The sequence below is a fragment of the Rhizobium terricola genome (assembly GCF_012927355.1).
In the GTDB taxonomy this organism is placed as follows: Bacteria; Pseudomonadota; Alphaproteobacteria; order Rhizobiales; family Rhizobiaceae; genus Allorhizobium; species Allorhizobium terricola.
This window is the reverse complement of record NZ_JABBGK010000001.1, coordinates 862,649-976,480: the sequence shown is the minus strand read 5'-3', so window position 1 is coordinate 976,480 and position 113,832 is coordinate 862,649. Positions and strand designations below refer to the sequence as shown.

Annotated in this window: 102 protein-coding genes, 1 pseudogene and 1 riboswitch; of the genes and pseudogenes, 53 read left to right on the top strand and 50 right to left on the bottom strand. The window is 63.4% G+C overall.

The window, feature by feature from the left end; all coding sequences use genetic code 11:
- The first annotated feature begins 222 nt into the window (after positions 1-222).
- The 6 genes from purC (at position 223) to HHL25_RS04535 (ending at position 3,319) form a co-directional block, all read left to right on the top strand.
- Positions 223-987 carry a phosphoribosylaminoimidazolesuccinocarboxamide synthase gene (gene purC / locus HHL25_RS04560; RefSeq protein WP_169587700.1) on the top strand — a complete coding sequence of 255 codons (765 nt, stop codon included), beginning with the start codon at positions 223-225 and terminating at the stop codon, positions 985-987.
- Positions 988-1,020: 33 nt separating this feature from the next.
- Entirely contained in the window at positions 1,021-1,263 is a 243-nt protein-coding gene (gene purS / locus HHL25_RS04555) for a phosphoribosylformylglycinamidine synthase subunit PurS (RefSeq protein ID WP_169587698.1), read from the top strand.
- 18 nt (positions 1,264-1,281) lie between these two features.
- Entirely contained in the window at positions 1,282-1,527 is a 246-nt protein-coding gene (locus HHL25_RS04550; protein WP_246701681.1) for a hypothetical protein, read from the top strand.
- A 9-nt stretch (positions 1,528-1,536) separates the two neighbouring features.
- Positions 1,537-2,208, top strand: coding sequence for a phosphoribosylformylglycinamidine synthase subunit PurQ (purQ, locus tag HHL25_RS04545; protein WP_169587696.1), 672 nt, complete (start codon positions 1,537-1,539; stop codon positions 2,206-2,208).
- Positions 2,209-2,258: 50 nt separating this feature from the next.
- Positions 2,259-2,642: a hypothetical protein gene (locus HHL25_RS04540; protein ID WP_169589557.1), complete on the top strand. Its 384-nt coding sequence runs from the start codon at positions 2,259-2,261 to the stop codon at positions 2,640-2,642.
- Between the two features lie 104 nt (positions 2,643-2,746).
- A complete protein-coding gene (locus tag HHL25_RS04535) occupies positions 2,747-3,319 on the top strand; it encodes an acyloxyacyl hydrolase (protein ID WP_169587694.1) in 573 nt (190 codons plus the stop codon).
- A 4-nt stretch (positions 3,320-3,323) separates the two neighbouring features.
- Here the strand turns inward: HHL25_RS04535 and HHL25_RS04530 are convergent, their stop codons facing one another.
- Complete coding sequence (locus tag HHL25_RS04530) at positions 3,324-3,602, bottom strand: DUF1127 domain-containing protein (protein WP_169587692.1); 279 nt, start codon at positions 3,600-3,602, stop codon at positions 3,324-3,326.
- Positions 3,603-3,685: 83 nt separating this feature from the next.
- Between HHL25_RS04530 and HHL25_RS04525 the strand changes: the two genes are divergently transcribed.
- From HHL25_RS04525 to HHL25_RS04495, 7 genes are all read left to right on the top strand, one after another.
- On the top strand, positions 3,686-5,104 hold the full coding sequence (locus tag HHL25_RS04525) for an aminotransferase-like domain-containing protein (RefSeq protein WP_169587690.1): 1,419 nt from the start codon (positions 3,686-3,688) through the stop codon (positions 5,102-5,104).
- A gap of 134 nt (positions 5,105-5,238) precedes the next feature.
- Positions 5,239-7,461, top strand: a complete 2,223-nt coding sequence (gene purL / locus HHL25_RS04520; RefSeq protein ID WP_169587688.1) for a phosphoribosylformylglycinamidine synthase subunit PurL — start codon at positions 5,239-5,241, stop codon at positions 7,459-7,461.
- A 32-nt stretch (positions 7,462-7,493) separates the two neighbouring features.
- On the top strand, positions 7,494-7,727 hold the full coding sequence (locus HHL25_RS04515) for a BolA/IbaG family iron-sulfur metabolism protein (protein WP_169587686.1): 234 nt from the start codon (positions 7,494-7,496) through the stop codon (positions 7,725-7,727).
- Positions 7,728-7,745: 18 nt separating this feature from the next.
- A complete protein-coding gene (locus HHL25_RS04510) occupies positions 7,746-7,973 on the top strand; it encodes a hypothetical protein (RefSeq protein ID WP_169587684.1) in 228 nt (75 codons plus the stop codon).
- 113 nt (positions 7,974-8,086) lie between these two features.
- Complete coding sequence (gene grxD, locus HHL25_RS04505) at positions 8,087-8,419, top strand: Grx4 family monothiol glutaredoxin (RefSeq protein WP_169587682.1); 333 nt, start codon at positions 8,087-8,089, stop codon at positions 8,417-8,419.
- Positions 8,420-8,558: 139 nt separating this feature from the next.
- Entirely contained in the window at positions 8,559-9,764 is a 1,206-nt protein-coding gene (locus HHL25_RS04500) for a multidrug effflux MFS transporter (RefSeq protein WP_169589555.1), read from the top strand.
- Positions 9,765-10,134: 370 nt separating this feature from the next.
- Positions 10,135-12,240, top strand: coding sequence for a methyl-accepting chemotaxis protein (locus HHL25_RS04495; protein WP_169587680.1), 2,106 nt, complete (start codon positions 10,135-10,137; stop codon positions 12,238-12,240).
- Positions 12,241-12,312: 72 nt separating this feature from the next.
- On the opposite strand, the gene HHL25_RS04490 is transcribed toward HHL25_RS04495, so the two are convergent.
- From HHL25_RS04490 to rpsD, 4 genes are all read right to left on the bottom strand, one after another.
- Entirely contained in the window at positions 12,313-13,134 is an 822-nt protein-coding gene (locus HHL25_RS04490) for an inositol monophosphatase family protein (protein WP_169587678.1), read from the bottom strand.
- Positions 13,135-13,136: 2 nt separating this feature from the next.
- A complete protein-coding gene (gene ttcA, locus HHL25_RS04485) occupies positions 13,137-14,024 on the bottom strand; it encodes a tRNA 2-thiocytidine(32) synthetase TtcA (RefSeq protein ID WP_169587676.1) in 888 nt (295 codons plus the stop codon).
- Between the two features lie 63 nt (positions 14,025-14,087).
- Positions 14,088-15,014: a glutaminase gene (locus HHL25_RS04480; protein ID WP_169587674.1), complete on the bottom strand. Its 927-nt coding sequence runs from the start codon at positions 15,012-15,014 to the stop codon at positions 14,088-14,090.
- A 112-nt stretch (positions 15,015-15,126) separates the two neighbouring features.
- A complete protein-coding gene (gene rpsD / locus HHL25_RS04475; RefSeq protein ID WP_115669309.1) occupies positions 15,127-15,744 on the bottom strand; it encodes a 30S ribosomal protein S4 in 618 nt (205 codons plus the stop codon).
- Between the two features lie 337 nt (positions 15,745-16,081).
- On the opposite strand from rpsD, the gene HHL25_RS04470 reads away from it, so the two are divergent.
- From HHL25_RS04470 to HHL25_RS04460, 3 genes are all read left to right on the top strand, one after another.
- Positions 16,082-17,080 carry a TerC family protein gene (locus HHL25_RS04470; RefSeq protein ID WP_169587672.1) on the top strand — a complete coding sequence of 333 codons (999 nt, stop codon included), beginning with the start codon at positions 16,082-16,084 and terminating at the stop codon, positions 17,078-17,080.
- Positions 17,081-17,266: 186 nt separating this feature from the next.
- A complete protein-coding gene (gene pepT / locus HHL25_RS04465; protein ID WP_169587670.1) occupies positions 17,267-18,505 on the top strand; it encodes a peptidase T in 1,239 nt (412 codons plus the stop codon).
- A gap of 39 nt (positions 18,506-18,544) precedes the next feature.
- Entirely contained in the window at positions 18,545-19,144 is a 600-nt protein-coding gene (locus tag HHL25_RS04460; RefSeq protein ID WP_169587668.1) for a class I SAM-dependent methyltransferase, read from the top strand.
- A gap of 12 nt (positions 19,145-19,156) precedes the next feature.
- On the opposite strand, the gene HHL25_RS04455 is transcribed toward HHL25_RS04460, so the two are convergent.
- From HHL25_RS04455 to HHL25_RS04425, 7 genes are all read right to left on the bottom strand, one after another.
- The gene (locus tag HHL25_RS04455) at positions 19,157-20,674 is read right to left on the bottom strand and encodes an ATP-binding protein (RefSeq protein WP_169587666.1); all 1,518 of its coding nucleotides are present in this window, start codon (positions 20,672-20,674) and stop codon (positions 19,157-19,159) included.
- A gap of 122 nt (positions 20,675-20,796) precedes the next feature.
- A complete protein-coding gene (locus tag HHL25_RS04450; RefSeq protein WP_169587664.1) occupies positions 20,797-22,086 on the bottom strand; it encodes a hemolysin family protein in 1,290 nt (429 codons plus the stop codon).
- 95 nt (positions 22,087-22,181) lie between these two features.
- Entirely contained in the window at positions 22,182-23,012 is an 831-nt protein-coding gene (murI, locus tag HHL25_RS04445; RefSeq protein ID WP_169587662.1) for a glutamate racemase, read from the bottom strand.
- Entirely contained in the window at positions 22,993-23,829 is an 837-nt protein-coding gene (locus HHL25_RS04440) for an RNA methyltransferase (protein WP_169587660.1), read from the bottom strand. Before HHL25_RS04440 ends, murI begins: the two co-directional genes overlap by 20 nt.
- Before the next feature lie 69 nt (positions 23,830-23,898).
- Complete coding sequence (locus tag HHL25_RS04435; protein WP_169587658.1) at positions 23,899-24,456, bottom strand: hypothetical protein; 558 nt, start codon at positions 24,454-24,456, stop codon at positions 23,899-23,901.
- A 29-nt stretch (positions 24,457-24,485) separates the two neighbouring features.
- A complete protein-coding gene (locus HHL25_RS04430) occupies positions 24,486-25,028 on the bottom strand; it encodes a hypothetical protein (RefSeq protein ID WP_169587656.1) in 543 nt (180 codons plus the stop codon).
- A gap of 38 nt (positions 25,029-25,066) precedes the next feature.
- Positions 25,067-25,588 carry a hypothetical protein gene (locus tag HHL25_RS04425; protein WP_169587654.1) on the bottom strand — a complete coding sequence of 174 codons (522 nt, stop codon included), beginning with the start codon at positions 25,586-25,588 and terminating at the stop codon, positions 25,067-25,069.
- A gap of 229 nt (positions 25,589-25,817) precedes the next feature.
- Between HHL25_RS04425 and HHL25_RS04420 the strand changes: the two genes are divergently transcribed.
- The gene (locus HHL25_RS04420) at positions 25,818-27,032 is read left to right on the top strand and encodes an NADP-dependent isocitrate dehydrogenase (RefSeq protein ID WP_169587652.1); all 1,215 of its coding nucleotides are present in this window, start codon (positions 25,818-25,820) and stop codon (positions 27,030-27,032) included.
- A 127-nt stretch (positions 27,033-27,159) separates the two neighbouring features.
- Positions 27,160-27,780 carry a glutathione S-transferase family protein gene (locus tag HHL25_RS04415; protein WP_169587650.1) on the top strand — a complete coding sequence of 207 codons (621 nt, stop codon included), beginning with the start codon at positions 27,160-27,162 and terminating at the stop codon, positions 27,778-27,780.
- A 44-nt stretch (positions 27,781-27,824) separates the two neighbouring features.
- Here HHL25_RS04415 and HHL25_RS04410 read toward each other — a convergent pair whose 3' ends face one another.
- Complete coding sequence (locus HHL25_RS04410) at positions 27,825-28,676, bottom strand: AraC family transcriptional regulator (RefSeq protein WP_169587648.1); 852 nt, start codon at positions 28,674-28,676, stop codon at positions 27,825-27,827.
- A 185-nt stretch (positions 28,677-28,861) separates the two neighbouring features.
- On the opposite strand from HHL25_RS04410, the gene HHL25_RS04405 reads away from it, so the two are divergent.
- The gene (locus HHL25_RS04405; RefSeq protein ID WP_169587647.1) at positions 28,862-30,490 is read left to right on the top strand and encodes a SulP family inorganic anion transporter; all 1,629 of its coding nucleotides are present in this window, start codon (positions 28,862-28,864) and stop codon (positions 30,488-30,490) included.
- 3 nt (positions 30,491-30,493) lie between these two features.
- On the opposite strand, the gene HHL25_RS04400 is transcribed toward HHL25_RS04405, so the two are convergent.
- The 3 genes from HHL25_RS04400 to recA form a co-directional block, all read right to left on the bottom strand.
- Positions 30,494-31,714: a diguanylate cyclase domain-containing protein gene (locus tag HHL25_RS04400; RefSeq protein ID WP_169587645.1), complete on the bottom strand. Its 1,221-nt coding sequence runs from the start codon at positions 31,712-31,714 to the stop codon at positions 30,494-30,496.
- 156 nt (positions 31,715-31,870) lie between these two features.
- The gene (gene alaS / locus HHL25_RS04395) at positions 31,871-34,531 is read right to left on the bottom strand and encodes an alanine--tRNA ligase (protein WP_169587643.1); all 2,661 of its coding nucleotides are present in this window, start codon (positions 34,529-34,531) and stop codon (positions 31,871-31,873) included.
- A 159-nt stretch (positions 34,532-34,690) separates the two neighbouring features.
- On the bottom strand, positions 34,691-35,779 hold the full coding sequence (recA, locus tag HHL25_RS04390; RefSeq protein ID WP_169587641.1) for a recombinase RecA: 1,089 nt from the start codon (positions 35,777-35,779) through the stop codon (positions 34,691-34,693).
- Positions 35,780-36,021: 242 nt separating this feature from the next.
- Between recA and HHL25_RS04385 the strand changes: the two genes are divergently transcribed.
- Both HHL25_RS04385 and HHL25_RS04380 read left to right on the top strand, forming a co-directional pair.
- Positions 36,022-36,966, top strand: a complete 945-nt coding sequence (locus HHL25_RS04385; RefSeq protein WP_169587639.1) for a carbohydrate kinase family protein — start codon at positions 36,022-36,024, stop codon at positions 36,964-36,966.
- A 28-nt stretch (positions 36,967-36,994) separates the two neighbouring features.
- A complete protein-coding gene (locus HHL25_RS04380) occupies positions 36,995-37,921 on the top strand; it encodes a pseudouridine-5'-phosphate glycosidase (RefSeq protein WP_169587637.1) in 927 nt (308 codons plus the stop codon).
- A 39-nt stretch (positions 37,922-37,960) separates the two neighbouring features.
- Here the strand turns inward: HHL25_RS04380 and HHL25_RS04375 are convergent, their stop codons facing one another.
- Both HHL25_RS04375 and cckA read right to left on the bottom strand, forming a co-directional pair.
- A complete protein-coding gene (locus HHL25_RS04375) occupies positions 37,961-38,698 on the bottom strand; it encodes a helix-turn-helix transcriptional regulator (protein WP_169587635.1) in 738 nt (245 codons plus the stop codon).
- 66 nt (positions 38,699-38,764) lie between these two features.
- Positions 38,765-41,401: a cell cycle histidine kinase CckA gene (cckA, locus tag HHL25_RS04370; protein WP_169587634.1), complete on the bottom strand. Its 2,637-nt coding sequence runs from the start codon at positions 41,399-41,401 to the stop codon at positions 38,765-38,767.
- A 281-nt stretch (positions 41,402-41,682) separates the two neighbouring features.
- Between cckA and HHL25_RS04365 the strand changes: the two genes are divergently transcribed.
- Positions 41,683-43,053 carry a flagellar biosynthetic protein FliO gene (locus HHL25_RS04365; RefSeq protein WP_169587632.1) on the top strand — a complete coding sequence of 457 codons (1,371 nt, stop codon included), beginning with the start codon at positions 41,683-41,685 and terminating at the stop codon, positions 43,051-43,053.
- Between the two features lie 166 nt (positions 43,054-43,219).
- Here HHL25_RS04365 and dksA read toward each other — a convergent pair whose 3' ends face one another.
- Positions 43,220-43,639 (bottom strand): RNA polymerase-binding protein DksA, encoded by a 420-nt coding sequence (gene dksA / locus HHL25_RS04360; RefSeq protein ID WP_169587630.1) that lies wholly within the window; start codon positions 43,637-43,639, stop codon positions 43,220-43,222.
- 319 nt (positions 43,640-43,958) lie between these two features.
- On the opposite strand from dksA, the gene HHL25_RS04355 reads away from it, so the two are divergent.
- From HHL25_RS04355 to HHL25_RS04340, 4 genes are all read left to right on the top strand, one after another.
- Complete coding sequence (locus HHL25_RS04355) at positions 43,959-44,417, top strand: SixA phosphatase family protein (protein ID WP_315853024.1); 459 nt, start codon at positions 43,959-43,961, stop codon at positions 44,415-44,417.
- Positions 44,418-44,516: 99 nt separating this feature from the next.
- A complete protein-coding gene (locus HHL25_RS04350) occupies positions 44,517-45,992 on the top strand; it encodes a YcjX family GTP-binding protein (protein ID WP_169587626.1) in 1,476 nt (491 codons plus the stop codon).
- Positions 45,989-47,071 carry a YcjF family protein gene (locus HHL25_RS04345; protein ID WP_169587624.1) on the top strand — a complete coding sequence of 361 codons (1,083 nt, stop codon included), beginning with the start codon at positions 45,989-45,991 and terminating at the stop codon, positions 47,069-47,071. The genes HHL25_RS04350 and HHL25_RS04345 overlap by 4 nt, the downstream gene beginning before the upstream one ends.
- 131 nt (positions 47,072-47,202) lie before the next feature.
- The gene (locus tag HHL25_RS04340; protein ID WP_169587622.1) at positions 47,203-47,757 is read left to right on the top strand and encodes a hypothetical protein; all 555 of its coding nucleotides are present in this window, start codon (positions 47,203-47,205) and stop codon (positions 47,755-47,757) included.
- A 54-nt stretch (positions 47,758-47,811) separates the two neighbouring features.
- Here HHL25_RS04340 and folK read toward each other — a convergent pair whose 3' ends face one another.
- The 3 genes from folK to folP are packed head-to-tail and all read right to left on the bottom strand — an operon-like array spanning position 47,812 to position 49,554.
- Positions 47,812-48,336 (bottom strand): 2-amino-4-hydroxy-6-hydroxymethyldihydropteridine diphosphokinase, encoded by a 525-nt coding sequence (folK, locus tag HHL25_RS04335; protein WP_169587620.1) that lies wholly within the window; start codon positions 48,334-48,336, stop codon positions 47,812-47,814.
- Complete coding sequence (gene folB / locus HHL25_RS04330; protein WP_169587618.1) at positions 48,320-48,688, bottom strand: dihydroneopterin aldolase; 369 nt, start codon at positions 48,686-48,688, stop codon at positions 48,320-48,322. Before folB ends, folK begins: the two co-directional genes overlap by 17 nt.
- On the bottom strand, positions 48,685-49,554 hold the full coding sequence (gene folP, locus HHL25_RS04325) for a dihydropteroate synthase (RefSeq protein WP_315853023.1): 870 nt from the start codon (positions 49,552-49,554) through the stop codon (positions 48,685-48,687). The genes folB and folP overlap by 4 nt, the downstream gene beginning before the upstream one ends.
- 100 nt (positions 49,555-49,654) lie before the next feature.
- Between folP and HHL25_RS04320 the strand changes: the two genes are divergently transcribed.
- The gene (locus HHL25_RS04320; RefSeq protein ID WP_169587614.1) at positions 49,655-50,281 is read left to right on the top strand and encodes a DUF922 domain-containing Zn-dependent protease; all 627 of its coding nucleotides are present in this window, start codon (positions 49,655-49,657) and stop codon (positions 50,279-50,281) included.
- Positions 50,282-50,562: 281 nt separating this feature from the next.
- Here HHL25_RS04320 and HHL25_RS04315 read toward each other — a convergent pair whose 3' ends face one another.
- Both HHL25_RS04315 and HHL25_RS04310 read right to left on the bottom strand, forming a co-directional pair.
- A complete protein-coding gene (locus HHL25_RS04315) occupies positions 50,563-50,883 on the bottom strand; it encodes a 2Fe-2S iron-sulfur cluster-binding protein (RefSeq protein ID WP_169587612.1) in 321 nt (106 codons plus the stop codon).
- A 130-nt stretch (positions 50,884-51,013) separates the two neighbouring features.
- Positions 51,014-51,385 (bottom strand): Hpt domain-containing protein, encoded by a 372-nt coding sequence (locus tag HHL25_RS04310; protein WP_169587610.1) that lies wholly within the window; start codon positions 51,383-51,385, stop codon positions 51,014-51,016.
- Positions 51,386-51,863: 478 nt separating this feature from the next.
- On the opposite strand from HHL25_RS04310, the gene HHL25_RS04305 reads away from it, so the two are divergent.
- Positions 51,864-57,398 carry an apolipoprotein A-IV repeat region-like domain-containing protein gene (locus tag HHL25_RS04305; RefSeq protein WP_169587608.1) on the top strand — a complete coding sequence of 1,845 codons (5,535 nt, stop codon included), beginning with the start codon at positions 51,864-51,866 and terminating at the stop codon, positions 57,396-57,398.
- A 147-nt stretch (positions 57,399-57,545) separates the two neighbouring features.
- Here HHL25_RS04305 and HHL25_RS04300 read toward each other — a convergent pair whose 3' ends face one another.
- From HHL25_RS04300 to HHL25_RS04275, 6 genes are all read right to left on the bottom strand, one after another.
- Entirely contained in the window at positions 57,546-58,163 is a 618-nt protein-coding gene (locus tag HHL25_RS04300; protein ID WP_169589553.1) for an ABC-type transport auxiliary lipoprotein family protein, read from the bottom strand.
- 29 nt (positions 58,164-58,192) lie between these two features.
- Positions 58,193-59,563 (bottom strand): MlaD family protein, encoded by a 1,371-nt coding sequence (locus tag HHL25_RS04295; protein WP_169587606.1) that lies wholly within the window; start codon positions 59,561-59,563, stop codon positions 58,193-58,195.
- The gene (locus HHL25_RS04290; RefSeq protein WP_169587604.1) at positions 59,563-60,390 is read right to left on the bottom strand and encodes an ABC transporter ATP-binding protein; all 828 of its coding nucleotides are present in this window, start codon (positions 60,388-60,390) and stop codon (positions 59,563-59,565) included. The genes HHL25_RS04295 and HHL25_RS04290 overlap by 1 nt, the downstream gene beginning before the upstream one ends.
- A gap of 10 nt (positions 60,391-60,400) precedes the next feature.
- Positions 60,401-61,549, bottom strand: coding sequence for an ABC transporter permease (locus HHL25_RS04285; RefSeq protein WP_169587602.1), 1,149 nt, complete (start codon positions 61,547-61,549; stop codon positions 60,401-60,403).
- A gap of 189 nt (positions 61,550-61,738) precedes the next feature.
- Positions 61,739-62,587 carry a UDP-2,3-diacylglucosamine diphosphatase gene (locus tag HHL25_RS04280; protein ID WP_169587600.1) on the bottom strand — a complete coding sequence of 283 codons (849 nt, stop codon included), beginning with the start codon at positions 62,585-62,587 and terminating at the stop codon, positions 61,739-61,741.
- Between the two features lie 165 nt (positions 62,588-62,752).
- Positions 62,753-63,352 carry a TetR/AcrR family transcriptional regulator gene (locus tag HHL25_RS04275; protein ID WP_169587598.1) on the bottom strand — a complete coding sequence of 200 codons (600 nt, stop codon included), beginning with the start codon at positions 63,350-63,352 and terminating at the stop codon, positions 62,753-62,755.
- Positions 63,353-63,594: 242 nt separating this feature from the next.
- Here HHL25_RS04275 and HHL25_RS04270 point away from each other — a divergent pair, with 242 nt between their 5' ends.
- The 5 genes from HHL25_RS04270 (at position 63,595) to HHL25_RS04250 (ending at position 69,262) form a co-directional block, all read left to right on the top strand.
- Positions 63,595-63,801, top strand: a complete 207-nt coding sequence (locus tag HHL25_RS04270) for a hypothetical protein (protein ID WP_169587596.1) — start codon at positions 63,595-63,597, stop codon at positions 63,799-63,801.
- A 251-nt stretch (positions 63,802-64,052) separates the two neighbouring features.
- Positions 64,053-66,365 (top strand): NADP-dependent malic enzyme, encoded by a 2,313-nt coding sequence (locus HHL25_RS04265; protein WP_169587594.1) that lies wholly within the window; start codon positions 64,053-64,055, stop codon positions 66,363-66,365.
- A gap of 153 nt (positions 66,366-66,518) precedes the next feature.
- Entirely contained in the window at positions 66,519-67,262 is a 744-nt protein-coding gene (locus HHL25_RS04260) for a helix-turn-helix transcriptional regulator (protein ID WP_169587592.1), read from the top strand.
- Between the two features lie 127 nt (positions 67,263-67,389).
- Entirely contained in the window at positions 67,390-68,031 is a 642-nt protein-coding gene (locus tag HHL25_RS04255; RefSeq protein WP_169587591.1) for an acyl-homoserine-lactone synthase, read from the top strand.
- A 160-nt stretch (positions 68,032-68,191) separates the two neighbouring features.
- The gene (locus HHL25_RS04250; RefSeq protein ID WP_169587589.1) at positions 68,192-69,262 is read left to right on the top strand and encodes a DUF2865 domain-containing protein; all 1,071 of its coding nucleotides are present in this window, start codon (positions 68,192-68,194) and stop codon (positions 69,260-69,262) included.
- Between the two features lie 83 nt (positions 69,263-69,345).
- Here the strand turns inward: HHL25_RS04250 and HHL25_RS04245 are convergent, their stop codons facing one another.
- The 4 genes from HHL25_RS04245 to HHL25_RS04230 form a co-directional block, all read right to left on the bottom strand.
- A complete protein-coding gene (locus HHL25_RS04245) occupies positions 69,346-71,217 on the bottom strand; it encodes a methyl-accepting chemotaxis protein (protein ID WP_169587587.1) in 1,872 nt (623 codons plus the stop codon).
- A gap of 163 nt (positions 71,218-71,380) precedes the next feature.
- Positions 71,381-72,091, bottom strand: coding sequence for a 5,6-dimethylbenzimidazole synthase (gene bluB / locus HHL25_RS04240; protein WP_169587585.1), 711 nt, complete (start codon positions 72,089-72,091; stop codon positions 71,381-71,383).
- 45 nt (positions 72,092-72,136) lie between these two features.
- Positions 72,137-72,343: riboswitch (cobalamin riboswitch) on the bottom strand.
- Positions 72,344-72,387: 44 nt separating this feature from the next.
- A complete protein-coding gene (locus tag HHL25_RS04235) occupies positions 72,388-73,218 on the bottom strand; it encodes a TolB family protein (RefSeq protein WP_169587583.1) in 831 nt (276 codons plus the stop codon).
- Between the two features lie 31 nt (positions 73,219-73,249).
- Complete coding sequence (locus tag HHL25_RS04230) at positions 73,250-74,929, bottom strand: NAD+ synthase (protein WP_169587581.1); 1,680 nt, start codon at positions 74,927-74,929, stop codon at positions 73,250-73,252.
- Between the two features lie 217 nt (positions 74,930-75,146).
- Between HHL25_RS04230 and HHL25_RS04225 the strand changes: the two genes are divergently transcribed.
- On the top strand, positions 75,147-77,045 hold the full coding sequence (locus HHL25_RS04225) for an LTA synthase family protein (protein ID WP_169587579.1): 1,899 nt from the start codon (positions 75,147-75,149) through the stop codon (positions 77,043-77,045).
- 230 nt (positions 77,046-77,275) lie between these two features.
- The gene (locus HHL25_RS04220) at positions 77,276-78,202 is read left to right on the top strand and encodes a hypothetical protein (protein ID WP_169587577.1); all 927 of its coding nucleotides are present in this window, start codon (positions 77,276-77,278) and stop codon (positions 78,200-78,202) included.
- On the opposite strand, the gene HHL25_RS04215 is transcribed toward HHL25_RS04220, so the two are convergent.
- Together HHL25_RS04215 and HHL25_RS04210 are read right to left on the bottom strand one after the other, a co-directional pair.
- Positions 78,172-78,582 carry a GFA family protein gene (locus HHL25_RS04215; protein WP_169587575.1) on the bottom strand — a complete coding sequence of 137 codons (411 nt, stop codon included), beginning with the start codon at positions 78,580-78,582 and terminating at the stop codon, positions 78,172-78,174. The two genes, HHL25_RS04220 and HHL25_RS04215, sit on opposite strands and share 31 nt — an antisense overlap.
- Positions 78,583-78,672: 90 nt before the next feature.
- Positions 78,673-80,049 (bottom strand): class II 3-deoxy-7-phosphoheptulonate synthase, encoded by a 1,377-nt coding sequence (locus HHL25_RS04210; protein WP_169587573.1) that lies wholly within the window; start codon positions 80,047-80,049, stop codon positions 78,673-78,675.
- A 301-nt stretch (positions 80,050-80,350) separates the two neighbouring features.
- On the opposite strand from HHL25_RS04210, the gene HHL25_RS04205 reads away from it, so the two are divergent.
- Positions 80,351-81,217, top strand: coding sequence for an alpha/beta hydrolase family protein (locus tag HHL25_RS04205; RefSeq protein WP_169587571.1), 867 nt, complete (start codon positions 80,351-80,353; stop codon positions 81,215-81,217).
- A 523-nt stretch (positions 81,218-81,740) separates the two neighbouring features.
- On the opposite strand, the gene gor is transcribed toward HHL25_RS04205, so the two are convergent.
- The 3 genes from gor to rpiA form a co-directional block, all read right to left on the bottom strand.
- Positions 81,741-83,129 (bottom strand): glutathione-disulfide reductase, encoded by a 1,389-nt coding sequence (gene gor, locus HHL25_RS04200; RefSeq protein ID WP_169587569.1) that lies wholly within the window; start codon positions 83,127-83,129, stop codon positions 81,741-81,743.
- A 116-nt stretch (positions 83,130-83,245) separates the two neighbouring features.
- Entirely contained in the window at positions 83,246-83,815 is a 570-nt protein-coding gene (locus HHL25_RS04195) for a DUF2059 domain-containing protein (protein ID WP_169587567.1), read from the bottom strand.
- 18 nt (positions 83,816-83,833) lie between these two features.
- The gene (gene rpiA, locus HHL25_RS04190) at positions 83,834-84,532 is read right to left on the bottom strand and encodes a ribose-5-phosphate isomerase RpiA (RefSeq protein WP_169587565.1); all 699 of its coding nucleotides are present in this window, start codon (positions 84,530-84,532) and stop codon (positions 83,834-83,836) included.
- Positions 84,533-84,690: 158 nt separating this feature from the next.
- Here rpiA and gph point away from each other — a divergent pair, with 158 nt between their 5' ends.
- Positions 84,691-85,365 (top strand): phosphoglycolate phosphatase, encoded by a 675-nt coding sequence (gene gph / locus HHL25_RS04185; protein ID WP_169587563.1) that lies wholly within the window; start codon positions 84,691-84,693, stop codon positions 85,363-85,365.
- Positions 85,366-85,418: 53 nt separating this feature from the next.
- Here gph and HHL25_RS04180 read toward each other — a convergent pair whose 3' ends face one another.
- The 4 genes from HHL25_RS04180 to HHL25_RS04165 form a co-directional block, all read right to left on the bottom strand.
- Positions 85,419-87,266, bottom strand: coding sequence for a L,D-transpeptidase family protein (locus HHL25_RS04180; RefSeq protein ID WP_169587561.1), 1,848 nt, complete (start codon positions 87,264-87,266; stop codon positions 85,419-85,421).
- Between the two features lie 317 nt (positions 87,267-87,583).
- A complete protein-coding gene (locus tag HHL25_RS04175) occupies positions 87,584-88,258 on the bottom strand; it encodes an aquaporin (protein WP_205927705.1) in 675 nt (224 codons plus the stop codon).
- Positions 88,259-88,280: 22 nt separating this feature from the next.
- Positions 88,281-88,778 (bottom strand): arsenate reductase ArsC, encoded by a 498-nt coding sequence (locus HHL25_RS04170; protein WP_169587559.1) that lies wholly within the window; start codon positions 88,776-88,778, stop codon positions 88,281-88,283.
- 10 nt (positions 88,779-88,788) lie between these two features.
- A complete protein-coding gene (locus HHL25_RS04165) occupies positions 88,789-89,121 on the bottom strand; it encodes an ArsR/SmtB family transcription factor (RefSeq protein WP_169587557.1) in 333 nt (110 codons plus the stop codon).
- Positions 89,122-89,275: 154 nt separating this feature from the next.
- On the opposite strand from HHL25_RS04165, the gene fumC reads away from it, so the two are divergent.
- The 4 genes from fumC to HHL25_RS04145 all read left to right on the top strand — a co-directional run bounded on the left by fumC (position 89,276) and on the right by HHL25_RS04145 (position 94,052).
- Positions 89,276-90,667: a class II fumarate hydratase gene (gene fumC / locus HHL25_RS04160; RefSeq protein ID WP_169587555.1), complete on the top strand. Its 1,392-nt coding sequence runs from the start codon at positions 89,276-89,278 to the stop codon at positions 90,665-90,667.
- A gap of 104 nt (positions 90,668-90,771) precedes the next feature.
- Entirely contained in the window at positions 90,772-91,032 is a 261-nt protein-coding gene (locus tag HHL25_RS04155; protein WP_169587553.1) for a ribbon-helix-helix domain-containing protein, read from the top strand.
- 121 nt (positions 91,033-91,153) lie between these two features.
- A complete protein-coding gene (locus HHL25_RS04150; protein ID WP_169587551.1) occupies positions 91,154-92,761 on the top strand; it encodes a fumarate hydratase in 1,608 nt (535 codons plus the stop codon).
- A 223-nt stretch (positions 92,762-92,984) separates the two neighbouring features.
- Entirely contained in the window at positions 92,985-94,052 is a 1,068-nt protein-coding gene (locus HHL25_RS04145; protein WP_169587549.1) for a GGDEF domain-containing protein, read from the top strand.
- Between the two features lie 193 nt (positions 94,053-94,245).
- Here HHL25_RS04145 and HHL25_RS04140 read toward each other — a convergent pair whose 3' ends face one another.
- From HHL25_RS04140 to HHL25_RS04130, 3 genes are all read right to left on the bottom strand, one after another.
- Complete coding sequence (locus HHL25_RS04140) at positions 94,246-94,986, bottom strand: M15 family metallopeptidase (protein ID WP_315853022.1); 741 nt, start codon at positions 94,984-94,986, stop codon at positions 94,246-94,248.
- Positions 94,987-95,126: 140 nt separating this feature from the next.
- Positions 95,127-95,735 (bottom strand): pyridoxamine 5'-phosphate oxidase family protein, encoded by a 609-nt coding sequence (locus HHL25_RS04135; protein WP_169587546.1) that lies wholly within the window; start codon positions 95,733-95,735, stop codon positions 95,127-95,129.
- A 50-nt stretch (positions 95,736-95,785) separates the two neighbouring features.
- Positions 95,786-96,724, bottom strand: a complete 939-nt coding sequence (locus tag HHL25_RS04130) for an alpha/beta hydrolase (protein ID WP_169587544.1) — start codon at positions 96,722-96,724, stop codon at positions 95,786-95,788.
- 47 nt (positions 96,725-96,771) lie between these two features.
- Between HHL25_RS04130 and HHL25_RS04125 the strand changes: the two genes are divergently transcribed.
- The gene (locus HHL25_RS04125; RefSeq protein ID WP_169587542.1) at positions 96,772-97,239 is read left to right on the top strand and encodes a MarR family winged helix-turn-helix transcriptional regulator; all 468 of its coding nucleotides are present in this window, start codon (positions 96,772-96,774) and stop codon (positions 97,237-97,239) included.
- Between the two features lie 14 nt (positions 97,240-97,253).
- Here the strand turns inward: HHL25_RS04125 and HHL25_RS04120 are convergent, their stop codons facing one another.
- Positions 97,254-97,619 carry a gamma-butyrobetaine hydroxylase-like domain-containing protein gene (locus HHL25_RS04120; protein WP_169587540.1) on the bottom strand — a complete coding sequence of 122 codons (366 nt, stop codon included), beginning with the start codon at positions 97,617-97,619 and terminating at the stop codon, positions 97,254-97,256.
- Positions 97,620-97,821: 202 nt separating this feature from the next.
- Here HHL25_RS04120 and moaA point away from each other — a divergent pair, with 202 nt between their 5' ends.
- Complete coding sequence (gene moaA / locus HHL25_RS04115) at positions 97,822-98,811, top strand: GTP 3',8-cyclase MoaA (RefSeq protein WP_169587538.1); 990 nt, start codon at positions 97,822-97,824, stop codon at positions 98,809-98,811.
- Between the two features lie 18 nt (positions 98,812-98,829).
- Here the strand turns inward: moaA and HHL25_RS04110 are convergent, their stop codons facing one another.
- A complete protein-coding gene (locus HHL25_RS04110; RefSeq protein WP_169587536.1) occupies positions 98,830-101,367 on the bottom strand; it encodes a methyl-accepting chemotaxis protein in 2,538 nt (845 codons plus the stop codon).
- Between the two features lie 241 nt (positions 101,368-101,608).
- On the opposite strand from HHL25_RS04110, the gene HHL25_RS04105 reads away from it, so the two are divergent.
- Genes HHL25_RS04105 through mobB form a run of 4 tightly spaced genes read left to right on the top strand, consistent with a single transcriptional unit; the run spans position 101,609 to position 104,940 of the window.
- The gene (locus HHL25_RS04105) at positions 101,609-102,514 is read left to right on the top strand and encodes a DMT family transporter (RefSeq protein ID WP_169587534.1); all 906 of its coding nucleotides are present in this window, start codon (positions 101,609-101,611) and stop codon (positions 102,512-102,514) included.
- A 40-nt stretch (positions 102,515-102,554) separates the two neighbouring features.
- Positions 102,555-103,757 (top strand): multidrug effflux MFS transporter, encoded by a 1,203-nt coding sequence (locus HHL25_RS04100; protein ID WP_169587532.1) that lies wholly within the window; start codon positions 102,555-102,557, stop codon positions 103,755-103,757.
- A gap of 17 nt (positions 103,758-103,774) precedes the next feature.
- Positions 103,775-104,401, top strand: a complete 627-nt coding sequence (gene mobA / locus HHL25_RS04095; protein ID WP_169587530.1) for a molybdenum cofactor guanylyltransferase MobA — start codon at positions 103,775-103,777, stop codon at positions 104,399-104,401.
- 11 nt (positions 104,402-104,412) lie between these two features.
- Positions 104,413-104,940: a molybdopterin-guanine dinucleotide biosynthesis protein B gene (gene mobB / locus HHL25_RS04090; protein ID WP_169587528.1), complete on the top strand. Its 528-nt coding sequence runs from the start codon at positions 104,413-104,415 to the stop codon at positions 104,938-104,940.
- Between the two features lie 76 nt (positions 104,941-105,016).
- Here the strand turns inward: mobB and HHL25_RS04085 are convergent, their stop codons facing one another.
- A complete protein-coding gene (locus tag HHL25_RS04085) occupies positions 105,017-107,464 on the bottom strand; it encodes an OmpA family protein (RefSeq protein ID WP_169587526.1) in 2,448 nt (815 codons plus the stop codon).
- Positions 107,465-107,830: 366 nt separating this feature from the next.
- Here HHL25_RS04085 and HHL25_RS04080 point away from each other — a divergent pair, with 366 nt between their 5' ends.
- The 4 genes from HHL25_RS04080 (at position 107,831) to HHL25_RS04065 (ending at position 110,841) form a co-directional block, all read left to right on the top strand.
- A complete protein-coding gene (locus tag HHL25_RS04080) occupies positions 107,831-108,604 on the top strand; it encodes an ABC transporter substrate-binding protein (protein WP_169587524.1) in 774 nt (257 codons plus the stop codon).
- A 112-nt stretch (positions 108,605-108,716) separates the two neighbouring features.
- Positions 108,717-109,520, top strand: coding sequence for an ABC transporter permease (locus HHL25_RS04075; RefSeq protein WP_169587522.1), 804 nt, complete (start codon positions 108,717-108,719; stop codon positions 109,518-109,520).
- A complete protein-coding gene (locus tag HHL25_RS04070) occupies positions 109,517-110,347 on the top strand; it encodes an ABC transporter permease (protein WP_169587520.1) in 831 nt (276 codons plus the stop codon). Before HHL25_RS04075 ends, HHL25_RS04070 begins: the two co-directional genes overlap by 4 nt.
- Before the next feature lie 227 nt (positions 110,348-110,574).
- On the top strand, positions 110,575-110,841 hold the full coding sequence (locus HHL25_RS04065) for an usg protein (protein ID WP_169587518.1): 267 nt from the start codon (positions 110,575-110,577) through the stop codon (positions 110,839-110,841).
- A gap of 6 nt (positions 110,842-110,847) precedes the next feature.
- On the opposite strand, the gene HHL25_RS04060 is transcribed toward HHL25_RS04065, so the two are convergent.
- A complete protein-coding gene (locus HHL25_RS04060; protein WP_169587516.1) occupies positions 110,848-111,570 on the bottom strand; it encodes a DUF2270 domain-containing protein in 723 nt (240 codons plus the stop codon).
- Positions 111,571-111,730: 160 nt separating this feature from the next.
- On the opposite strand from HHL25_RS04060, the gene HHL25_RS04055 reads away from it, so the two are divergent.
- Together HHL25_RS04055 and HHL25_RS04050 are read left to right on the top strand one after the other, a co-directional pair.
- Positions 111,731-112,546: a class I SAM-dependent DNA methyltransferase gene (locus HHL25_RS04055; RefSeq protein ID WP_169587514.1), complete on the top strand. Its 816-nt coding sequence runs from the start codon at positions 111,731-111,733 to the stop codon at positions 112,544-112,546.
- Positions 112,547-112,675: 129 nt separating this feature from the next.
- Positions 112,676-113,832, top strand: a pseudogene (locus HHL25_RS04050) (hypothetical protein); the annotation flags it as partial.

Sequence of the window (113,832 nt, the reverse complement as noted above, 5' to 3'; positions counted from 1 at the left end):
AAATATGCCGCCACGGTGCGGGTTTCGTTCACCCATTAATCAAAAGGCGGTACAAAGTGCAATGCAAACTTGGTCGATTCTCCAAGCGCGCCTACGGTTTGGACGATTTCGATCCGGGGGACAACTGTTGCATTGTGAAAACCGAGCTTTTCCGCTAAGGGACCGCTTCAATAGTCCACTTGCGTCCCCTCGTGTGACGCCAACAAGCAGAGAAAACCCGCCATGAACCGTCGCCGCCGTGTATACGAAGGCAAGGCCAAGATCCTCTACGAGGGTCCGGAACCAGGCACGCTGATCCAGTTCTTCAAGGACGATGCGACCGCATTCAACAAGAAGAAGCATGAAGTCATCGACGGAAAGGGCGTGCTCAACAACCGCATTTCCGAATACATCTTCACGCACCTAAACAAGATCGGCATCCCCACCCATTTCATCCGCCGGATCAATATGCGCGAGCAGCTGATCAAGGAAGTGGAGATGATTCCGCTCGAGATCGTCGTGCGCAACGTCGCCGCCGGCTCGCTCGCGACCCGCCTCGGCATCGAGGAAGGCATCGTCCTGCCGCGCTCGATCATCGAATTCTATTACAAGTCCGACGCGCTCGCCGACCCGATGGTCTCGGAAGAGCACATCACGGCCTTCGGCTGGGCAAACCCCGCCGAGCTCGACGACATCATGGCGCTGGCGATCCGCGTCAACGACTTCCTGTCCGGCCTCTTCCTCGGTATCGGCATCCAGCTGGTCGACTTCAAGATCGAGTGCGGTCGTCTCTATGAAGGCGACATGATGCGCATCATCCTGGCCGACGAGATCTCGCCGGACAGCTGCCGCCTTTGGGACATCGAGACCCGCGAGAAGCTTGACAAGGACCGGTTCCGCCAGGATCTCGGCGGCCTGCTCGAGGCCTATCAGGAAGTTGCCAAGCGTCTGGGCATCATCAACGAAAACGAGCCGCTGCGCGGCACCGGCCCGGTGCTGGTGAAGTAAGCGACCGACAAAACAGATCTACGGAGATTGAGAGTGATCAAGGCACGCGTGACCGTAACCCTCAAGAACGGCGTCCTCGACCCGCAGGGCAAGGCGATCGAAGGCGCGCTCGGCGCGCTCGGCTTCGACGGCGTCGGCCATGTCCGCCAGGGCAAGGTCTTCGACCTTGAGCTCGAAGGCACCGACAAGGCCAAGGCCGAAGCCGACCTCAAGGGCATGTGCGAAAAGCTCCTCGCCAACACTGTCATCGAGAACTATACTATCGCCATCGCCTGAAGGCAGAGGAGCGATGGTATGGCCGACCAATCCCAGGAACTCCTGTTCGAGATCTTGCGAAAGCTCCAATCGGACATGTCGATCTTGAAGGACGGCCAACGCGAAACGCGGCAGGAAATCAACAGCCTGCGAAACTACATGCATCTGATTCAAGGCGATATGAACAACCTGCGAGGAACGATGTCGCAGATGTTGGATCGCCTCGATCGGATAGAAAATCGTCTCGAACTTCGAGAATTGGCCGAAGCACAAAGCAAGGTTTGAGCCCCACCCATGAAATCCGCCGTTCTGCAACTCCCTGGCCTCAACCGCGACCGCGACATGATCGCCGCGCTCACCAAGATCTCAGGCACTGCCCCGGTCACGATCTGGCAGACAGAGACGACGCTTCCGGATGTCGACCTGATCGTCATTCCCGGCGGCTTCTCCTATGGCGACTATCTCCGTTGTGGCGCGATCGCTGCCCGCATGCCGGTCATGCAGGCCGTCAAGGCGGCCGCAGAGCGCGGAACGAAGGTTCTCGGCGTCTGCAACGGCTTCCAGATCCTGCTGGAGGCCGGACTGCTTCCTGGCGCGCTGATGCGCAATTCCTCGCTGAAGTTCGTCTGCAAGGAAATCAAGCTTGAAGTCGCCAATGCCGACACCGACTTCACCCGCGCCTATGCCAAGGGCCAGATCATCCGCTGCCCTGTCGCCCATCACGACGGGAACTATTTTGCTGACGCGGAAACCCTGAAGGCGATCGAGGGCAATGGCCAGGTCGTCTTCCGCTATGCAGAAGGCACAAATCCGAACGGCTCGATCAATGACATCGCCGGCGTGATGAACGAGAAGGGCAACGTTCTCGGCATGATGCCACACCCCGAAAACCTGATCGAGGCTGCTCACGGCGGCAATGACGGACGTGGCATCTTCGCCTCGGCCCTCGACGTAATCGCTGCTTAACGGTTCGGATGATAGAGGACGGGCGCCCGATGAACGAAAAGCGATTCTGCATGCGCCCCTCCCTCCTTCTTGCCACCGCCGCCCTCACTGCACTTGCCGCCTGCCAGCCCAAGCCCAAGCCGCAGCCGGCCCACGGCCAGTCGGCCCTTGACGTGATGGAGCGCGTTGCGGTCGGCGCCAACAACTGTTGGATGAAGTCAGGAGACCCGGCCTTCAAGGCCTATGCCATGGCGCCGGAACTGAACTCCTTCTCCGGCAAGCCGCGCATTCTTCTGGTGCGCAAGGGAAGCCACGACATCCGGCCGCTGCTGGTCGTCCAGGCAGAAGGCCGCCCGGCCCGCCTCGACGCCTTCGGTCCGATGATGAGCGAACCGGTTGCCGGCCGCATCGCAGCCGATGTCAGCCGCTGGGCAAAGGGCGCGAAGGACTGCTGATCGCAGCTTGAATTTTGCGACCTTTTCTGGGCAAGATCCGGTCGCCATCGTCAAAATCATGTGATAGCGTTGCGACCGGCTGAAACGAGTCCGGGTGAGTTTCCATGGATGATCGCATTGCATCCGTCCTGCGCAGCGTGGTTTGCGTACTGGGCGTCTCGACATCGATGACATTTGCACAAGGCGCGCTTGCTGCCGACTGGTCCATCAAGGAAGTCAGGGCTGGCGTGACGGGATCCATTCAGGCCCGCAGCACCTTCGAACCCGGTTTCTTTCCGACGGTGGTGCTCTTTTTCGATCCCCTCGAATCGGCAAACGCCTCGACCTGGCAGGACACGCTGATGCGGCCGCGCCTGCATGTCGGCGCCTCGGTAAGCACCGCTGGCGCGGCAAGCCAGGTCTATGCCGGCTTGAACTGGACCGTTCCCGTGACGGACCGCTTCTACCTGGACGTCGGCTTCGGCGGCACAGTGCACAACGGCGACCTCGAAGACGACGGCACCAGCGGCCCGAAGCTCGGCTGCTCGCTGCTGTTCCATGAATATGCCGCGGCCGGCTTCCGCCTCACCGACAAGCTCGACGTGGTCGCGACGATCGATCATTCGTCCAGCGCCAATCTCTGCGCCCCGAATGACGGCATCAGCCACGCGGGCCTTGCCCTCGCCTACAAGTTCTAGGCACTCAGCGCAGCAGCAGCCAGGATTTCCGGGCCTCCTGTTCAGCGGCGACCCGGGTAATGCCGATGTCGCGCAACTGCTCGTCGGTTAGTTCGCTGAGCGCGAGCCGTCCCGCCCGCTTCATCCGCCAGTTCGAAAACCCTTGGGTGAAGCGTGCCCATATACCCTTGGGACGCACCGCGGGCGACAGCATGTCGCCAGTGCTCCGGAACAGGGTCTCGCGCTGATATCCGTCCGGGTAGATTGTATCAATTGCACTAAGATACGCCACTGAATCGATCATATTGCACCCCTATCGTCGGTCGAATTCGGTGCAATGTCCGTAGCATTGACCAATCAATCCGGACAATGTAGTGAATTGTCATGATGACAAATTGGCTTCCCGACCTTTCCATGGGCAAAGGCCCGATCTATGTCCGCCTGGCCGACCAGATCGAGGCATCGATTGCCACCGGCACCCTCGCTGCCGGCGCCAAGCTGCCGCCGCAGCGCAACCTCGCCTTTGACCTCGGGATCACCATCGGCACCGTCAGCCGCGCCTACGCGCTGGTGCACGAGCGCGGGCTCGTGACCGGCGAGGTCGGCCGCGGTACATTTGTTCGCGATGGTCGGACCGCCGCTCCGAACGGAGAGCACGACCCGGTCGCAGCCGCCCTCGTCGGCACGCGTTCGGTTTCGCCGCAACCCGGCAAGATCCGCTTCGACAGCACGGCCGCGCCCGATGTCGGCCAGGGTGAGTGCCTGCAGAGTCACATGGGCGCCATCCTGCGCGAATACCCGGTGGAGATCGCCAGCTACACCCGCAGCTTTCCCGACCATTGGTTCGAGGCCGGGGCGCGCTGGCTCGCCAAGGGTGACTGGGCACCCCATCCGCAGGACATCGTACCGACCCTCGGCGCCCATGCCGGCATCATGGCCGTCATCAGTGCGGTCACCTCTCCCGGAGATCGCGTGGTCTTCGAGCACCTCACCTATTCCCAGGTCAGCCGGGGCGCGGGCCTCGCCGGTCGCCGCACGACGCTTGTCGACAGCGACGAGCAGGGCATGCGGCCGGAGGACTTCGAGCGGGTCTGTGCCCAGCAGCATCCGAAGGTCGCCTTCGTCATGTCTTCCGCGCAGAATCCGACGCTTGCGACCATGCCCCTGGATCGCCGCCATGCACTGGTCGACATTGCCCGGCGCCACAATGTCTGGCTGATCGAGGACGATCTCTACGGCGCTATGTCGACGGAGCCGGCGCCGAGGCTTGCGGCGCTGGCGCCGGACCGCGTCTTCATGGTCGGAGGCCTCTCCAAGTCGGTCGCCGCCGGCATACGCGGCGGCTGGGTCGCCTGCCCGCCGCATTTCGCCCAGCGGGTCCGCATTGCCCACAAGATGATGACCGGGGGCATTCCCTTCATCCTGGCCGAAGTCTGCGCGCGCCTCGTTCTGTCCGGCGACGCCGCGCGCATCCGGGAAGCCTGCGCGGAAGAGATTGCGGCACGCGAAGAGCTGGCGCGGCGGCATCTTGCAGGCTTCGATTTCCGCTCGAACCCGGCCATTCCCTTCCTCTGGCTGGCCCTTCCCGATCCGTGGCTGTCGGTCACCTTCAAGAACGCGGCACTGGTCGAAGGCGTGCTGATCGACGACGAGGACGAGTTCAAGGCCGGCCGGTCGGAAAAGGTGCATCATCGGGCCCGTATCGGCTTCTCCGCACCTGAACGACGTGAGGAAGTTGCGAACGGCATGATGATCCTGCGCCGGCTTCTGGAAAACGGCGGCGCCGGTTACGACAGCGTCGCCTGAGGGTCCATGAGGCGCTGCCGCAACCCGATTTTACCCCGTCTGTGACAAGCCGAATTTTCCTGTCGCGCCATGGCCTCACATGCGCTAAAGAAGCGCCGAAACCCCGATTTCCGGCAGGCTATCCAGGACCAGCGATGACGATCCCCAACACGATCCAGATCACCCCCGAACTCGTTGCCTCGCATGGGCTGAAGCCGGACGAATACGATCGGATCCTGCAACTGATCGGTCGCGAGCCGACCTTCACCGAACTCGGCATCTTCTCGGCGATGTGGAACGAGCACTGCTCCTACAAGTCCTCGAAAAAGTGGCTGAAGACGCTGCCGACCAAGGGACCGCGCGTCATCCAGGGGCCCGGCGAGAACGCCGGCGTGGTCGACATCGATGACGGCGACTGCGTCGTCTTCAAGATGGAAAGCCACAATCACCCGTCCTACATCGAACCCTATCAGGGTGCTGCGACCGGCGTCGGCGGCATCCTTCGCGACGTATTCACCATGGGTGCCCGTCCGGTTGCGGCAATGAATGCGCTGCGCTTCGGCGCTCCGGATCACCCGAAGACCCGTCACCTCGTCTCTGGCGTCGTCGCCGGTGTCGGCGGCTACGGAAACTCCTTCGGTGTTCCGACGGTTGGCGGCGAGGTCGAATTCGATGCCCGCTACAACGGCAACATCCTCGTCAATGCCTTTGCCGCCGGTCTCGCCAAGTCCAACGCCATCTTCCTTTCGGAAGCCAAGGGCGTCGGCCTTCCGGTCGTCTATCTCGGCGCCAAGACCGGCCGTGACGGCGTCGGCGGTGCCACCATGGCATCGGCGGAGTTCGACGAATCGATCGAGGAAAAGCGTCCGACCGTCCAGGTCGGCGACCCCTTCACCGAAAAGTGCCTGCTGGAGGCCTGCCTCGAGCTGATGCAGACCGGCGCGGTCATCGCCATCCAGGACATGGGTGCCGCCGGCCTCACCTGCTCGGCTGTCGAAATGGGCGCCAAGGGCGACCTCGGCATCGAGCTGGACCTCGACAAGGTGCCGGTCCGCGAAGAGCGCATGACGGCCTATGAGATGATGCTGTCGGAGAGCCAGGAGCGCATGCTCATGGTGCTCGAGCCCTCGAAGGAAGACGTCGCCAAGGCGATCTTCGTCAAGTGGGGCCTCGACTTCGCCATCGTCGGCTACACCACCGACGACCTGCGCTTCCGCATCATTCATCAGGGCGAGGAAGTCGCCAACCTGCCGATCAAGGAACTGGGCGACCAGGCGCCGGAATACGACCGTCCTTGGGTCGAGCCGAAGACCCCTGCTCCGCTTGCTGCGGACGCCGTCCCGGAAGCCGACGTCGCCGATGCGCTGGTCAAGCTGGTCGGCTCGCCGAACAACTCCTCGCGTCGCTGGGTTTACGAGCAGTATGACACGCTGATCCAGGGCAACTCGCTGCAGCTTCCGGGCGGCGACGCCGGCGTGGTCCGCGTCGACACCCACCCGAAGAAGGCACTCGCCTTCTCCTCCGACGTGACGCCGCGTTATGTCGAAGCCGATCCGTTCGAAGGCGGCAAGCAGGCCGTGGCCGAATGCTGGCGCAACATTACGGCGACCGGCGCCCTGCCGCTCGCCGCCACCGACAACCTCAATTTCGGCAACCCGGAACGCCCGGAAATCATGGGTCAGTTCGTCTTTGCCATCAAGGGCATCGGCGAGGCCTGCAAGGCCCTCGACTTCCCGATCGTTTCGGGCAACGTGTCGCTCTACAACGAGACCAACGGCCAGGCCATCCTGCCGACGCCGACCATCGCAGGCGTCGGCCTGTTGAAGGACTGGTCGAAGATGGCGCGCATCCGCTTCGCCGCCCAGGGCGAGGCGATCCTGCTTTGCGGCGCTCCGGGCAATTGGGGTTCGCATCTCGGTCAGTCGGTCTATCTCCGCGACATTCTCGGCCGCGTCGAAGGTCCCGCTCCGCACGTTGATCTCGCCCATGAGAAGAAGGTCGGCGACTTCGTTCGCGCCCTGATCACCGATGGCGTGGCAACCGCCGTTCACGACTGCTCTTCCGGCGGCCTCGGGCTTGCCATTGCCGAGATGGCGATCGCCTCCGGCATCGGCGCCAAGCTCACGCAACTCAACGATGAGAACCCGATCGCCACCTTCTTCGGCGAGGATCAGGGCCGGTACGTGGTCACGATCCGCGAAGAAGACCTGGACATGGTGCTTGATCGTGCCAAGGAGGCCGGCATCTTCGCACCCTTCATCGGCCGCACCGGCGGTAACGCCGTCGTGCTCGGCGAGGCCCGCCCGGTCGCAATTGAGGAATTGCGTTCGGCGTATGAATCGTGGTTCCCTCGCTACATGGAAGGAAGCATCGCCTGAGGCGGTGCTTTGCACAGGCAGGAGAACCCGACATGGCGATGAAACCCGGCGATATCGAAGACATGATCAAGGCGGGCATCCCCGGCGCGAAGGTGGTCATTCGTGACCTGGCCGGCGACGGTGACCACTACGCCGCAGAAGTCGTGGCCGAAGCATTCCGCGGCAAGTCTCGCGTGCAGCAGCACCAGATGGTCTACGACGCACTGAAGGGTAATATGGGCGGTGTTCTGCACGCACTTGCCCTGCAGACATCGATCCCCGATTGAGACCGTAAGGACGCGAGCATGGCCGACCTCATCAAGGAAGTCGTCGAAAACGTCGTCGAAGGGGTTCTCAAGGAGATCCTCAAGAAGACGACCGGGCGCAGCACGACCCGCCGCGGGAAGCGCCAGACGCGCTCGGAGACGACCGGACGCTTCGTCAAGAAGACGAGCCGGCCCCGCAAGCCGGCCAAGAAGCAGACCAGCCGCCGGCGTACGGCGGCCAAGCGCAGCCGCCAGCGGAGCCGGTAAGCACGATCCGGTCGTCTCGCGTTTTTGCGCTATGGCAAAGACAGCGCATGCTTGCTATCTAGAATGCAGGAACGAGACAGCGGCCCTTTAATCCGCATGTGAAAGGATATCCCATGAGCGCCCAAGATTTCATCGCCAATGAAGTGAAGACCAACGACGTGGTTCTCTTCATGAAGGGCACCCCCCAGTTTCCGCAGTGCGGCTTCTCCGGCCAGGTGGTGCAGATCCTCGATTACGTAGGCGTCGACTTCAAGGGCATCAACGTGCTCGCCGACGACGAGATCCGTCAGGGCATCAAGGAATTCTCGAACTGGCCGACCATTCCCCAGCTCTACGTCAAGGGCGAATTCGTCGGCGGCTGCGACATTGTCCGCGAGATGTTCCAGGCCGGCGAGCTGCAGAAGCATTTCCAGGATCAGGGTATCGCCGTTCGCGGCGCCGCCTGACCGTCATCATCCGCGGCACCCGCGGGTCTCATCCGATGATTTTTTTGAAAGGCGTTGCGTCGAGCAACGCCTTCTCTCTGTTTTCAGGTATCGAACAATGTCTACAACGTTACAGTCACCACCCGCCGGTTTGCGGGGAATGGGACGGGTCGAGTTCATCGCGATGATGGCTTTCCTGATGTCCCTCAACGCGCTCGCAATCGACATCATGCTGCCGGGCCTCCAGGAAATTGGTAGCGCTCTGAACGTGACCAATGAAAACCACCGGCAATACGTGGTTTCGGCCTATCTCATCGGTTTCGGTCTGGCGCAGCTTCTCTACGGACCGATCGCCGACCGCTTCGGCCGCCGCAAACCGATGCTGTTCGGCCTCGCAGTCTATATCGTGTCCGCACTTGCGATGGTCATGGTGCCGTCATTTGGCACCCTTCTGGTCCTCCGCTTCATCCAGGGCCTCGGTTCGGCGGCGACGCGTGTCATCACCGTCTCCATCGTCCGCGACGTCTACGGCGGCCGTCAGATGGCCGAAGTCATGTCGCTCATCATGATGGTCTTCATGGTTATACCGGTCATCGCACCGGGCACCGGTCAGGTCATCATGCTGATGGGTCACTGGAACTGGATCTTCGTCTTCATGGCGGTTGCCGCAGCATTGGTGAGCCTCTGGATGTTCGCTCGCTTGCCCGAAACCTTGGCGCCGAAGGACGTGCGACCGTTCACCGTCTCCTCGATCATCGGCGGCTTCCGCATCGTCCTGACCGATCGCATCGCGCTCTGCTACACGATCGCCAGCACCTTCATCTTCGGAGCGCTGTTCGGTTTCATCAACTCGGCACAGCAGATCTATGTCGGCATCTACGGCCTGGGCGTCTGGTTCCCCGTCGCGTTCGCGGCTGTGGCCCTGTTCATGTCGCTGTCTTCCTTCGTGAACGCGCGACTGGTCGGCCGTTTCGGGATGCGGCGCCTCTCCCATGCATCGCTGGTCGGCTTCATCGCCATCACCTTCGTCTGGCTATTGGCCCAGGTGCTCGGGCCCCAGCCGATGCCGTTCGCGCTGTTCATCACCTTCTTCGCACTGGCGATGTTCCAGTTCGGCTGGATCGGCTCGAACTTCAACTCGCTGGCAATGGAACCGCTGGGCCATGTCGCGGGTACCGCATCCTCCGTACTCGGCTTCATGGGCACGACCGGCGGATCTCTGATCGGAGCCGCGATCGGCCAGGCCTACGACGGCACGGCCCTGCCGATGGTCGCCGGCTATTTCACGGTATCGCTTATCGGCCTGGTTTTTGTCCTGATCGGCGAACGCGGCGTCCTCTTCCGCCAGCAGAACCCGCGCGCCTGACAAAGAGATCTTCGCGCCGCCCGGACATTCGCCGGGCGGTGGCCGGCATGGCTTTTCAACAGCCAATCCCGCGCGCGCGAACCTCCCCACATTCCTACGCTCGCGCGTTGATGCGCAAATGCTTATCGACATTTACCGATATGCAAGACGATTCGTGCCATAGCTAGGCATAAGCTGTGCGGTCGCCATTGTACCCTCCAGACAAACAGCATCCGGGCATGACGCCCCGCCATCCCAAATCACCAAAGCGCGTCGCGGCCGGATTAGCGATCCTGCCGAACGTTGAACATTGCTCACTGCATGGCGCGCCAGGCCCAGAATTGCTTCCTTCGCCCCGCAGCGCAGGTCATACCCTTTGTCGGAGCCATTTATGCTGAAACTCAAGATTAGCACCAAGTTCAACTCCCTGCTGTTCGGCGGCGCACTTATCTCGGCGATCGCCGTCGCAGGCACGGTGGCGACGCTTAGCACCCGGTTCGTCTCCCAGGCGATGCAGGACAAGCTGGCAAGCGTGGAAATGCAGTTCAAGTCCGAACTCACGGCGTCGCAGCGCGCCGCAACCATGCTGGCGCTTCTCACCGCGGAGCAGACCAGCGTCAAGCAGGCAATGGCAGCCGGCGACCGCGATGCGCTCGCCAAGGAATTCGGCGGTGCCTTCAAGGCGCTCAAGGGCGCCTATGACGTGCGCCAGTTCCAATTCCACCTGCCGCCGGCAATCGCCTTCCTGCGCGTCCACAAGCCGGAACAGTTCGGCGACGACCTGTCGAGCTTCCGCAAGACCGTCGTCCAGGTCAATTCCGAAAAGAAAGTGCTGAGCGGCCTTGAAGGCGGCGAGGCGGGCATCGGCATTCGCGGCCTGGCGCCGATCGCACTCGACGGCAATCATGTCGGATCCGTCGAGTTCGGCCTGAGCCTGCACAGTGGTTTCGTCGAGAAATTCACCCAGAGCAGCGGCCACCCGGCCGCCATCTTCGCCATCGGCAAGAACGGCCTGGAGCAGATCGGCTCCACCCTGCCGAATGGCATGGATGCGGCCAAGGTGTTCAATCTGAACGACCTGCTCGGCAAGCGCACGACCTTCGAGACAATGCCGGAAACCGATGGCGCCCTCGCCGGCGTCGCCTTCCCGGTCCTCGACTTCTCCAACAACACGATCGGGCTGGCCGTGGTCGCGGTCGATCGGGCCCGCTACAATGAGATCGCCTCCACAGGCTTCTGGGCAGCGGCAGCCGTCTTCGCCCTGATGCTGCTGATTGCCGGCGCCATCGCGCTCATCAGCAAGCCGATGGTCTATCGCCCGCTGGCGCGCATGACCGACTATATGGGCCTTCTGGCCCGCGGCGACTTGAAGACCGAGGTGCCCTATGCCGGTCGCGCCGACGAACTCGGCTCCATGGCCGACGCCGTCGACATCTTCCGCAAGTCGGCCCTGCGCAATATCGAGCTCGAACACGAGGCTGCCGACAACCGTTCGGCCAGCGAACAGGAACGCGCCCGCACGGAGGCGGAGAAAGCCGAGCAGGCCCGCCAGTTGCAGATCACCGTCGAAGCGCTTGCGCGCGGGCTGGACAGCCTCGCCAAGGGCGACCTCTCCTTCCGCATCGAGGTGCCCTTCTCCGGCTCGCTCGAAACGCTGCGGCAGGATTTCAACCGGTCGATGGAAACGCTCGCAGCCGCCCTCGGCACGATTGCCGGCAGCTCCGAGAACATTCGCCAGGGCACGTCTGAAATCCGCGGCTCGACCGACGATCTGTCGCGTCGCACCGAACAACAGGCGGCATCCCTCGAGGAAACCGCCGCCGCGCTCGATCAGATCACAGCAACAGTCAAGGCAGCCCACCGGCGCGCCGAAGAAATCAGCCGCATGGTCGGCGAAGCCACCACAGTAGCAGGCCGTTCGGAAGTGATCGTCGGGGACACCGTCACGGCCATGGGCGAGATCGAATCCTCGTCCAACCAGGTCGGTCAGATCATCGGCGTGATCAACGACATCGCCTTCCAGACCAATCTGCTTGCGCTCAACGCCGGCGTCGAGGCCGCCCGCGCGGGCGAAGCGGGCAAGGGCTTTGCGGTCGTTGCCCAGGAAGTGCGCGAGCTCGCCCAGCGCTCGGCCGCCGCCGCCAAGGAAATCAAGACGCTGCTGGAGCGCTCCGAAGCCCACGTCCAGTCCGGCGTGACCCTCGTCACCCGCACAGGAGAAGCCTTGAAGCAAATCGGCCAGCATGTCTTGACCATCAACGACAATGTGCGAGCCATGGTCACGTCATCGCAGGAACAGTCCGTGGGCCTGCAGGAGATCAATTCCGCGGTCAACCGGATGGACCAGGTGACGCAGCAGAATGCCGCCATGGTCGAGGAAACGACGGCGGCCGTTCATTCCGTCTTCAGCGAGACCGAGACCCTGAACGAAGCAGTGTCACGCTTCAGGATCGACAAACCGCTTAGCTCCGGCCGAACCGCCTCCAGAGCGGCCTGACGGCCCATCTCGCACAAAAAGAAGCCCGCGCGGCTCAGGCTGCGCGGGTCTTTTGATGTCCGGTTTTCGCTCCTAGATCGTGAAGATCTTCTCGCGGAGTTCCGTCCAGCTCTCCTTGTCCGGCGCAAGCAACAGGCCGCCGTCGAAATTGTGCGGCAGGTAGGGCGACCCGTCGAGACGAGCCACATAGGCGCCCGCCTCCTGGGAGATCAGGGTGCCGGCCAGGTGATCCCAGGGCATCAGCTTCTTGTACATGAGAAAATGCAGGTGCCCGGCCGCAAAGGTGCGGTATTCATGGGCCGAGCAACGATAGCTGGTGAACATGCGCACATCGGCCAGGTTGCCAAGGATCTTGCGCTTGCTTTCGCTGTCCATGTAGGTCATCGCGGCAATGCCGACCATCTGGTTGAGAGGAACCGCCGGCGCGATCGCCATCTGCACCTGCGAACCGTTGGCACCGCAGAGCCAGGCGCCGGAGCCCTTCTCCGCGATCAGCCAGTCATTGCCCATCGGATCATAGATGATCCCGGCCACGGTCTCGCCCTTCGCCACCACGCTCAGCATGACGCCGAACAGCGGCAGGCCCGCCGCGTAATTGAAGGTGCCGTCGATCGGGTCGACGATCACGGCAAGCTCCGCATCGGCCAGTGTGTCGAGCAGCGCCGGATCGGCGGCGACCGCTTCTTCGCCGATGAAGACGGCATCGGGCATGATCTCGGCAATCCGTGCCCGGATCAGTCGCTCGGCAGCCTCGTCGGCCTCCGTCACGAGGTCGATCGCATCCGTCTTCATGCGCACGTCGCCGTCACCGAGATTGCGGAAACGCGGCAGGATCTCCGTTGCGGCTGCTTCCTGCAGCGTATTGGCAAGCGCCGCGATGTCGAGTTCTGCCATTGTCAGGCGTCCTTTGTCGGAAGAAGGGAGGAAAAGTCGAAAAGTCGGGGATCGAGCAAATGCGACGGATCGACATGGCCAAGGGCCCGCAGCATCGCATCCTTGCGGCCGGGCATCCGGGCCTCGATGCCCGACAGCATCTCCTTCATTGCGTTGCGCTGCAGGCCATCCTGCGAACCACAGAGATCGCAAGGGATGATCGGGAACGCCATCGCGGCGGCGAAACGGGCAAGGTCCTCTTCGGCCGCATAGGCGAGCGGCCGGAGCACCATAAGGTCGCCCTCGTCGTTGAGCAGTTTTGCCGGCATGGCAGACAGGCGCCCGCCATGGAAGAAGTTCATGAAGAAGGTCTCCAGAATGTCTTCGCGATGATGGCCGAGCACCAGCGCGTCGCATCCCTCCTCGCGCGCCACCCGGTAGAGGTTGCCGCGGCGCAGTCGCGAGCACAGCGAGCAATAGGTACCACCCGTCGGCACCTTCTCCTTCACCACCGAATAGGTGTCGCGATACTCGATTCGGTGCTTCACCCCGATTGAGGCCAGATAGTCGGGCAGAACGTTCTTCGGGAAATTCGGCTGTCCCTGGTCCAGATTGCAGGCGACGAGCTCTACCGGAAGCACGCCCCGCCATTGCAGGTCGAGCAGAAGGGCAAGCAGGCCGTAGGAATCCTTGCCGCCGGAAAGGCCGACCAGCCAGCGTTTCTGGCCCTTCAGCATGTCGAAGTCGGTGATCGCCTGCCGGACCTGGCGGATCAGGCGCTTGCGCAGCTTGTTGAAGCCGACGGACCGTGGCGCGGCGGCAAAGACCGGATGCACGCCGGCCGCATCGGCGGAAGCGTCGTCCTCGTCTGTGGCGAGATCGGCAGCGAATTCGGCGGGCGAAAGGGTCATGGCATCAAGGCTCCACGGGCGCGCGCACGCGCGCCCTGCCAATGCCCGGTTCATCCGCCAAGATCAAGCCCCGAATACCGACCAGCCGGTGCGGCTCGCCAGCATTTCGAGCGCAACGGACCCAAGCGCCGAATTGCCAACCTTGTTGAGGCCCGGCGACCACACCGCGATCGACGCCTTGCCCGGTGCGATCGCCAGGATACCGCCGCCGACACCGCTCTTGCCGGGCAGGCCGACATGGAAGGCGAAGTCGCCCGAACCGTCATAGTGACCACAGGTCAGCATCAGCGCATTGATGCGCCGCGCCCGCTTGGGCGACACCACCGAATAGCCGCTGATCGGGTCGGCACCCTTTGCAGCCAGGAACAGGCCGGCCCGCGACAGCTGGGCACAGGTCATCGACAGCGCGCACTGGTGGAAGTAGACGCCGAGCACGTGGTCGACGTCGTGATGCAGGTTGCCGAACGACCGCATGAAATTGGCGAGCGCGTAGTTGCGGTAGCCGGTGTTCGTCTCCGACTTCGCGACGGCACCGTCGATGCTGATCGTCTCGTCGTCCGCAAGATAGCGCACAAAACGCAGAAACTCGCCGATCGCCTCCTTCGGCTTGTATCCGGCCAGCACCAGGTCGCAGATGACGATCGCGCCGGCATTGATGAAGGGATTGCGCGGAATGCCGTGCTCGTGTTCGAGCTGAACGATCGAATTGAAGGCCGTGCCCGAGGGTTCGCGGCCGACACGCTTCCAGATCGCCTCGCCGGCCTTGCCCAGCGCCAGCGTCAGCATGAACACCTTGGAGACGCTCTGAATGGAGAACGGCGTTGCCGCATCGCCCGCCGTAAAGACGTCGCCGTCCACCGTGGTGATGGCGATGCCGAACTGTTTCGGATCCACCTTGGCGAGTTCGGGAATGTAGTCGGCGACCTTGCCCTCGCCGAGACGGGGTTCGAGCTCGCGCACGATGTCGTCAACGATCGCCTGAAGGTCCATATCCATCCTCTTGCAGCCCGATGCCGCCCGACATAATCGCCGCGAAATATTGCGGCGCAAATAGAAAAAGCCGCCCCGAGGGGCGGCTTTCCACAATCCGGTCTCGCACTGATTAGCGCGAGTAGAATTCGACGACCAGCTGCGGTTCCATGACGACGGCGTAGGGAACGTCCGACAGGCCCGGAACGCGAACGAAGGTGGCAACCATCTTGTTGTGGTCGACTTCGATGTAGTCCGGAACGTCACGCTCGGCGAGCTGAACCGACTCGAGGACGGTGACCAGCTGCTTCGACTTCTGGCGAACTTCGATAACGTCGCCGGCCTTGCAGCGGTACGAACCGATGTTGACCTTGACGCCGTTGACGGTGACGTGGCCGTGGTTGACGAACTGACGGGCAGCAAAGACCGTCGGAACGAACTTGGCGCGGTAGACGATCGCGTCGAGGCGCGATTCGAGCAGACCGATCAGGTTCTCCGAGGTGTCGCCCTTGCGGCGGTTGGCTTCGTCGTAGGTAGCGCGGAACTGCTTCTCGCGCAGGTCGCCGTAGTAGCCCTTCAGCTTCTGCTTGGCGCGCAGCTGCACGCCGAAGTCCGAAAGCTTGCCCTTGCGGCGCTGGCCGTGCTGGCCCGGGCCGTATTCGCGACGGTTTACCGGGGACTTCGGACGGCCCCAGATATTTTCGCCCATGCGGCGATCGATTTTGTACTTGGATGCAGCGCGCTTGCTCATCGCATTTCCTTTACAACAGGTTACACCAGTTTGTTGCCAAACTGGATCAAGGAAACACGCCCTCCTCTGAACTCCATTTTGGAAGCTCTGACAGGCCTCTCACATAAAGCGTATGGAAAGAGCCACGGGACATGTCAAAAGAAACACCGGGCGTTACGGCCCGGCGTTGGTGGGGTCATTAGCGGCAGATCACGCGAAAGTCAACGGCGGATCCTTGAACTATTCGAGCCAACAACCATTTCGGGGATACGCAGCGCCGGGCCCCTCTGACGCGAGTGCCGGATTCCCGTGATGTCGGAGCTGCGATCAACAACCGTTCCGGCAAAGGAAACCCTTGATGGATTTTCTTTGGACAGACTTTCTGGGGACCGCCGTCTGGATGTGGCTCTCCTTCCTGGCCCTTGTCATCGTACTACTCGCTCTCGACCTCGGCGTCCTGCATAAAAAGAGCGCCGAGATCGGCATTCGTGAGAGCTTTCTCCTGTCCGCCTTCTACATGTCGCTCGGCCTTGCCTTCGGCGGCTGGGTCTGGTGGCAGTCCGGCCAGCAGGCAGGCCTTGAATACCTGACCGGTTTCGTCGTCGAGAAAAGTCTGGCGATGGACAATATCTTCGTCATCGCCATGATCTTCGGCTATTTCGCCATCCCCCGCGCCTACCAGCATCGGGTGTTGCTGTGGGGCATTCTCGGCGTCATCGTGCTGCGCGGCATTATGATCGCGGCGGGCGCATCGATCGTCGAGAACTATCACTGGGTTCTCTATATCTTCGCGGCCTTCCTGGTTGTCACCGGCATCAAGATGCTGCTGACGGCAGACAAGGAATATGACGTCTCGAACAACCTCATCCTCGGCTTTCTGCGCCGGCACCTGCCGGTCACGGAAAAGCTCGACGGGCATCGTTTCTTCGTCAGGCGCGAGGATCTGATGACGGGCCGGATGAAGACCTATGTGACGCCGCTCTTCCTGGCGCTGGTCATGGTCGAACTCGCCGACCTGGTCTTTGCAGTCGATTCGATCCCGGCGGTCTTTGCGATCACCACAGACCCCTTCATCGTCTACACCTCGAACATCTTCGCGATCCTCGGCCTGCGCGCGCTCTATTTTGCGCTCTCGGCGCTCATCCATCGCTTTGCCTATCTGAAGTATGCCCTCTCCGTGGTGCTGATCTTCATCGGCTCGAAGATCTTCGTCGCCGACATGCTGGGTCTCGCCAAGATCCCGCCGGTGATCTCGCTCGGCGTTACCCTCGGTATCCTGGGTGCCGGAATCCTGGGCTCGCTCTGGGCGACCCGCGGCGAAGCCAAGGCCGCGGCGAAGGCTCTGCCGCAGGAATAGGCCGGCGAGGCAACGACAGACGAGAAACGACAAAGGCAGGGCGGCCTCCGGGTCGCCCTGCCCTCTTTCCGGGCGCGTTTCTGGCCCGTTCGCGTTCCGCGTCGACCGACGATCTGCGACAACCCATTTCCGGAATGGCCCCCGATCGGTATAGCTGATGGCGCGCGCCCTCAGATCGGAGTCATCATGACCGATACCGTCCTCGACCGCCTTCTCCGCTATGTCGTCATCGACACCCAGTCGGATCCGTCGTCCGACACCCAGCCATCGACGGAAAAGCAGAAGGATCTCGGCCGGCTGCTGGCCGAGGAACTGCTGGCGATCGGCCTCGGCGACGCCCATATGGACGAGCACGGCAACGTCTATGCGACGCTCGCCTCCAACGTGGCGAAAGACGTGCCGGTCATCTGCCTGTGCTCCCACATGGACACCGCGCCCGATTTCACCGGCACCGGCGTGAAGCCGCAGATCGTCCGCAACTATGGTGGCGGCGACATCCGGCTGATCGGAGATGCGACCCAGGTGATCCGTGTCGCCGATCACCCCGAGCTTGCAGATCAGGTCGGCCATGACATCGTCACCACCGACGGCACGACCCTGCTGGGCGCCGACGACAAGGCGGGGATCGCCGAGATCATGACGGCCATTGCCCATCTCGTGGCCCATCCCGAGATCCCTCACGGGACAGTCAAAGTGCTGTTCACCACCGACGAAGAGATCGGTCGCGGCGCGGACAAGGTGGACCTGAAGAAGCTTGGCGCCGAATTCGGCTACACGCTCGACGGCAGTACCGTCGGCGAGATCGAGGATGAGACTTTCTCGGCCGACGGCGTGGACATCACCATCACCGGCGTCGCCATGCATCCCGGCACTGCCAAGGGCAAGATGGAAAACGCCATCAAGATCGCCGGCGCCATCGTCGCCCGGCTCCCCGGTGAAATCGCCCCGGAGACGACGGAAGGGCGGCAGGGCTTCATCCACCCGACCGACATCGCCGGTTCGATGGAAAGTGCAAGCCTTGGTTTCATCATCCGCGACTTTGACGATCAGGGCCTTGCCGTCAAGGAAGCGCTGCTCGCCGAGATCGCCCGGGACGTCTTGAAGGACTATCCGGGCTCCACCTTCACCTTCGAAGTCAAGGAGCAGTACCGCAACATGAAGGTCGTGCTGGATCGCCATCCCGAGGTGGTCGAAAACCTCGTCGAGGCAGTGCGTCGCGTCGCCTTGGAACCGGTCCGCCACAGCATTCGCGGCGGCACCGACGGTTCACGCCTGTCCTTCATGGGCCTGCCCTGCCCCAACATCTATACCGGCGGCCACGCCTATCACTCGCCGCTCGAGTGGGTGAGCGTTCAGGATATGGAAAAGTCGGTGCAGACCATCATCGAACTGGTAAAGGTCTGGGAGGAGCGCACGCCGGGCTAAGGCGGGAACTCCTCGAGGCGGACCAGGGCAAGGCGGACGATGACGGACAAGACGCTCGACTTCTATGCACGCAACGCCGAGACCTATGCGGCGCAGAGCCGGCCAAGTCCGCGCCTTGCGACATTCCTACGGCTGCTGGCACCCGGAAGCCACATCCTCGAACTCGGCACGGGCAGTGGCAGGGACGCTGCCGAAATGCTGCATGCCGGATTTCGCGTCGATGCGACGGACGGCTCCCCCGAACTCGCTCGTTGTGCCGAGCGCCTGATCGGCCAGCCGGTGCGCATCCTGCTGTTCACGGAGCTCGATGCCGAAGGCGTTTATGACGCCGTCTATGCGAATGCCTCCCTGCTCCACGCGCCGCGCCACGAACTGCCTGACATCATCAACCGCATCTACAAGGCACTGAAGCCCGGTGGCCATGTCTGGGCAAGCTTCAAGGCGGGAGAGGCCGAAGGAGAAGACAGGCTCGGACGCCGTTACAACTATCCCAGCCGGCTGGAACTCGAGGAGCTCTGGAGGAACAACGGACCCTGGCAGCAAGTGCGCGTCGAGAGCTGGCAGGGTGGCGCCTATGACGGACAGCCGACCGAATGGCTCTCCGTCATCGCCAGACGTCCGGGTCAGGCAGGAACCTAAAGGTGACAGGCGCTATTCGGCCGCGTGCTGGCTGCCGTCGTCCTCGACCGCATTCGGATCGCCGGGCGCCGTCTCGGCCTGGAGGTCCGGGAACGCGACGATGCGCTTACCGGCGAAATCGGTATGCACGATGATGAGGCTCTGCTCCTCGAAATAGCCGAGCAGCCGGCGGGCCCGACGGGCCGAATGCGTGCCATAGGCCTTGGCGATGCGCTGGTCCGACGGACAGGTTTCGCCGCGCAGGGCCGCCTTCGCCATCAGCAGGAAGACGCCCTGAAGGTCATCGGAAACGCGAGCGGAGAGCGAAAGCGCGGTCTGCCACCCCTCGCCGGCGGCGGTCTCCTCGTCTACGCCCGAACGGGCGATCGCCACCCGCCGGCGAAACTCGCCCATGGCCATCGGCGGCCCGGTGACACGCCGCATGCGGGCGCGCACCAGGAATTCCTGGTAGAGCACCGAATCGGTCCGGTAGGCGGCCTGCGGATCGCCGAGGATTTCGGCAAGCACCGCGGCGAGCCGCTCCTCGCGCTCCTCTGCCGACATTTCCGGTCCGCTTGCCCGGCTCTCGCCTGCTGCCGGCTGGCTCGCGACCGGCGTCGAGCGCGACAGCTCCGAGAGGATATCCGTCGTCGGGCGCGGTGCAGGCGGTGCACGCCTGACGATCGGCCGTGTGAATTCCTCGGGATCCGGCGTGAAGATCAGATCCTCGACATCCTGCGGCGCGTCCGGCAGCGGCATGAGCATCGGGCTTGATGAACGCGCGGAGGTCTCGACCGTACCGATGACGATCGGCAACGGTCGACGCGACAGCGCCGGGCCGAGTGCCACGAAATTGCCGCGCTTGAGGTCGCGGAACATCTCCGCCTGGCGCCGGTCCATGCCGAGCAGGTCGGCGGCGCGCGCCATGTCGATGTCGAGGAAGGTACGCCCCATCAGGAAGTTCGAGGCCTCGGCCGCGACGTTCTTGGCAAGTTTGGCAAGGCGCTGCGTGGCGATCACGCCGGCAAGTCCGCGTTTGCGGCCACGGCACATCAAGTTGGTCATGGCGCCGAGCGACATCTTGCGCGCGTCTTCGGAAACGTCACCGCCGACCGACGGCGCAAACATCTGCGCTTCGTCGACCACCACCAGGACGGGGAACCAGTATTCGCGCTCGGCGTCGAACATGCCGTTGAGGAACGCCGCCGCCGCCCGCATCTGCTGTTCGATGTCCAGCCCTTCGAGGGTCAGGACGCAGGAAACGCGATGCTGGCGAATGCGGTTGGCGATGCCCGCCAGTTCGGCTTCGGTGCGCTCGCCATCCACCACGACATGGCCATAGCGGTCGGACAGGGTGACGAAATCGCCTTCGGGGTCGATGATGACCTGCTGCACCCATTGCGCCGACTGCTCAAGCAGCCGCCGCAGGAGGTGGGACTTGCCGGATCCGGAATTGCCCTGGACGAGAAGGCGCGTAGCCAGAAGCTCCTCGATATCGAGCTTGGCCGGCTCACCGCCCGAAACCGTTCCCATATCGATTCCGACCTTCAACTGCCAACCTCTCCGATTTTCTGACCCTGGCGGCCCGCACATGCGCGAACCACCTGATTTCCTAGCAAAGACGCTAGGCCTTTGCGCTAGCCGAAATCGTTAACCCACAGGCGATTGGCGGCTCAGCCGACCGATTCGACCACCCGGGAGACCAGCAGCTTGTCGATCCGCCGGCCGTCGAGGTCGATCACCTCGAAGCGCCAGCCATTTGTCTCGAAGCTCTCGCCGAGATCAGGGATCCGCTTGAGCTCGGCGATGACGAAACCGGCGACCGTGGTGAAATCCGGATCGTTCTCGACCGGGATGCGGATGCGTTCGACGAACTCGTCGATCGGCGTCCAGCCCGCCACCAGGTAGGAGCCGTCCGCACGCTGCACCACGGAAGGTTCCTCGTCCTCATGTTCCTGGAACACGCCGGTGATGGCCTCCAGGATGTCGCCCGAGGTGATGATGCCTTCGAAATGGCCGTATTCGTCATAGACGAGGACCATGTGCAGCGGCGTCTTGCGGATCGCCTGGATGACGTCCACTGCGCTCGCCAGATCCGACACGATCGGCACTTCGCTCAAGTGTTCGCGGATGTCGAAGTCGGAGCCGAGCGCGATCGCGTCATAGATCCGCTTGGCGAACAGCACGCCGATGATCTCGTCGGAATCGCCCGAACGCACCGGCAGGCGCGAATGGGCGGCGCTGCGCAGTTTGACGCGGATTTCCTCCAGCGTGTCGTCGACGTCGAGAACCTCGACATCGCGGCGCGGCGTCATCAGGCCACGCGCGGTGCGGTCGGCAAGCCGCATGACGCCTGAAATCATCGCCGATTCCTCGTTCTCGATGACGCCCGCACTCTGCGCTTCGGCGAGAACCGTCTTGATCTCTTCGTCGGTGACAGTTCCGGCGGAGGCGCCATGCTGACCGAGCAGCGCCAGGAGTGCCCGGCCGGAATTGTCGAGCAGCCAGACCAGCGGCGCCGAGATCTTGGAAAGAACCAGCATAGGCGTGCTGACGCGGGAGGCGACCGCTTCGGGATTGCGAAGGGCGATCTGCTTGGGGACGAGTTCGCCGACGATCAGCGAAAGATAGGTGATGGCGACGACGACCGAACCGACGCCGAGTGCACTCGCCATGCCCTCGGAAAGGCCCTGCAATTGCAGCCAGGACGAAAGACGGGCACCGAGCGTGGCGCCGGAAAAGGCGCCCGAGAGCACGCCGACAAGGGTAATGCCGATCTGGACTGTCGACAGGAAGCGGCCCGGCTCTTCGGCGAGCCGCATGGCGATGGTGGCTCCCCGGTTTCCCTGTTCGGCCAGCACCTTGAGGCGCGCCGTGCGCGAGGAAACGACGGCCATCTCCGACATGGCCAGAACACCATTCAATACGGTGAGAAAGGCAACAATTAAAATTTCAGTAAGCAAATGAGATCAGGGCTCCTGTGAACCGGCACCGTTCAGGTGTCGGGTAAAGACCTCTACCATGATTGTGCGTCGCTTTCCAAATAGAAGGCGTAGATTTAGGGGGCGAAACCCTTGTCCGGCAAGACCGTCGTCGTCAGACCGAAACCCTGCATCAGTCGACGGGTCGAGAAATCCGGGTTGCCGGAGGTGAAGACGGCAAAATCGAAACCTTCCGGATGTTCGGCCCCCTCGACGAGTGGGACGAGGCGCCGCGCCTGCCGGGCAATCGCTTCCGCCGGGTCGAGCCAGTCGACCGGCCAGGGCGCAAGCTTGCGAAACACGTTGGCGAGGAAGGGGTAATGCGTGCAGGCAAGCACAACGATGTCGGTCCGCGCGCCGTCCTTCTCGACGAAGCAAGGGGCGATCTCGGCCAGCACTGCCTCGTCCGCCACCGACTCACCCCGGATGTAGGCCTCGGCCATCCGCGCCAGGTTTTCCGAACCGACAAGCCGCACGTGGCATTTCGCGGCAAAGGACTGGATGAGATCGCGGGTATAGGCGCGCTTCACCGTTCCGGGGGTCGCCAGCACCGAGACGAGGCCCGAGCGGGTGCGTTCCGCGGCCGGCTTGATGGCCGGCACCGTCCCGATGAAGCGCATGTCCGGAAAGGCATGGCGAAGATCGGTGCCGGCAAGTGTGAAGGCCGTGTTGCAGGCGACGATCACCGCCTCCGGCTGATAGGTGCGAAGCAGATCACCGAAGAGATCGAGGATACGCTGCCGGAGTGGCGCCTCTTCCCAGCCGCCATAGGGAAAGCCGGCGTCGTCGGCGACATAGATGAAGCCGCGCTCCGGCATCAGCACCCGTGCCTCGCGCAACACCGTGAGACCGCCGATGCCGCTGTCGAAAACCAGCACCGGCTTCAGTTCATTCCCCGTCTGCACCATCGTCCGCCCCGTCTGCCCCCTTGCCCGCGCCAGCCCCTGCGCTGCCGCGCGGATTCTTGCGGCTGTAACGGTCGAATGTGGCGAAAACCCCGCGGAGAATGCTGATTTCCTGCTCGGTGAAGGCGCGACGCGTCAGCACGGCGCGCAAATTGTCGATCATCTTCGGCTTCTTGCCTTCCGGACGAAAGTAACCGCGCGCATCGAGCGCCTCCTCGACGAAATCGAACAGGCCGAACAGCTGTTCCTTGGTGGCCGGGCTCTGTTCGAGCGGCTGGAAAGCCACGTCGGTCAAGTCCTTGAGCCCCGACTTCATCCACTCATACGACATCAGCAGCACGGCCTGGGCGATGTTGAGCGACGCGAAGGCGGGATTGACGGGAAAGGTCACGATCTCGTCGGCAAGCGCCACCTCCTCGTTGGTGAGCCCCCAGCGCTCGCGGCCGAACAGGATGCCGGTGCCTTCCCCCGCAGTGAACTTCGCCCGCAACGTCTGGGCGGCAACGACAGGGGCACGGACCGGCTTGTAGCCGTAACGCTCGCGGGCCGTGGTCGCATAGACGAAGTTCAGGTCGGCGATCGCCTCCTCGAGCGTCTCGAAGACGCGCGTTCCGTCTATCACATGGTCTGCCTTGGCGGCGGCGGAACGCGCCTTTTCACTCGGCCAGCCATCGCGCGGATTGACGAGGCGCAGCTCCGACAGGCCGAAATTGGCCATGGCCCGGGCGACCATGCCGATATTCTCGCCGAGCTGCGGCTCGACGAGGATGACCGCCGGTCCCTCGGCCAGAAGTACGCGTTCGCTGTTGGTGCCTGCCATTGTTCGCCCTCAAACGGAATTGCGGGCTCCCATTCGCACAAAATTGCTTAGACGCAAAGGGCAAGAGGCCTATTCCTCGCCGCCGACACCCTTCACCATCATGTCGACATTGTCCTTCACCAGCGAGGCGAAGCGTGCCTTCACGGACGTTGCGGGATCGCCGTTCTGGTAGTCGCTGTTCCAGAAATTGTCGATGACATAGTGCCCGTCTTCCTGGACGACATGGAACCTCAGTGCCGGCTGCGTCATGTCGGGCTTGTTGCCCCAGCAGGAGGAAACGTCGAAGAAGACCTCCACCGGCACGACGGCGCCCTTCGCCTTGCCGGCGACGATCTTCAGGTCCTTCATTTCGCAAGGGTCCTGGCTGACCACGACTTCGTCCTGACCGGTCATGAAGCCCTGCAGGTCGAGCAGCTGATCCGACAGCGCCGCCATGCGATAAACCTGCGAAAAACTCTTGCTGTAGATCGAGTTCAGCAGCACCTCGTCGAAATAGTCGGTGGCCTCGCTGTTTCCCTCGATACCGTCGGCGACCTTCATGAGTGTCACCACGGGATCCTGCGGTTCACCGGCCTGGGCCAGGCCGCCGATCAGCGCGAAGCCGAGGACGAGGACGGGAAGCTTCATGGATGGTCTCCGGCAGGTTGGGATCGTTTTCATTTCGCCAGCGCTTCGAGTTCGCCGCGCAACGGCACGTCGTTGACGAAATGGATGTCGTCGATCACGTAACGCTTCTCGCCGACTTCGTCGTCTTCCTGGACGAGCCGATAGATGACCTCGGTCACCTCGTCCTTGCCCTCGTATTCGCCGTCATAGCACCAGTTGCGCTTGAACCCGACGAGCACCTCGGTCGAGGCGCCCTTCACCTGCGGCTTGCCGTAGACGACGTCCTTGGGCAGGCAACCGTCCTGACCACCGATCACCGGGTCATAATCGAGAAGCATGTTGTCATGCGCCCGCTTGCTCGCCAGAAGAGCGGCACCATAGGCCTCGACAAAACCCTGGCTGAAATAGTTGAGCAGCATGCCGGCCGAAAAATAGTCGTCGTAGACGGCCTTGGCATTCGGCTCGACGCCGGCATTATAGCCCGCCATGTCCATCAGCACCCGGACCGGATCGGCCGGCTCGTTGGCTAGGACCGCGGGACCGGAGAGAAGGCAGAGCCCGCAGGCAGTCGCCAGGGTCTTGATCACCTTCATGGCGGGTTCCTTTTTCACTCGTTATCAGCGGAGGCCGCTCAATCCGCCGCGATCTTGCGGAGTTCGTCCTTGAAGGACTCGCCTGAATTGCCGTCGACCACCACGTAGAAATCGTCGATGACCTGGCGCCCGGCTTCTTCCTTCACGTGGAAGAGCAGCACCCGGTCTTCCTTGTTGGCAGGATCGTCACCCATGCAGGCCATGTTGTTGAAGAGAGCCGCAACCTGGCCGTCGCCGTCGTCTTCGACGCGGATATTTTCGAACGGGCAACCATCCTGGCCGCCGGCGATCGGGTCGTAGTCGAAGGGAGAACCCGTCGTCTCGCCTTCCGGCGGGTCATAGGCGGGATGCTTCGATGCCTCGGCGTAGGCCGTCGCGAAATCCGCGCTGAAAAGCCGAGCCAGACGGTCCTTGCTGAAGACATCCTCGGAGGTTGGATTTTCGGATTTCCAGTTGCCCGCGGTCACGTCGATGACCTCTCTGACGGGTGCGGTCGGATCGGCTGCAAGGGCCGTACCCGCTGCAAGCATCAGCACGGCGGCGGCGACAAGAGACTTCATGGTCGTGTTCCTGGAAAAGAAGCGAATTCGTTCGGCGGCAATCTAGCCGAGACGGCCCAAACCACAAGGCGGCCGCAGGTTCCGGATGCGGCCAAAGTTGGTATGATTTTGTGAACGAAAAGGCATTACAGCGGGGGCTCGGTGCTTTGCGTTCCCGAAGCGGGATGCTATAGCCCAGCCATACGCAAATCAGGGACCCTCGTCCCTCCCCCTAGCTGCGAGGATACTCATGAACAAGATCAAGGTTGCCAACCCGGTCGTCGATCTCGACGGCGATGAGATGACGCGCATCATTTGGCAGTTCATCAAGGAAAAGCTGATCCTGCCCTATCTTGATCTGCAGATCGAATACTACGACCTCTCGGTCGAAAACCGCGACGCCACCAACGACCAGGTCACCGTCGACGCCGCCAACGCCATCAAGAAGCACGGCGTCGGCATCAAGTGCGCGACGATCACGCCGGACGAAGCCCGCGTCAAGGAATTCAACCTCAAGGAAATGTGGAAGTCGCCGAACGGCACCATCCGCAACATCCTCGGCGGCGTCATCTTCCGCGAACCGATCATCTGCAAGAACGTTCCGCGCCTCGTCCCCGGCTGGACCAAGCCGATCGTCGTCGGCCGTCACGCCTTCGGTGACCAGTACAAGGCAACCGACTTCAAGTTCCCGGGCAAGGGCACGCTGACCATCAAGTTCGTCGGCGAAGACGGCGAAGTCATCGAAAAGGAAGTCTACAAGGCTCCGGGCGCCGGCGTGGCGCTTGCCATGTACAACCTCGACGAATCGATCCGCGAATTCGCCCGCGCCTCGATGATGTACGGCCTGATGCGCAAGTGGCCGGTCTACCTGTCGACCAAGAACACCATCCTCAAGGCCTATGACGGCCGCTTCAAGGATATCTTCGAGGAAGTCTACCAGACCGAATTCAAGGCCCGGTTCGACGAAGCCGGCATCATCTACGAACACCGCCTGATCGACGACATGGTTGCCTCGGCGCTGAAGTGGTCCGGCGGCTACGTCTGGGCCTGCAAGAACTACGACGGCGACGTCCAGTCCGACACGGTTGCCCAGGGCTTCGGCTCGCTCGGCCTGATGACCTCCGTTCTGCTGACCCCCGATGGCAAGACCGTCGAGGCCGAAGCCGCCCACGGCACGGTCACGCGCCACTACCGCCAGCACCAGAAGGGTCAGGAAACCTCGACCAACTCGATCGCCTCGATCTTCGCCTGGACCCGTGGCCTCGCCCACCGCGCCAAGCTGGACGACAACGCCGAGCTCGCCCGCTTCGCCACGACGCTCGAAAAGGTCTGCGTCGACACCGTCGAGAGCGGCTTCATGACCAAGGACCTGGCGCTGCTCATCGGTCCGGATCAGCCGTGGCTCTCCACCACCGCTTTCCTCGACAAGGTCGACGAGAACCTCAAGAAGGCCATGACTGCCTGAGGCATCCGGTCAACGCATCAAAGAAACCCGGCTTCACGCCGGGTTTTTTGTTGCCTGAATCCGGCTTGCGGTTCCGACAGAATGGGATTAAAAAAGAACATAAAGAGAACATTCATGGGAGGCCGGAATGACGCAACTGACGCTTTACACGAACCCCATGTCGCGCGGGCGCATTGCCCGGTGGATGGTCGAAGAAACCGCCCAGCCCTATGAAACTGTCATCCTCCCTTTCGGTCCGCCGATGAAATCGCCCGACTATCGGGCCGTCAATCCGATGGGAAAGGTTCCCGCCATCCGCCATGGCGACGTGGTCGTGACCGAATGTGCAGCGATCTGCGCCTATCTTGCCGACACTTTCCCCGAGGCACGGCTGGCACCGTCGCAGCAGGCGCGCGGCAGCTATTACCGGTGGCTGTTCTTCGCGGCCGGTCCGCTCGAGGCCGCCGTCAGCAACCGCAGCCTCGGCTTCGAAGTGCCGCCGGAGCGCCACCGCATGATCGGCTATGGTTCCTACGAGGACGTGATGGATACGCTCGAAATCGCCGTATCCACCAACCCCTTCGTCGCCGGGAGCACCTTCACCGCAGCGGATGTCTATGTGGGCTCCCATATCGGCTGGGGACTGCAGTTCGGCTCGATCGAGAAACGTCCGGCCTTCGAGAGTTATCTTGCCCGCGTCACCGACCGTCCGGCCTACCGGCGTGCCCGCGAAAAGGATGACGCGGCCATGCAGGCTCTCCAGGCCTGAACATTCTTGAAGCGGGGCACCGGGAGGCCAGTGTCACCGGCCTTTCACTTTAGCGGCAGCCAGATCTCCGTCAGGAGTTCGGTCGGTTGAACGTCGCGCGGATTATTGAGGTAGATCTCGAAAACAGGCTGGTCCCGGACCTCCCGGCCTGACTGTCGCAGCCAGTCGCCATAGAGCCACTGATAGGCCGAGCGCATGTCCGCATAAGGACCTTGGTGCCTGAGCACGGCGCATTCACCCTCCTCTATGGTCGGCGCCTCGAGTGGCGGTTCCACCTGAGAGGGCGCATTGGACGTCACGCAGGCGAACGAACGCAGATCGCCTTCCGCCACGGTTTCGGGATCATCGAGATAGATGCCGAGCATCCGGCTCTGCTGATCAAAGATACCCCGGGCATGGAGCATGCCATAGAGCCGCCCGAAGGCCTCGCCGATATTCATGTAGGATCCCCGATTCGGGATACCGATCAACGCGGTCGAAGGAAAATTGCGGATTGTAACGTCGTACATGATGGTGGGCTCCTTGGTCCCGTTTCGCCGAAAACGCCGATGGCTGCCTTCACTGCGATACCGCGCCGGCGGCATGCCGTAGACCGAAGAAAAGATCCGGTTGAACGACTGCAGATTGGGGTAGCCGCATCGACGGGCGACTTCGGAGACCGGCTTCGATGTCTGGGCAAGCTCGCCCGCCGCCCGGTGCAGCCTGAGCCTTTTGACGGTGGCCGCGGGCGTCTCACCATGCACCGCGCGATAGATGCGATGCCAGTGATAGGGCGAAAGGCAGGCGACCTCGGCCAGACGATCCATGTCCAGATCCTCGTCCAGATGCTCGTAGATATGGGACGACACCCGCCGCAGCCTGGCCTCGTAGGCCGTCCAGATTGCGCCGTTCTGCATGGAACTTCCTTTCCTCGATGTCGCCGTCGATGCGAGGGGTACAGGAGCATGGATCGATTTGACAAATCCTGCGCTCTTTGGGCGCCGTCCGTCGCAGGATCGCCGTTTGGACGCCGCCAAGACTCAGGATAAGAGTGGAGGCGAGTTCAGACTGTATCCTCCGCAACCCGCCAGAGCGATCGCCCATGAGCCTCGACTTCACCCCGAAGACTGTCAGCGTCGTCACCGAAGGTTACTCCGTTGCCCGTCTGCGGGCGGATGCACTTGCAGGCCTGACCGTCGCGATCGTCGCTTTGCCGCTGTCCATGGCGATCGCGATCGCGTCCGGCGTGACGCCCGACCGAGGCCTCTACACCGCAATCATCGGCGGCTTCCTCGTCTCGCTTCTCGGCGGCAGCCGCCACCAGATCGGCGGTCCGGCCGGTGCGTTCATCGTTCTCGTCGCGAGCACGGCGGCGATCCACGGCATCGAGGGGCTCATCCTTGCGACGATGATGGCCGGCGGCTTCCTGATGCTTGCCGGCGCCCTGAAGCTCGGCGACTACGTCAAGTTCATTCCCTATCCGGTGACCGTCGGCTTCACCGCCGGCATCGCCGTCATCATCTTCGCCAGCCAGATCAGCGAATTGCTCGGCCTCACCCTCTCAGAGAAGGAACCGGGACCGCTCATCGAAAAGCTACCGGTTCTGGCGGCGGCATTGCCAACCCTCAATCCGTCAGCGGCCGCGATCGCCGCGTTGACGGTCGGCCTCATCCTGCTCCTTCGCAAGCTGCGCCCGACCTGGCCCGGCATGCTGATCGCGGTCACCGTCGCGTCGGCGGCGACCGCGCTCCTCGACCTCGACATCGCGACGATCGGCACGCGCTTCGGCGGCATCCCGCGCAGCCTGCCATTGCCACAGGTGCCGCATGTCACGCCGGAACTCGCGGTCGCCGTTCTCCCCGATGCGATCGCCTTCGCACTCCTTGGCGCGATCGAGTCCCTGCTCTCGGCGGTCGTTGCCGACGGCATGACCGGCCGGCGCCACCGCTCGAACGTCGAACTGATTGCCCAAGGTATTGCCAATATCGGCTCGGCACTGTTCGGCGGCATCTGCGTGACCGGCACCATCGCCCGGACCGCGACCAATGTCCGCGCCGGCGGCACGAGCCCGGTCTCCGGCATGCTGCACGCCCTGTTCCTCCTGCTGTTCATGGCGATCGCCGCGCCGCTCGCCAGCTACATACCGCTCGCCGCCCTTGCCGGAGTGCTGGCCATCGTTTCCTGGAACATGATCGAGCGCCCGGCGTTTGCGGCGCTCATCCGCTCGTCGCGCGGCGACGCCGTCGTCTTGCTCGTCACCTTCCTGCTCGTGGTGTTCCGCGACCTGACGGAAGGCATCATCGTCGGCTTTGCGCTCGGCGCCCTGCTCTTCATCGATCGCATGGGCAAGAGCGTCACCGTCGCCCAGCATGACGACGAGCCCGAACGCCCGCTCGACAACACCGATGCCGATACGGTCGTCTACCGTCTCGGCGGGGCCTTCTTCTTCGGCGCGGCCGCGACCGTGGGCGCCGTCCTCGATCGCATAGCCGACCGCTACCATCACTTCGTGCTGGACTGTTCCGGCCTGTCCTTGATGGATTCGACGGCCGCCAACGTCATCGCCGGCACGATCCGCAAGGCGCGGCGCGCCGGGGTCACGGTCTATATTGCCGGTGCTGGCGTGGAATTGCGACGCATGCTGGAAACCCACGAGGTAAACGCCCCCGACGTAAACTTCGTCTCCACCATCGAAGAGGCGCGGCGCCGAATTGCCGCCGCGAGGGCCTGATCGTCAGCCGGGCACTCCAAAGCCGTGAACTGCATGTTGGTCATCAGGCAGCGCGCTTTCTCCGGCGCTCGCCTCGAAGGTGGTTGTGCGGTTTCGTCCGGCCCGCTTCGACGCATAAAGCGCACGGTCGGCGACGGCGAGCAGCGCACTCACGTCCCGGACACCGCCGGCGAGCGGGCAGAGGCCAACGCTGACCGTCAGCGACAATTCCTTGCCCTCCCACGCGATACGCATGGCGCCGACCGAACCGCGGATTTCCTCCGCCAGGGCCTCAGCCTCCCCACGTGTCACCCGCGGCAGGTAGATCGCGAACTCCTCGCCGCCCATCCGCCCGAAGACGGCCCCAACGGGCAACATTCCGGACACCCTGCGCCCGAGTGCCGCAAGCGCTGCATCACCGGCTCCATGGCCATGGGTATCGTTGAGGCGCTTGAAATGATCGACGTCGAGAAGCGCCAGCGCCCCTCCCAATCGGCTCGCGGCCGTCTCATCGAGAACCCGCGAAAGGAAGGCACCGCGATTGAGCACTCCCGTCAGCGAATCGATCTCGGACGCGATCTTGTAGCGGTAAGCGGCCCGTTCGCGGATCAGCGCGAAGACAGCCATGCCGGCAAAGATCGCATGTACGAACAGTTCGAAGGTCACGATCGCGTTCCACGACGTGCGACCGGCATCCAAGGCCGAGGCGAGCGGCTGGACGATCACCATGGGGATGCGGGCGAGATAGATGAGGGCGTGGCTGGCGAAGAAGCCCGCCACCAGTGCTCGTGACGGGAGCGGCTCGGTAGCCCGGCCAGCCCAGGCCGTCCGTGCTATCTCGAGGGAATAGCCCGCGATGAGGAACGACATGGCAATGACGCGGAGATTGATGTCAGCGGAGAAGCGCGGAATGAACAGATAGGTCGCGATCCAGCCGACCGCTCCCGCCAGCGCAAGCAGCAAGGAATACGGCTGCCGATCGAAAGCGCGGAAGCCGATCCACAGCAGCCCGACACAGGCCAGCACCAGCGCATTGCCGAACCCATAGGTCAGAACGTCGGGGCCATGGTCGCGCAGCGCCAGAAGCAGGACGCCGACCGCCCCGCACCAGAACCCGGCGGACCAGGAAGCCATCTCGTGACAGCGGCGCTCGACCAGCCACACCGACGTGATGAAGACGGCCACCGTCGTCCAGCCTGCGAAGAGGCAGAGCATGAGAGTGGGCAGACTGAGAAAATTTGCCAAGCGCCGGTCGTCCTCGATGAAAACGCCCAACAAACTAGCAGGCAAGAATGAAGACTTCGAAAAAGCAGAAGCCGCGGTTGCGAGACCCGCGGCTTCCAATGGACTTTTTCTTGCCTCGCCAGCCCCGAGGCTAAGGCGACATTTCCGAAGAACGACTTAGCCGGCCAGCGCCGCGGCGACCGCCTCGATCGCCGCATCGGCCTTGTCGCCGTCCGGACCACCGGCCTGGGCCATGTCGGGCCGTCCGCCGCCACCCTTGCCGCCGAGGGCCGCCGAGGCAACGCGGACGAGATCCACCGCGCTGATCTTGCCGACCAGATCTGCGGTCACGGCGACGACCGCGCTCGCCTTGCCATCCTCGGAAACACCGATCAACGCGACGACGCCTGAGCCGAGCGAAGCCTTGCCGTCGTCTGCCAGCCCCTTCAGGTCCTTCGGATCGACGCCGTTCAGCACCTTGCCGATGAACCGCACACCATTCACGTCGCGGACGGCTTCGTCGGACGCTGCCTGGCCGCCGCCCATGGCGAGTTTGCGCTTGGCGTCCGCCAGTTCGCGCTCCAGCTTGCGACGCTCGTCGACCAGAGCCTCGACGCGCGAAACGACGTCGGCCGGCTGGACCTTCAGCGCAGAGGCGAGCTGCTTCACGCGCTCGTCCTGGTCGGCGAGATAGGCACGCGCCGACTCGCCGGTCAGGGCCTCGATGCGGCGGACGCCGGCGCCGACGGCGCTCTCGCCGAGGATGCGCACCAGCCCGATGTCACCGGTCGCATTGACATGCGTGCCGCCGCAAAGCTCGACCGAATACGGCTTTCCGGCCTTCGGCCCGTCGATCGCCGTTCCCATGGACACGACCCGAACCTCGTCGCCGTACTTTTCACCGAACAGCGCCATCGCGCCCTCTGCGATCGCGTCGTCGACGCTCATCAGGCGCGTGGTCACCGGCGAATTCTGCACGATGATGGCGTTCGCCATCTCTTCCACGACCTTGAGTTCGTCGGCCGACATCGGCTTCGGGTGCGATACGTCGAAACGCAGGCGTTCCGGCGCGACCAGCGAGCCCTTCTGCGCCACATGGGTGCCGAGCACTTCGCGCAGTGCCTCGTGGATCAGGTGGGTGGCGGAATGGTTGGCGCGCAGCCTCGAACGGCGCTCGTGATCGACGGCAAGAATGACCGCGTCACCGACCTTGATTGTGCCTTCGGCAACCGTCGCGGCATGGACGAAGAGGCCTTCGCCCTTCTTCTGCGTGTCGGAAACGCTCACCGATGCGCCATCGCTGGAGATGAGACCCGCATCGCCCATCTGGCCGCCCGACTCGCCGTAGAACGGTGTCTGGTTGACGACGATCTGCACGGTCTCGCCCTTGGACGCGCTCTCGACGCTCGCGCCATCACGCACGATCGCCTGGACCTGCCCCTCGGCGGTCTCGGAGCTGTAACCGAGGAACTCGGTCGCACCGTGCTTTTCCTTGAGCTCGAACCAGATGGTCTCGGTCGCCTTGTCGCCCGAGCCTGCCCAGTGCGCGCGTGCCTCGGCCTTCTGGCGCTGCATCGCGTCGTTGAAGCCGGTGATGTCCACGCCGATGCCGCGTGCGCGAAGCGCGTCCTGCGTCAGGTCGAGCGGGAAGCCGTAGGTGTCATAGAGTTTGAAGACGGTTTCCCCGTCCAGGCTGTCGCCCTTGTGGAGATTGACGGTCGCATCCGACAGAAGCGACAGGCCGCGCTCCAGCGTCTTGCGGAAGCGGGTTTCCTCGAGCTTCAGCGTCTCGGCGATCAGCGCCTCGGCACGGACGAGTTCCGGATAGGCCCGGCCCATCTGCTGCACGAGCACCGGCAGGAGCTTGTAGATGACCGGCTCACGCGCGCCGAGCAGCTCGGCATGGCGCATCGCGCGGCGCATGATGCGGCGCAGAACGTAGCCGCGGCCCTCGTTCGACGGCAGCACGCCGTCGGCGATCAGGAAGGCCGACGACCGCAGGTGGTCGGCGATGACGCGATGGCTTGCGCGGCGCTCGCCCTCGGCCGGAACACCGGTCAGGTCGACGGAAGCCTCGATCAGGGCGCGGAAGAGATCGATGTCGTAGTTGTCGTGACGGCCCTGCAGCACGGCGGCGACGCGCTCGAGGCCCATTCCCGTGTCGATCGACGGACGCGGCAGGTCCACGCGCTCTTCCTTGGTGATCTGCTCGTACTGCATGAAGACGAGGTTCCAGATCTCGATGAAGCGGTCACCGTCCTCTTCCGGCGAGCCGGGCGGTCCGCCCCAGATATGGTCGCCGTGGTCGTAGAAGATTTCGGAGCACGGGCCGCAGGGGCCGGTATCGCCCATGGCCCAGAAGTTGTCGCTCGTCGGGATGCGGATGATCCGGTCGTCCGTCAGGCCGGCGATTTTCTTCCACAGTCCGAAGGCTTCGTCGTCGGTGTGGTAGACGGTGACCAGAAGGCGCTTGCGGTCGAGGCCGAATTCCTTGGTGATCAGGTTCCAGGCAAGCTCGATCGCCCGCTCCTTGAAATAGTCGCCGAAGGAGAAGTTGCCGAGCATCTCGAAGAAGGTGTGGTGGCGTGCGGTATAGCCGACATTGTCGAGGTCGTTGTGCTTGCCGCCGGCGCGCACGCATTTCTGCGCCGTCGCGGCCGTCGAATAGGGACGCTGCTCAAGCCCGGTGAAGACGTTCTTGAACTGCACCATACCCGCATTGGTGAACATCAGCGTCGGGTCGTTGCGCGGCACGAGCGGGCTCGATGACACCGTCTCGTGGCCGTTCGCCTTGAAGTAATCGAGAAAAGTCGACCGGATGTCGTTCACGCCGCTCATGTCATGCCCTTCATTCAGGCCGGAATCCGGCCAATCCGCGAAAATCAATGGCTTTTATCGTTCGCCATTCCCCCTGTCCAGCCGCACGACGCAAAACCGGCCATACCTCTTCCGAGATATGGCCGGCAAAACTGACGAACTGCAGGAGCAGCCGGGGATTTACATGTCGCCGCCGTCGCCGCCGCCGTCGCTGTCCGGACCGCCATTCTGCAGGAAGCGGTCGGCGATCAACCCGGCATTCTGGCGAAGCGCCATCTCGATCTCCTGCGCCAGAGACGGATTGTCCCTGAGGAACAGCTTGGCATTTTCGCGGCCCTGACCGAGGCGCTGGCTGTTGTAGGAGAACCAGGCGCCCGATTTCTCGACGATCCCGGCCTTGACGCCGAGGTCGACCAGTTCGCCGGTCTTCGACACGCCTTCGCCATACATGATGTCGAACTCGACCTGCTTGAAGGGCGGCGCCATCTTGTTCTTGACCACCTTGACGCGGGTCTGGTTGCCGACCACTTCCTCGCGCTCCTTGACCGCGCCGATGCGGCGGATGTCGAGACGCACGGAGGCGTAGAACTTCAGGGCGTTGCCGCCCGTGGTGGTTTCCGGCGAACCGAACATGACGCCGATCTTCATGCGGATCTGGTTGATGAAGATGACCATGGTATGCGACTTCGAAATCGAAGCCGTCAGCTTGCGCAGCGCCTGGCTCATCAGACGCGCCTGAAGACCCGGCAGGTTGTCGCCCATCTCGCCTTCGATTTCCGCTCGCGGCGTCAGAGCCGCGACCGAGTCGACGACGAGCACGTCGATCGCACCCGAACGGACCAGCGTATCGGTGATCTCGAGCGCCTGTTCACCCGTATCGGGCTGGGAAATCAGCAGGTTTTGCAGATCGACACCGAGCTTGCGGGCATAGACCGGGTCGAGCGCGTGTTCCGCGTCGACGAAGGCGCAGATGCCGCCCTTCTTCTGTGCCTCTGCGATGGTCTGCAGCGCAAGCGTCGTCTTGCCCGAGCTTTCCGGTCCGTAGATTTCAATGATCCGGCCCTTCGGCAGGCCGCCGATGCCAAGCGCGATGTCGAGGCTCAGCGACCCGGTCGAAACCGTCTCGATTTCGACCACGCTCTCGTTCGCGCCGAGTTTCATGATCGAGCCCTTGCCGAACGACCGTTCGATCTGCGAGAGCGCCGCTTCCAATGCCTTGCTTTTATCCACCGATTTGTCCTCTACGAGCCGCAAAGAATTTTGTGCCATCTGGTCCACCTTTAGGTTATTGAAGCCGCATAGGCAATGAAGCAGCCGATGGCGAATATGTACATGTTTTGTTCTCAAATGGCAAGCCCCGAGCAAACCCATGAAATAGAACGGGAATCCTTGGCATGTTCTCGCTATGTCCGCGTCGTGACGGCAGTTCCCCGCCCGATATCGGGAATGGCAGGCTCGGGCTTCTTCCGGGTAATCGATTCGCTTCGGAACACCGGCTTGAAAGGGTGATGATGAGCCTCGATATTCTCGTCCTCGGCGGCGCCCATATCGACCGCCGCGGGCGCATCGCGGGAGACACCCGCATGGGCGCCAGCAATCCCGGCGCATGGATGGAGGAGCCCGGCGGCGGCGCCTTCAATGCCGCATCGAATCTGGCTCGTCTCGGGCGGACGGTCAGGCTGGTTTCCCCGCGCGGTGGCGACGCCCAGGGAGAGCGCGTAGCCGCAGCCGCGGAACATGCAGGCATCGATGACTGCCCCTTCATCTTCCTCGATCGCGCGACGCCGAGCTACACCGCGATCCTGGAGAACGACGGCAATCTCGTCATCGCGCTCGCCGACATGGCGCTCTACGATCTCTTCGTCGCGCGCCGGCTGCGCAGCCGTTCCCTGCGCGAAAGTCTCGGATTGGCGGATCGCGTGCTCTGCGACGCAAACCTGCCGGCGGAGACCATCACCGCGCTGGCCGCCGGGGCCAATCATGCCTCAAAACCGATTGCCGCGATCGCCATCTCGCCGGCCAAGGCGGTCCGCCTTCGAGCCGCCCTGCCCCGCATCGATCATGTCTTCATGAACGCGGCCGAAGCGGAAGTACTGGCGGGCGGGCGGGCAGAGGATCCGGCAGACTGGCCCGACCTCCTGCGCCGCGCCGGGCTTCGGGCCGGGACCGTGACCGCCGGAGGACGCCTTACCGTTGCCTTCGACGGGAAGGACGTCGCCGTCCTGGCCCCTCCGCCTGTCGAGAGGATCGCCGATGTCACCGGTGCCGGCGATGCCTTTGCCGCCGGCTATCTCCATGCCTCGATCGCAGGCGCAAGCCTTGCAGAAGCGCTGCGGATGGGCACCGCCTGCGCCGGCATCACCCTGCGCTCACCCTTTGCGACGGACGAAAACCTGTCCGAAGAGCTGCTAAACACGCGCCTGGCTCTTGTCCCGCCGGCAAAAATCCTGTCATGACATCCGCACGAGAATTCTGGACGCACCCATGACCAAATCCATTTCGCCCCTGCTCCCGATCGTCTACTCCAGCGAAGTCGTCGCCGCCAAGGCGCGCAACGCCCCGATCGTGGCGCTCGAATCGACGATCATCACCCACGGCATGCCCTATCCCGGCAACCTGGAAATGGCGCGCAGCGTCGAGGCGATCGTTCGCCAGCAAGGCGCCGTACCTGCGACCATCGCCGTGATCGAAGGCGTGCTGCATATCGGCCTCGAGCCCGACCAGATCACCGCTCTTGCCCAGATGCGTGACGTCATGAAGCTGTCGCGCGCCGACATCGCCTTCGCCCTTGCCGAGCGCCGTACCGGCGCGACGACGGTTGCCGCGACGATGATCGCCGCCGCCCGCGCCGGCATCTCGGTGTTCGCCACCGGCGGCATCGGCGGCGTGCACCGCGGCGTCGAGGAAACGCTCGACATCTCGGCCGACCTCGAAGAGCTCGCCCGCACGGCGGTGATCGTCGTCTCGGCCGGCCCCAAGGCCATTCTCGACATTCCGAAGACGCTTGAAGTGCTCGAGACGCGCGGCGTGCCGGTCGTCACCTATGACAGCGAAGAATTCCCGGCCTTCTGGTCGCGCAGTTCCGGGCTCGCGAGCCCGCTGACCCTGCCCAGCCCCGCCGCGATCGCCAATTTCCAGCGCATGCGCGAACAGCTCGGCCTCGACGGCGGCATGCTGATCGCCAATCCCGTCCCGATGGAAGACGAAATTCCGCGCGAGGAAATGGAAATCTATATCGGCCGGGCCCTTGCCAGTGCGGAGCGCGAGGAAATCAGCGGCAAGGCGGTCACACCCTTCCTGCTCGACGCCATCTTCCATCTGACGAGCGGCCGAAGCCTCAAGACCAACATCGCGCTCGTCGAAAACAACGCCCGGCTCGCTGCGGAAATCGCCGTCGCGATGAACGGCTGAGCCGTTTCACGCGGGCCTCGACGTATTGCGGACCGGCTCCTAGCCGATGTACCCCATCCGCACCGCCTCGATCACGGCATGTTCGAGGCGGTCGGTGCCGAGCTTGCGGCACAGCGAACCGATCAGATAGTTGATCGTGCGCACAGAGAGCGATAGCCGTCGCGCGATCGCCGCGGAATCATGGCCGGAAGCTGCCATCTCCAGACAGGTCATCTCCAGCGTCGAAATGCCGGTTCGCTGCCAACCCCGGCGCTTTTCCAGAACCTCCATCCGGTCCAGCAGATGGATCGCGAGAAAGTTCAACTCCTCCATCTCGGCCTGCGGCAGCGGTTCGCGCGTTCCATAGACGCCAAGAATGTGCTTCCGACCATCGAGCGTGGGCAGAGAGAAATAGGCTCCGCGGCTCATGTCGTGACGCGACAGCAGATCCATCAAGCGCCGAACGTGAGGAAAATTCAGCGCCTTCTGCTCGAGATCGGCGACGCCCCACTGATAGGCCTGCCGCTCGCTGGCGGCCATGATGACGACCGGAGCAGGCGGCAGGTCTCCAATCGCATCAAACCCGTCGAGGAAGGCCTCCGGAACGCTGTAGAGCAGCAGTTGCTCGCGCAGCGTTCCCGCATCGATCAGCCGCGACAGGAAGAGTTTGTAGTAGAGAAATCCGAAATGGCAGAGCAGTCGGCTGATGGAGCCGGCAATATCGTTAAGGCAGTCGGCAGACTGGATGCCAGCGAGAATCGCCTTGCCGTCTTCCTGCTTCAACCCGTAGTCGCCCATCGCGCCCCCGACCCACGTCGCGAATTGACATTCGTCACCCCACTACGCCCGCAAACGTTGCAAAAGTCAATTTGCGCTGTCGAGCATTTCGCGAACTGCAACAGCCAGTTGCTTCAGTGAGAACGGTTTGGGCAGGAATCCGAATTTCGCATCGGCCGGCAGGTTGCGGGCAAAGGCGTCCTCGGCATAGCCCGAAACGAAGATGAACTTAAGGTCGGGATATTTCTTCCGCAGTTCCGTAAGCAGCGTCGGACCGTCCATTTCCGGCATGACCACATCCGAGACGACAATGTCCACCGCGCCGTCGAGCTCGTCCATGATGTCGAGCGCTTCGACGCCGGAACCCGCTTCGTGAACGGTGTATCCTCGCGTTTCCAGCATACGCTTTCCGCCACGGCGCACGGCTTCTTCATCCTCCACCAGGAGCACGACGGCCGAGTTGCCGGTCAGATCGTCCGGCTCGCCCGACGGGGCGTTCTCGGCAACGGCCGGTCCTGCCGCCGCCTGCGGCTGGGCGCCGCCGGAAGTCGCAACCGACGAGGCAGTCGCTGCGGCAACCGGCACGACCTCCGGAATGAAGCGCGGCAGGAAGATGCGGAAGACGGTGCCCTTGCCGACTTCCGATTCCGGATAGATGTAGCCGCCGGATTGCTTGACGATGCCGTAGACCATCGCGAGCCCGAGGCCGGTCCCCTTGCCCACTTCCTTGGTGGTGAAGAACGGCTCGAAAATCTTGTCCATGATGTCCGGTGCGATACCGGTGCCGGTATCCTCCACCTCGACCAGCACCATCTCCTCGGCCGGAAGGCCGCGATAGTTGAAACTGCCCGCCTCGGCTCCGGAAACGTTGCGGGTGGCAACCGTGATGGTACCGCCGTTCGGCATGGCGTCGCGCGCGTTGACGCAGAGATTGATCAGAACCTGCTCGAATTGAGACAGGTCGGTCTTCACCGGCCAGAGATCACGGCCATACTCAACCTTGAGCTTGACATTGGTGCCGGAGATCAGCCGATCGACCAGCATCCGCAGATCACCGATGACATCCGTCAGGTTCAGCACGCTCGGCCGCATGGTCTGCTTGCGCGAGAAGGCCAGCAACTGCCGGACCAGCACCGCCGCGCGATTGGCGTTCCGCTTGATCTCCATGAGATCGGCAAAACTCGCATCCGACGGCCGCGCCTGCAGCAGCAGGTGATCGGAAGACAGCAGGATCGCGGTCAGCACGTTGTTGAAGTCATGGGCGATGCCGCCGGCCAGGGTGCCGACCGCGTTCATCTTCTGGGTCTGCGCCATCTGCGTTTCGAGCGCCTTCTGCTCGGTCACGTCGACGGCATAGACGATCGCCGCCTCTTCGGGCGCTTCGTCGCTCTGGTCGATGACAGCATTGACGTAGAAGCGGAAATGGCGCGTGTCGTTCTCCGGATCGCGGCTGTCGATCGGCGCGATGTCGACCTGTCGATCCTTGGCGGCCGAAAGCGCCTGCTGGAAGCGCTCGCGCTCGCTCTCGTGGAAGACAACGTCCAGCTTGCCGCCCCGATCCACGTAGTCGCGTCCGACAATATCGGAAAACAATTTCATGAACGGCGCATTGGTGCGCAGGATGCGTCCCTCGCCGTCGACTGAAGCGATCGCCATCGGCGTATTGTTGAAGAAGCGGGTGAAACGCATGGACGCGATCGAGGCCGACTGGTCGCTTCCACCTTCCTGGCGCGCGAGCACGATCGACCGGCTTTCGCCCGGTGCCCCGTCGCGTGCCGAGCGAACGCGATGAACGATCCGGACCGGCAGGCTCTGTCCGTTGACCCGCCGCAGATCGAGATCGAGCGTCTCCGTCTTCGAAAGTCCCGGCTCCGCCTGAACCGAATCGATCAGCGCCATGCCCTCGCCGGCCACGAGATCGGCAATCCGCAACGACCCGGGGGTAAACTGGGTGAGATCGATACCAAGCCATTCGGCGAGCGTCGCGTTGACATAGTAGATCTCGCCCTTGCGACCGGCCGAGAAGAAACCTGCCGGTGCATGGTCCAGATAGTCGATCGCGTGCTGCAGCTCCTTGAAAAACCGCTCCTGATCATCGCGTTCGGAGGTGATGTCGCTGAGCTGCCAGACATGCAGTTTCCGGCCGTCGCTGCGCTCCCCGGGAAGCAGCCGGGCCTTCAGGCGGTACCAATGGGCGCCCGAGCCGCTACTCGTCAGATTGCCGAGCGGTTTCAGAAGCCGGAACTCCTCATAACCCTCGCGTCCGTCCAGAAGACCGTTGGTCAGTCGGTAAAGCGCCTCGCCCGACTCGCGATAACGCGACAGCAGCGCCTCGAGCGTCTGAACCTCGGTCGCCTTCGTGGCGCCCGTCATCCGCCCATAGGCGGCATTGGCATAGACGACACGGCCTTCCGCGTCGGTGATCAGGATCCCCTCCGGCTGGTTCGCAAGAAAACTCCGCGCCAGCGTGTCGGAATGCGACTGCGGCATCACTTCGACGAAACCGATCACCGCCGAGACGATGAAGAAGATCCCCATCATCGCCAATATTCCGAGCAGGCCAAGCACGATCTCGTTGTCGAGCTGGTTCTTGAAGACGACGAAGGCGGCCGCGGCGGCCAGCAGCACGAGCGCCAGCAGGATGATCCGCAGAGCCGTTCCGGAACGGGTTCCGCGATCCACCAGAGGTCCTTCGCCGTCTGCGCCCATGTGCTGCTTTGTCATCTATGCCTCGTGCTGGAACCCTTTGAGCCCTTCGTCGCCGCCTGCGATCAATGAAGAGAATCGGGTGCTTCAATACTCTTTAGCAATTTGCAACAGCGTCAAAAAGCTCCGAGCCGCGGTATTGCGGGGCCTTGAGCCGGCAATCCCCATAGGTTTGCCGTATTTGACACCGATCATCCGGTCTTTTCGATGACGGATCGGCCTCGGCCCGTCTCGCTGCCCCGTGCCCGATTGCGAAAACCACCGTCTTCTGCCAGAAAGCGGAAAAAGGAGAGCGCGATATGATTGATGAACTGGTGACCGCCTACGGGAGCCGTTTTCTGGTTGCAGCACTCGGCGTCAGCCTGGCACTCCTTTGCCTGTTCATCGTCCTGTGGCTCCTGAGAAACCGCGCACCCTCGCCCTTCGTTCGCGGCGGCCGAAACCGTCAGCCGCGCCTGCAGGTGCTCGACGCGGCAGCGGTCGACGCCCGCCGCCGGCTGGTGCTGGTGCGCCGCGACAATGTCGAGCACCTGGTGATGATCGGCGGCCCGACCGACATCGTCATCGAAAGCGGCATCGGTGACGAACGCGCCTATCTCTCCGCAACGCCCGTGCAGTCCGCACCGCTCCAGGTCCCCGCCGAAGTCGCCCCGGTCGCCGTCGCGGCACCGGTCGAAGCCCGCGCCCTGCCGCAACGTGAGGCGGCACCCGCAACGACAGCGCCGATCGAAGCTCCTGTGTCGGTTCGTCCGGCCACTGTTCCTGCCGCCACCCCGGCGCCTACGCCGGTGCAGCCTCCCGTAAGGGCAGAAGCGCCTGCCATATCGGCTGCCCCGCAGCCGCGTCCGGTGGCGCCTGCTCCGACACCCGCCCCAGCACCCAATATTGAACTCCGCCGACCTGAGCCAGCGGCGATCGAACCGGCAAATGCGCAACCCGCCGTACAGCCCGTCAAGGCCGCCCCCCCGATGAGGACGCTCCCGACCGAGCCGGTTGCAGTCGCAGCACCGCGGCCTGTTGCCGAGCCGCCGAAGCCCCCAGCTGCAACGCCCGTCGCTCCGCTTCAGCCGGAGAAGGACGTGGCGCCGGCTGCCCAACCCATGCCGATTGCTGCCGCACCGGCAGCTCAACCGACGGCGGCCACGCTGGCGCCCGCGGTCGCAGCGCCCAGCCCCGTCACCGCAAGCTTCGCCATGCCTGCTGCGGCAACAGCATCGGCAATCGCCGTGGCGCCATCCGAGACACCGGCCGTTGCCGTCGCACCGGCGACCACCGGCAGTGCCGCCGACATTCTCGAAGCGGCGCGCCAGCGCGTGCTCCAGCCGGCGATGGTCGACGACCTTCTTGACGATGACCTCTTTGACGAGCCGCTGGACGAGGCGCCGCCGGCTCGTCGCTCCGGAGAGCAGAGCGAATTCGAACGCGTGCTGGAAGAAGAGATGGCACTCCATCTGGCAGCCAGCGAGACACCCGCGAAACCCGTCGCACCGGTTGCTCCTGTCCACCACGTTCTGCCGGAAACCCGCGCGGACCGGCCCGTCGTGCCGCCGGTTGCAAGCCCTGCCCACGTTGTCGATCCGACGCGGGCCGCCAAAGCCGAACCGGAAGAGCCGACGCTGCAGAACGAGATTGCCCGCATATTCGGGGAAATGTCGGCCGACCGTCACTGAGCCCGGAAGCACGCGCCCGGGGCGCTTTGCGTCCCGGACGGATCCAATAGCCCCGCACCCGGTCCTGACGGACATTACGCATAATACGAAAAATGCCGGCGCAAGCCGGCATTTTTCGTTCGACCTTTCGGCCGCCTCACTCTGTCACATGGCCCTCGAACGGGACCTATTCGTCGCGATAGACCTTTTCGCGACGCTCGTGCCGTTCCTGCGCCTCGATCGACAGCGTAGCGATCGGCCGTGCGTCGAGGCGCTTCAGCCCGATCGGTTCGCCGGTTTCCTCGCAGTAGCCGTAGGTGCCGTCCTCGATCCGCTGCAGCGCGGCGTCGATCTTGGAAATCAACTTACGCTGGCGATCCCGTGCCCTGAGTTCGATGGCACGATCCGTTTCGGAAGACGCCCGGTCGGCGAGATCAGGGTGATTGGCACTCTCTTCGGCAAGGTGATCGAGGGTCTCGCGTGCCTCACGGAGGATGTCATTCTTCCAGGCGATCAGCTTTGCGCGGAAGTAGGCCCTCTGGCTTGCGTTCATGAACTCATCGTCTTCCGAGAGAACATAATTGCTAAGATTGATCTTCTCACTCAACGCGAATCTCCTGAAGAACATCTCAATGGGCGGGTGTATATCCTTTCGAAAGGCGCGGTTCAAGCCTCCTGGCCGGTTTTAAGGCATTTTTAAATCTGTTACATTTTTTGGCTAAAAGCATATTTTTTCATCATTATTTCGAATGAGTATCAGGCCATCGATCACGCGTCCCGCGGTGCCATCTGCGACTGTGGTCTAATCGGTTTATACGCCAGTTGACGGACATCCCCGACAACAGCTAGTTCAAAGGCTCGAAGCCCTGTCGCGGACATATCACCGGATGACCCTCCTGACCCCGCCTCCAGAACGCATTTACCTCATGAGGCACGCGAAATCCGGCTGGGCGCTTCCCGGCGCCAGCGATTTCGACCGCACGCTGAGCGATGCCGGCTTTGCCGAGGCCGAACTTGTCGCGACGACAGCTGCAGACCGCGGCTATCGCCCGGGGGTTGTGGTGTCCTCGTCGGCGGCGCGCTGCCGCCAGACGACCGAAGCCATGCGCCGGGCTTTCGGCGGCACAGTGGAACTCCGTTTCGTCGACGACCTCTACAATGCTCCGGCTGATAGCTATGTCGACACGCTTGCCACTCTCTCCGGTTTCCCGTCGGTGATGATCGTCGGCCACAATCCGGCGATCGAGGAGCTTTTCGTGTCGCTGGTCGGGGCCGATGTCGCCAATCGGACCATCCCGGAGGGCTACCCGACGTCCGGCCTCGCCGTGCTGGACCACGACGGCCCCGAGGCGGAATGGCTGCTTCACGATTTTCTCATCGGCTGATCGCCGGGCCGCTGCGACGATCGCGCCATCGCCTGTTCCTTTTTCCCGACCCGATCGCTTCCTATATGACGGGACGCACACCATGCAGGGACGAATGAATTGCCGCCATCCTTGACCAGCTTCACCGACGAAGCCGCCATCGCCTTCGACAACATCGCAGACCGCGCAGCGAACCTCGTCAATCCGACGATCCGTCTCGGGGTCACGGGCCTGTCGCGGTCCGGCAAGACGGTCTTCATCTCGTCGCTTGTCCACAATCTGCTGCACGGTGGCCGGCTTCCGCTCTTCGAACCTGTCCGCTCCGGCCGCGTGACGGCCACCCGGCTCGAGGAACAGCCGGACGATGCCGTTCCGCGCTTCCAATATGAAGATCACATTCGCGCACTGGTCCAGGACCGCATCTGGCCGGATTCGACCCGGGCCATCTCCGAAATCCGCCTGACAATCGAATACAAGAGCGCCAGCGGCTGGAACCGGCTCTTTTCGCCGGGCCGCCTGTCGATCGACATCGTCGACTATCCGGGCGAGTGGCTGCTCGACCTTCCGCTGCTCGGCCAGGATTTCCGGCAGTTCAGCGACGCGACGACACAACTTGCTCGAACCGGCATTCGCGCCGAACTCGCCCGTGACTGGCTGGAGCTTTCGTCCGCCATCGACATGGACGGACCGGCGGACGAGATGGTCGCCCGTCAACTTGCCTCGACCTTCACGGCCTATCTGCGGGCCTGCAAGTCGGACGAGCGTTCGCTGTCCACGCTGCCGCCCGGACGTTTCCTGATGCCTGGAGACCTCGAAGGCTCCCCCGCCCTGACCTTCGCCCCGCTTGTCGACATGCCCGAAACACGCGCGCCGAAAGGCTCGTTGCGGGCGATGATGGAACGCCGCTACGAGGCCTACAAGACCGTTGTGGTCAAACCCTTCTTCCGCGAGCACTTCGCCCGCCTCGACCGCCAGATCGTGCTCGTCGATGCCCTCCAGGCCATCAATCGCGGCCCGGAGGCGGTTCAGGATCTCGAACGCGCTCTTGCCGACGTGCTCGCCTGCTTCCGCCCCGGCTCGAACAACATCCTGACCTCCCTCGTCCGCCGCCGGATCGACCGCGTGCTCGTTGCCGCCACGAAGGCCGACCATCTGCACCACGAGAGCCACGACCGTCTCCAGGCGATCACCCGGCGCCTCGTCGACCGCGCCGTCCACACCATCGGCATGTCGGGCGCCGGGATCGACGTCATGGCGATCGCTTCCGTGCGGGCGACCCGGGAGGCCAACGTCAAGCGGGACGGCCACGACCTGCCGGTCATCGTCGGAACGCCGATGGAGGGAGAAAAGGTCGGCTCCGAGCGCTTCGATGGAAACCGCAAGACCGCCGTCTTCCCGGGCGACCTGCCGGAAAGCCCGGAATCCTTCTTCCGCTCTCTCGATGCGGGCGCGGCGCAACTCGACCTGCCGGACCTCGACATCGTCCGCTTCCGCCCGCCGCTGATCGAGGAAACGGGCGGCGGGATCACCTTGTCGATCCCGCATATCCGCCTCGATCGCGCCATGCAGTTCCTCTTTGGAGATCGCCTCGCATGACCAGGCCACCGAATGTTCCGCACACGACGGGACGCCGTCCCGCGTCCTTCACGGTCGAACCGGAAGAGGCAACCCAGGCCGCCCCGGCGAAGGCCCGCCCGCCGCAGAGCTTCGATGCCGGCATCGAGATGGTCCCCGACGAGGCCGATCCCTTCATCGGCGCGGATATCACCGCAATCGAAGAGATGGCCGTCGCCCGACCTCGGCGGCGCGGAATGTCCTTTGGCCGGATCGCGCTCGGGGCATTCGGACTGCTGCTCTCGCTCGCTGTCGGGCTGTGGATCGACGGCCTCATCCGCGACCTGTTCTCGCGCTCCGACTGGCTGGGTTATACCGCGCTCGCCGTCCTCGGCATCGGCCTGGCCTCGCTCGCCGTCGTTCTTCTGCGCGAGGTGATCGGCCTCTACCGGCTGGAAGCCGTACAGACCCTCAAGGGGGACGCGGAGCTTGCCGTCGCCGAAGGCCGCAAGCCTGCCGCGCGCGCCGTCGTGCGGCAGTTGACGAAGCTTGTCGCCTCCAGGCCGGAGACCGCCCGTGGTCGCGCGTCTCTGGAAGCAACCGAAGAAGACATCATCGATGCCCCGCAATTGATCGAGCTTGCAGAGCGCGAATTGCTGAGCCCCCTCGACATCCGAGCCCGGGCGCTCATTCTCGGCGCCGCGAAACGCGTATCCGTGGTCACCGCCGTCAGCCCCCGTGCCGTGGTCGACCTCGCCTACGTGCTGTTCGAAGTTTTTCGTCTCGTCCGCGCCATGGCGGAACTCTATGGCGGTCGGCCCGGAACGGTCGGCATGCTGCGCCTCGTTCGCGACGTGTTCGCCCATCTCGCAGTCACCGGCTCGATTGCCGTCGGCGATGGCCTCGCGCAGCAGATCCTCGGCCACGGCTTGGCCTCCCGGCTTTCCGCAAGGCTCGGTGAAGGTGTCATCAACGGACTGATGACCGCCCGAATCGGCATTGCCGCGATGGATCTTTGCCGCCCCCTGCCATTCAGGGCGGTGAAACGCCCAGGGATCGGCGACTTCGTCTCGGACCTTGCGCCGAGTGTGACCGGCAAGTCCGCCAGCCGCGCCGATTAAGGCCAAGTCCGGGCAAATCAGGCTTTTCCCCGTTGCCCGGCGCGGCTTTTGCGGCTACTGCAAGGATGCATTAACCATTCTCGCGTTACTTTGTCTGCGGATTTGTTGGTTGCTCGTACCAGGGTAAGTCGATGTCGTTTCGTTTCATTTCGCCAGTCGGTCGCATGGCCGCCGTGTCCGTAGCCGCACTCGTGGCCGCTGCACCCGTCGCCGATGCCGCATCGCGTGACAAACGCTTCTTCGAATCGGTTGCAGGCGTGTGGAAGGGTCCGGGCGAGATCGTCGCCGGCAAGTACAAGGGAACGAAGTTTACCTGCAACCTGACCGGCCTGCCGTCCTCCGGCGGAGAAACCGGCCTGACCCTCGACGGCACCTGCCGCGTCGGCGTCTTCTCGCAGCCGATGAAGGCAACGATCGCCCAGGTCGGCGGCAACTATCAGGGCAAGTTCCTCGATGGCGCAGACGGCAAGGGCCTCGATATCGTATCGGGCAACGTCACCGGCGACCGCGCCGTCATGGGCATCAACCGCAACAAGTTGAACGGCGCCATGGTCGCCCGCCTGCAGAACGATAGCGCGATGAACATCACGATCTCGGTCAAGGTCGAGGATCGCATGGTTCCGGTCATCGGCCTCAAGCTCAACCGCCAGGCGGATGCCTACGCGGTCGGTTCGGTCAAGAACTGACGTGCCTTCGAGCGGGCGACCTTCCCGCTCATTCTCCCATTGTTACGGAATGCCTCAGCCGCGCCACCAGTCGCGGCTTTCGTTTGCCACCTCGATGCCCGCCCGGTCGCTCTCCGCCAGCCATGCGGATACCGTCCTGCCCTTCACGCGTATGTCACCGTCGATATCGGCAAGCGGCATCAGCACGAAGGCCCTCTCTGTCATGCGCGGATGCGGCACCTTCAGCAGCTCCTCGTCGATCGCCAGTCCGTCATAGGTCAGGATGTCGATGTCGATCGTCCGCGGCCCCCAGCGCTCGATGCGCACGCGCTTCATGTCCCGCTCGATGTCGAGGCAGGTCTCGAGCAGGACGAGCGGCGCCAGCCGCGTCTCGATCGCCGCGCAGGCATTGTAGAAATCGGCCTGGTCGGTCTTGCCCCATGGCGGCGTGCGATAAAGTCGCGATACGGAAACGATGCGGCAATCATCACGCTCGTCGAGGCGCCGCAATGCGCGCGCCATCGCGGCAACCGGATCCCCGATATTGCCGCCAAGTCCGAGGGTAGCCGGGCGCCACGCGCCCTCAACGGAAATGTTCAACACTCACCTGTACGTAGTCGAGAATGCCGGGCACCGGAGCGCTCGGCTTGCGGACGGTGATTCTCGCCCACGGGATCTGTGGAAAGCGCAGGCAGAGTTCCTTGGCGATCGTCAGGGCGAGCGCCTCGATCAGCTGGTGCCGGCTGGTGGTCACCGTCTCCTCGATCACCTTGAAGGCAATCCCGTAGTCGACCGTTCCCTCGATGTCGTCCCCTTCCATCGCCGCACCGGCAGACACGTCGAATTCGGCATCAACATAGAAGCGCTGCCCGAGGAACTCCTCCTCGGGATAGACGCCGTGGCGGGCGAAGAACGCACAGTTCTTCAGCGTGATCGTGTAGACGTCGGTCATCGGCCCGGCTCCTCGCCGCTTTCTTCTTGTGCGGCAATCATAGCATCGGCGATGGCGAGCGCGTCCCGGTTGATCGCGACATTGTGCACCCGGAAAACGGAGGCGCCCTTCATCCGCAGCAGAACGGTCGCCGCCGCCGTCGCGGCGTCCCGGTCGGCGGCCTCCCGGCCGGTCAGCGTCCCCAGGAAACGCTTGCGCGACGTGCCGACCAGCAGCGGATAGCCGAGCCCGAACAGCTCCTGCGTCCGAGCCATCAGCGCCATGTTCTCCTCGACGGTCTCCTTGGCAAAGCCGAAGCCGGGGTCGAGAACGATCGTCTCACGATCGATCCCGGCCGTCGCGGCAATCTCCAGAGACTTACCGAGATAGTCGAACTGGTCCTTGATCACGTCGTCGAGCCGGTCACGGCCACGCCCTGTGTGCATGATACACAGCCCCGCGCCGGCGCTGGCCGAAACGTTGGCTATTTCGGGCTCCTTCTGCAGCCCGTAGACATCGTTGATGATATGGGCACCCGCAGCGACCGCCAGCCGCGCCGTCTCGGCGCGATATGTATCGATCGAGATCAGCGCATCGCTTTCACGCGCCAGCCGCTCGATCACCGGAAGCACCCGGTCCTGCTCTTCCGAGGCGCTGACCGGTTCGGCGCCCGGACGGGTGGATTCCCCGCCGACATCGAGAATGTCGGCTCCGTCTGCAACGCAGGACAGAGCGTGTGCGACCGCCTTGTCGACGCTGAAGTGGCGTCCGCCGTCCGAGAAGGAATCCGGCGTGACGTTGACGATCGCCATCAGCCGCCCCTTGTCCCCCAGAGCAAGGCCGCGGCCATGGGCCACGCGCCAGTATCCGTTAATCCCGGTCGCCACGGCGCCGCCCTTTCCGGTCGAAAAAATTGCAGGTGCGATATTGCACTCGCAGTGGCTATGCCCCAAGGTCGCGGCGAATTCAACATTGCGGATACCACGAATGACGACTGCACGCCGCCTGGGCATCCTTTCCGTTGCCGCGGCCCTTCTGCTCACACCGGCAACGGATGGCCGAGCCGAAACCATCGTCCGAAAGTCCATCTCCTATTTCCAGATCAGTGGCACGACCGCGGATGATCTGGATCGCGAACTGTCGCATCGCGGACCGCAGACCCAGTCGAGCGGATCTCGCCATCCGGGCGCAACGCAGATCAAGTTCGGCGGTGAACTCACCTATGTGCAATCGGACGGCCGATGCCGCGTCGGCGAGGCCGACGTGACGCTCGACATCCGCATCATCCTGCCGAGCTGGAAAAACCGGAAACGGGCCAAGGGCGATCTGGCGCTCATCTGGGATGCGCTGTCGAGCGACATCAAGCGCCACGAGGAACGCCATGCCGAGATCGCCCGCCAGCACGCCAAGCAGCTCGAAAAGGCCTTGAAGGCTCTGCGGTCTCAAAAGACCTGCGAAGCCATGCAGGAAAAAGTCGCCAGCACGACGTCCCGGATTATCGAGGCCCACGACAGGGCCCAGATGGGATTCGACCGGGTCGAATCGGTCAATTTCGAGAATCGGATGATTCGCATACTGGAATACCGCGCAAGGCGCAGCACCCCCAAGAATTGAGGTGAAATTGCGCGCGAGAGTGTGGCTGCAAAGCCCCTGCCTTGCGCCAAACTTGCGTCGGATCCTGTGAATAAACGGCTATTTCTCGGCGTGGTACTTGCACACAAACTGAAATACAAATGTCATCACATTCAGTTCACCGAGCGTTGACGGTTCCCCGAGTTCTCCCTGGCGCATCCAGGTGCCACAGGTGTTTCCTCCCTCGCCTGATATGGCGATGCGCCCTCCTGCCTCGCTCGTCGCTGGTCGAAGAGCGGGGCCTTTTTGCGTGGTGCGCTACGTCAGCCCTGCCGTTCGGGTACGTTGACCACCAGCCCGTCGAGCGCAGCCGTGATCTTGATCTGACAGGAAAGTCGGGAGTTCGGGCGCACGTCGACGGCAAAATCGAGCATGTCCTCTTCCATCGGCGACGGAGCGCCGACCTTTTCGGTCCAGGCCTCGTCCACGTAGACATGACAGGTCGCACAGGCACAGGCACCACCGCACTCCGCCTCGATGCCCGGCACCGAATTGCGAACCGCGTTCTCCATGACCGTCGATCCTTCGTCCGCCGCGAGTTCGTAACGCGTGCCGTCGAAAGCGATGATGGTGAGTTGTGCCATGATTGAGGTATCCAGACTTCGCCAATTGAAAAACCGGCGAAGTCATCACCCAAAACGTAAGGTCAGTCAACATTGACCGTTGCGAATTTGCCGCCTTGCTGCTGCAATGCACAAGGCAGCGGCCGAGGCCTCAGCGGCAGAGCTTTAGGATGAAGTTTTCAGCCTCGATGACGCTTGCGGCAACCTGAGCGAGCTGGGCCGCATCCGGACCGTTCTTCCAGGCGGCTTCGGCGGCGTTCGACACGCCATGGGCGCCAACCGCATCGGCGGCATTCTTCAGCCGTTCGGCGATGACGATCCGAGCGGCACCATCCGTCTGGTTGGCGAGAGCCTGCAGGCAACCGCGCGCCTGACGGGCGAAGATCTGCAGGATCTCGATCTCGACGGCCTTGTCGCCCTTGGTCTGGGTGGCGAGTTGGACGAGGTCGATGGGACGGGATTTCGAAGGGCAACGTCCGCCGTTGTTCTCGGGGGCTTCGAATGCGATGTTGAGCGCTGCCATGGGCCAATTTCCTTCTTATATGTTTTTTGGTGCCGTCATCCTTGACGCGGCGGCGTGGCTATCCGGTTAAATCCGGGCCCATTTGCGGCGAAAACCTTGAGACATGGTTAACGTCGGTTAAAACCATAATCCGTATGGATTTTCGGCGGCTAATTTAGTTTAAATACTGTTAACAACGAATGAGGGTCGTTAGGAATGAAGGACCCTCTTAATTGTGTCGGCATGCCGAATGTGTCACTACGGTACGGATGGTATCGGGCTAGGGTGGCAACCTTTGCCCGAAACCCGGATGATGATAAGGATTTAGCCGGATAGAGCACGTCCGGCGGTGGTCCGGGTCTGTATTCCAATGGGATGCTTCCTCTGGCGTGGCGGCAGGATGGAGCTCTTGAGTAAGGCGGTTCGGCCGAGCTCCGTTGCAGGCGGCAACGGGTCCGTGACTTGACCGTGCGAGTGAGTGGTAGCGAGGCGTAACCCTATGGCGAACAAGAAGACGGTCGAGTCGGTTGACGACAGCGCGTTTCAGGCACTCGAAGCCGCGCTGAGGATCGATTTCGACGAACAGGAGACGCCGGCCTCGCAAAGGCAGGCGTCAGACGCATCGGAGGCCAAAGTGTCTGAGTCCAGCAACCAGCGTCCTGCAGCGCCTAAGAAGAACAACGATCGGCGCCCTGCCCGTGGCAGCGAGCTTGCCCCCGAGCCCGCGCCCCGCGCGCCGGCCTTCGAACCCGCCAACGACGCCTCGCGCCGCACCCCGGCCGCGATCATGAAGTCGCTTGAAGGCGCATCCATGCGCACCGCGATCCGAAACGCATCGATCATCTCCGTACTGTGGGTACTCGGCGCCATCGGCATGACCCAGCTGCTCTATGGCAGCCAGATGTGGCAGTCACCGACCGTCGCCGACGTCGTCGCTACTCCCGGCGTTGTCGCCATCTTTGTCGGCACAGTCATCCCGGTCCTCTTGTTCTTCGCGTTCTCCATCATGATGGCCCGCGCCCACGACCTCCGGAACGCTGCCCGTTCCATGGCCGAAGTGGCGCTCCGCCTTTCCGAGCCCGAAACCATCGCCTCCGAACGCATCATGACGGTCGGCCAGGCCGTGCGTCGCGAAGTCTCGGCGATGAACGAAGGCATCGAGCGGACGATCGCCCGTGCGACCGAACTCGAAACCCTCGTCCATTCCGAAGTGACCGCGCTTGAGCGCAGCTACACCGACAACGAACTGCGCGTTCGCGGCCTTGTCCACGAACTCGGTTCGGAGCGCGATGCGATCGTCAACCATGCCGAGCGCATCCGCACCTCGATCGTCGGCGCCCACGACCAGCTCAAGGAAGAGCTGTCTCTCGCGACCGAAGAAATCGCCGTCCGGCTTGCGACTTCCGGCGAAGCCTTCGCCTCGCTGATCGATACCCGCGCCGCGGCCCTCATGGAAAAGTCGGATGCTGCCGCAACCGCGATCGGTAGCCTGCTCTCCAGCAAGACCGAGAACCTCGTCCAGACGCTCAGCGCCTCCGGTATTTCGCTTGCGAGCGAATTCGATACCCGCCTGCAGCAGTTGACCGGGACGCTCGCCGAGCGCGGACGCGAACTGCTCGGCGAATTCGAGACCCGCGCCTCGACGCTCGATGCCAACACCGAAAAGCTCAACGCCGCCCTCAGCGAACGCGCCCGCCAGCTCAACGAGACGCTGGTCGAGCGCACCCGCGAGATCGCCGAACGCCTGACGACCGGCGAACAGGGCATCACCAGTTCGCTTGACGACGTACTCGCCAAGCTCAATGCGACGCTCGACGAAAAGGGCGCCACCTTCCGCCAGAACCTCCAGTCGAGCGCAGACGACGCGATCGTCGATCTCGACCTCCGGTCCGGCCTGTTCGAGGATCGCCTGCAGGCGACCATCGGCCAGGTCAACACCGCTTTCGACGAACGCGTCGCCGAATTCGCCAGCGCCTTCGACCAGCGCGCCGGCTCGCTCGACAGCAAGCTCATGGAGAGCCTCGCCCGCATCAACGAGACCGTCAGCGGCGGCTCGGAAGCGATCGACGGCATTCTCAACTCCAGCATCGAACGCCTCGGCTCGACGCTCACCGATCAGTCCTTCGCTCTCGCGACGGCCGTCGGCACGGGCCAGGAACTGATCGACGACGCCCTGTCGAACCGCGCCCAGGAAATCGCCAATGCCATGGCGGCCCGCGCCCAGTCGCTGACCGAAAGCCTGGAACAGGCAGAAAAGCGCATCGACGCGATCATGGAAGAACGTGGCGGCGCGCTCTACAGCGCCCTGTCCGGCAACCAGAGCCGTTTCGAGGAAACGCTGTCGACCCGCGCCGAGACGATCGTCAACGCGCTGTCGGGCAACCAGGAACGGTTCGCCGAAACCCTCGACGTCAAGAGCCGCGAAATTGCCGAGGCTCTCGCCGACGGCCAGCGGCGTCTCGACGAGACCCTGGACGGACGGGCTGCGGCGATCACCGGTGCCTTTGCCGGTAACCAGGAACGCCTCGAAACCACCCTGGACGGCAAGAGCCGCGAGATCGCGGACGCCCTCGCCGAGGGTCAGCGCCGCCTCGACGAAACGCTCGATGGTCGTGCAACCGCCATCATCGACGCGTTGTCGGGAACCGAGGGCCGTCTGGCAAACGTCCTCGACCAGCGGACTGCCGCGATCGTCGAAACGGTGGCCGACGCCGACCGCCGCATCGAGTCGACCTTCAGCGAAAAGGCCGAAGCCATCCGCAGCGCCTACAGCGAGAACCAGGACCGGCTGGATCTCGCCCTTGCCGGCCATGCCGCCTACCTGTCGTCCACCCTCGAACAGGCCGGCGAGCAGCTTGAAAAGGCCCTTGGCGACGGAACCGGCCGCATCGGCCAGACCCTCTCTGCGGGTCTCGGCGACATCGACGGCAAGCTGTCCGACACGCATGAGCGCATCCGCGCCACCTTGGAAGAACGCGGCAACGCGATCGACCTCACGCTGCGCGCTGCCCACAGCCAGTTCGACGCCACGCTCGCCGAACAGAGCACCGCCATCGGCGCATCGATCGCCGCAAGCGCCGGCATGCTCGAAATGTCGCTCGAAGAGCGCGAGGAAGCCCTGCGTCGTGTCATCGACGAAAGCGGCAAGACGCTCGACGAGCGCCTGCGCGGCACGGCCGGCACCCTTGCCGGCCAGTTCAGCGAGGCTGCATCCGAAATCACTCGATCCGCCGAGGACTTCTCCGGCCGCATCGAGCAGTCGGTTGGTGGCATGACCACCCGCCTCGACGAGACCAGCGCACGCATCGAGACCAGCCTCGGCACGCTCGAAGACCGGATCAAGAACGGCCTCGATGGCGTCGATATCCGCGTCGGCGATGCCGGCGAGAAATTTGCCAGCCGCCTGTCCGAAAAGATGTCCGACCTCGAGCGGGTCGGCACGGAAGCCGCCGACCGCGTCTCCCGCGTCCTCGAAGACGGGACCGCCCGCGTGGCGGAAACCTTCGAAGGCCGCACCGCCCAGATCGACGAGCGTCTGTCCACCATGGACCGCGCGCTCAACATCGGCCTCGACAACGTCAACCGCACGATCGAGGGCAAGGCCGCCGGCCTCGCCGCAGCCCTGCGTGGCGCCGTCGCCGATGCCGCCCGCGAGCTCGACGGCGAAGCCCAGCGGTCGATCGAACTTCTCAACCAGAGCGGCACGCAATTCGCCGAACGGATCGGCGAGCGCAGCGCCGAGCTCAGCCGTGCGGTCGAGGAACGGTCGGAGGACCTCGCCAGCCGCATCGCGGAAACCCAGAACCGCCTCGCCGGCCAGGCTGCCGCGGTCGCCCAGACCTTCTCCGAGGCCGGCGACGTGATCGCCAGCAAGGTCGCTGAAGCCGAAGCGATCGTCGGAACCCAGATTTCGAACCTGACCGAAACCCTGTCGGAAGCCGGTTCGGCCCTCGAGGCCCGTGCATCGGCCATCCGGGAATCGCTTGCCGGCAACACGCAGGAAATCTCGTCCACCATGGACGCGGTGGAGAAAGCGCTCGAAGCCCGCGGCAACACCATCCGCTCGGTGCTGGACGACCGGACCCGCGAACTCAATTCGATGTTGGCCTCACGGTCCGCGGAACTATCCCGCCTCATCGAGGAAAAGGCCGCCCCGCTGGTCGACACCTATGCGGAAACCGGCCGTGTCGCCGCCGAGCGCATCAGCGAGGCCGCTGCGCTGAGCGCCGAACGCCTGCGCGCCGAAAACAGCGCCATCGTCGATGCAATCGCGAACCGCGCCGACAAGGCCGCCGAGACGCTCGGCCATGCCGAGGCGAGCCTCACCGAGTCCGCAAGCCGCCTGATCGACCGTCTGAGTGAAAGCAATGCCGGCCTTGCCTCGATGATCGAGCAGGTCGCCGCGAATATCGTGGCCGCCGACGGCCAACTCGGCCAGACATCCGAGCGCTTCGCGGAGACCACCTCGAAGGCCGCCGATCTTTTGCAGACCTCGGGTCGCCTGCTCGACAGCAAGCTCAAGCGCCTCAACGCCGTCTCCGGCGAAACGCTGTCGCAGGTCACCTCGATCGTCGGGCGCTTCGGCGATCATTCCAAGGTCCTCAGCCAGGCTTCCGAGCTCCTGTCGGCGGCCCAGTCGAACCTCGTCGGCACGCTTGAGGAACGCCAACAGGCCCTGCGCGATCTTGCAGTCGGTCTCGTCAAGCGTTCCGAAGAGATCGAGACGACGATGAAGGGTCTCGGCCACATGGTCGAGACCGCCTTCGAACGGGCCGAACAGCGTTCCGGCCAGGTCGCCGGCAACCTGCGCCAGGGCATCCAGACGTCCTTCGCCGATATCGGCAAGATCCTGTCGGAGACCGAGAAGCAGGCCCTTTCGACCGCCGATACGATGCGCGGTGCGCTGATGTCGGCTGGCGAGGATGCCAACCGCTCGATCGAAAAGACCCTTGCCGACGCGGAAAAGCGTTCGGCCGAGCTTGCCGATCGCCTGCGCGGCGGTCTCTCCACCTCGCTCTCCGACGTCGACAAGCTGCTTGGCGAGGCCGGCCGCAAGTCCGACGGCGCCGCCGCCCACCTGCGCGAAGCGATGCGCCAGGCGGTCGAGGAGGCTGTCAACCGCTTTGCCGGCGCGACCGACGAGATCCGCCGCTCCGCGCACGACATCCGCAAGGAACTCGACCTGACCCGCAGCGAACTGAAGCGTGGCGCCTTCGATCTTCCGGAAGAAGCCAAGGAAAGCGCCGCCGCCATGCGCCGCGCCGTTGCCGAGCAGATCAAGGCCCTGCAGGACATTTCCCATCTGGTCGGCCGTTCGACCCAGTCACTGGAAATCTCCGAGCCTGTCGCCCGCAAGCTCGTCGAGGCCAAGCCGGTTGAAGCACCGCGCAAGGCTCCGCCCGCGCCGGCACCGGCCGCACCCGTCGCCGCCGCAGCACCGGCGCCGCAGCCGGCCCCTGCCCGTCCGGCAGAACAGCTCGGCCTTCGCGGCAGCCTGAACCCCGCGCCGGCACATTCCGCCACCCAGCGCAACGAATCCGGCGGCTGGATCAGCGATCTGCTGCGCGGCGCCTCGCGCGACGAGGAGAACGAGGCACCTGCCGCCGCTCCGGCCCCGCGTGCACCCGCACCGCGTGCTGCTCCCGAAGCCGCGGCCGCTCCGCGCCCGGCCGACAATCGCAATCCGCGTCACATGGTGGAATCGCTGAACTCGCTGTCGGTCGATATCGCCCGCGCCATCGACCACGACGCTTCGGTCGACCTGTGGCGCCGTTACCAGCGCGGCGAGCGCGACGTCTTCACCCGTCGCCTCTACACGCTGAAGGGTCAGCAGACCTTCGACGAGATCAAGCGCAAGTATGACCGCGAACCGGAATTCCGCGTCGCCGTCGACCGCTACATCGCCGACTTCGAGAAGCTGCTGGCCGACGTCGCCCGGACCGACCGCGACAAGACGGTCACTCAGTCCTACCTGACGTCCGACACCGGCAAGGTCTACACCATGCTGGCTCACGCCGCCGGACGGTTCAGCTGACGGCAGGCTCGGCTAACGAGCGTGGCCGTCCGCAGGACCGCGCTCGAGGCAATCAGACAAGAAAAAAACCCGGCGCCTCACGGCACCGGGGTTTTTCTTTGAGTGGCGACGAAATGGGGCCGGAGACCACAGTCCCCGGAAAGCCGATCAGAGCTGGCTCAGGGTCCAGGTCACGATCTCGGCGCTGACACGTGCGAAGGCGCGATCCATGGCACGGATATAAGCCTCGTTCGACGTGCCGGAGGCCGGCTCCGAGGCGCTGAACACCTTCTGCGCCTTGACCGTGCCATTGCGGTCGTTGAGCAGCTTCACCGAGATCTCCACCACGCCACGGTCTGCACCGACGGTATCCACCTCGAAGGCCCGGATATCGGTGATCAGCTGGAAGTCGATCGCCAGTCCCTGCCCGGGCTTGCCGACGCCGTCCAGCTTGCCCGTGTTCTCGAAGGTCTCGACGAGCTTCGCCTGCACCATGCGGGTCAGCTTGTCGCTCCACTGCGACTTGGACAGATAGCGGATTTCGGACGGGGATACACGCACCAGCACCTGTTCGCTGTCGAGCGCCTTGAGCGCCGAGGGATCGGCGACCAGCAGCTGACGATTGCGCGCCGGCCCGTTGCTTTCGACCGTCGGCGAGGCCGTGATGTCGAAGGTGTCGTTTGGAGCCTTGGACGCACAGGCCGAAAGCCCCGCGAGCACCAGAGGCACCGCCATAGCCGTCTTCAATCCTGTCATGCGACGCGCCGTCATAGCGGTTCCGCCCATCTTGCCCCTGCCCTTTCCCGTCATGGTCTTCACCGCCTAGTCCGTCCGTCATACTGCTTGACGGTGTCGCCACCGAACAGCAGCCGCTGTGGATCGCGGTCAAAATTGGTAATCGCATCGTTCAGCCCACGCACCGTCTGGCGGGTATCCGTCACGAGCGACTGGATGTCGCGCAGCCCGGTGTTCGAGAACCGCGCCAGATTGTCGGCGATCGGACCGATCTTGGCATTGAGGTTGTCGGCCGCACCACGGATCGACTGCAGGGTCTTGCGCGCCTCGACGCTGAGCGAGTCAGCCTCGCCCGAACCAAGGAAGGAATCGACCTTCTTCAGGATGCCGTCCACCTGATCGGAGGCGTTGTTGAGCTTGTTGGCGAGCTGCGTGAAGTCGGTGATCGCCTGGTCGATGTCCTGCGTCCGCTCGCTGATGTTCAGGCTGAGGTCCTTGAAGCTCTTGACCGCCTCGCGCGCATCGCCGGACGCGGCCGAGACATCGTCCATCACCTTGCCGATCTTCTGCTTGTCCACCGCGGCGAACACCTCGTCGACCTTTGCCAGCGTCTTGTCGGCATTCTCGCCGAAGCGCTGGAACGTCGCCGCAGTCTCGCGGAAATTGTCGATCGCCGGGCCGATCTTGTCGGAGGCATCGGCAAAATTCCCGGTGAACTCTTCGGTGTTCGAGAGGATCTTGTCGATCTTGTCGGAATTCAGCGCCTTGAACAGGTCCTCCGCCGCCGCGAGCGTCGTGTCGAGACGCCCAGAGAGCCCCGAGACAGACTCGGAGAGCGCGCTGACGCTCTCCAGGAACTTATCGATGCCTTCGGCGTTGTCGGCCAGCGACTTCGAGAAGGTCTCCGCATTCTTGACGGTGTTTGTCAGCGGCTGGCGCGCATCCGAGATGAAGCCCTGCAACTCGCCGATCGCGTTGTCGGCGCGCTGCAGGATCTTGTCGGCAGTCGCGAGCAGGTTCGTCACGCTCGACTGGTCGGCCAGGAGCACTGCGGGCTCACCCGTAGAGATCGCCTTGGCGAGAATGTTCTCGTCCGCCGCATTGCCACCCGAAAGCTCGATATAGGCCGCTCCGGTCAAGCCCTGGATTTCCAGCACGGCCTTGGTCGAGGTCGTGACGGGAGCGTCCGCCCGCACTTCGGTGAAGGCCACTGAGAATTGCGGATCCTGCTTGTCGATGTAGAGATTTCGGACGGAACCGACCGCAATGCCGTTGAACCGCACCGGCGAGCCGATGCTCAGACCGTTGGCCGAGCCCGGAATGCGGATCGCCAGCGGCGCCATCGGTCCGCCTCGTCCATACTCCGCCATCCAGTAGACGAAGCCGAAGGCGGCCGCGATGACCAGCATCGTGAAAAATCCGACGATCGCGTAATTGGCTTTGGTTTCCATCAGTCAGTCACTTTACCGGATGCCGCCGGATTGCCCGGACGGGGAATGGAACGGGCGCGCTTGCCCCGGAAATAGGACTTCACCCACGGATCGTCGCAGGCGAGCATATCGTCTAAGCTTCCCTCGACCAAGACGCGCTTCTGCCCGAGAACGGCGATGCGGTCGCAGACCGAGAACAGGCTGTCGAGATCGTGCGTGACCATGTAGACGGTCAGCCCGAGCGTATCGCGCAATCGCGCGATCAGTTCGTCAAACTCGGCAGCCCCGATCGGATCAAGGCCGGAGGTCGGCTCGTCGAGGAAGACGAGGTCCGGATCGAGCGCCAGCGCGCGGGCGAGCGCCGCGCGCTTGATCATGCCGCCCGAAAGTTCGGACGGGTATTTGTCCGCAGCGTCCGGATCGAGACCGACGAGGTCGAGCTTCAAATAGGCCAGCTCATCCATGAGCCACTTTGGCAGATCAAGATATTCGCGCATCGGCAACTGGATGTTCTCCTTCACGGTCAGCGCCGAAAAGAGCGCGCCGTGCTGGAAGAGAACGCCGAGACGCGTGTCGAGGTCCATGCGATCCCGTTCGCCGACGGCATCATAGTCGGCGCCGAGGATCTGGATCGAGCCTGAGCGGCGCGGAAGAAGCCTGAGAACCGTGCGCATCAGCACCGATTTGCCGGCACCGGAGGCCCCGACAAACCCCAGGATTTCGCCGCGATAGATGTCGAGATCGAGATTGTCGAGCACAACCTTGCTGCCGAAGCCGACGGTAAGCCCGCGCACCGAAAGAACCGCTTCGCGCTCGCTTCCCTGGACATTGGTGGTCGTGCCTTCCAAGCCGTCCTCCTCAGAAATCGATGGCGGCGTAGAACATGGCAAACAGCCCGTCCACGAGGATGACGACGAAGATCGACTTCACCACGGAGGCCGTGACGTGACGGCCGAGCGACTCGGCGCTGCCGCCGACCTTCATGCCCTCGACCGCCGAGACGATCCCGATTATGAGCGCCATGAACGGCGCCTTGATCATGCCCGAGGCAACCGTCGAATAGTCGATCGCATCGTGCAGGCGGGTCGTGAATACGTCGAAGGTGATGTCCGAATAGGTCCAGGCGACCACCGCCGCACCATAAAGCGCCGCGAAGTTCGCAACGATGGTGAGAAGCGGCAACGCAACCGTCAGCGCCACGAGGCGCGGAAAGACCAGGACACCGATTGGATTGAGCCCGATGACCTTCAGCGCGTCGATCTCCTCGCGCATCTTCATCGAGCCGATCTCGGCCGTGATCGCACTGCCCGAGCGGCCGGCCACCATGATCGCGGTCAAAAGCACGCCGATCTCGCGCAGCTGCAGGATGCCGACCAGGTCGACGACAAAGACCTCGGCGCCGAAATAGCGCAGCTGGAAGGCGCCCTGCTGGGCGATGATCGCACCGATCAGGAAGGACATCAGCACGATGATCGGCACCGCCCTGACACCCATGTGATCAAGCTGGGTTACGACCGAGGCGGGCGACACGCCGCTGCCGCGCCCGAGCTTCGTCTGGGCGCCGTGCACGGCCGAACCGAGCACGAACATCATCGCAACCATGTCGCGCCAGAGTTCAACCATGGCCTCGCCAACCGGCGAGAATATGCGCTGGAACAGGGGAAGCGGAGCACCGGGGCCGGCAGGTGCCTTGACGCTCTCCGGCAGGGCGCCGATCAGTTCGCGCATGTTGCGCGAGGCACCGGTGAGCTTGACGGGACTTCCCTCGGCCTGCCGGGTCGCCATGTAGCGGCGCACGAGCCAGGCACCGGCGAGGTCCATATCGGAAACGGCGGAAAGGTCGATTTCGACCGGCGCATCGCCGGATGCGGGAACGAGGCGGCCGTTGCTCTGTAGAAGCGTCCCGAGGCTGTTGTTGCGCCAGGCGCCGGACAGCCGGATGCGATGCCCGTCGCCGGGCAGCTCGTCGATCTCGATCGCAGCGCTTTCTGGGTGAATCGACTTCAAGGTCCTGACAACTTCCACGCTTGCGTGCCAGGTCCGGACATTCCGGCGCTGCGGCGCAAATCACTCGATGGCGCAGTATAGCCAGACAGACCGGCAAGGAAATCCTTCGGGCGGCGTTTATCCCGGGCCGTCACCCTCAAGCCACAACGAAAACTGGTCCTATCGGTCTGCGATCCGGTAAAATCCGTCTCAGGCAGCCTGGACGTCTTCCTTCTTGGCAGCTTCGATGGCCAGCGGCAGCGAGACCGGCGGCACCAGGGCCGCAACCGGCTTCGCCGGCTTGGCGATCAGATGCCCCCACGAGATCAGCTCGAAACGGCCGTCATGATGTTCCGCGATCGCCGTGCAGCTTTCGACCCAGTCGCCGGTATTGACGTAATGGATGCCGTCGATGTCTTCCATCACCGCGTGATGGATATGCCCGCAGATGACGCCGTCGACCTCGTTGCGGCGGGCTTCTTCCGCAACCACGCGCTGGAACTCGCCGATGAAGTTGACCGCCTGCTTCACCTGGAGCTTGGCCCAGGCGGAGAACGACCAGTACGGCATGCCGAGCCGGCGGCGGATCGCGGCCAGCGCGATGTTGATGTTGATCGCCATGTCATAGGCCCAGTCGCCGAGATAGGCGACAAGACGGGCATTGCGAACCACGACGTCGAATTCGTCACCGTGCAGGACCAGGTATTTCTTGCCGTCCGCCGTCTCGTGGATCATCCGCTCGGCGACCTCGATGCCGCCGAAATGAGTGCCCGGAAAGCCGCGCAGGAACTCGTCGTGATTGCCCGGAATATAGACGATCCGGGTGCCCTTGCGCGCCTTGCGCAGAAGCTTCTGGACGACGTCGTTGCAGTCCTGCGGCCAGTACCAGCTGCGCTTGAGGCGCCAGCCGTCGACGATGTCCCCGACCAGGAAGATGGTCTCCGCCTCATGCGTGCGCAGGAAGTCGATGAGAAAATCCGCCTTCGCCGCCTTGGAGCCGAGATGCACGTCGGAGATGAAGAGGGTCCTGAATTGCCGGATGTCCGTTTCACCAGTCACGGTCGTCGTCCTTTGCCGTCGTTTTCCACGTGCCTAAAATCAGACTCGTGTTTCAGCATGATGACAGGCGCGAATCATGGTCCGATGCCGGAGGCGTCGCAACGATTTGGATCGAAAAGGGGAAGGTCCGGCTGACAGCACCGTTCCTTGTCAAGGCAGTCCGCGTCAATGGACCAGCGCAGGAAGATCCTCCCCGGCGATACGCCGGGCTTCCTCGCGCTCGATCCCGAGCGAGGTGAGGATCAGTTCGGCGATTTCGCTGCTCGCCTCGCGCCAGGTCTTGTAGCCTTCCTGCACCAGCATCATGCCCGACAGCGTCGCGCCGCCGATCATCGCCATCAGCGACGTCGCCTGCTCGGGGCGGATCGCGTAGCGGCCGCTCGAAATGCCCTGCATCAGGTCGCCCGCAGACGCGCTGGTCAGCAGGCCGCGCAGCGCCGTGTTGCTGAAACCGAAATGCACGATGAACCGGCCCCATTGCGGCTCCTCGTGGGCCCGCCGGATGAAGAGCCGGATGCCGCAGGAAAGACGGCACGGCGGGTCGGTGATGTCCACCATGCTGGCCCGCACCCGATCCTGCATTTCGTTGGCGAGATCGCCGGCGATCTCCTCGAACAGCGCGCCCGGATCGGGAACGGTGCTGTAAACCGTTCCACGCGCCACCCCCGCCTCTTCGGCGAGATCGCTGACCGTCACCCGGTCCGCGCCCTTCCTGGCGAAGAGGCGCATGGCAGCTTCATGAATGCGGCATTTGGCGCCCGACATCGGCGGGAATCCTCTGAAAGCAGTCCCATAAATCGCGGAGGCTCCAAGCAACGTCTTGAAGCGGCGGCATGCACCGCGACACTGCCTATGTGTAGCAATGTCGCAGGCACCTCACAAGCGTTGACATTTGAACACATGTGTTCAATATTGATCTCGAAAGCTCAGCGCTTCAACATTTGCTATCGCAAACATCCTCCCACCGGCGCTGGGCCGGTTCAGACAGGAATTCAGGAGATCCCCCCGTGAAGAAGATCGTTGTCATCGGAGTAGTTTGTGCCGCCCTCGCCGGCTGCTCGCAGACCACGCAGACCACCGCCTCCGCGCCCGCAGCAAAGCAGGCCGATTGCGAAATCAAGCTGAACAAGGCACCCGCTTCGTCGAAGTGCCCCAACTTCAAGTACAGCATGCGTTCGACCTCGCAGCCACCGCTTATCTCGCCTGGTATCTGACGTCGGGACGGCACCGCCGCCCCAGGACGACCTGATTCCGCGCCTTCCGCCTCCCGAGCGGCGCGGAATTCAGCCCTCGAAAAACGAGGGCTTCGGCGGGCCGCCGACACTTGCGCCCCACCGCGCCGACATCGCTCCTTCAGCCTTGGCGATGGCGCATAGCCGCCTTGCACCGGTCAAAATCACTTCCCCCCGACTTCTTTTCGTGTATTCAAGACACTCGATTTGGACGAAGAAGTTCGGTGGACTCGATGAATTCCCAAGACAAGAACAAGCCGCAACCGACGACCGCCATGGCGGACCTCGATGAACAGGCGCTTTTCTATCACCGCTATCCGCGGCCCGGAAAACTCGAAATCCAGGCGACCAAGCCGCTCGGCAACCAGCGCGACCTCGCGCTTGCCTATTCGCCCGGCGTTGCCGCGCCTTGCCTGGCGATCCGCGACGAACCGGAAACCGCGGCCGATTACACCGCCCGCGGCAACCTCGTCGCCGTCATCTCCAACGGCACCGCCGTTCTCGGCCTCGGCAATATCGGGCCTCTCGCCTCCAAGCCGGTCATGGAAGGCAAGGCCGTTCTCTTCAAAAAATTCGCAGGCATCGACGTCTTCGACATCGAGATCGACGCCAACACGGTCGACTCGATGGTGTCCACCGTGTCGGCGCTCGAACCGACCTTCGGCGGCATCAATCTGGAGGACATCAAGGCTCCGGAATGTTTTGAGGTCGAGCAGCAGCTGCGCGACAAGATGAACATCCCGGTCTTCCACGACGATCAGCACGGCACCGCGATCATCGTCGCCGCCGCGATCCTCAACGGCCTCGAACTCGCCGGCAAGAAGATCGAGGACGTCAAGATCGTCGCCTCTGGTGCCGGCGCGGCCGCCCTCGCCTGCCTCAACCTTCTGGTAACGCTCGGCGCGCGCCGCGAAAACATCTGGGTCCACGACATCGAGGGTCTCGTCTATGTCGGCCGCGAGGTCCTGATGGACCGCTGGAAGTCGATCTATGCCCAGGACAGCGACAAGCGGGTGCTGGCGGAATCGATCGAGGGGGCCGACGTCTTCCTCGGTCTTTCCGCCGCAGGCGTGCTGAAGCCGGAACTGCTCTTGAAGATGGCGGAAAAGCCGCTGATCATGGCGCTCGCCAATCCGACGCCGGAAATCATGCCGGATCTCGCCCGCGCCGCCCGTCCCGACGCGATGATCTGCACGGGTCGCTCCGACTTCGCCAACCAGGTCAACAACGTCCTCTGCTTCCCCTACATCTTCCGCGGTGCGCTCGATTGCGGCGCGACCACGATCAACGAAGAGATGAAGATGGCGGCGGTGCGTGCGATTGCGGCACTTGCCCGTGAAGAAGTGTCCGAGGTCGCGGCTCGCGCCTATTCCGGCGAATCGCCGACCTTCGGACCGAACTACCTGATCCCCTCGCCCTTCGACCCGCGCCTGATCCTGCGCATCGCACCGGCGGTCGCCAAAGCCGCCGCCGAGAGCGGCGTCGCACGCAGGCCTATCACCGACTTCGACACCTATCTCGACCAGCTCAACCGCTTCGTCTTCCGCTCCGGCTTCGTCATGAAGCCGATCTTCGCGGCCGCCAAGAAGGCGGTCCAGAAGCGGGTCATCTTCGCCGAAGGCGAAGATGAGCGCGTCCTGCGCGCCGCCCAGGTCCTGTTGGAAGAAGGCATCGGCAAGCCGATCCTCGTCGGCCGCCCGCACATCATCCAGAGCCGCCTCGAACGCTTCGGCCTGCGCATCCGCCCTGGTACGGATTTTGATCTGGTCAACCCGGAAGACGATCCGCGCTACCGCGAATATGTCGATGACTATTTCGCCCTGGTCGGCCGCGCCGGCATCAACCCGGAAGCGGCTCGCACGATCGTGCGCACCAACAACACGGTGATCGGAGCGCTCGCGGTGCGCCGCGGCGACGCCGATGCCCTGATCTGCGGCGTCGAGGGTCGTTTCGACCGCCACCTGCGCGACGTGCGCCAGATCATCGGCAAGAAGCCGGGCGTGAGCTCGTTCTCCGGCCTCAGCCTGCTGATCTCCCAGCGCGGCGCGATCTTCTTCACCGACACCTTCGTCACCTATAATCCGTCCGCCGCCGAGATCGCCGAGATGACGGTGCTGGCCGCCGAGGAAATCCGCCGCTTCGGTATCACCCCGCGCGCCGCCCTCGTATCGCATTCGAATTTCGGCTCGCGCGATTCGGACAGCGCCCGCAAGATGCGCGAAGCGCTCCAGCTCCTCCGCGAGCGCGCACCCGAACTCGAGGTCGACGGCGAAATGCAGGGTGGTTCGGCACTTTCGGAATCGCTGCGCAAGCGCGCCATGCCCGACAGCGCCCTGACCGGCGAGGCCAATCTGCTGGTCTTCCCGAATCTCGACGCTGCCAATATTTCGCTCGGCATCGTGCGCACGATGATGGACGCGCTGCATGTCGGCCCGATCCTGCTCGGCGCCGCCCTGCCGGCCCACGTGCTCTCCACCTCGGTGACCTCGCGCGGCGTCGTCAACATGGCCGCCCTAGCCGTGGTCGAGGCCCAGAAATCGGAGTGATCCCTTAAGCCTCGCGGGGGCCCTGTCCCCCGAGACTTCCTGCCCTCCGCCGAACGCCGCGCGACAGTCAAGTTGTGCAGGCGCTGAAATAGCCGCTGGACAGCACGTCGGCCGGCGCCCACTCTTGACCCCATGTTTTGCAGGGTTCCGGGAATGGCGAACCAGGGCGGCTACTTCGACGTGCTGGACTGGATGGAAAGGCAGAAGGCGTTGAAGCCGCAGCTTTTCTTCAGAAAGATGCAGGCGGCTTTCGGTATCGCGCACATCCTCTACGTCGACGCGATGTCTTCACGCGCCGGCATCAAGTCGCATCGACTGCACCACACCTTCGGCCCCGCCGCAGTCCGCGACGCAAAGGCACTCGGTGCATCCCTCATCGAACCGCCTCTGCGCAAGGCGCTGGCCGCCGTCGCGCCGCTCGACTGGTCGCATCTGGCGCACGGCTCGCCCGAGCGCGACGGGCTCGATGCGCTGGCAGCAAACCTTGGCATCGCCGCTTGCGGTGTCTCCTATCCTTTGAAATCCCGCGAAGGTCGCCAGGCCCTCTTCGCCATCCAGATGGACACCGACAGCGGCGACTGGCGCCGTTTCCGCAGACAGCACGATCGCGACCTCCAGTCCCTCGCCATCGCCTTCCATGCCACCCTGCTGCGCTCCGGTGGCGATCGCATCGAGCACCTCGACACCCCGCGCCTCACGCGCCGCGAACGCGAGACGCTATACTGGTCCGCCGCCGGCAAGAGCTACTGGGAAATCGCCGTCATCCTCGGCATCAGCGAACGCACGGTCCGCTACTTCATGGCGAATGCCCGGCAGAAGCTTGACGTCGTTTCCAACACGCAGGCCGTCGCGGAAGCATCGTGGCGCGGCCTGCTTCCCGGCCCGGACATCCGCTGATCGCGGCACCGGCGTCGCCGCCCGCAGGATAATTAAAAATTGCATGGACAACACCTGTCTCTACCGACAGTTTTATTTTTGCTGCCCTGCACCATCTTCCAGTCGCCACTCGAACAGGGAGACTGGAATGATCAAGGTCATCAACGGCGCCGGGCGCCACCGCCAACCACTCAAAATTTCTGCCATGCATCGGCTTCGCAAGCGTGTCTTTCACGATCTGCTCCGCTGGGACGTCAACGTCGTCGAAGACTGGGAGATCGACCACTATGACGATGCCAATCCGGTCTACGTGCTGTCCTATTCCGACAGCGGTGCGTTGCGCGGGGCGCTGAGGCTGCTGCCGACGCTCGGTCCCAACATGCTCGACGACACCTTCCCGATCCTGCTGGACGGCCAACCCGCCATCCGGCAGCACGGCATCTGGGAATCGAGCCGCTTCTGCATCGATCCTGACATCTCCCAGGATCGCGCCTCGAACCAGGTGACGATCACCGCCGCCGAACTGATGTGTGGCGTCGGCGAACTCGGCCTCGCTTCAGGCCTCGACCGGATCGTCACGGTGACCGACGTCTTTCTTGAGCGCATGTTCCGCCGCATGGGTTGCCCCGGCGAACGCATCGGTGCGCCCCACAAGATCGGCTCGGTTCACGCCGTCGCGATTGCCTGGGAGGTTAACCCGCAACTACTGGAGCGTATGAAGGCGGTGGCCGGGATCGAAGGCTCCGTTCTCGCCGAACCTCTGTCCGTCGAACAGGCGCGCGCCGCCTGATCGTATCGACGGTCGCCGACGCCGAAAGACGACGGCGTCCGCCCGTTAACACAATTTCGTGTTCCCGGTTGGCGCATTGTGCTGTGCAAACTAATATGCGAGCACCTACAGGCACTCGGGCGCCGCTTCGGCGCCACGCAACGCCAATCGGGGATACGAATTGCACGATCTCAGGAGCCGACTGCCGCTGGCGCTTGCCGCTCTGATGTTCTGCCAGCCCGTGGCAGCGCAGACATCCGCCGTGTGCGAGGGCCTCAGGCTGCGCCTCTCTGCCGTCCCGGAAGTGATCGTCGACACCGCGGCCGTGCGGCGCTATTCGAGCGCCATTGCTCGACAGAACCTGGAGATCCGCAAGGTCCGCCAGGACATGCGAAGCCTGCGGTGCGACGGTTCGGTCGTGCAGTATCGCGCCGACGGGACCACACAATGCGGCGAGCTCTCAGAGGCTCTGTCCCGCATGGAGACAAACAGGCAGGATCTCGCCGCAAAACGCGATGCGGCCGGGCGCGAGAGCATTGGCGAAAATCCTGCGAGACTTCGGCTGCTTGCGGCTCTGGAAGACAATGGCTGCAACGCCGAGCCACCGCCGGTCGACGAAGCCGACTTGACGCCCCCCGGCGCCGAGGGACCGCAGCCCCTTGATCCGGAAAACACCGCCCGCTTCATGGCCCTTGCCGGCCAGGGCAATCTTCGCACACTCTGCGTCCGCACCTGCGACGGCGCCTTCTTCCCGATCTCGTCGGGAACCTCCCCGCTCAGCTTCCGCCGTGACGCGCAGGTCTGCGAACAGATGTGTCCGAACACCGAGACCGAACTCTTCTTTCACGCGATCAGTACGGAAGAATCGGCCGACATGGTCTCGGCCGAAACGGGAGAGCCTTATCGCAGCCTCCCGAATGCCTTCGCCTATCTCAACCGCCAGAGCGGCGAGCAACCGGCCTGCGGCTGCGATCTCACCACCTATTATCGGAAGATGCGCGGCACGGGCACGGCCGGACAGAGACATCCGGCCGACGGCAAGGCCGTGATCGAAATGGGTGGAGCAGAAAGCCAGGCGAAGAAGGGTGTCAAACCGCCTGCGACCGCCGCGGAAAAACCGATCGAGGATCGGGTCTACGATCCGAATGCCGCCCATGTCCGCCAGGTCGGACCGACCTTCCTGCCCAAGGAAACCAGCAGCATCGACCTCAAGAACCCCGCATTGCCCGGCCCGCAGCCTGTCCAGCAGTGACTGTCGGCCAATCCGCAGCGTTTGAAACGAGAAAGGCCGGCTTGCGGCCGGCCTTTCCTTGAGACTGCTGTGGTCCGATGGACTCAGGCCGCGCGGGTCTGGGCTGTGCCGTAAGCGGACGCGCGGATCTCGAATTGCCGGACCTGCGCGAACAGGTCGTCGGCCTCCTGCGCCAGCTTGTGTGCCGAGGCGGTCGATTGCTCGACCATCGCGGCATTCTGCTGGGTGACCTGATCCATCTGCGTGATGGCGCCGTTGATTTCCGAAAGCCCGGTCGCCTGCTCGTGCGCGCCGGTCACGATGGCCCGGATATCGCTGTTGATCTCGGTGACGTTGGCCTGGATCAGGCTCAGGATCTCGCCCGACTGGTTGACCAGGGAGACGCCGGAGCTCACCGCCTCGCCCGACCGTGCGACGAGCCCGGTGATTTCCTTCGCGGCATTGGCCGAACGCTGGGCAAGCTCGCGCACTTCCTGCGCGACGACGGCAAAGCCCTTGCCCGCCTCGCCCGCCCGGGCCGCCTCGACGCCGGCGTTCAGCGCAAGGAGGTTGGTCTGGAAAGCAATCTCGTCGATCACGCCGATGATCTTGCCGATCTGCGACGAGCTCTCCTCGATCCGGCCCATGGCGGCAATGGCGTGGCGGACGATCTCGTCCGATTGTTCCGCCCGCCGGTTGGCTTCGCTCACCTTGCGGCTCGCATTGTCGGCAATCGCGGCCGAGTTGCTGACGGTGGTGGTAATCTCGTTGAGCGCTGCCGCCGTCTGCTCGAGGGCTGCCGCCTGCTGTTCGGTGCGGCGTGCCAGGTCGTCGGAAGCCGCCCGCATTTCCGCCGAACTGGAGCGGATCTCGTGCGAGACGTTGGCGATGCCGGACATCGCTGACTGCAGCTTCTCGGCCGACTGATTGAAATTCAGCCTCAGGCGATCATATTCGCCCTCGAAGACCCTGGTGATGCGTGAGGTCAGGTCGCCATGAGCCAGACGATCGAGCGCCTCGGCCACCGTATCGACGGCGGTTTTCGTCCGGTCGAGCTCGGCTATGCGGTCGGCTTCGTTCATCGACTGGATCTCCGCCAGCCGTTCGCGATTGCGCTTGTCTTCGAGCTCGGCGTCACGGCGCGCGATAAGGTTTTCGCGGAAATGCGTGAAGGCCCGGGCGAGGTCACCGATTTCATCGGAGCGCTCGGCTCCGGCTAGCTGCGCATCGATGTGGCCGTCCGCCAGACGGTTCATCGCGTCGGTCGCCCGGTCGAGCGGCGCAAGTAGCCTGCGCATCACGAAAAAGGCGAGGCCCGCGCCGCTGGCGAGCAGGATGGCGCCGAGCGCGGCCAGGAGCGCGGCCATGGATTCCGCCTCCGCGCGCGCATTGGCGATGTCCGCCTCAGACTTGCTGGTTTCCCTGTCGACAATTGCGGAGACGATCGAGTGGGTCGCCTCTATTTCCTTCTGCAGTGCGTCGGAGAAACCGTCGAAATTGCCCATCAACTTGTTGCCCTCGGCCGGGCCACCCTTGATGAAGGCGTTGGCCATCTCGATGCCGGCCTTGTGGAAGTCCGCATAGCGATCCGCAAGAAGCTTCATCGCCGGGACGAGGTCAGGCGCTTCCAGGGCGACGGAAAGTGTATTGATGCGATCCATCAGCTTGGCCAGACGTGCGGCCTCGTCGTCGGCCAGTTTGAAGCCGTCGTCCAGGCCATCCTTCGCCTGGGTGGCGGAGATATCGGTCAGCGATTCCTGCGTGCTGACGATGGCAAGCTCGACCTCCTTCTGGGCGGCGATCAGGTCGCGCAGATAGACGTCTGCCTTACGTTCGGTCTCGTAGAGATCGATGACCGTTTCGAGCTGGTGCTGTCCGAAATAGTCGGAGATGGCGAGCACGGTGACGCTGACCAGGACGAGACCGCCGATCGCTGCCGGAACCGCCTTTCCGAGACGAATGTTGAAAAGCTTCATGAAGACCCCAAAGACAACAATGAAAAGGTTTGGCTCGCCGCTTCATCCGGCGCGAGACCTGCGTCATGCAGTCGAGGGAAACCCTGAGCATGGCCAGATTTAGCCACGCCCACTTAATTTATGTTAAACACAAGAGGTCCAGATCAGTATAAAGTAACTATACTTACGTTTCTCGGTCGAAGGCAGCCGAAAGAGGCGCTCCCCAGACCTCTCCGAAGACGAGATCCTCGATCGGCAACCGCTGCCGCCAACCTTTGAGCGCCAGTTCGGGCTGATCGTAGAGACGATCGACATAGCCGACACAGAACCAGCCGATCACCTCGACATGCTCTGGAATACCGAGCAAGGCGCGGATGTCGTCCTGGTGAAATATGCTGACCCAGCCGACGCCGACGCCTTCCGCACGAGCGGCAAGCCACAGGTTCTGCACGGCGCAGACCGTGGAATAGCTGTCCATGCGCGGGTTGTGGGTGCGTCCCAGCACCACGGGCCCGCCCCGCGTCGGATCGCAGGTCACGCAGATACCGAGCGGCGCCTTGCGGATCCCTTCGAGCTTCAGCCGCATGTAGCTGTCGCGCCGTTCGCCGGAAAACATCTCGGCCGCTTCGTCATTGGCGCGGCAAAAAGCCTGCCACACCGCCTCGCGCCGCGCCTGGTCGCGCACGACGAGAAAGTTCCACGGCTGCATGAAGCCGACCGACGGGGCACTGTGTGCGGCCTGCAGCAGGCGGGCGATCAGATCCTCGGGCAAGGGATCGGGCAGGAACTGGTCCCTGACGTCGCGGCGGGTCCGGATCGCCCTGTAGACGGCCTCGCGCTCTTCGACAGAAAAGGCGCCGGCACGGACGAGATGCTCGTTCGGTTCATCTTGCATCGTTATTCCCCAACAATGCTGACGACCGCCCGCCGTCCGCGCGGGCAAAGCCTATCTTGCCAGGCCGGTCTTCTGACTTGGTTTCGCCTGAAGCGCGCCGCCTTCCCGGCCTAAAGACCAGTGGCCCGGGCCACAACCGACCCGTCCGCGCGCTCCATCCACCTCACAGCGTTGGGCACGTGCCGGATTTTCGCCGGCTTCCCGATTCTCCCGCCGTTCGACACGCCGGGCACCTGACGGGATCGTTTTAGCGCAATCTTCGCGCGACACAAGGCGACGCATGCGACATCGGCAGTTCAGGCGACGGGGAAATACCGCACATAGGCAAACGCTTCCCCGTCCGGCGACCAGTTCGGCACATTGATGGTGCCCTGGCCACCGAACAGCTCGAACAGCGTCTCGATGTTCTGCCCGTCCGGGTCCATGAGACGAAGCCGGACAGGAAGGTCCCGCGGATGGTCGAAGAACTCCGGATCGTAGGAAAGCAGCAGCACCTTGTCGCCGTTCGGCGAAGGATGCGGAAACCAGTCGCCGAACGGACTGTCGGTGATCCGCTCGGCCTCGCCCCCGGACGCCGGTACTCGCCAGATCTGCATCCGCCCGGTCCGGCTCGAATTGAAATAGATCCATCTCCCGTCCGGCGAATAGTCGGGTCCATCATTGCGGCCTTCGCCGAAGGTGAGCCTCGTCTCCTCCCCGCCGACGACGGAAATCGTATAGATGTCGAAGACATCGTCCCGGATCCCGCAATAGGCAAGACGCGTTCCGTCCGGCGACCAGCCGTGCCAGTAGGAAGGCAGGTTGCGCGTCACCTGGCGCGGCTCCCCGCCCGCCGCCGGAAGGACATAGATACAGGACTTGCCGTAGGCGACCTTGTCGGAAATCACGATCTGCTTGCCGTCCGGCGAAAGGCCGTGATCGTTGTTGCATCGCGTGGCAAATCCGGTGTCGATCAGCCCCGGCTCTGCGCTCCCGTCCGCCGGCAGCCGATAGAGTAGGCCGTCGCCGTTGATGATCAGGAAGGCACCGTCCGGCGTCCAGTTCGGCGCCTCGACGAGACGCTCCGTCTGCCAGACGACGCGATGGCTGCGCGTGCGGATATTGTAGATTTCGACGGAGCTGCGCATTTTCCCTCCCGGAAACGCGCCGCCGGCCGCCTCAGCGGTCGCGGAAGCGATTGGTGATCGGATAGCGACGATCCCGGCCGAAATTCTTGCGGGTGATCTTCACCCCCGGTGCCGACTGGCGGCGCTTGTATTCGGCGAGATAGAGCAGATGCTCGACCCGGTGAACGGTGGCGACGTCGTGACCGCGTGCGACGATCTCGTCAACCGACATTTCCCGCTCAACAAGGCATTCGAGAATGTCGTCGAGCACCGGATAGGGCGGCAGCGAATCCTGGTCCGTCTGGTTCGGACGGAGTTCCGCCGACGGCGCCTTCGAAATGATGTTCTGCGGGATCACCTCGCCCGATGGGCCGAGCGCCCCGGGCGGCACATGGCCGTTGCGCCAGGCAGCCAACGCATAGACCTGCATCTTGTAGAGGTCCTTGATCGGATTGAAGCCGCCGTTCATGTCGCCGTAGAGAGTCGCATAACCGACCGACATTTCCGACTTGTTGCCGGTCGTCACCACCATCGAGCCGAACTTGTTGGAGATCGCCATCAGGATGGTGCCGCGCGCGCGGCTCTGCAGGTTCTCTTCCGTGATGCCGCTTTCGGTCCCCTCGAACATGTCGGAGAGCGCCGAGAGGAAACCTTCGACCGGCTCGGCGATCGGCACGGTGTCGTAGTGGCAGCCGAGCGCCTTGGCGCAGGCCGCAGCATCGGCAAGCGAATCCTGCGAGGTGTAGCGATAGGGCAGCATGATCGTGCGCACCCGCTCCTCGCCCAGGGCGTCGACGGCAATTGCCGCGCAGATGGCGGAGTCGATGCCGCCGGAAAGGCCCAGCACGACGCTCTTGAAACCATTCTTGTTGACGTAGTCACGGAATCCGAGGACGCAGGCCCGGTAGTCGGCCTCCTCCTTTTCCGGAATGCGCGACATTGGCCCGTCACCGCACCGCCATCCGTCCGGCGCCCGTTTCCAGGTCGTCACGGACACGGTCGCCTCGAACTGACTCATCTGGAAGGCCAGTGTCTTGTCGGCGTTGAACGCAAAGCTCGCACCATCGAAGACCAGTTCATCCTGGCCGCCGAGCTGGTTCGCATAGATCATCGGCAGGCCGGTCTCGATGACCTGTTTCAGCACGACCTGATGGCGCACGTCCACCTTGCTACGATAATAGGGCGAGCCGTTCGGCACGAGCAGCATCTCGGCACCGGACTCCGCGAGCGTCTCGCAAACGCCGAGTTCGCCCCAGATGTCCTCGCAGATCGGAATGCCGAGGCGGACGCCGCGGAAGTTGACAGGTCCCGGCATCTCGCCGGCGACGAAGACACGCTTCTCGTCGAACTCGCCGTAGTTCGGCAGATCGATCTTGTCGCGCGTCGCAATGATCTTGCCGTTGTCCAGGACAGCGATCGAATTGTAGCGGCCCTTGTCGTCCTGACGCGGGAAACCGATGATCACGCCGGGGCCGCCGTCGGCGGTATCAGCCGCCAGCTGTTCGACAGCCGAAAGGCACGCCTTGAGGAACGCCGCCTTGAGAACGAGATCTTCCGGCGGATAGCCCGAAATGAACAACTCGGTGAAAAGCACGAGATCCGCGCCGTGGGCCGATGCCTCTGCCCGAGCTTCCCTTGCCTTGGCAAGATTGCCGGCAACATCGCCCACGGTGGGATCGAGCTGCGCGATTGCGATGCGAAGGGTGTCGGGTCGGGTCTGAATCTCGCTCATGTCCATCGTTTAGCGCGTGCGTCCGGCCTTCGCAACGGCGGGTATTCAAATGCCGCGTTCGCGGCGCCACAGCTGTCAAGGAAATGCGGGGAACAAAGACCGGTGCGCCATGGTTCATCTGGCGTTCATAACGGTTATGTGACAGCTATGCGAAACTTTTATGAAACCATCTTTTCTGCTGGAGAGCGAGTTGGCCGAGATCATCTCTGAGCCCCGAATGTCCGTTGAAGACGCCCCGAGCGGTGCCGCGTCCACGGCCAGGGTGACCGCGCTACGCGGCTCCATCCGCCTCGTCAACTCGTTGCTGCTGGCGCTGCTGACGATCATCGTCACCGAATGGCTGGCCCGCGGTACGCTGATCGACGTCTCCGACTATCTCCTTTCCTCTGCCCGCCCCGGCATGGTGGCCGTCGGTGTCCTGTTCCTGCTCTTCATCGCCGTCGATGCCGTCTTCGGCCGCGTCTACCAGTCGGCGCTCGTTGTGGTGCCGCTCGCCATCCTGCCCGCCTTCCTGTCGATGCAGAAGCAGCAATACCTGTCCGACCCGCTCTATCCGAGCGACATGCTGTTCGGCCGCCAGATCGGCGAACTGGTGCCCGTTATGTTCGCTGCCCGCCCCTTCGCCTCGATCGGCCTCGTCCTCGGTTTGGTCGGGCTGCTGGCGCTGCTCGCCTATCTGCTCGTGCTCGGCCGCCGCCACTTCCCGTCGCTTTCGGCCCAGTCGAAGCTCGTCCGCCTCGTCGTGGCGCTTCCCCTGATCGGCGGTTTCCTGTCGCTGATGAATCCGAATTCCTTTTCCTACCTGCGCGACCGCCTCAACATCGTGCCCATGATGTGGGATCAGCAGGAAAACTATCGCCACAACGGCTTCCTGCTGGCCTTCGCCTTCAACGTGCCGATGGCCAATGTCCAGGCGCCGCAGGGCTACAATTCTGAGGTTATCGCCGACATCGCACCGGAACGCCTGCCGGCGAGCTTCTTCGGCGGTCGCAATGCCGACGTCATCATGGTGATGAGCGAGTCCCTGTGGGATCCGACCCGCATCACCAATGCGAAACTGTCGCCCGATCCGATGCCGACGATCCGTGCCGCGTCCTCGGGTAACCTGTTTTCGCCCGAATTCGGCGGCATGACGGCCAATGTCGAGTTCGAGGCGTTGACCGGCTTCACCAACGCCTTCCTGCCCTATGGCAGCATTCCCTACCAGCAATATGTGCGCCGTCCGCTGCCGTCGCTGGCAACCTTCTTCTCGTCCAAGGGCTACACGACCCGCGCCTTCCATCCCTTCCAGAGCTGGTTCTGGAACCGGTCGAATGTCTATCACTCGCTCGGCTTCGACAGTTTCCGCTCGGAAGAAAACATGCCGGTGATGGACAAGCGCGGTCTCTTCGCATCCGACGACGCCCTGACGAAGGAAATCATCCGGTCTGCCGACCAGACCAAGGAACCCTTCTTCTTCTTCGCCGTCACCCTGCAGGGCCACGGCCCTTACGAGAAGAACCGCTACGCGAAGAACACGATCGGCATCGAATCGACGGCCCTTGCCCCGGAAAACCGCGACAGCCTCGCGACCTATGCGCAGGGCGTCCGCGAGGCCGACAGCAGCCTGAAGGCGCTGATGGACTGGGCCAAGAAGCGCCGTCGCGAAACGATCATCGTGCTTTTCGGCGACCATCTTCCGCCGCTCGGCAACGTCTATACCGACACCGGCTACATGCCCGACGTGGTTGCCACCCGAAAGGCTCCGGTCAGCATCATGAAGCGCGAGCACGAAACCCCGCTTGTCGTCTGGTCGTCCAAGCGCGGCGTCCAGAAGGATATCGGTTCCGTCAGCCCGTCGCAGCTGCCCTACTATGTTGTGCGCCTCGCCGGTTACCGTCACCCCTTCTACACCGGGGTTCTCGGCAGGCTGAATGAGCGCTATGCGGTCATCGATCGCCACCAGTTGATCGAGCGCGGCGAGCGCACTCATCCGGACTGGGCGACGAATGGCGAGCCGATCGACCCCATGATCCGCGACTACCGCTTCCTGCAACATGACCAGATGTTCGGCGACGGTTTCGGCACCGAACGCTTCTTCCCCGAGCAGGTCGAACGGACAGGCGCCGAAAGCTGACGGCACCCCGCCGGCGGACCGCAAATCGGTCATGGTTCGTTGGCGCTAACCTTTCCATAATGTATGACTTGCGTGTGACGCGGAAACGCGCCATTGACACACTATGGATACGAATACCGTCTAGCGAGGGAGAGCCTTCTCCTTGGCAACCAGCTCCGTCGTTTCGCGGGGTCGGGTCCTTTGATGGGCGAATATTGCTATTGAACACTTGAGCAGAGCGTGAACGAGCCATGCGGCCACTGACCCGCACCGAAATTGCTGCGCATCCCCTCTTCCCGACCATCGAGAAGCAGATCGCCGAACATCTGATCGGTATCCACATCCGCACACCGCGTCTGTCGCGGCTGAAGGCATCCCATCGCAAGTGGCTGATGACCCATTCCCTTTTTGCACTCTCGCTGCAGCGTCGCGACGACGACCCGCTTTCGGGCCTCACCGCGACCCGCTTCGTCGAGATCGTCATGAAGCTCGGCGCCGCCAGCCGTAACACGGCGACCGGCTTCCTCGCCGAACTCGTCGCCTACAAGTTCCTCCGTGACATCCCCGACGTGCCCGACCGTCGCGTGCGCGTGCTGGAAACCACCGAGACTGCCTACGACGCGATGAACGCCTGGTTCATGGGCCACATGGCCTGCCTCGACCGGCTCGACGGTGGCTCCCGCGAAGCCGCATGCGCGGCCGACCCGCGCATCTTCCGCATCGCCCAGCCCTATGCCGCCGCCCTCCTCGTCGAAGATCCGACCTGGCGCGATCCCGCCGAGACGATCGGCCATTTTCTCTGGTCAGACCTCGGCGGCATGGTGCTGCACGACATGATTTCGAGGCTTCCCCCCGAGAACGGTGGAGACGAACGGATCGAGGTCGGCGCTCTGTCGCTGACCGAACTCAGCGAAAGCTACATGATTTCGGCGACCAACCTGAAACGCATGTTCAAGAAGGCGGAAACCGAAGGTCTGCTTGGCTGGCAACAGCCGCGCCGCCGCGGCTCTCTCTGGCTGTCGCGCCGTTTCGTCGACGACTACTTCGCCTGGCAGTCCGCCAAGTTCTACGGCCTCGACCAGGCGTTCCACCACGCTCGCGCTGAGCTTGGAAAGAATGCGGAGAAAGATAGCAGTCCGTCGAACGCTCAGCCGCTGCTCGCGGGCATTCCGGCCTGATACTGCGGCAGGTCATCGGCGATTTCATAGAAATCGCCCCTGTCCGCGCAATAGATATGATAGCCACCGACGAGGCCGCTCGGCTGGTCGAAGGCACCGGCCATGACCGACACATAGTCCGCACCATTGCGGCGCCAGAAGAGCGCCGACCCGCAGGTCCGGCAGAAACCACGCTCGGCTTCAGGACTGGCCCTGTACCATGACACCGCCTGCTCGCCGGACACCTCGATCCTGTCGAGCGTCACGTTCGTCGCAGCGTAGTAGAGCCCCGTCTGGCGCCGGCATTGCGAACAATGGCAAAAGACCACCTCCCGCAGCGGTCCCTTGGTCTTGAACCGTACGGCGCCACACTGACATGCCCCGGTCCTTGTCTCATCCATGTCGCATCCCCCAATTTCACAGAAAAGAAAACCGGGCCAGCTTGGGGAAGCCGGCCCGGTTGGTCAAACGCACTTTTCTGACAGCTTGGATCAGCCGTTCGCGACCATCATCCGCTTTTCGTCGCGACCGCCCTTCATCCGCTCGGCGAGCAGGAAGGCGAGTTCCAGTGCCTGGTCGGCATTGAGACGCGGGTCGCAATGGGTGTGGTAGCGATCTTGCAGGTCGTCCGCGGTGACCGCGCGGGCGCCACCGGTGCACTCGGTCACGTCCTTGCCGGTCATCTCGATATGGATGCCGCCCGGATGCGAGCCTTCGGCGCGGTGGATCTGGAAGAAGCTCTCGACCTCCGACAGGACCCGCTCGAACGGACGGGTCTTGTAGTTGTTGAGCGTGATCGTGTTGCCGTGCATCGGGTCGCAGGACCATACGACCTTGCGGCCCTCGCGCTCGACGGCGCGGATGAGACGCGGCAGGTGCTCGGCAACCTTGTCGTGACCGAAACGGCAGATCAGCGTCAGGCGACCGGCTTCGTTCTGCGGGTTCAGGATGTCGATCAGGTTCAGGAGGTCGTCCGCCTGCAGCGACGGACCGCACTTCAGACCAATCGGGTTCTTGATGCCGCGGCAGTATTCGAGATGCGCATGGTCGGCCTGGCGGGTGCGGTCACCGATCCAGATCATGTGGCCGGACGTCGCGTACCAGTCGCCCGAAGTCGAGTCGACGCGCGTCAGCGCTTCCTCATAGCCCAGAAGCAGGGCTTCGTGGCTGGTGAAGAAATCGGTCTCGCGCAGGCTCGGATTGTTCTCCGGCGTGATGCCGATCGCCTTCATGAAGTCCATCGTCTCGGAGATCCGGTCGGCCAGCTTGCGGTAGCGTTCGGCCTGCGGGCTATCCTTGATGAAGCCGAGCATCCATTGATGGACATTGTCGAGATTGGCATAGCCGCCCATCGCGAAGGCACGCAGCAGGTTCAGCGTCGCGGCCGACTGGCGGTACGCCATGATCTGGCGTTCCGGGTTCGGAATGCGGGCCTCCGGCGTGAATTCGATGCCGTTGATGATGTCGCCGCGGTAGCTCGGCAGCTCGACGCCGTCGATCTTTTCGAAATCCGACGAACGCGGCTTGGCGAACTGGCCGGCGATACGGCCGACCTTCACCACCGGCAGCTGGGCGCCGAAGGTCAGCACGACGGCCATCTGCAGGAAGGCCCGGAAGAAGTCGCGGATCGTGTCGGCGCCGTGTTCGGCGAAGCTTTCCGCGCAGTCACCCCCCTGCAGCAGGAAGCCATTGCCTTCCGCCACGTTGGCAAGCGCCTTCTTCAGGCGACGGGCCTCGCCCGCAAAGACGAGCGGCGGATAAGACGCGAGCTGCTGCTCCGCGGTCTTCAAAGCCTCCTGATCCGGATAGGCCGGAACCTGCTTGATCGGCTTCTGTCGCCAGCTGCTCGGGGTCCAATTCTGTGCCATGATCGTCACCTGCTTTTCGAAAAAGGCGGCCTCCTCCCGGCCGCTTTGGATGGGGGCTTATAAACCCTAATATTTGCCTTGCAAAGCCGAAGTTGAAGAGCATCCGGCGTCGATTCGCGACTTTCTTCCCCGCTGTCTCTCGGCCGCCCCAATGTCGCCGCCGCGGAGGCATCGAGGGGACAGGCACCGACAACCGCGATGCACCCCGCTCTGCGGCGTGACGAACGCCATCTTGCATTTACATGAACGTAAACGTAAGAATTACGGCCTCGCAGGACTGTTGGACGGAGGAGGTTCGACAATGGAGACGAAGCCGGAGATAGAGCGCAGGGACATCCATTTTGCGGCGGCCGATCGTTTTCCACTCGCCGGCACGCTGTTCCAGGGCACCGGCGACGGCCCGCTTGCCTTGATCTCCTCGGCCGCCGCCGTGCCGCGCGGGATCTATGCCCGCTTCGCCGAACATCTGGTCGCCCGTCACGGTTTCCGTGCGGTGCTGACCTACGACTACCGGGGCGTGGCCGCCTCGCGGCCACCGGCCGGGTGGAAGACCAAGCCGAAGATGCTCGACTGGGCCGAAAAGGACCTGCCGGCCGCGCTTGACCGCCTGCAGGCGGTCGCACCCGGCCACCGCGTGGTCGGGATCGGCCAATCCTTCGGCGGCCAGGCCCTCGGGCTTTGCGGCCGCGCCAACCAGTTCGACCGCTATCTGATGGTCGCGGTAATGTCCGGCCACTGGGCCTATACCGACGAACCTTACAAGGTCTTTGCCTCGATGAACCTCGTCGGCGTGCCGCTGGCACTCCTGACGGGCCGCGTCCCCGGCTGGATCGGTCTCGGGCAGACACTGCCGGGCACGGTCTTCCGCCAATGGGCCCGCTGGGGCCGCTCGCCCGACTACTTCTTCGCCGACAGGCACATGGACGCCGCGCGCCGCTTCGCGGAGGTGAAGACGCCGATCCTCTCGATCGGCGTGGCAGACGACCGATGGGGCACGCAACGTGCCCAGGAGGCCATCCTCAAGGCCTATACAGGCGCCCCCGTGGAGCGACGGCGCGTCTCGCCGGCGGATACGGACGGACAGCCGATCGGCCATCTCGGCTTCTTCCGCCCCACCTTCCGCGACACGCTGTGGGAACCGGCAATCGACTGGCTGGCGGCCGCCTGAGCCGCTTTCGCGAAGGCAAAATCCCTCGACCGGCGCCTGTGGATTGTTGTGCACGAAAGTCGCGATACTGGCGCCCCTTCGAAAATTGTCATACTCTAATTTTAAGCGCGACCGAAAGGTTGTGCTCGCAATGCTTGTTACAAGCTTCGCGCCAGCCCCGACCGCTACTGCGGACAGGACGAGGGATGTGATCCCCGTCACTCGGGTGCGGCATGAGGCGGCTCCCGCGTATCAGTAACGATCATGAGGATCCGTGCTATGGCGTATGATTGGAGTGGTGTTCGGACAAAGCGTATCCGCCGGCTGAAGATTGCCGTCGCGTCCTGTCTCGGACTTCTGGTGCTCTCCGCACCGGTTCTGGCTTTCACCTGAAATTTGTCGAACGCACGGCGGAACCCCAAGGGTGTTCCCGCGTTTCGCATGTGTCGGATCGGCGGCCTTGTGCCGATCCGAGGTTCCTTCCGCATGAATTTGCCCCGTCCACCGGACGGGGCATCTTTTCTTAGGCGCCCTGCCCCGCGCCTCAGACGCGTTCGCCGTTGCGGATCCGATAGCTCGGGCTGTACATCGTAACGAGCTCTTCCGCCGCCGTGGGATGCACGGCCATCGTCCGGTCGAAGTCATCCTTCGTGCAGCCGGCCTTCAGTGTAATCCCGAGGATCTGCGCCATCTCGCCCGCATCGTGGCCGAGAATATGCGCGCCGACCACCTTCCGGTCGGCGGCGTTGACGATCAGCTTCATGATCGTCTTCTCCGCCCGGCCCGAAAGCGTCGCCTTCATCGGACGGAACTGCGCGCGGTAGATCTCGAGTTCGCCTAAACGCTTGGCCGCTTCCTCTTCCGAAAGGCCGACCGTGCCGATCTCCGGCTGCGAGAAGACCGCCGTCGCGATCAGGTCGTGATCCGGTGACGTCGGGTTGCCCTTGTACTCCGTCTCGATGAAGCACATCGCCTCGTGGATCGCCACCGGCGTCAGCTGGACCCGGTCGGTGACGTCGCCGAGCGCAAAGATGCTCGGCACGTTGGTGCGCGAATACTGGTCGACGACGATCGCGCCCCGTTCGTTGGTCACCACGCCGGCCGTCTCGAGCCCAAGCCCCTTGGTGAACGGATCGCGGCCGAGCGCCAGCATTACCTGGTCGGCGACCAGGTCGCCATTGGTCTTCGTCCGGGCCACGAGACGGCCGTCGTCCCGCTTGCTGACCTCCTCGATCAGTTCATGGCACAGGATCCGAATCCCCTTGGCTTCCATTGCCTCATGCAGGCCGCGGCGCATGTCATGGTCGAAACGGCTGAGGATCTCGGCCCCGCGATAGACCAGCGTCGTCTCAACGCCGAGACCGTGGAAGATGTTGGCGAACTCGACTGCGATATAGCCGCCGCCGGCGATCACGATCGCGCGCGGCAGTTCCTTGAGATCGAAGGCCTCGTTGGACGAGATGCACAGTTCATGGCCCGGCAGGGCCGCATGCGGGTTCGGCCCGTTGCCGACGGCAATGACGATCCGTTCCGCGGTGACGACCTGGCCGCTCTTGACGAGGCGCACGCTGTTCGGTCCGGCAATCTCGGCCCGGGTCTCGAAGATCTCGGCGCCGTTGTTCTCGAGCCCCTTGCGATAGAGGCCTTCCAGACGGGTGATTTCCTTGTCCTTCGCCGCAATCAGCGCCGGCCAGTCGAATTTTGTCTCGCCGACGGTCCAGCCATAGCCGGCAGCGTCCTCGAAATGCTCATGGAACTGCGAGGCATAGACGAAGAGCTTCTTCGGCACGCAGCCGCGAATGACGCAGGTTCCCCCGAACCGGTATTCCTCGGCGATCGCCACCTTCTTGCCGAGCGAGGCCGCGACGCGCGCGCTGCGCACGCCACCCGACCCGCCGCCGATCACGAACAGATCATAATCGAAATCGGACATGGAAACTCTCCTTGCAAATCAGCGGTGGGAACAACGAACCTGATATAGGGTGCGTCGCAACAAAAAGAAAAGCCCGGAACGATGTCCGGGCTCTGGGAATTGCAGTCGGCCGAAGATTACGGCTTCGGGGCTTCCGCCGCCGGAGCTTCCGCCGCCGGAGCCTCCGTTGCAGCCGGCTGGGCTGCCTGGACTTCCTTCAGCAGCGCGTCATTGGCCTGCTTCTCGAGATCGCGGGCAACGCCGGCGGTCCAGATGTCGGCAGCCTTGACCAGCTCGCGCGTGGCGATCGGGCCGTCTTTCAGAAGCTTCTTGCCGGCATCGCTGGTGTAGAACTCGGTCATCGCCTTGAGCTCGTCGACCGTGAAGGCCTTGGCGTAGACCAGCGCGGCTTCGCGCTCGAGGTCGCCACGGCGCGGCGCGAGTTTCAGCGCTTCTTCATCGACCTTGGACGCAATGGTGTCCTCGAGGTTCGGATAGGCCTGGATGAGCTGTACCTTCAGGCGCTCGGAAACGTTCGGCAGGATGTTGTCGAAACGGTCGGTTACACCGAGGGCCGCGATCGCCGCGCGGGCAGCCTGCACGTGCTCTGGCGGCACGTCCTGCGCCTGTGCGGAAAAGCCCGTGAAGAGGCCACCGGCAATGACGGTGACAGACGCGAGACGCGTCAAACCCGAAAATCCGATCATGAAATCCATTGCTCCTGTTTAGTTCTGTGCATGCATCACACGCGCACCCGCCGGACCGGCGATGATGGCGAGCGAGGCCAAGTTGATGAAAAGCCCGTGCTCGACCACACCGGGGATTGAATTGAGCGCGATCGCCAAGGCCTCTGCATCAGGAATGCGGCCAAAAGATGCGTCGAGAATGAGATGTCCACCGTCTGTCGTGAAGAGGCCGTCGCCCGACTCACGCAGCTTCATCTCGCCGGTCAGGCCAAGCCGTTCGGCGACCTTTTCCACGGCGATCCGCGTGGCCGCCTGGCCGAAGGGATTGATCTCGATCGGCAGCGGAAAACGGCCGAGCAGGTCGACAACCTTGCTCTCGTCAGCGATCACGATCATGCGTTCGGAGGCGGCCGCGACGATCTTCTCGCGCAGCAGTGCTCCACCGCCGCCCTTGATCAGGCGAAGCTTGGCGTCGACTTCGTCGGCGCCGTCGATGGTCAGGTCGAGCTGCGGCAATTCGTCGAGCGACTTCAGCGGCACACCCAGTTCGAGGCACAGGCGCGCGGTCCGCTCGGACGTTGGCACACCTTCGACCCTGAGGCCTCCGGCCACCTTTTCGGCCAGAAGCCGGACGAACTCCTCCGCGGTAGAACCGGTGCCGATGCCGAGACGCATCCCGTCTTCGACATGCTCCAAAGCCGCTGCTGCAGCCTTAATCTTCATTTCGCGGGCGTCCATGCGCCAAAAGCTCCTGTCCGTTTCGTCGTCGCCTGTTTACACGGCTCGCGGATCAAACGAAAGCCCCTTTGCGATACCCCTGTAGCGGTTGCCTTTTGCCAATCTTTCGCCTACCGCCGTTGGACGGCAACAAATTTCCCCACCGACGGAGACCGCCCTTGACCGCTCCCACCATCGTCTTCGACCTCGACGGCACGCTCGTTGATACGGCGCCGGATCTCGTCGCCAGCCTCAACCACACGATCGCGGCGGCAGACCTCGCACCCGTCGGCTATGACGATCTGACATTTCTCGTCGGCCAGGGCGCCCGCGCGATGATCGCCCGCGCCTTCGCGCTGCGCGGCGCACCGCTCGCGGAAACCGAGATCCAGCCGCTCCTCGACCGGTTCATCGAGCACTACATGGCCGGCATGCCGGGCGACAGCCGGCCTTATCCAGGCCTTGTCGAAGCCCTCGACCGGTTGAAAGCCGCCGGCTTTCGCCTGGCCGTCTGTACCAACAAGATGGAATCCCTCGCCGTTCCGCTGGTCGAGAAGCTCGGCCTGGCGCACCATTTCGCCGCGGTCGCCGGCGGAGATACCTTCGCGGTCAAGAAACCCGACCCGGGCCACCTGACGGCGACGATCGAAAAGGCCGGCGGCGACCCGCGCGTCGCAGTGATGATCGGCGACAGTGTCAACGACATCCTCGCCGCCCGCAATGCCGGCATCCCCTCCGTCGTGGTTCCCTTCGGCTATTCCGACGTGCCGATCGCCGAGCTCGGCGCGGACCGCCAGATCGCCCACTTCGACGAACTGACGCCGGCATTTCTCAGCGACATGCTGCGGGCATGAAAAAAGGCGGGCCGCAAGGTCCGCCTTCTTCGTCTCTATCGTGTTCGCCGCGATCAGCTGCGCGGCGCACGCGCGTCGCTGATCGCCTTGAAGGCCTTGCGGGTATAGTCGTCGCGCCCGTAGACGTCGTCGAAATACTCGAGCTTCCCGTCCTTGTTCGGCCACGCCGTGAAGTAGGCGACATAGACTGGAAGCTTCTGCGGCACCTGCACGGCACGGTTCTGGCCGGAAGCAATCTGCTTGGAGATTTCCGCCGTCGTGGTGCCCATGACGGCCGCTGCCATCACGCGCGGTTCCGAAAGGCGCACGCAGCCATGGCTGAGCGCACGCATGTCGCGCTGGAAGAAGCTCTTCGACGGCGTGTCGTGCATGTAGATCGAGTGGGCGTTCGGGAACAGGATCTTCAGATCGCCGAGCGCATTGTCGCTGCCCGGCGGCTGGCGCACGTCGACGCTGTGGGTCGTGTTCCAGTCGACCTGGCTCGACGAGACCTTGCGGCCCTGGTAGCTCACCTCATAGCCGAGGCGATCGAGATAGGTCGGATCGGCCCGCAGTTTCGGCAGCATCTCGTTGACGATGATCGACTTCGGAACGCCCCAGTACGGATTGAACTCGACGGTCTCGATCTGGTCCTGGAAGAAGTAGGTCTGGTTCGACTTCGACCCGACCACAACCCGCATCGACAGCTGCTCGCGGCCCTCGTTGATGTAATAGGCGGTGAAGGCAGGCTGGTTGATGAAGACGTAGCGCGAACCGAGGTCGTTCGGCAGCCAGCGCAGTTCTTCCATCGCGACGATCAGCTTTTCGATCTTCTCCACATTGCTGTGGCCGGTCAGCGCACGGATGGTGGCCCGTCCGACAACACCGTCCGGTTTCAGGCCCTTCTCCTTCTGGAACGCCTCGACGACGGCGACCAGTTCCGGCGTGTAGTCCGGCGTGCCGGCATAGGCGGTCAGCACCGCGGAATGCTCGGTCTTCACCGCATCGGAGGCCTGCGCCTTGATCGCGTTGATGATGTTCGAAAGCTCCGGATTGCTCTGGCCCGGCTTCAGCAGCGTGCCGTCGGCGATGCGGATCACCGTTCCGGCTTCCGCCTCGGCAGCCCTCAGGCTCGCCAGCTCCGCCTTCATCGCCTGGAACTGCGCATTGTCCGGATCACGCGACCTGAGATAGGCGCCGACATCCGGGCTGAGCCGCACCATGTTGAGCACCGGCTTGAAATTGACCGCCTTGCGCTTGAAGTCGTGATAGCCGGAGATCTTGTTGGGATCGACACGACCGCGCTCGGTGTCGCCGACATAGGTCAGGACCTTGACCGACATGAGGAGCTCGAAACGGGCCAGTTCGCGCGACAGCTTGTCGGGATCGGCCGGGTCGGCGGTCTCGCTCGGCAGGGCAATCGTGTAATCTTCGGGAGAGAGCCCAGAGGCGTCGACCGAACCGAAGGCGGCAAGCATCTGGCGGGCCCGTTCGGTCACGCCGGTTTCGCTCACCCACATGAGCGGCTTGCCGTCCTTGTAATAGGCTTCGACGGCGCTCGCGATATCGTCGGAAGCACGGACACCGGCAACGGTGAGGAACCGGCGCAGCGGCGAGGCGTCCCCCGTCGGCGCAACCGCCGGATCGGTCGCCGGAACGACGATCGGCCGCGTGGCTTCGACCTTATAAGTGTAATAGCGCGGGCCGGAGACTTTCGGCAGTGGCTCGGGGTCGCCCATTTCCAGACCGCCCTGGGCCTGCGGCTCGATAATCGTGCTGATGCCGGGCTTCTTCTTCTGGGCACCGGGGCCGCCCCTCAAGAGATCGAGCAGCGTGGCGGACTGGGCAGTCTGAGGAAGGGCGCCGAGCGCCGTCACCGCGGCAAGCACTGCCGTCACCGTGATCTTGTTGTAGCTTTTCATTCTTGCTCTCGTTCCCGATGTGTCCTGTCGACGCGGTCGCCGCAAATCGGCGCGGCCTCTGTTGGCGCGGATCACTAGCCGATTGGCATATCATTGAAAAGTTGTCGCCGCTCGCCGGGACGCACAGACGAATTTCAATTTTGCGTGAATCCGCAGGCGCCCATCCTGGGACGCCTTCAGTGACTTTAATGAAAATATTCGCTAATTTTTCCTTAACCGCGAACAGGAAGCAGCCCGCCGGGAGGATTACCCCCAGAGTTGAGCCGACGACTTTGCCGGGCAGCGTGCCAAATTTGACACGCCATTGGACCGGCCGATCAGGATTTCTCGGACACCGAGTCCAGCAGGGCGCGAACGACGATCCAGGCCAGAAGCATGCCCAGAAGCTGCGCAGCGACAAAAGGTGCGACATCGCCCGGGCGAATGCCCGCAAATGTATTGGAAACGCTGCGGGCCAACGTCACCGCGGGATTGGCGAATGAGGTCGACGCGGTGAACCAGTAGGCCGCCGTGATATAGAGCCCAACCGACACTGCGACGTGGTCGGGACGGAACCGGCGTGTCAGCAGAATGGTCGTGACCAGCCCGAAGGTAGCGACCGTCTCCGAAAGCCATTGACCGCCGCCGCTTCGCACCTTTTCGGAGACCTGCCAGATGTCGAGATCGAACATCGCATGCGCCAGCCAGACGCCCGCGACGGCGGCAAACACCTGGACCAGGACATAGAGCACGGCCTCACGCACGGAGATTTCGCGCGCCATCAGCATGACGAGCGTCACTGCCGGATTGAAATGCGCGCCCGAGATCGGCCCGAGCATGGTGATCAGCACCACAAGGACAGCCCCGGTTGCCACCGTGTTGCCGAGGAGTGCGATCGCCACATTGCCGCCCGACAGGGTTCCTCCCATGATGCCGGAGCCGATCACCGTCGCAAGGAGTAGCAGGGTCCCCAGCCCTTCGCCGAGGAGACGCGCCGTCAATGTCGATCGCATGTTGTCCGCCACCACCTCGCGCTCAGTTCTGCCGGCCGATATCGGATAGGCGCTGCTGCAGCGACAGCTTGTCGAGACTGGCAATCGGCAGATTGACGAAGATGGAGATGCGATTGTTGAGCATGCGGTAGGCATCCGCGAACGCCAGCGCCTTTTCCGTCGCCGAACCTTCGACGGCGGCAGGATCGGCCACGCCCCAATGCGCCGTCATCGGTTGACCGGGCCAGACCGGACAGGACTCCGCCGCGGCGGAATCGCAGACCGTGAAAACGAAATCCATTTTCGGTGCACCCGCGACAGCAAACTCGTCCCAACTCTTGGAGCGCAGGCCGGATGTGTCATAGTTCGCCCGCTTCAGGAGTTCGATCGCCAGGGGATGAACCTCGCTCTTCGGATGCGACCCGGCGGAATGGGCGGTGAAACGCCCCTTGCCTTCGCGGTTGAGACAGGCCTCCGCAAGGATCGAACGGGCGGAATTCCCGGTGCAGAGGAAGAGAACATTGAAATGATCCTGAGCCATGGTCAGTCCTTCAGCAACGACAGGTGATTTCTTCGAGAATAGGCCGGCAGACCTCGGGCGAACCACCGCAGCAATCTTCCAGCAGGAAAGCCATCAGGCCCCGCATCGCCTCGAGGTCGGCGCGATAGCGGATGTGCCGGCCTTCCCGCTCGCTGTCGACCAGTCCGGCATTGGCGAGAACCGTCAGGTTGGCCGACAGGGTATTGGCTCTGAAATTGAGGGCGGTCGCGATGTCACCGGCATTCAGGCCCTCCGGCGCATGACGCACCAGGAGCCGGAAGATGGCGAGACGGCCGTCATGGGCAAGCGCAGAAAGCGCATCGAGAGTCTGTTTCGTATCCATATTTCCAGAAATCATGAATAATAGAAGTTTTCAAGAGGCCAATTGACCACAAAATAACATGAGATGATCGGTAAACTTATAATTGATTGCGGTTGCGCGCCGCCTTCGGCGAACTAAATATTCCCTGGGCAGGACAGAAGAAAAGGCATGAACCATGATCAGTACCCGCACTGAAAGCGACACCTTCGGACCGATCGACGTGGCAGCCGACCGCTACTGGGGCGCCCAGGCCGAACGCTCGCGCGGCAATTTCAAGATCGGTTGGGAAAAACAGCCGCTCGCGGTCGTTCGCGCCCTCGGCATCGTCAAGCAGGCTGCAGCCCGCGCCAACATGGCTCTCGGAGGCCTCGACGCGGCGCTTGGCGCGGTGATCGTCAAGGCGGCCCAGGAGGTGATCGACGGCAAGCTCGACGACCATTTTCCGCTGGTCGTGTGGCAGACCGGTTCGGGCACTCAGTCGAACATGAACGCCAACGAGGTGATTTCCAACCGGGCGATCGAAATGCTCGGCGGCGTGATGGGATCCAAGAAGCCCGTCCACCCGAACGACCACGTCAACATGAGCCAGTCGTCGAACGACACCTATCCGACGGCCATGCACATCGCCTGCGCGGAAGAGATCGTCCGACACCTGATTCCAAATCTGAAGCATCTGCACCAAGCCCTTGACTCGAAGGCGAAAGCCTTTGCCCACATCATCAAGATCGGCCGCACGCACACCCAGGATGCGACACCGCTGACGCTTGGCCAGGAGTTCTCCGGCTATGCCGCGCAGGTCGCGTCGGCCATCCGGCGGATCGAACTGACGCTGCCCGGCCTCTATGAACTCGCCCAGGGCGGCACGGCCGTCGGAACCGGCCTCAATGCGCCGGTCGGCTTCGCGGAGAAGGTGGCGGAAGAGATTGCCGCCATCACCGGCCTGCCCTTCATCACGGCCCCGAACAAGTTCGAGGCACTGGCCGCTCACGACGCGATGGTCTTTTCCCATGGCGCGATCAATGCCGCCGCGGCCGCCCTCTTCAAGATCGCCAACGACATCCGTTTCCTGGGATCCGGTCCACGTGCCGGTCTCGGCGAACTCGCCCTGCCGGAAAACGAACCCGGCTCGTCGATCATGCCCGGCAAGGTCAATCCGACCCAGTCCGAAGCCCTGACCCAGGTCTGCGCCCACATCTTCGGCAACAATGCAGCGATCACCTTTGCCGGCAGCCAGGGCCATTTCGAACTCAACGTCTACAATCCGATGATGGCCTACAATTTCCTGCAGTCGACGCAGTTGCTCGGCGACGCGGCCCGCTCCTTCGCCGACAATTGTGTGGTGGGCATCGAGGCTCGCGAGGACAACATCCGTAAGGGCGTCGAGAACTCGCTGATGCTGGTCACCGCCCTCAACACGCGCCTCGGCTATGACCTCTGCGCCAAGATCGCCAAGACCGCCCACAAGAACGGCACGACGCTCCGCGAGGAAGCCGTCGGCGGAGGGTACCTGACCAATGAGGAGTTCGATGAATATGTGCGCCCGGAGCTGATGATTGGCCCGAAATGACGACGCTCCTTAGCCTTCGTGCCTGTGGATGACCGGCCTGAAGCTGTGGATTAAGGCCGTGAGGCAGATTTATCGCTGTCTTCGCATAAGCTAATGTTCCCGTCATGCTTCAGGTCGCTCAACAACCACTGACGGTCTACCTCGATCCGGACACGGCAAGCCGGATCGAAGCGCTCGTCAGGAGTGGGCGCTACGCCAACGCCAGCCAGATCGTCCAGGAGGCTCTCGCCCAATGGCGATCCAACTGCGACCAGCACGAGTTCGAGCTCAAGCTCAAGAAAACCTACGAGACCGGCATGACGATGAGGGGCCGCGATCACGTCACGGCCGCGAGCTTCCTGCGCTCGATGGGTGACATGGCCTGAGCGGCCCCGCCCTGCTCCTGCTTCTCCCCTTGCTCCTTCCCCTTTAGGCTCATTGAAATTTAACTGCCGCCGCCGTAAACCACGGCCATCCGAAAACGTGCCTCCGAAAGGCTTTTGACTGATGGCCGCAGACCTTTTTCCTCTTGGCGAAGACAAGACACCCTACCGCAAGCTCACCTCGGACTACGTCTCGACCACGAACTTCAACGGCCAGGAAGTGCTGACCGTCGCTCCCGAAGGCCTGCGCCTGCTCGCCGAGACGGCATTCGCCGACATCAACCACCTCCTCCGCCCCGGCCATCTCAAGCAGCTCGCCTCGATCCTCGAGGACCCGGAAGCGACCGACAACGACCGTTTCGTCGCCTATGACCTCTTGAAGAACGCCAACATCGCGGCCGGCGGCATCCTGCCCATGTGCCAGGACACCGGCACAGCCATCATCATGGGCAAGAAGGGCCGTCGCGTCTGGACCGAAGGCGGCGACGAGGATGCGCTGGCCAGGGGCGTCATGGATGCCTACGAGCGCAAGAACCTGCGCTATTCCCAGCTCGCACCGCTGAAGATGTTCGAGGAAAAGAACACCCGCAACAACCTTCCGGCCCAGATCGACCTCTACGAGGAAGGCGAGGACGCCTACAAGTTCCTGTTCATGGCCAAGGGCGGCGGCTCGGCCAACAAGACCTACCTGTTCCAGGGCACGCCCTCGCTGCTCACGCATGACCGCATGATCGACTTCCTCAAGGAGAAGATCCTGACGCTCGGCACCTCGGCCTGTCCCCCCTACCATCTGGCGATCGTCATCGGCGGCCTCTCGGCCGAGATGAACCTGAAGACGGTCAAGCTCGCCTCCGCCCGCTATCTCGACAGCCTGCCGACCGAGGGTTCAGAAAGCGGCCACGCCTTCCGCGACCTGGAGATGGAGAAGGAAATCCACAAGCTCACCCAGTCGCTCGGCGTCGGCGCCCAATTCGGCGGGAAGTATTTCTGTCATGACGTGCGGGTCATCCGCCTGCCCCGTCACGGCGCATCGCTGCCGATCGGCCTCGGCGTCAGCTGTTCCGCCGACCGCCAGGCGCTCGGCAAGATCACCAAGGACGGCATCTACATCGAGCAGCTCGAAACCGATCCGTCGAAGTACATGCCGGAAATCGACGAGACCGCGCTGTCTTCCTCGGTGGTCAAGATCGACCTCAACCAGCCGATGAGCGCGATCCTCGCCGAACTGACCAAGCACCCGGTCAAGACGCGCCTGTCGCTGACCGGCACCATCATCGTCGCCCGCGACCTTGCGCATTCCAAGATCCGCGAGCGCCTGGAAAAGGGCGAAGGCATGCCCGAATACCTGAAGAACCACCCGGTCTATTATGCAGGTCCGGCCAAGACCCCGGCGGGCTATGCGTCAGGCTCGTTCGGCCCGACCACGGCCGGCCGCATGGACAGTTACGTCGACCAGTTCCAGTCCTTCGGCGGCTCGATGGTGATGCTCGCCAAGGGCAATCGCTCGCGTGCCGTGCGCGAAGCCTGCAAGAAGCACGGCGGCTTCTATCTCGGCTCCATCGGCGGCCCGGCTGCACGCCTGGCCCAGGACTGCATCAAGAAGGTCGAGGTCCTGGAATACCCGGAACTCGGCATGGAAGCAGTCTGGAAGATCGAGGTCGAAGACTTCCCGGCCTTTATCGTCACCGACGACAAGGGCAACGACTTCTTCCAGGAATTCAACCTGAGCTGAGCGGAAAAACGACCCAATCGACAACGGCGGAAGGCGGCAATCCAATGCCGCCTTTCTCCCGCGACAGCATTCCATAGATCATTCATGGCGTTACAGGGCAGACGCACAGAAGATGAGAATATTTCCCGACGACTGTTCGGGCGCGTGCATTAAACATTCCCAAATAATTTTGCTCTAATTAATCAAGAGGGTCATGGACCCAGACGCCAATTGGAGTTCGCCGATGAACACGGCACCGACACCGAAAGCCCAGGTCCCCGACATCGCGGCGCAGATCACCTACGCCATGCGGACCATGGGCGTTGCTCCGATCCCGCGCAATTACGAACTCTTCTACGAAGCCTATATCGGCTCCAATCCGACCCTGACCAAGGAGCTGGCCGCCCTCGGCAGCAAGGCCACCCAGGACGAACTCGACGAACTCGGCCGCCAGTATTTCGGCAACCACCAGAGCCAGGTCATCGAGAATGCCCACAGCAAGCTGATCGCCGAGCTTGATGGCCTCCTGCGCGTTCTCCAGCAGGAGCAGACCTCGCTCGTAAGCTACAACAAGCTGCTCGGAGAAACCTACACCCGCATCAGTTCGAAGAGCCACACCAGCGCCGACATCCTGCGCAGCGCCATCAACATCCTGTCCGAAGCGACCGGCGACACCATGGCGCACGGCGAGAAGACGGTCGAGAAGGTCTCGCAGAAATCCCAGGAAATGGATCAGGTCCGCAAGGAACTGGACGAATACAAGCGCATCGCCAACACCGACTCGCTGACCCGCATCGCCAACCGCCGCGCCTTCGACGAGCGGCTTGCGGCCATCTATGATTCCGGCACCAGCGCCCCGCTCACCGGCCTCGTGCTGGCCGACATCGACAATTTCAAGAAGATCAACGACACCTACGGCCATCCGGTCGGCGACAAGATCCTCGCGACGGTTGCGACCGTCATCCGCGCCAACGTCCGCAAGGACTGTTTCGTCGCCCGCACCGGCGGCGAGGAATTCGCGGTGATCGTCGACGGAAACACGGCCGAGGAAGTCAACCAGATGTGCGAGCGCATTCGTACCGCGCTCGAGACGACGCCCTTCAAGAACTCGAAGACCGGCGTCAACTACGGCCCGATCACTCTTTCGCTCGGCTTCTGCATGGCCGGCGACGCGGAAGATCCGGGCGAACTCTACGCCAAGTCCGATATCGCGCTCTACTGCGCAAAGAATGCCGGCCGCAATCGCACCAAGATATACGAAGACGGCATGAAGAAGGACTTCACCAAGAGCTGGCTGATCTACAAGCGCTAGGGCCAAAGCTCAATCAGGACAGGCGTTCTGTTGGCACTCGAGCTGTTCCAGCAAGAGTGCTAAGCGGTTTAGTCTACTGATCGGCGTGAAGACAGAGAGATAGAGCATTCAAGGCGACGGCGCTTTCGCCGCAAATGCTCCGGTTCTTCGGACCGCAACTGTCGGTCCGGCAATTTCCACCTCCAAGAATGTCTTAGGGGCAGGCGGAGACACCGGCCGCCTTGGCAATCGCGACAAGTTCGGGGCGATACTCGAAATGCATGGTGTCATAGTGATACCAGCGCCCTCCCCAGATGAAGCCGAACCGCTCGAACGTCTCCACGATCGCCATCGGGAAGCGGTTCGAGTAGGCAGGAACGTGTCCCGGCTTGCCGCCCGACCAGACCCAATAGTCGGCATATTTCGTATTAAGATCGATGGCCGCGCCGAAGCTGTGCACCGACATGTTCGGCGCCTTCGCCACCTTGCGCCAGTTGAACGTACCCGCACTCGGAGAAACGTATTTCTCTACCCCGGGAATCGATTTCAAGGCATCGCGCACCTGCCCGAGCGCAATATCCGCCCCTTGCCGCCGTGTCATCCGGACCACCGTTCCGAACCAATCGACATTGACGAGGGAACGCTCGACCTCCCTGGCAGACGCGCCGTAGAGACGCATCATCAACGGGTCGCTTCGTATGCGGCCAGGGTCGAAATTGACGGACGGCTTGGTCTCGCAGGCACCGACAGGATAATCCTGGGACAGGCTGTCCTCGACGTCTCCGGCGCCCAACTTGGCGAAATGGTCCTTCACCCGCCCGTCATCGATGAGAAGCGGGGCCCCGCCATCCCGGAAGATAAGCCGGCCATCCTCGATGCCGGCAATTGTCTCCGGATAGGAGGCGACCAGAAGCGCAAGCTTCTGGTCTATGCTGAGTTCTCCCCCACGCGCCACACCGGCGCATGAGCAAAGGACTGTCAGGACCGCGACTGCGATGCCATTGAAATGTGTGTTGCGTGCCGTCCCCATGGAACAACGCTGGCACAGCCGTTCAGCGGTGGCAAGGCCTTGGCACCGCTGCGAAACGCTTCGGCCTACCACATGGTCTTTGCGGCGCGCTCCGGCCATTCCCGATCATAGGTGGCCTTGTCGAAATCAGCCTTCGCGGCCTGCAGCAGATCCCCGGGCGTCGGCAGATCCTTCGGATCGACAAAATTGTCCGGGTTCCACAGGTCGGACCGGATGAGAGCGCGGGCGCACTGGAAATAGACCTCATCGATCGTCACCAGCACGACGCTGCGCGGATGCTTGCCATCCATCTCGAAGCTCGCGAGCAGTGCCGGATCCACAGACACGACCGCCTTGCCGTTGACCCGCATCGCGGTGTTGGAACCGGGCACGAGGAACATCAGCGCGACACGCGGATCGCGCACGATGTTCATCAAGGAATCGATGCGATTGTTGCCACGCCAGTCGGGAAGCGCGAGCGTACGCTCGTCCTCGACCCGAACCACGCCCCCCCGGTCGCCGCGCGGCGAGCAGTCCAGCCCTTCCGGGCCGACGGTGGCGAGAGCAACGAAGGGAGAGGCCTCGATCATCAGCCGATACTCGGTCGTCAGCGCCGGGGTCACCTTGACCAGCGAGGCTTCGGTCACCCCCTGATAGATTTCCCGGAGCTGCTCGGGGCTGCGGATGATCGACATGCCGGTTCCTTCCTGTTGATGGCCTGCGGCGCCTCTACCGCAGGACGATATCAGAAGGATGACACGTTGCGCAGGCGGTCCTGGCCGTCAACCCGGGCAGCATTGGGCTCGGAAACCAGAAACGCCGCCACCTCGGCAATCACCTCCGGCGCACTGACGATCCGTCGATGCCCCTGCCCGTTCGCCCAATGATGGCGGATATGGTCGCCGACGCCCTGATAGCGCCGTGCATGTTTGGCGCCGACCTCCTTGTCGTCCTCGGCATGAACGACCAGAAGCGGCCGCGCCAGGCGTCGTGCGATCGGCACCCCGTCGAGCGCCTTGATACCGCAGCCGATCACACGCTCGGCATGGGCGGCCATCAATCGCCGCACCTCGGGCGACAGGCCGACCATCCGCGAAAACCCATCGAACACGTCCTCGATCTCCGAGGGCGAACCGATGACCGCCATGCGATCCGCCTTGAAGGCTGCAACGCCCGGAAAGGCGCCTCCCGATGCGGTCATCAGCGCGGCACCGCCGAAGGAGTGCCCGACGGCCCCTTCGAACGGGCCGAACCGTTCGTCGACGCGCGCGAAAGCCCTTGCGGCAAGCAGCATGTCGAGACGGCGTCCGGCGGAGCGACCGTGCCCGGGCAGGTCGACAACGACCACCTCGGCGCCGGCCTCCCGCAGGCCGACCGCGAGCTCAGCCATATACTCCGCCCGCGAACCCCACCCATGAATGACAAGGATGCGCGGCGCCGAACAATCAGGCGACAGGAGACGCTGCACGCCAACCTTCTCCGCGCCCCTCCCGACAGTGAGCTTCTCCGCCTGGGACAGCAGCATCGCACCCGAGGCGAAGGCGGATTTTGCCTTCCGGCCCTTCGGCCGGCGGGAGGGCGTCCGGCAGAAAAGCGCCCAGGCGGCACGGCTCGCGACGGATGGCGACAGGCCGGTCAGGGCGGAGAAACCGAATCGGGTGACCTTGGCGGCAAAGGATGGCATAGTCGGATTCCCATTTAATGTTCAATGATGAACAATAAAGTACAACGATGAACAAAAATCAAGCCCTGCCCTGGGACCATCCGCGTTTCAAGAGCTGGATCTCCGTCGGACGTGCCTGCCAGCTGATGCAGCAGGCGCTCTCGCGTGCGCTGACGTCGCTCGACATCAAGCCGCCGCATCTCGACATCCTGGTGAACCTCTACCGCTTCGAGGGGATCTCGCAGCAGGAACTCGCCCGCAAGTTGCTCGTCGGCCGCTCGAACATGAGTATGCTGCTTCCGCAAATGGAAAAGCGCGGCCTGATCGAGCGCCGTGCCGATGCGCGCGACAAGCGTATCCTCCGCCTGTTCCTGACCGAGAACGGCCGCGAACTCACCATCCGCGCCATGGCCATCCAGACGGAACTGATCGAACGCACTCTGTCGGCAACCCCGATCGAGGATTGCCTGCTGATGGCGACGAACATGGAAAAGCTGATCGCCCGCCTGCAGAGCGAAGAGGCGACGGAGGACTGAAAGTCTTCGGCAGGTTAGCGCCGCACCTCGCGGCTCAGGCCCTTTTCCGAAAGCTCCCGTTCGTAGCCGGCGAATTTCGCCTCGCCGGTCTCCCCGAGTTCCCGAAGATAGCTCCAGGTAAAGATGCCGGTGTCATGGCCATCGTCGAAGCCGATGCGGACGGCATAGTTTCCGGTCGGCACCACGGCAGCGATTGCCACATTGCGCTTGCCCGGCACGGTCACCTTCTGGCCCGGCCCGTGGCCCTGCACTTCGGCTGACGGAGAAAGTACCCGCAGCATCTCCGCCGGAAGAGCCGCAACCACCCCGTCGTTGAAGGTGACTGACAGCGTCCGGCGGTCCTTCGATACCTTCAGTTCACTCGGCCAGAAATCGCTCATCGTCTACCCCTGTCGTCTCACGCGCCGAGAGTTAGGCCCGCGCCTTGTGCAGCGCAAGACATTTTGCCGGGCGATCCGGCACCCGATTGCTTGACGCGTGGGCCCACTGTGACCATTTTAGGAGAAAGTGGGAGGCTGAATTTTGACTTTCAACGCCGGGCCATGGCGAGACGCCGAGAGACTCGCACGCAGTGACGCACCGATGGTCGACCCGTTCGGCCGCACGGTCAGCTATCTGCGTGTGTCGGTCACCGACCGCTGCGATTTCCGCTGCACCTACTGCATGGCGGAAAACATGACCTTCCTCCCGAAGAAGGATCTGCTTACCCTCGAGGAACTGGATCGCCTGTGTTCCGCCTTCATCGCCAAGGGTGTGAGGAAGCTGCGCCTTACCGGCGGCGAACCGCTGGTGCGCAAGAACATCATGTTTCTCGTGCGCAACCTCTCGCGCCATCTTCAGTCGGGAGCGCTGGAAGAACTGACGCTGACGACCAACGGATCGCAGCTCTCGCGTTTTGCCTCAGAGCTCGCCGAGTGCGGGGTCCGGCGGATCAACGTCTCCCTCGACACGCTCGACCCCGACAAGTTCCGTACGATCACGCGATGGGGCGAATTCGACAAGGTGATGGAAGGCATCCGCGCGGCTCAGGACGCCGGCATCCGCGTCAAGCTCAATGCCGTGGCGCTCAAGGATTTCAACGAGCACGAGATCCCCGAACTCCTGCGCTATGCCCATGCCAACGGCATGGACCTCACCTTGATCGAGACCATGCCGATGGGTGAGACCGGCGAGGACCGCACCGACCAGTATCTTCCGCTGTCCACAGTCCGCGAACGCCTTGAACAGACGTTCACCCTCGCCGACATTCCGCTTTCGACCGGCGGCCCAGCCCGTTATGTCGAGGTGAAGGAAACCGGCGGAAGGCTCGGCTTCATCACGCCGATGACGCATAACTTCTGCGAAAGCTGCAATCGCGTCCGGCTGACCTGCACCGGCACGCTCTACATGTGCCTGGGCCAGGACGACGCGGCCGACCTTCGAACCGCCTTGCGGGCATCGGACGACGATGCCTATCTCTCCGCCGCAATCGACGAAGCCATCGCACGCAAGCCCAAGGGCCACGATTTCATCATCGATCGCGCCCACCGCCGTCCGGCGGTGGCACGCCACATGAGCGTGACCGGCGGCTGACGCCGGCCCTCACCATCCTTACGCAGCACCCCGGTGCAAAGGCTGATGGCGCGTCACGTCGCGACCGATGCGGAACTGGTCGATCTTGGCCATCAGCAGTTCCACCCGCTGGCGCAGGCCATGGATCTCGGCATTGTTCTCCTCGACCATGGCGGCGTTGCGCTGCGTGATGTGCTCGACATCCTTGACCGCGCGTGCGACCTCGTTGAGGCCTGTCGACTGCTGATGCGTCGCGGACGAGATGGTCTCGACCAGCTGCCTGACCTCCTCCACCTGCTCGATGATCGCCGTGAGCGCACCGCCGGTCCGCTCCACCAACGTCACGCCTGAACGTACCTGGCTGCCGCTCACGGAAATGAGCTCCTTGATTTCCTTGGCCGCCCCCGCACAACGCTGGGCAAGATCGCGAACTTCCTGGGCGACAACCGCGAAGCCGCGGCCCGCTTCGCCTGCGCGCGCCGCCTCGACGCCGGCATTGAGTGCCAGAAGATTGGTCTGGAAGGCGATCTCGTCGATCACGCCGATAATGGTCGAGATCCGCTCCGAGGACCGGCTGATCTCGCCCATGGCCTCGACCGCCTGCGTCACGATCACGCCCGACTGGCGCGCCTGTTCCCCGGTCCGCTGCACCGACTGGGCCGTGCGGTTGGCCCCTTCCGCCGTGGTCCGAACCACATCAGCGAGCTGGTTGAGGGCACGCGCGCTCTCTTCGATCGCTGCGGCCTGCTGCTCGGTGCGGCGCGCGAGGTCGTCGGCCGAGACGGCGAGATTGCCGGTCCCGGCATTGATGTCGGCGCTTGCGGCACGGACATCGACCAGCGTCGCCCTTAGGGCCTCGGTCGCCCGATTGTAGGTTTCCGCCATGGCGACGAAATCGCCCGGCAGGTCGTCGCGCATGGCGCGCTCCAGATTGCCGGCGGCCAGCGCCTCCAGCACGTCGGAAAGGGCGTCCAGCGCCGCACGCTGTTCATTCTCGATCCTTGCGCGTTCCACCGCCCGCTGTTCGGCATCACGCGCCGAAGTCTGCCGCGCCACGGTCGCCTCGTCCTCAAGCCGCCGGTTCTCGACCGCAGCGTCGCGGAAGACGGTGACGGACCGCACCATGTCGCCGATCTCGTCGCCCCGTTCACGCCCTTCGATCGGAACCTGAAGGTCGCCGCTGGCCAGACGCCCCATGACGTCGGTGATACGCTTCAACGGCGCGCGCAGCGTCTCGACGAGCAGCAGGCCGCCGACCACGGCGAGCAGCGTGCCGACCACCATCGCCAGCACGGAAATGCTGGCCGAACGCTCGCTGTCGTCCTTGCCGATCTCCTGGGCATGGCTGACAAATTCGCGCAGCGACGCCATCGCCTTGCCGACATGGTCACCGGCGACGGTGCGCAGCTGACGCCATTCCTCGGCGGAGGTCATGAGGCTGGCGGACTGGCTGTCGATGGCGGTGGCAACGGGCTTCAGCTTGCCGGCAAAATCCCGCATCGTGCTGTTCTTCGCTCCGAGCTTGCCGATACCGTCGGCCCGTTCGGTGATTGCCGCGAGGTCGCCCAGCATCAGTTTGCGGGACGCCTCGTCGACCACTCCGCGGAACCGCTCCGCATGCAGGCTAAGCGCGTCGATCGCGACCAAGGTCGCCTCAACCTCGCTCATCAGTTCCTTCTGCTCGGCCACCAGCTTGTCGAGACCGACGAAGCGTTCGGAGGCCGTATTACTGTTCTTGCCGGCCTGCTGGGCAAGCTTCTGCTCCATGGTCGCCAGCTCAGTGACGACCTGCCCGATGGCGATCGCCTTGTCGATGTCAGCCTGGGAGCCGTCGAGAACGGGACCGAGCTTGTCGGCAACAGCGGAGATCTCGGCGAGCGTCTTCTGCCCCTTGCTCGAAGCAATTTTGCCGGCCTTGCCGATCTCCTTGGTCAGCGCGGCGCCGTAGAGGCGGGCCTGCGCGATCTGGTCGGCCGGCACGAACGACTTCTGCATCGCATCGCGCAGCTTGACGATCCGCTCGCCGACCGCCTTGAACGCCGAGGCGTCGAAGAGAAGCTCCTTGGCAAAGGCTTCCTTGTCGGAAAAATCCTTGCGAACGAACTCGATCTGCTTGCTCAGCATGCCGCCTTCAGCGCGGATCGCCGCGAGGCTCTCGCCGATCGAGGCGTCGATCGCGTCCCGTTCGTTCTTGTTCGACCACATCCGGTCGAGTTCGCCGCGCATTCGGGCACCGAGCGAACGCAGGTCTTCGAGGTCGGCCTTGGCCGCCTGCTTGGCGAGGATGCCGTCGAGGACCTCGAGCCCCTTTTCTTCGGCATCGACCGCCTTCACGAGGTGAGCGCGGGTTTCCTCGGAGGGCTCGATGCTAAACTCCTGCAGAGCCACCTGCACCTGCTCCAGATCGCTGATATTGCCGATGGTCGCGCGCGTCACGGTCATGTGCCCGTTCAGCATGTTCGCTGTGTAATAGCCGAGCAAACCGACCCCGGCCATCAGGATGACGAGCGGCACCACGAACAGCAGCACCTTGGTGACGATCCTGCGGCTCTGCAGAAGACGGTCGATGAAACCCATGCGATCCTCGGAAGCAATCCGGCGAAGGCGCCCTGTTCATCAAGGACCGTCGGGAATCCATGCCGCCTCATGCGGTTTGGATAACTTCCAGCCTGGAGCTTGAGCAATCGTTAAAAGTGTATCCCGGATCTGATATTATTCAGACAGAACTGATATGCGACGCAACAAAGGTCGGCAGCCAGTAGGCGTCGGGGCCCACATCGGCTAGAACGAGCCCCGCACTCTGGGAGATTCTTTGCCGATGGCCCTGTCCAACAATACCCGCGGCGCGTTGCTGATGACGCTGTCGATGGCCGGGTTCACCTGCAACGATGCCCTCAGTAAGGCGGTGAGCCCCCTGATGAATGTCGGACAGCTGATGTTGGTGCGCGGCCTCTTCACCAGCATCCTGGTCTTCCTCGTGGCGAGGCACCTCGGCGCGCTGGGTCATGTGCGCATGCTGAAGGACCCAATGATCGGCCTGCGGGTGCTTTTCGAGACACTTGCCGCCGTCACCTTCCTCAGTGCGCTCGGCTCCATGCCGCTCGCCAATATCTCTTCGATCCTCCAGTCGCTGCCGCTGGCCGTCACTCTCGGCGCCGCACTCTTTCTCGGCGAACCGGTCGGCTGGCGCCGCTGGCTGGCGATCGGCATCGGCTTCGTCGGTGTGCTGATCATCATCCGCCCCGGCCCCGACGGCTTCACCCTCTCTTCCCTTTATGTGCTGCTGAGCGTCTTCTTCGCCGCCGCGCGCGACCTCGTCACCAAGAAGGTCGACCCGGCCACCTCCTCGCTCGCGATCACGCTCTGCACGGCGACCGGCGTCACCATCGCGGGCGCCATCCTGACACCGGTCTTGGGCGGCTGGACGCCGCTGAGCGGTGCGACCTGGGCCGTCATGGTGCTCACCTCGCTGCTGATCTTTGTCGGATATCAGGGGATCATCATGGCCATGCGCACCGGCGAGATCTCCTTCATCGCCCCATTCCGCTATACGAGCCTGCTCTGGGCGGTCGCGCTCGGCATGCTTTTCTTCGGCGAGGTACCGGACGTCTGGATGGCGACGGGTGCAAGCGTGGTCATCGGCTCCGGCCTTTATGCCTTCTACCGCGAGAAGAAGCGGCGGGAAGAAGCGGCCCGGCTTGAGGTGAAAGGCCCCGTCGTCTGATGCGGATCGGGTGCACCAGGTCCGGGGGAGAAGCCTCGCGATGAAAACGGCCCGTTTCCTCGACCGGCAAAGTCCGCCGCACGTCTTGAGCCTCGTGGCCGTGGCCGGTCTCTCGGCGCTGACGATGAACATCTTCCTGCCGTCGCTCCCGGACATGGCGGCTCATTTCGGCGTCGACTACGCGACCATCCAGATCCTGATCTCCGGCTATATCGCGGTGACCGCATTTGTGCAGATCGTGATCGGCCCTCTGTCCGACCGCTTCGGGCGTCGGCCGACCGTCCTTGCGGCGCTGGTTCTGCTGCTGGTCGCGACCGCGATGTGCATGCTGGCCGACAGCTTTGGAGTACTCGTTGCCGGCCGCCTCTTGCAGACCGCCGTCGTCACCGGCCTTGTCCTGTCGCGCGCCATTGTTCGCGATATGGTACCGATGGAGGAAGCGGCCTCGATGATCGGCTATGTCACCATGGGCATGACACTTGTACCCATGATCGGCCCGACGCTCGGCGGCGTGCTCAACGATACCTTCGGCTGGCAGGCGAACTTCGCCGCCATCTTCATTCTCGGCGCAATTGTTCTCACGCTGGCCTGGGCCGATCTCGGAGAAACAAACCACAATCGTTCGTCGAGCTTCTCCCAGCAATTCCGGGCCTGGCCTGGTCTCCTCGCCTCGCCCACCTTCTGGGGTTATACCGCGACGGCGACCTTCACCTCCGGCGCCTTCTTCGCCTTCCTTGGCGGCGCCCCCTTCGTCGGCGCCACGCTGATGAAGATGAGCCCGAGCACGCTCGGCATGCAGTTCGTCTTCATCGCCGCCGGCTACATGGTCGGCAATTTTCTCTCGGGTCGCTATGCGAGGCGTGCCGGGATCTCCAACATGATGCTGACGGGCGCCCTTGTGTCGCTGGCCGGGATCGCCCTTCCGGCGATCCTCTTTACCGTCGGCGCCGGATCGGCAGCAGCCTTCTTCGTGCCGCAGGTCATCGTCGGTTTCGGTAACGGCCTAACCCTTCCGAGCGCCAATGCCGGCATCGTCAGCGTGAAACCGGAACTCGCGGGCTCCGCCTCGGGCCTCGGCGGCGCGATGACCATGGCCGGCGGCGCAGTGCTCTCGCTCTTCGCCTCGTCGATCCTGACCGTCGAAAGTGGCGCGCTCCCCTTGATCTGGGTGATGCTCGTCAGCTGCGTTCTGGCCGTCGCCGCAATCCTCTACCTGCGCTACGCTGACCGCGACGCCAACTGACGAATCGGGCAGATGAGATGAGCACCAAGCCCCTGCATGCCGTGATCCTTGCAGGTGGCCTGTCGCGCCGTATGGGCCGGGACAAGGCGATCGTGCTGCTCGGTCAAAAGACGATGATCGCCCGTGTCGCCGAGCGCCTCTCGCCGCAGGTCGCGTCACTCGCGGTCAATGCTCTGCAACCACCGGACCCTGACCTCTCCCTTCCCCTCGTTCCGGACACCATCGCCGGACACGCCGGACCGCTCGCAGGCATTCTGGCCGGGCTGAAGCGGACACGGACAGAATATCCCGCCGCCTCCCATCTCCTCACGGTTCCGGCCGACACCCCTTTCCTGCCGGCCGATCTCGCCGACCGGCTCCACGCCGCCCTTAGAGGGCCCGACGAGATCGCGCTCGCTGCGTCCGCCGGCCGATCCCACCCGGTCGTGGCCCTCTGGCCGCTTTCGATTGCAGCCGATCTCGAAGCCTGGCTCGCGGATCCCGCAAACCGGCGCCTGCAGTCCTTCATCGCCAGCCATGCGGCAACCGTGGTGGATTTCCCGCTGATTGAGACCGCCGCCGGACCGCTCGACCCCTTCTTCAACGTCAACACGCCCGACGATCTCGTCGCCGCCGAACGTTTCCTCGAGGCCCTTGAAGCATGAACGAAGGCATCATGAACGAACGCCCGCGCATTTTCGGCATCTCCGGCTGGAAGAATTCCGGCAAGACCGGCCTCGCCGTGCGCCTCGTCGAGGAATTCACGCGACGCGGCTACCGCATATCGACGATCAAGCACGCCCACCACGACTTCGACATCGACAAGGTCGGCGCCGACAGCTACCGCCACCGACAGGCCGGCGCGCACGAGGTGGCGATCGTTTCCGGCACCCGCTACGCGATCATGCACGAACTGCGCGGACGCGAGGAGCCGAGCTTCGAGGAAATCCTGTCGCGCCTCGGGCCCTGCGATCTGGTGCTGATCGAGGGCTACAAGCGCGAACCCGTGCCGAAGATCGAGGCCCGCCGCCTGGAAGCCAACAACCGCGAACCGCTGGCACCGAGCGATCCCCACATCGTCGCGATCGCCGCCGACCATCCCGTCACGGGGACGGAACTACCCGTCTTCGATCTCGACGACACCGCGACCATCGCCGACTTCATCGCCGAAACCACCGGCCTTCCGGCACCGCGCAGAGGCTGATTCCGGCAAGGAAAACGGGACAAACGAAAAGGCCGCCGGGTTTCCCCGGCGGCCTTTTCTCTGGATGGCAACCCGCTTAGCGGTTCGCAGTGGTTGCCGGACGAACCAGCGAGGTGACGCGACGGATCGCGACGCGGCGGTTCTGCTGCTCGGCTTCGGCCGTGCGGATCTTCAGGTAACGCTCGCCATAACCCTGGACCGAGAGGTTTTCCGGCGGGATGCCGTAGACCTCGGTCAGGAGGTTCGCGACCGTCTCTGCACGCTGGTCGGACAGGATCAGGTTCGACCGGTCCGAACCGACGGCGTCGGTATGGCCCTCGATCAGGAAGGTTTCACCAGGATCCTTGTCGAGCACCTTCTGCATCGCTTCGGCGACCTTACGCAGCGTCTTGGCCTGCGCCAGCGGCACTTCGGCCGAGCCCGACGGGAAGGTGATCGTGTCGAGGTCGATGCGACGCACCTTGTCGCGCAGACGCGACGAGGACTTCACTTCGTCCATCGAATAGACGCGCTCGACACGTTCGACCGGCGGCTGGGCAAGGAAGTCGTAGTAGTCACGATCCGGAGCACGGGAGGTCGTGACGATGTAGTCATCGACCGGCACGGTCAGGCGCATGGGCGGCAGGCTGTAGCCGACGTCCACATAGATGCGGGCCCGTTCGGAATCGGCCTCCGGCGAGTAGAGAAGCACATACTCGTCGCCATCCGAGGTGAAGCGCGAACGCAGGATGATGTCGCCATAGCGGTTGTAGATCGTAACCAGCCGCGAACCGTCGGCACGCTCGATCGTCTCGCGGACACGGCCGCGCGGCAGTTCCTCGTAATAGGTCTCCGAGGAATCCCAACGCAGGCGGGGCCGGTCGTCGCCACGAACAACCACCTGGTTGCCGATGTTGATGACCGTACGGTTATCGACCTGCTCGATGACACGAACCTGATTCACCTGGTTGATGTTCGTCACGTTGTTGGTCACGTTCGTGACATTGGTGATGTTCGTAACATTCGTGGCATTGGTCACGTTGTTGACGACCGTCGTCGGCACCTCGAACGTGGGCGCGGCATCAAGCTGGGTGCCCTGCTCGGCGGCAAACGCCTGGATCACCTGCGGCTCGACCTTGGCTTCGTCCGCCTGCGCTGCGGCGTCGCTCTCCGGCGGAGGCAGGACCTCGGTCTCGGCACGCAGCTGCGTGCGAACCTCACGCGTATCTGCCGAACCGGTATTGTCGGCATCCTTGTCGCTGTCGAGCACGGCGCCACCGCCGTCGACCGGCAGGACAACCGTCTCTGCGGTCGCCGCCGGATCCTCGGCAATCTCCTGCTTCTGTTCTTCGGTGCGCGTATCGACGATCTCTTCGACCGGAGCCTCGGCCGGAGGTTCTACGGCAGGAACCACCACTTCCTCGACAGGCTGCTGGTCAGCCGGCTGTTCAGTCGTGGCCTGATCCGGCGTGGCGTCGGGCGTCGTTGCGTCCTGGGCAGGCTGTTCAGCCGGAGCCGCCTCGCCCTGCTGGGTCTGCTCGTCGGTCGGCGCGGTAACCGGCTCCTCCGCAGGCGCAGCCTGATCCTGCTGCTGTTCCTCGGCAGGTGCCTGTTCGGTCTGCTCGGCGGGCGCCGGCTCTTCTGCGGGCTGTTCGGCCGGCGCCTGTTCCTCTGCGGGTTGCTCGGCCGGGGCCTGCTCTTCGGCAGGCTGCTCTGTGGGAGCCTGCTCTTCTGCAGGCTGCTCGGCGGGAGCCTCGGGCGCCGGGCAGGCATCGGCAGAAGCCGCCTGCGAACCATCGGCGCAAGTGACCATCTCCGCGGCCGGCTGCTGAGCCTCTTCGGCTGCTTTCTGTGCTTCCTCTGCAGCCTGCTGCTCGGCGGCGCGCTGGGCTTCTTCAGCGGCCTGCTGTTCTGCGGCGCGCTGAGCCTCTTCGGCAGCCTGCTGCTCGGCGGCCTGCTGGGCCTCTTCAGCGGCCTGCTGCTCGGCGGCGCGCTGGGCTTCTTCAGCGGCCTGCTGTTCAGCCGCGCGTTGGGCCTCTTCGGCAGCCTGCTGTTCAGCCGCGCGTTGGGCCTCTTCGGCAGCCTGCTGTTCTGCCGCGCGCTGGGCTTCTTCGGCAGCCTGCTGTTCTGCTGCACGCTGGGCTTCTTCCGCTGCTTGCTGTTCCGCGGCGCGCTGGGCTTCTTCAGCGGCCTGCTGTTCCGCGGCGCGCTGGGCTTCTTCCGCGGCCTGCTGCTCGGCCGCGCGCTGGGCTTCTTCAGCGGCCTGCTGTTCAGCCGCACGTTGGGCCTCTTCCGCTGCCTGCTGATCAGCCGCACGCTGGGCGTCGATCGCATCGCAGGTCGCCTGATCGGCCGCCTGGCTGCCATCGCTGCAGGTCACCGTCGCATCCTGCGCGACAAGGATACCCACCGGCTCCGAAGGTCGGCTTTGGCTCACGCTTCTTTCGGTCTGAGTCACGGCAGATGCCGCGACCGGCTCTACCATGACGGCTGCCGAAAGGACCGGCAGGGCTACGGTAGCGAACAGTTTCGATCTCAATCTCATATCCAATTCCTTGCGAAGCGTGGCACCATAACGATGTCGTTTTAGGAGCAGGTGATGGAACGGCTTTTTTGTGTCCGCCCCTGTTCTGCCGCTCCCATTGCACAGAACGTATAAAGCGGCAAATTAACCTTGGCTGAACGAAAAAGTTTCATCGAATTTCTGCAATCCCCATCAGTATTGCATTTTCATGGCTTGCATTCACAATCGCTAATTGATGCGATTTTTTTGTTCTAACGCGTGTTTGGTGTTGATTTTCCGGAAGAAAGAGTAGGAATATCGCCCCAGGTACGGCACGGAGGTGCCGCGCTTGCCCTGTTCAGCGCGGGGGACAAGACAACCGCGCGAACGACCAACAGAGAGGATCACATGCGTATCTCGACACGTTTCTTCGCCGCCGCTTCGATTGCCGCCCTGTCGCTTTTCGCCGGCAGCGCGATGGCGGAGGACAAGCTGATCATCGGCACGGAAGGCGCCTACCCGCCCTTCAACAACCTCGAATCGGACGGCTCGCTCGTCGGCTTCGACATCGATATCGCACGGGCCCTTTGCGATGAGATGAAGGTTACCTGTGAATTCGTCACCCAGGATTGGGACGGCATCATTCCGGCTCTCCAGGCCAAGAAGTTCGACGCCATCATCGCCTCGATGTCTATCACGCCGGAGCGCAAGGAAAAGGTCGACTTCACCGACAAGTACTACAACACCGGCCCGGCGCTCGCTGTGGCGAAGGACTCCACCATCACCGGCATTGCCGACCTGAAGGGCAAGGTCCTCGGCGCGCAGTCCTCGACGACCCACGCCAACTATGCTGAAAAGCATGCACCCGACGCCGAACTGAAGCTCTACCCGACCACCGACGAGTACAAGCTCGACCTGGAAGGCGGCCGTGTCGACGCTGTCATCGACGACGTTGTCGTGCTGTCGGAATGGGTAAAGTCGGAAGCCGGCGCCTGCTGCAAGATCGCAACCGCCCTTCCGGTCGACGTTGAAATCAACGGTCCGGGCGCAGGCATCGCAGTCCGCAAGGGCGAAACCGCGCTCGCCGAAAAGTTCAACGCCGCCATCAAGGCGATCCGCGCGAACGGCAAGTACAAGGAAATCAACGACAAGTACTTCGATTTCGACGTGTACGGTCAGTGATCCCCTGAAATCTTCAGACAAGCGATGGCGGAAGACTCGTTCTTCCGCCATTGTCATTTATGAGAAGACCGAAAATAAAAGATGCGGCACGAACCGCAGGGGGACATAGAGTATGAGCGGCGCACTTTCCGCCCTCGGCTCATTCTGGGCCTGGTTTCAGTATGCTTTCGATCCGTTGTGCGGACCGGTCGGATTGTTCAACCTTCTCGGCAGCTCATCACTGGTCGCCTGCGGCGCGGCAGGTTGGGGTGACGAGATCGCCTTCGGCGTGAAGGTGACGGTGTCGCTGTCGCTGGCGACCCTGCCGATCGGCCTGATGATCGGCTTCTTCGTGGCACTTGCCATGCAGTCCGAGGAAAAGTCGCTGCGCATGGCCGGCGGCATCTACACGACCATCTTCCGCGGCCTTCCCGAACTCCTGACGCTGTTCATCGTCTATTACGGCGTGCAGATGGGCATTCAGGCGATCCTCGCCTGGTTCGGCAACGAGCAGCGAATCGAAATCAATGCCTTCGCAGCCGGCATGATCGCGCTGTCCGTCGTCTTTTCCTCCTATTGCTCGGAGGTGCTGCTTTCGGCCTTCCGCGCCATTCCCAAGGGACAGTATGAAGCCGGCGATGCGCTCGGCCTCCATCGTGGCCGCACCATGCGCCTGATCATCCTGCCCCAGTTGATCCGCATCGCCCTGCCCGGCCTCGGCAATCTCTGGATGAACCTCCTGAAGGACACCGCGCTGGTCTCGGTTATCGGCCTCTCGGACATCCTGCGCCAGACCGGTATCGCCGCGAAAGTCAGCAAGGAGGCCTTCTTCTTTTACCTTCTCGCCTGCGCGCTCTTCCTCGCGCTCGCCGTCCTTTCCTCGATCGGCATCAGTATGATCGACCGTTGGAGCAACCGCGCCGGAGGTCGTCGATGAGCTACGCGACCAACCTTATCGAGCCTCGTCCGGCACCGCCGAAAGTCGCGTCGCGCATGAGCGGCTCGCGCATCATCGGCTTCATTGGCCTCGGTCTGTGGATCCTGCTCGCCGTTGCCCTCGTCTACATGATGATCAGCAACTGGGACACCGACAAGTTCGTCAAATACGGACCGCGCTATCTCTCGGGCCTCTGGGTCACGCTGACCCTTGTCGTCGTGTCGATCACGTTCGGCGCCCTGCTCTCCATTCCGATCGCCTTCGCTCGCATGTCGAAGAGCCGCGTGCTGAACGTGATTTCCTACGCCTATGTCTACGTGTTCCGCGGAACACCGCTGCTCGCGCAGATCTACCTGATCTATTACGGCTTCGGCTCGTTCAAGGCGCAGATCGAGTCCGTTCACCTGTGGTGGTTCTTCCGCGAGGCCTGGTATTGCGCGCTGCTCTCGATGACGCTCAACACCGCGGCGTACCAGGCGGAAATTCTCCGCGGGGCAATCCTCAGCGTGCCGCGCGGCCAGTCCGAAGGCGCCATGTCCCTCGGCCTTAGCCCCTTCGTCACCTTCCGCAAGATCATCCTGCCGCAGGCGCTGATCGTGGCGCTCCGCCCCTACGGCAACGAGATCATCCTGATGGTCAAGGGGTCGGCGGTGGTCGCGGTCGTCACCGTGCTCGATCTGATGGGGCAGACCCGCTACACCTTCTCGCGCACCTTCGACTATCAGGCCTATCTCTGGGCTGCCGTCTTCTACCTGACCATGGTCGAGACCATGCGGCACATCTGGGCCTGGCTTGAGGCACGCCTCACCCGCCACCTGAAACGTTGAGGCGCACGGCGGACTTGCGTCCGCCGTGGCAGCACTCTCTCCCCTCGGCTGACAAGCCATTGCCGCAAAAGGGTATTCTGCCGTCCGGAAGCCAAAATTAAGCATCCGTTAACCTTGCGATGTTTCCATTTCAGACAGGCCGCTCCCGTGGCGCGGCCGATCGGTCCGCCGAAGCGGAACACCGCCGGCTCCGGTCCTCTGGATAAGGGAACGAAGACGAGGTTGTCATGAACCACGAAATGGAACTGATGCTGAAAGGCTACGGCCTGACGACGGCGCAAATCCTCTACCGGTTGCCCGACCATCCCCAGCTGTTGCAGACCTATGTCTGGCAGCACTACGATCTGGCACCGGAATTCCCCGAAATGCGGAGCTTCCTGAAGTTCTGGCAGGACAAGCTCGACGGACCGCTGCACTCGGTCTGCTACGTCCACCGGAAAATGATCGGTGCCAATGAGTGGCGCTCGCTCAAAGGCGAATTCATCCTCCACTGAGCCCCCTCAGACATGCACCTCGCCATGGGCGAACTCGCCATCATCCGGCTCGCGGTGAAGCGCTGAAAGGATGATGAGGGCATAGACCAGGAAAACGGCGCACAGCACGACTGGGCCCGGCAGTGGCCCGAGCGTGGCGTTGGCGGCCATCTCTCCGAAGGAGTGGACGAACTCGACCGCCCTCTCCTCGGGCAGGAGCTTGGGCGTCGAGATCTTGAGGCCCCAGGCCAGGAGCAGGATGAGATACATCCAGACATAGTTGCGCCGGATCCTGCGCGTCAGTGCCTCACGATAATCCATCAGGAAGACCGGGCTGCGCAGGCTCCTGGCGATCGCGGCCGCCCAATCGGGATTGAGTTCGGCCTGGGGACAGAGCGCCTGCGCGAAATAGTATCGCTCCAGCTGACGTACCCGCGCCCGGTAGACGTCGAAGAAGCGATAGCGCCGTGCCTCTATCATCAGGAAAAGCGAGACGAGCAGCATGGCGAAGAGCACAACGCCGTGATGCGAAGTCGAGGTCGACAGCGACACCGACAGGAGGCCCGCGACCACCGTCATCGCCCAGTTGGTGGTGCGGTCGATCCGGTCGCGCCAACTGGTCATCCGGCCAAGCTCGCCGCGATAGTAATGGATGAGCATGTTGGCCTTCTCGGCCGAAGTTGCCGGCAGTGCCGGCGCTGTACCGAGCGTGCGCGCCGAGGCCTCGATGATGTCGCTCGTCTCCGTCATGCCGTGTTTGCCTCCCGTTGTTGCCGCAGCCTACGTCCGCCTAACGAGCGATCGCAATAGGGTGTTCCCTTTGCCGCCGATTGCCAAAGCCCGCCCGAGGCTTTAGACCCCGGGTGTAAAGGGCGCCGGCCGTCGGCGCAAAATCCAAGCGGAGTTCCCCATGGCCAAGATCGACGAAGACGCGCTGGCGGAAGCGTATAACCGGGCACTTGCGCTCGAAAAGGCCGGCGACATCGACGCCGCCGTCAAGGCCTATGAGGAAGTGCTGGCAATCGATCCTGAGGACCACGGCGGCGCCTCGGTTCGCATCGCCTCGCTCGGCCGCGGCGAAGCCCCGCCGAAGGCGCCAGACGCCTATGTCGAAACCCTGTTCGACCAGCACGCCGAAGCCTTCGAGGACATTCTCGTCGAACAGCTGGGTTATGCGGTGCCGGTCATGGTCCGCCAGCGCATGCAGGCGCTCGGCCTCGGCCCCTTCAAGCGCATGCTCGATCTCGGCTGCGGCACGGGCCTCACCGGCGGCACGCTGCGCGACATGGTCGACGACATCACCGGCATCGACATTTCGGAGAACATGGTCGAGATCGCCCACGAAAAGGATCTCTACGAGACCCTCTATGTCGCCGAGGTCGAGGACTTTCTCGAAGACAATGACGACGAACCCTTCGACCTCGTCACCGCGACCGACGTGCTCCCCTATCTCGGCGCGCTCGAACCGCTGTTCTTCGGTGCAGCCGAAAACATGGTCGAAGGCGGCATCTTCGCCTTCTCGTCCGAAACCCTGCCGGCCGACATCCTCGCCGGACGTCCCTACATGGTCGGCCCGCACCAGCGCTTCGCCCATTCCGAGGCCTATGTCCGCGAACGCCTCGCCGCCACGGGCTTCGAGATCGTCGAAATCTCGGAGATCAACGTCCGCATGCAGGACGGAAACCCGACCCCGGGCCACCTGGTGATCGCAAGATTGAAGGGGTGAGGCAGGGCCACTCTGCTCGAACCTTACACCTTGGAAGACAATAATCCGCAACCGGGGCGCGTTTCCGGTTCGTAGACGGACAATCGTCCGCAACCTAGGCTGTCCTCTTGAGTGTGAGAGGGCAGCGGAATGGACGTATCATCCTGGTCTGCATTATTTGCCGGCGCATTGTACACGCCGGCTGCGCCGATCAAGCTGCTGAATGCAGTCAACGGGCTCGCGCTCGTCATGGCGCTGCTTGCACCCACGCTGATCATCCTGGCCCGCCACGAGATACGCCTCGCTCGGCTGAGACAAATTCAGGATTTCTTCCAGATCTTCGAAGTCAAACCCAAACGGCAGGTCAGAAAATTGCCGAGCGGGGCGAATGTCGTGCCGCTGATCGGCGCCAGCGACGCGGATGCCGTTCAACATGACCAGGTTACCAGAGACATTTCGGCACCCGTTCCGGAGCATCTTCGCAATCGCCTAGAGGACAGGAGTCCGCCTCTCACCGAGCGCCACGGAACGTACAACGGCCTCGCCACCAACCCTTCCTTCGAATTTGTTCGCTCCAAATACACCGCCGACCTCGAAATTCTCCCTGGCGACTGGTTGGAATTCCAGAGCGCCACCGAACAGCACCGCCTTGAACTCTATATCAAAGCGGCTGAAGCCCATCGTATCGCTTTCCGCTGGAGACTCCTTTTCTCCTCGATCGGGTTTATCCTCATCAGCTATTTCGGTTTTGACCTGCTCGGGCAGGCAGTCGCCTGCGGATTCAAGGCTGTCGGTTCCTGCGAAGCTCTCCCACCAGCCGAGCCTCAAGCCTTGACGCAGCGGCTATATGTTATCGCTGCCCTGACCTTCCTCGGTGCCTACATAGCATCGGTGCGCTATCTTCTGAGCCGCCTCACCGTGTTCGACCTGACTTCGAGCAGTATCCTGCGGGTAACCACGGAGATGGCGGCGTCAATCCTGCTGACCATGGTGCTCTATGCGGCGTTCCCCGATCCGCTCGGCGTGCTCGGTGGCGTTCTCACGGGCAACGACGACACTCAGCCCGACGGGATCTCGGCTGTCTGGCTCGCATTGGCTCCCGTCCTGGGCCTCACACCGCAAACGTCGACGAAACTGCTCCTCGTCAAGCTCCAATCTCTGGTGAAATGGATCAAGACGGCGGATGACCGCTTCGTCGAGGTTACGAAGATCACCTCGCTTGACGTTCTTGACGGCGTCGACTTCGAAACACGATTCCGCCTCGAAGAGTGCGGGATATTCGACGTCCAGAACCTGGCCACTTACAA

Excerpts from the sequence above, each read along its gene's own strand:
- purC (WP_169587700.1), top strand. The coding sequence starts at position 223 with ATGAACCGTCGCCGCCGTGTATACGAAGGCAAGGCCAAGATCCTCTAC.
- HHL25_RS04550 (WP_246701681.1), top strand. The coding sequence starts at position 1,282 with ATGGCCGACCAATCCCAGGAACTCCTGTTCGAGATCTTGCGAAAGCTC.
- purQ (WP_169587696.1), top strand. The coding sequence starts at position 1,537 with ATGAAATCCGCCGTTCTGCAACTCCCTGGCCTCAACCGCGACCGCGAC.
- HHL25_RS04540 (WP_169589557.1), top strand. The coding sequence starts at position 2,259 with ATGCGCCCCTCCCTCCTTCTTGCCACCGCCGCCCTCACTGCACTTGCC.
- HHL25_RS04535 (WP_169587694.1), top strand. The coding sequence starts at position 2,747 with ATGGATGATCGCATTGCATCCGTCCTGCGCAGCGTGGTTTGCGTACTG.
- HHL25_RS04530 (WP_169587692.1), bottom strand. The coding sequence starts at position 3,602 with ATGATCGATTCAGTGGCGTATCTTAGTGCAATTGATACAATCTACCCG.
- HHL25_RS04525 (WP_169587690.1), top strand. The coding sequence starts at position 3,686 with ATGACAAATTGGCTTCCCGACCTTTCCATGGGCAAAGGCCCGATCTAT.
- purL (WP_169587688.1), top strand. The coding sequence starts at position 5,239 with ATGACGATCCCCAACACGATCCAGATCACCCCCGAACTCGTTGCCTCG.
- HHL25_RS04515 (WP_169587686.1), top strand. The coding sequence starts at position 7,494 with ATGGCGATGAAACCCGGCGATATCGAAGACATGATCAAGGCGGGCATC.
- HHL25_RS04510 (WP_169587684.1), top strand. The coding sequence starts at position 7,746 with ATGGCCGACCTCATCAAGGAAGTCGTCGAAAACGTCGTCGAAGGGGTT.
- grxD (WP_169587682.1), top strand. The coding sequence starts at position 8,087 with ATGAGCGCCCAAGATTTCATCGCCAATGAAGTGAAGACCAACGACGTG.
- HHL25_RS04500 (WP_169589555.1), top strand. The coding sequence starts at position 8,559 with ATGGGACGGGTCGAGTTCATCGCGATGATGGCTTTCCTGATGTCCCTC.
- HHL25_RS04495 (WP_169587680.1), top strand. The coding sequence starts at position 10,135 with ATGCTGAAACTCAAGATTAGCACCAAGTTCAACTCCCTGCTGTTCGGC.
- HHL25_RS04490 (WP_169587678.1), bottom strand. The coding sequence starts at position 13,134 with ATGGCAGAACTCGACATCGCGGCGCTTGCCAATACGCTGCAGGAAGCA.
- ttcA (WP_169587676.1), bottom strand. The coding sequence starts at position 14,024 with ATGACCCTTTCGCCCGCCGAATTCGCTGCCGATCTCGCCACAGACGAG.
- HHL25_RS04480 (WP_169587674.1), bottom strand. The coding sequence starts at position 15,014 with ATGGACCTTCAGGCGATCGTTGACGACATCGTGCGCGAGCTCGAACCC.
- rpsD (WP_115669309.1), bottom strand. The coding sequence starts at position 15,744 with ATGAGCAAGCGCGCTGCATCCAAGTACAAAATCGATCGCCGCATGGGC.
- HHL25_RS04470 (WP_169587672.1), top strand. The coding sequence starts at position 16,082 with ATGGATTTTCTTTGGACAGACTTTCTGGGGACCGCCGTCTGGATGTGG.
- pepT (WP_169587670.1), top strand. The coding sequence starts at position 17,267 with ATGACCGATACCGTCCTCGACCGCCTTCTCCGCTATGTCGTCATCGAC.
- HHL25_RS04460 (WP_169587668.1), top strand. The coding sequence starts at position 18,545 with ATGACGGACAAGACGCTCGACTTCTATGCACGCAACGCCGAGACCTAT.
- murI (WP_169587662.1), bottom strand. The coding sequence starts at position 23,012 with ATGGTGCAGACGGGGAATGAACTGAAGCCGGTGCTGGTTTTCGACAGC.
- HHL25_RS04440 (WP_169587660.1), bottom strand. The coding sequence starts at position 23,829 with ATGGCAGGCACCAACAGCGAACGCGTACTTCTGGCCGAGGGACCGGCG.
- HHL25_RS04435 (WP_169587658.1), bottom strand. The coding sequence starts at position 24,456 with ATGAAGCTTCCCGTCCTCGTCCTCGGCTTCGCGCTGATCGGCGGCCTG.
- HHL25_RS04430 (WP_169587656.1), bottom strand. The coding sequence starts at position 25,028 with ATGAAGGTGATCAAGACCCTGGCGACTGCCTGCGGGCTCTGCCTTCTC.
- HHL25_RS04425 (WP_169587654.1), bottom strand. The coding sequence starts at position 25,588 with ATGAAGTCTCTTGTCGCCGCCGCCGTGCTGATGCTTGCAGCGGGTACG.
- HHL25_RS04420 (WP_169587652.1), top strand. The coding sequence starts at position 25,818 with ATGAACAAGATCAAGGTTGCCAACCCGGTCGTCGATCTCGACGGCGAT.
- HHL25_RS04415 (WP_169587650.1), top strand. The coding sequence starts at position 27,160 with ATGACGCAACTGACGCTTTACACGAACCCCATGTCGCGCGGGCGCATT.
- HHL25_RS04410 (WP_169587648.1), bottom strand. The coding sequence starts at position 28,676 with ATGCAGAACGGCGCAATCTGGACGGCCTACGAGGCCAGGCTGCGGCGG.
- HHL25_RS04405 (WP_169587647.1), top strand. The coding sequence starts at position 28,862 with ATGAGCCTCGACTTCACCCCGAAGACTGTCAGCGTCGTCACCGAAGGT.
- alaS (WP_169587643.1), bottom strand. The coding sequence starts at position 34,531 with ATGAGCGGCGTGAACGACATCCGGTCGACTTTTCTCGATTACTTCAAG.
- recA (WP_169587641.1), bottom strand. The coding sequence starts at position 35,779 with ATGGCACAAAATTCTTTGCGGCTCGTAGAGGACAAATCGGTGGATAAA.
- HHL25_RS04385 (WP_169587639.1), top strand. The coding sequence starts at position 36,022 with ATGAGCCTCGATATTCTCGTCCTCGGCGGCGCCCATATCGACCGCCGC.
- HHL25_RS04380 (WP_169587637.1), top strand. The coding sequence starts at position 36,995 with ATGACCAAATCCATTTCGCCCCTGCTCCCGATCGTCTACTCCAGCGAA.
- HHL25_RS04375 (WP_169587635.1), bottom strand. The coding sequence starts at position 38,698 with ATGGGCGACTACGGGTTGAAGCAGGAAGACGGCAAGGCGATTCTCGCT.
- cckA (WP_169587634.1), bottom strand. The coding sequence starts at position 41,401 with ATGACAAAGCAGCACATGGGCGCAGACGGCGAAGGACCTCTGGTGGAT.
- HHL25_RS04365 (WP_169587632.1), top strand. The coding sequence starts at position 41,683 with ATGATTGATGAACTGGTGACCGCCTACGGGAGCCGTTTTCTGGTTGCA.
- HHL25_RS04355 (WP_315853024.1), top strand. The coding sequence starts at position 43,959 with ATGAGGCACGCGAAATCCGGCTGGGCGCTTCCCGGCGCCAGCGATTTC.
- HHL25_RS04345 (WP_169587624.1), top strand. The coding sequence starts at position 45,989 with ATGACCAGGCCACCGAATGTTCCGCACACGACGGGACGCCGTCCCGCG.
- HHL25_RS04340 (WP_169587622.1), top strand. The coding sequence starts at position 47,203 with ATGTCGTTTCGTTTCATTTCGCCAGTCGGTCGCATGGCCGCCGTGTCC.
- folB (WP_169587618.1), bottom strand. The coding sequence starts at position 48,688 with ATGACCGACGTCTACACGATCACGCTGAAGAACTGTGCGTTCTTCGCC.
- HHL25_RS04320 (WP_169587614.1), top strand. The coding sequence starts at position 49,655 with ATGACGACTGCACGCCGCCTGGGCATCCTTTCCGTTGCCGCGGCCCTT.
- HHL25_RS04315 (WP_169587612.1), bottom strand. The coding sequence starts at position 50,883 with ATGGCACAACTCACCATCATCGCTTTCGACGGCACGCGTTACGAACTC.
- HHL25_RS04310 (WP_169587610.1), bottom strand. The coding sequence starts at position 51,385 with ATGGCAGCGCTCAACATCGCATTCGAAGCCCCCGAGAACAACGGCGGA.
- HHL25_RS04305 (WP_169587608.1), top strand. The coding sequence starts at position 51,864 with ATGGCGAACAAGAAGACGGTCGAGTCGGTTGACGACAGCGCGTTTCAG.
- HHL25_RS04300 (WP_169589553.1), bottom strand. The coding sequence starts at position 58,163 with ATGGGCGGAACCGCTATGACGGCGCGTCGCATGACAGGATTGAAGACG.
- HHL25_RS04295 (WP_169587606.1), bottom strand. The coding sequence starts at position 59,563 with ATGGAAACCAAAGCCAATTACGCGATCGTCGGATTTTTCACGATGCTG.
- HHL25_RS04275 (WP_169587598.1), bottom strand. The coding sequence starts at position 63,352 with ATGTCGGGCGCCAAATGCCGCATTCATGAAGCTGCCATGCGCCTCTTC.
- HHL25_RS04265 (WP_169587594.1), top strand. The coding sequence starts at position 64,053 with ATGAATTCCCAAGACAAGAACAAGCCGCAACCGACGACCGCCATGGCG.
- HHL25_RS04260 (WP_169587592.1), top strand. The coding sequence starts at position 66,519 with ATGGCGAACCAGGGCGGCTACTTCGACGTGCTGGACTGGATGGAAAGG.
- HHL25_RS04255 (WP_169587591.1), top strand. The coding sequence starts at position 67,390 with ATGATCAAGGTCATCAACGGCGCCGGGCGCCACCGCCAACCACTCAAA.
- HHL25_RS04245 (WP_169587587.1), bottom strand. The coding sequence starts at position 71,217 with ATGAAGCTTTTCAACATTCGTCTCGGAAAGGCGGTTCCGGCAGCGATC.
- bluB (WP_169587585.1), bottom strand. The coding sequence starts at position 72,091 with ATGCAAGATGAACCGAACGAGCATCTCGTCCGTGCCGGCGCCTTTTCT.
- HHL25_RS04235 (WP_169587583.1), bottom strand. The coding sequence starts at position 73,218 with ATGCGCAGCTCCGTCGAAATCTACAATATCCGCACGCGCAGCCATCGC.
- HHL25_RS04230 (WP_169587581.1), bottom strand. The coding sequence starts at position 74,929 with ATGAGCGAGATTCAGACCCGACCCGACACCCTTCGCATCGCAATCGCG.
- HHL25_RS04225 (WP_169587579.1), top strand. The coding sequence starts at position 75,147 with ATGTCCGTTGAAGACGCCCCGAGCGGTGCCGCGTCCACGGCCAGGGTG.
- HHL25_RS04220 (WP_169587577.1), top strand. The coding sequence starts at position 77,276 with ATGCGGCCACTGACCCGCACCGAAATTGCTGCGCATCCCCTCTTCCCG.
- HHL25_RS04215 (WP_169587575.1), bottom strand. The coding sequence starts at position 78,582 with ATGGATGAGACAAGGACCGGGGCATGTCAGTGTGGCGCCGTACGGTTC.
- HHL25_RS04210 (WP_169587573.1), bottom strand. The coding sequence starts at position 80,049 with ATGGCACAGAATTGGACCCCGAGCAGCTGGCGACAGAAGCCGATCAAG.
- HHL25_RS04205 (WP_169587571.1), top strand. The coding sequence starts at position 80,351 with ATGGAGACGAAGCCGGAGATAGAGCGCAGGGACATCCATTTTGCGGCG.
- gor (WP_169587569.1), bottom strand. The coding sequence starts at position 83,129 with ATGTCCGATTTCGATTATGATCTGTTCGTGATCGGCGGCGGGTCGGGT.
- HHL25_RS04195 (WP_169587567.1), bottom strand. The coding sequence starts at position 83,815 with ATGATCGGATTTTCGGGTTTGACGCGTCTCGCGTCTGTCACCGTCATT.
- rpiA (WP_169587565.1), bottom strand. The coding sequence starts at position 84,532 with ATGGACGCCCGCGAAATGAAGATTAAGGCTGCAGCAGCGGCTTTGGAG.
- HHL25_RS04180 (WP_169587561.1), bottom strand. The coding sequence starts at position 87,266 with ATGAAAAGCTACAACAAGATCACGGTGACGGCAGTGCTTGCCGCGGTG.
- HHL25_RS04175 (WP_205927705.1), bottom strand. The coding sequence starts at position 88,258 with ATGCGATCGACATTGACGGCGCGTCTCCTCGGCGAAGGGCTGGGGACC.
- HHL25_RS04170 (WP_169587559.1), bottom strand. The coding sequence starts at position 88,778 with ATGGCTCAGGATCATTTCAATGTTCTCTTCCTCTGCACCGGGAATTCC.
- HHL25_RS04165 (WP_169587557.1), bottom strand. The coding sequence starts at position 89,121 with ATGGATACGAAACAGACTCTCGATGCGCTTTCTGCGCTTGCCCATGAC.
- fumC (WP_169587555.1), top strand. The coding sequence starts at position 89,276 with ATGATCAGTACCCGCACTGAAAGCGACACCTTCGGACCGATCGACGTG.
- HHL25_RS04155 (WP_169587553.1), top strand. The coding sequence starts at position 90,772 with ATGCTTCAGGTCGCTCAACAACCACTGACGGTCTACCTCGATCCGGAC.
- HHL25_RS04150 (WP_169587551.1), top strand. The coding sequence starts at position 91,154 with ATGGCCGCAGACCTTTTTCCTCTTGGCGAAGACAAGACACCCTACCGC.
- HHL25_RS04145 (WP_169587549.1), top strand. The coding sequence starts at position 92,985 with ATGAACACGGCACCGACACCGAAAGCCCAGGTCCCCGACATCGCGGCG.
- HHL25_RS04135 (WP_169587546.1), bottom strand. The coding sequence starts at position 95,735 with ATGTCGATCATCCGCAGCCCCGAGCAGCTCCGGGAAATCTATCAGGGG.
- HHL25_RS04130 (WP_169587544.1), bottom strand. The coding sequence starts at position 96,724 with ATGCCATCCTTTGCCGCCAAGGTCACCCGATTCGGTTTCTCCGCCCTG.
- HHL25_RS04125 (WP_169587542.1), top strand. The coding sequence starts at position 96,772 with ATGAACAAAAATCAAGCCCTGCCCTGGGACCATCCGCGTTTCAAGAGC.
- HHL25_RS04120 (WP_169587540.1), bottom strand. The coding sequence starts at position 97,619 with ATGAGCGATTTCTGGCCGAGTGAACTGAAGGTATCGAAGGACCGCCGG.
- moaA (WP_169587538.1), top strand. The coding sequence starts at position 97,822 with ATGGTCGACCCGTTCGGCCGCACGGTCAGCTATCTGCGTGTGTCGGTC.
- HHL25_RS04110 (WP_169587536.1), bottom strand. The coding sequence starts at position 101,367 with ATGGGTTTCATCGACCGTCTTCTGCAGAGCCGCAGGATCGTCACCAAG.
- HHL25_RS04105 (WP_169587534.1), top strand. The coding sequence starts at position 101,609 with ATGGCCCTGTCCAACAATACCCGCGGCGCGTTGCTGATGACGCTGTCG.
- HHL25_RS04100 (WP_169587532.1), top strand. The coding sequence starts at position 102,555 with ATGAAAACGGCCCGTTTCCTCGACCGGCAAAGTCCGCCGCACGTCTTG.
- mobA (WP_169587530.1), top strand. The coding sequence starts at position 103,775 with ATGAGCACCAAGCCCCTGCATGCCGTGATCCTTGCAGGTGGCCTGTCG.
- mobB (WP_169587528.1), top strand. The coding sequence starts at position 104,413 with ATGAACGAACGCCCGCGCATTTTCGGCATCTCCGGCTGGAAGAATTCC.
- HHL25_RS04085 (WP_169587526.1), bottom strand. The coding sequence starts at position 107,464 with ATGAGATTGAGATCGAAACTGTTCGCTACCGTAGCCCTGCCGGTCCTT.
- HHL25_RS04080 (WP_169587524.1), top strand. The coding sequence starts at position 107,831 with ATGCGTATCTCGACACGTTTCTTCGCCGCCGCTTCGATTGCCGCCCTG.
- HHL25_RS04075 (WP_169587522.1), top strand. The coding sequence starts at position 108,717 with ATGAGCGGCGCACTTTCCGCCCTCGGCTCATTCTGGGCCTGGTTTCAG.
- HHL25_RS04070 (WP_169587520.1), top strand. The coding sequence starts at position 109,517 with ATGAGCTACGCGACCAACCTTATCGAGCCTCGTCCGGCACCGCCGAAA.
- HHL25_RS04065 (WP_169587518.1), top strand. The coding sequence starts at position 110,575 with ATGAACCACGAAATGGAACTGATGCTGAAAGGCTACGGCCTGACGACG.
- HHL25_RS04060 (WP_169587516.1), bottom strand. The coding sequence starts at position 111,570 with ATGACGGAGACGAGCGACATCATCGAGGCCTCGGCGCGCACGCTCGGT.
- HHL25_RS04055 (WP_169587514.1), top strand. The coding sequence starts at position 111,731 with ATGGCCAAGATCGACGAAGACGCGCTGGCGGAAGCGTATAACCGGGCA.